The organism is Streptomyces sp. NPDC046862 (assembly GCF_040704615.1).
In the GTDB taxonomy this organism is placed as follows: Bacteria; Actinomycetota; Actinomycetes; order Streptomycetales; family Streptomycetaceae; genus Streptomyces.
In genome coordinates, this window is record NZ_JBEYXP010000029.1 from 55,638 (window position 1) to 142,274 (window position 86,637).

The window sequence follows — 86,637 nt, forward strand, 5'->3', positions numbered from 1 at the left end:
GAACAGCAGGTGGCGGCCTACTGCGCTCAGATGATCGGCCCAGCAGACAAGATCAACGCGTCGCCGCCGAAGGCGAACAAGACCGGCAAAGGCCAGGGCAAGCCGAGCACCAAGAGCAAGCCGTCGAAGGGGCCTTCCAACCGATCCCGGTGAGCAAGGCGGAAGTTGCGGCGCAGCATCGGATAGTGCCACACCTCCGGCTCCGCAGAGCCCACGTTTGTCGCATGCGCACGGAGGTGCGGGAGCATCAATGTGGCGGCAGGTACACGTGGTATCCGGCGTGCTCTCGTAGGCCGCGCAGAGGGTAGGGCGTCCAGGTGCGGGCGTAGTGGGGTGGGTGGTGGTGGGGGCGGACGAGGACGGCGACTTGTTCGCGCTGGGCGATGCTGAGGATCTGGCCGCGGGTGGTGTCGGCGTTGTGGCCGTGAGTCTGGGCGGAGGTGCAGTGGGCGTGGTAGGCGACGGGGGTGGCCAGGCGCCCGGTGATCAGGCAGGGCTGTCGTACGCCGAGGGCCTGGAGGTCGGTGGCGATACGGGCGTAGTCGGCGTTTGTGGCGGCGGCGATGTGGACGGCGCGGGTGAGTACGAGGTGCTGGCCGAGAAGCTGGACCACCACGAGTGCGGCGACGAGCGTGGTGGTGGCGGGCCGCCATGCAGGGCGTGCGGCGGTGACGAGATGGGTGAGGAAGTCCGCGATGGGGAGGGACAGGAGGGCGTAGGCGGGGAGGAGGAAGCGGGGTGCCGCGTAGTCGATGAGGAACAGGTAGGGCACCGAGACGCAGATCGCGCACAGTGCTGGAAACAGCGCGGTGGTGAGTCGGCGGGCACGGGTCGCGGCAGCCAGCCCTGCCGCGGTGAGTACGGGCAGGAGGAACCACCAGATGGCGTCGGCGTGGTGCCGCCACGGGACGTCGCAGGGGCGGCACAGCTCGTCGCTGCCGTCCAGGGTGCGGAGTTGGTCGTCGACGGCGAGGTGCCAGCCTATGCCGCCTTCGATGGCGTTGGACCGGTGCAGCCGTGCCGCGATGCCTCCGTAGCTGGTGTACGCCTCGACCACCCACTGCGCGCCGCCCAGAGCCAGTCCTGCGGCCATGACGGCGAACAGGGCGGAGCGCCGCCACCGGCGGACCCATACGGTGGCCGCAGCCAGGGGGAGAGCGAGCCACGCCGCGTCCGCGGGACGGAACAGGGTGACGACGGCGAGGGCGAGCCCGAGCCCCGCGAGGGCCCTGCGATCCGCCCGGTCGGTCGCCGCCCGCAGGAAGCAGCCCACGGCCGCCAGTGCGCCGAAGGCAACCCAGAGGTTGGGCATGGCCTGGGGCCCGTAGAGCTGGGTGGTCCACAGACCGGCGAACAGCACACCGGCCAGGGCCGGCACCGGGGTCGGGAGCAGCTTGCGCCAGACCGCCAGGGCAAGGAAAAGTCCGACGCCCGACAGGACCGCCAGGTAGACCCTCAGTGCGTGGGTGGAGGAGGTCAGCGCGGCCAGGGGCGCGACGAGTACCGGTACCCCGCGGGCGCGGGGCGCGCTGAAGAAGGCGGCCGGTATGTGGGGGGTGACCTGGCTGACGTACACGGTCTCGTCCCAGCCAAGGTCCACGCGGAGTGCGACGAACAGCAGTTGGGCGACGGTGAACGCGGCGGCGACGGCTGCGAGGCAGGCGAGCCCGCCCTTCCCCACTCGTGGTCGCCGGGCCTGCGGCTGCGGTGGGCGGATTCGCCAGGCCGTGTCCACGACAGCTACCTCGGCGGGGTGTGGCCGTTGGTGGTCAGGACGTAGTCGCCGACGAGGTCGCCGACCAGCGCGCCGGCGAGGATGTCGCTGGGCATGTGGCCGGCCATGTAGACGCGGGAGTAGGCGATCTGGGCCGCCATCCACCGGTACTCCTCGGCGCGGTGCGGGGCGAGCGCGCTGAGGTAGGTGGCGGCGGCGCCCGACTTGGCGGCGTGCCGGGAGGGATAGGAGAAGGGCCCCTGCTGGCCGGGCTTGACGTGCTTCTCGGGCCGCAGGGAGGGATCGAGAACGTACGGTGCGGGTTGCTTGTAGCGGGCCGCGAGCTGCTCCGTGATCTTCTTGGAGAGCTTCAGCGCGGTCTTCAGCTCGGCCTTCTCCGCCGTGCCCTCGTTGCGGGGGATGAGTTCGCGCTGGTCGTGCAGGTACAGCTTCCAGATGTCCTTCTTGCCGTGGAGCTCCAGCCAGGTCGCGGCGCGCTTGCCCTCGGCGGTACGGGTCTTGGCCAGTTCCTGCACCTGGTGGAGTTCGGCAGTGCGCCGGGTCTTGCTCGGGGGTGCCGGGACGGTCTTCTCCACCCACGCGGTGAACGCGCGATCGTCGCGAGTGCTCCCGTGGTCCTTCTTCCACTGCGCGAAGAGGCCGTCGGCGGTCTTCTGCTGGGCGCCGAGCTGCTTGGATACGTCGGCGACGGCGGCGTCGGTGAACAGCTGCGGCGGCGGGTTCTGCTTGATGCGCTGCGTCGCGCCGGGCTTCTTCTTCGCCGAGGCTGACGAGGCAGTCGGGGCGGCGGATGAGGTGTGCACCAGGCCGAAGACCGCGGCACCGGCGGCGGCGATACCGATGACCGAGTACTGCCACTTCGGACGGGGCTTGTTCAGGCGAGGCTTGTTCAGACGGGGCCTGCTCATGTGGCGGTGTTCCTTACGCTCGTGTGGGGCGGGAGGGGCGCCTGGGGCCGGGCGGCGATCCGGAAGCGGGTGCGGGCGAGGCGGCGGACGTCGTTGTCGGGCAAGCCGGGGACGAGCAGTGACAGCCCGACGACGTACTTGCTGAGGGAGACGGGGCGGGCGCCCAGGCGCAGCAGGTGGCGGTCGGCTCCGGACGGGCGGGGGCCGCCCTTGGTCTCGATCAGCACGTAGCAGGGGTCGAGAGCCGCGGTACGGCCTTCCCGGTGCGTGGCGAGCAGCCCGTCGAGGGTGACCCGGGTGCCGGCGTCGAGGTCGGCGAGGGCGGCACGGACGTAGGTGATCTCTCCGGCCGGGATCAGTTCCGTGGCGCTGACGGCGATCCCGTTGTCGCGGAGCACGCCGTCGACGTACGCGGCGGCGTGGCCGTCGAGCCGACCGTAGAGGTCGGCGTCGACGCTGAGCGCGTGCTTGACGGTGGCGCCGCGGCCGTCCTTGGTCTTCACCTCGACCCGGCACAGCCGGTCCTCGGCATAGAGCCGGGTGCGGACCTTCCACCGGCGGCGGCGCCCCTGGGCGTGCGCGCGCCAGGCGGACAGGCGGGCGGTGTCGAAGTAGGTGCTGCGGTACTCGGTGGTGCGGCGCCGGCGGATCTCCAGCACGTGGTGGGTCTGCGCCAGGGAGGCGACCAGCCGGGCCGCCACCTCGGCCGTTACCAGGTACTTGCGGTCCACCCGGTGCTGCAGTGACGCCGCGGCATCCACCTCGGCCAGCGAGGCTGCCCGCAGTCCGGCAAGGCCCAGCTGACCGGCGAATCCGGCCCACCTGAGCATGTCCATGGTCGTGTCTCCGGCCGCGGATGCGCCGGCGGTGGTGGTCAGCACGCCCGTCGCGGCCCTCACACCGGCGTCCCGTCGGACATGGGCGAGAGATCGTCCGCGCCGTCCCGCTGCCGGGGAATGCCCGCGGTGTGCTCCTGTACCGCATCGTCGACGGCGTACCGGGCGCAGACGCGGGTGGTCTCGCGCACGTAGTCGATCTCCTCGACCTCCACGGACAGCGGCTGCGCCCCGACCCGGGCCGCCACGTCGGCCCGCACGTCCTCGGCGCTGCCGTACACACGGTCGAGGGTGATCTTCATGGTGCGGCTGGGCTGGTGGGAGCGCGGATCGTCGACAACCAGGACGGTGGCCAGGAGGAGTATGTCGAGGAAGACGATCACCCACGTCTCACGCTGCGGCAGCCCGTTGACCAGGGCGATGACGAGCGCGATGAAGGTGTAGGCGACGTCCCTGACGGTGAAGGCGGCACTGCGCAGCCGGACCAGTGAGAGGATGCCGAAGAGGCCGAATCCGACGCCGGCCGGGAACTTCCCGGCGCTGATCGCGGTCATCGCGGCGAACAGTCCGACGTTCAGCGCGGTGAGCGTGAGCGGCATCTCGGGCATGTGACGGCGTCGCCGGTACAGCCAGCCGACCAGCACCAGCACGGCGAGCACATCCAGGCCGACGCGGGCCGCCAGATCCCCGGCAGTCAGGTGCTCGGCCAGGCCCTTGCCCGCGAGCATGATCGCGGCATGGTTCATGGTTGTCGATCTCCGTTCCCGATGGGGCGGGCGAGCCGCGTCAGCGCGAGCCGCCTACCACCTTCATGGCGACGGACGCTAGGACAAGCGCATGAACGGAGCATGAAGGCTTGAGAAGACTGCCGAGAGCCGTCTCCTGTGGGGGCTCCGCCGAACCCGTCGGCTGTGCAGCTCCGCCGAGCCCGCTGTCGGCCGGATCGGCGGGGTTACTCTTGCCGCCGTGCACTACCTGGTCATTGAGGACGAGATACGCCTGGCCGAACTGATCGCCCGCTATCTGCGCGAGTCAGGACATACCGCCGGAGTCCGTCACGACGGCCCCGGCGCGCTGGAGGCCGCCCGTGACCCGCGCGTCGACGCCGTCGTGCTGGACGTGATGATCCCCGGCATGAACGGCGTGGAGGTCTGCCGCACCCTGCGCCGGGAGGGCAACGACGTACCCATCGTGCTGCTCACCGCCCGCGGCGCGATCAGCGAGCGCGTCGCCGGACTGGATGCCGGAGCGGACGACTACCTCGTCAAGCCCTTCGCGATGGAGGAACTGCACGCCCGCCTGCGAGCCATCTCCCGCCGCAGGCCCGGCGTCGGCGGTCGCCTGGAGGTCGGCGACCTCGTCCTCGACCCCGAGCAGCAGCGTGCCTGGCGCGCCGGAGCCGAACTGGGACTGTCACGGCGCGAATTCGCCGTGCTGGAGGTGCTGATGGACAACGCCGGGCGGGTCGTCAGCCGGGCGCGGCTGCTGGACGAGGTGTGGGACGGCGAGGTCGACCCCCGCAGCAACGCGATAGACGTGCACATCTCCAAGCTGCGCGCGAAGATCGACAAAGCCTTCGGGCGGAGCAGTATCACCACCCTGCGCGGCACGGGCTATCGCCTGGAGACCCGGCAGTGACCTCCGCCGCCGTCCCCGCTGGACCTAGCCGTCGTGTCGGCGGGCCCCGTCTGCTGGGCCGCCTGCCCATCGTGCGGCGCCTGGTCATCGCCGTCGCCGCCGCCATGTCCCTGGTCCTCGCCGGGGCGGCCGCCCTGGTGTTCTGGCGCGTCGAGACCGCCCTCGACCAGCAGCTCGACGCGGACCTGGCCACATACCGTCACGCCCTGGTGACCGATCTGCGCGCCGGCCGGTCGCTGAGTGGTCCCGACGGCAGCGCCTATCAGATCCTGGACCCGCGCGGGCGCATCGTCGAGGCCAGTCCTCTCGTGCGGACCGAACGACTGCTCACCCCGGCCGAGATCAGGGCCACCGCCGACGGAGCCACCGTCCACCGGGACATCGGCGGGCTGCTGCCGCTGGACCCGCACACCCTGCGGCTGACGGCGGAACGGGTCCGCCTGCCCCGCCACCGCACCGTCATCGCCGTCGCGGCCCTGCGCCGCGGCCACCGGGACGAGGCCCTGCGCGAGTTGCTCGCCCAGCTCGCCATCGCCGCCGGCCTCACCCTGCTCGCCGCCTGCTATGTCGGATACCGCACCGTCCGCGCGGCACTCGATCCCGTGGAGCGATACCGCAACCGTGCCGCGGCCCTCGCCGACGGCGCACCCCGCGTACGTCTCCCGGTCCCCGAAGACCGCGACGACGAGATCACCCGGCTCGGCCACACCCTCAACCAGATGCTCGACCGCCTCGAAGCATCCGCCGAACGCGAGCGCCGCTTCGTCGCCGACGCCAGCCACGAACTGCGCACACCCCTGTCGCTCCTGCGCGCCGAACTCGACGTCGCCCTCCACCGCCCACGCACCGCCGACGAACTCACCGAGACCATCCGCTCCGTCGACGCCGAAGTCCAGCGACTCATCGACCTGTCCAACGCCCTGCTGGACCTGGAAGAACTCGGCGGCACCAAACACCTCACCCGCGCTCCCGTGGACCTGGCCGAACTGGTCGACACCGCCGTCTCCGTACATCTGCGCGCGGCGGAACGCGCCGACCGCTCCCTCACCGTCGACGTGACGCCCGCCACCGTGGACGTGGACACGCGGTGGCTCCGCCCCGCGCTCGGCAACCTGATCAGCAACGCCCTGCGCCACGGCCAGGGGGCCGTCCACGTCGCGGCCGCCGCCCACGAGGGCAGGCTCCGGCTGACCGTCACCGACGAAGGGCCCGGCTTCCCGCCCGAGTTCCTGCCCCGCGCGTTCGACCGCTTCACCCGCGCCGAAGCCAGCCGCACCAGCCAAGGCTCCGGCCTCGGACTGTCCTTCGCCGCGGCGGTCGCCGCCGCCCACGGCGGCACGGCACACGCCGACAACACGCCCACCGGCCCAGCCGTGACCTTGGATCTGCCCTGCTGACCGCCGTCCGTCAGTGCGGGCTCCCGCCCTTTGGGCCATGAGTGTTCCCCGAGGCCGTGTCCGCAGCGAGTTCCACTTCCAGCAAGGAGGCGCTGTGCCGCTCGGCCTCGTAGGCCGCCCGGCCGCCGCGCAGTCCGAACAGCCGCTTGGACAGCGCGATGTACACCACCACCAGGACGTTGAACACGAAGGTGGCGATCCTGAGTCCGCTGATCTTCTCGGTCAGCTCGTAGATCTCCAGTGGCAGGAAGGCGGCCGTGGCCACCACCGCCAGGTACTCGGCCCACCGTTTGAGCATCCACAGGCCCACCCCCTCGACGAGCTCGATGAGCGCGTAGGTCAGCAGCGCGGCCGCCACGACCAGGAGCGTGGAGTGCCGGTACTGGAAGACCCTGCGGATGCTGTCGACCACCGGGGAGTGATCGAGGTCGTAGTGGAAGTGCCGCGCGACCGGCCGGAACACCGTGAGATTCTCGTTGAACAGCCGGTGCTCGGCCGCCCTGCTGTTGCTGAACCGCCACACCGCGTAGGCGGCCAGCAGGACGAACAGGCCGCGTACGCCTCGCTCCACAGCGATCACACGCATGATGACGACATCACGCAGAGCCCTGCCCCGAAGCACCAGCGGCGCCTCGGCCGCCGGGCCCGAGCCATGCGCGGGGCCGATGGCGAAGTCACCGCAGCGCAGACAGCGCCAGGCATCACCGACCGCGGTGGTCGCGTGCAGTCGCTCCCGCAGTGCTGCCTCGGCGGGTGCGTAGGTGACGTGCCCACGGCGCGCGCAGGTGCGCCGATCCCAGTCGATCTTCATGCTCAGCGGCTCCGTTTCCTCCCGCGCATGCCGAGTACCTGCCGGCTGGCAGCGCCACACCCGCGCCGGCTGCGGCGTGGCGAGGTTACCCATGGTGGGGCGGTCGAGGCCGGAGCCACTCATCAAGCCAGCGCCGACACTGACCGCGCATCCCCAGGCGCGGGCATCGAGGCCCGCGGCTGAGGGCGGCGTTGCCATCGCTCCACCCCAACTGCGGCCGCGGCCCGAACCTGGGCCTGCCGGCTGACTTACCAGGCTCCGACGGTTTCCAGCAGGCGGTGGAGATCGTGGGCGGCCTCCGCGGTGGAGAGTGCCGTGGCGGCGAGGAGGGCCGCGGTGGCCGCCGTGAGAGCCGGGTGGCGGCCGAGGGGTGGGGCGAGGAGGGCAGCGACGCGGCGCGGCACGGGTCCGGCGTCGGTGAGCCGGGTGCGGCGGCCGAGGATGCCGAGCGCGGCGCCCGGGATTCGGGTGCGGGTGGAGGCGTCGTGGGCGGCGAGGGCGGCTTTGCCAACGGTGCGGGCCACCTGGGTGCGGTCGCCGGTGGATGCGGCGGCGTTCTCGTCGGCCCAGCGTTCGACGGTGTAGGTGACGGCGGTGGCCAGCGGGCGCAGCAGGGGGTTGGCGGCGGCACCGAGCTGGGCGAGGGCGACGAAGACGTGGTGGTGGGCCGTGAGGTGGGCGCGCTCGTGGGCGAGCAGGATGTCGTGCTCGGTGGCGTTCAGGGTCTGCAGCATGCCGGTGGAGACAACGACGCGGCCGGGCAGGCCGGGGATCGCGAACGCGTCGGGTGCGGCGTCCTCGACCACGACCACACCGTCCTGGGAGGGCAGGCAGGCGGCTTCCAGGGCTGCGGCCGCCAGGGTGCGGGCACGGCGCCAGACCGTGCGGGCGGCCATGACGACGGCGCCACCGAGCAGGAGGCCGGCGATCAGGGCCACGGACAGCTCGGCGGGGTCGTCGTGCTGCGCGAGGTGGGCCGACCAGTGGCCGAGGCCGGCCAGCTGAGGGATGCGGATCAGTCCGGTGACTGCCAGCATGCCCAGGGAGATGGTGGTCGCTGTGCCCAGCACAAGGGCTGAGGCGGTGAGCAGCCAGGTCGCCAGGCGGGGTTCGCAGCGCTCCGACAGGGGGCGTGCTCCCAGAGGGGCGATCAGGCAGAGCAGCAGGGGGAGGTAGACGGCGATGCGCATCCGGGTCACCTCTTCCTACTGGTCGGGGCCGAGCAGCTGGCGCAGCAGGTCCGCGTCGGTGGGGGACAGTCCGTCGGCGAAGCGGGCGAGGACGTCCTGGCGGTCGGATCGCTCTTCCAGGACCGAGTTCATGCGCCGGGCGGCGAAGCCGGGGTCGTCCGTCACGGGAGCGTAGGCGTAGGCGCGGCCGCGCGGGGTGCGGGTGAGCAGCTGCTTGGCGTGCATGCGGGTGAGGATCGTCACCACGCTGTTGTACGCCAGCTCGTCGTCGAGGCGTTCGGTGACCTCTCTGGGGGTCAGCGCGCCGTCGGCCTGCTGCAGCAGTGCGAGGATCTCGGCCTCGCGTGCCCCGTTGGGCCGCTTGGGGCCCTGTCCTGGCGTGCGGGTGCCCATGCGTTTGGCGCCCCTTCCCTCATCACCTACACTCGTGTAGGACTACACCGGTGTAAAAGCCACTGTGTGCCAAGTGTGCCATGCGCCCATACCCGGGCAGAACTCTGCCCCGGGCGGTGCACGGCCGGAAAGGACCCCGCGGTGCCCAACCTGCTGGATGCCGCCTCACTGCTGACAGCGTTCGGCACGGTGGGCGTTTTCCTGGTGCTGTTCGCCGAGACCGGGCTGCTGTTCGGCTTCTTCCTGCCCGGCGACTCGCTGCTGTTCACCGCCGGTCTGCTGTGCGCCACCGGCGCGAGCGGCGGCGTCCACTTGTCGCTGCCCGGTGTCCTTCTCGCCGCCGCGGCCGGGGCGCTGCTCGGGGCCCAGACCGGCCATCTGATCGGCCGCCGTGCCGGACGGGCCGTACTGGCACGTACCCGTAGTCGGCATCTGGGCGCCGGTGTGCGGCGCGCGGAGGAGCTGCTCGCCCGCTACGGCCAGGGCAAGGCGATCGTGCTCGCCCGGTTCATCCCGGTCGTTCGGACCGTGCTCAACCCGCTGGCCGGGATGGTCGGGGTGCCTGCCCGCGCTTTCGCCCTGTGGCAGATCGTCGGCGGTCTGGTGTGGACCGTGGGCCTGGTCCTCGGCGGCTACGGGCTGGGCACGAGCATCCCGAACGTCGATCACTACCTGCTGCCTGTGGTCGCCGTGATCGTCGCTCTCTCGCTGCTGCCGCCGGTGCTTGAGGTGCTGCGTTCACGTTGCCGCGCGAACGCCGGCTCGGAGCCGTCCCGGGAGTTCGCCGCGTGAAGATCACGTTCCTGATCCACAACGTGTACGGAATCGGCGGCACGATCCGTACCACGCTCAACCTCGCCGCCGCCCTCGCCGACCGGCACGAGGTGACGATCGTGTCGATGCTGCGCCACCGCGCCCACCCGCGATTCGCCATCGACCCGCGGGTGACGGTCGTCCCCCTGGTCGACATCCGGGAGAACAGCGCGGACGCGGCCGACCCACTGCTGCACCAGCCGGCCAAGGTCTTCCCCACCGCCGAGAAGCGGTACAAGCAGTACAGCCGCCTCACCGACCAGCGGGCGCAGGAGTACCTGCGGGCCTGCGACGCGGACGTGATCATCGGCACCCGGCCGGGAATCAACGTCTACCTGGCCCGCTTCGCCCCACCCCGGGCACTGCGCATCGCCCAGGAACACCTCACCCACGACACCCACACCAAGAAGCTGCGCACCCAGCTCGCCCGCCACTACCGCGACCTGGATGCCGTGGTCACCACCACACAGGCCGACGCCGCCGTCTACCGGGCGAGGATGCGGCTGCCCGGGGTGCGGGTCCTGGCCGTCTCCAACAGCGTGCCCGATCCCGGCCCGGCACCCGCCGACGGCCGCGCCAACGTCATCGCCGCGGCCGGACGGCTGGTGCGCGCCAAGCGGTTCGACCTGCTCATCGAGGCATTCACCGACGTCGCCGCCAAGCACCCCGACTGGTCCTTGCGCATCTACGGCGCGGGCGCCGACAAGGAGCGCATCCAGCAGCTGATCGACAAGCAGGGTCTGCACGACCACGCCACGCTGATGGGCGCCGTGCCCGCGATCGAAGCCGAGTTCGCACGGGCGTCGATCGTCGCCTCGGCCTCCGACGCCGAGTCCTTCGGGATGACCCTGGTCGAGGCGATGCGCTGCGGCACTCCGGTGGTCGCCACCGACTGCCCGCTCGGCCCTGCCGAGATCATCAACGACGGCGTCGACGGCCTGCTCGTCCCCCAAGGTGACCGGCAGGCGCTGGCCGCCGCGCTGTGTGACCTGATCGCCGACGAGCCCGGCCGCCGCCGCATGGGCCAGGCCGCCCGCGCCGCTGCCCGCCGCTTCGACCCCTTCCATGTCGCCCGCGTCTACGAAAAACTGTTCACCGATCTGGCTGCCTCCCGGCGCTCGCGGGCCTGGAATCGCCACAAGGCCCACTGGCGCAACCGCGCGCGCCGCGCTCTGCGCCACCTGCGCCGCTGACCTCTGTGGCCTTCCTGCTGTCGCACCGCCACCCGCCGTTCAATCCGCGGACAGAGTCCGCCTGAATCACCACAGAAACGGACCCAGATGAGCGCCATCAGCATCGGCCAGGCCGCCGTCCTCGGCATCGTCGAAGGCATCACGGAGTTCCTCCCCGTCTCCTCCACGGGCCATCTGAAGATCACCGAGGGGCTGATGGACATACCCGTCGACGACGCCTCCGTGGTCGGCTTCACCGCCGTGATCCAGGTCGGCGCCATCGCCGCCGTGCTGGTGTACTTCTTCAAGGACATCGTGCGGATCGTCTCCGCCTGGTTCCGCGGGCTTCGCAACAAGGAGGAGCGGTATCACCACGACTACAGGTTCGCCTGGTGGGTGATCTGGGCGACGATCCCGATCGTCGCCGTCGGGCTGGCCGCCAAGCCGCTCATCGAGGGCCGGCTGGCCTCCCTGTGGGTGGTCGCCGGCTCCCTCATCGTCGGCAGCGGCCTGATGTGGGCGGCCGACCAGATGGGCCGCCACAAGCGCGGCGAGGACGACACGACCTTCAAGGACGCCATGCTGGTCGGCAGCTCGCAGATCCTCGCACTGCTCTTCCCCGGCTTCTCCCGCTCCGGCGCCACCATGTCCACCGCCCTCATCCTCGACCTGGACCGCGTGGCTGCCACCCGCCTCTCCTTCTTCCTCGGCATCCCCGCCCTTACCGGAGCCGGCCTCTACGAGCTGAAGGACGCCGTCGGAGCCGGAGTGGGCTCCGCCCCCCTCGTGGTGGGCACCGCCGTGTCGTTCGTGGTCGCCTACGCCTCCATCGCCTGGCTGCTGAAGTTCGTCGCCAAGCACTCCTTCAACGCCTTCGTCGTCTACCGCGTCGCCGTCGGTCTCCTGCTGTTCGGCCTGCTCGCCACGGGCACGGTCACCGCCTGACCGGCCCGCCCGCTCTCTGCCACGGCGACACAGGGCACGATGACGCGGGCGGCCCACTGCTGGTCGGCGGCGTCACCACGTCCGCCCTGTCGTACGGCTACGCGGTCTTTGTCGTTCCCCTCGCGGCAGGTGCGGCAGGTGCGGTCACTCAGTACCGCATCGCGGCCGCCGCGCCCGAAGACGGTACGCGCGCGTACTCACGTCGTGATCGAGGACGATCAGGACGTGAGTGCCCTGCTGCAGCGGCACTTCCGCGAGTTTGACTGCTCCGCGGGCGCTGCCTACCCGAGGGGAACAGCGACTTGCCCCCGCCTTTCTGATCCCCCGGACATCGCGGTCATCGACCTGATGCTGCCCGGTGCCGACAGACTGGAGGTGGTCCGCATGCGGGCGGACGCGCGGATGAAGAGATGCCGTCCGGTCATCCCGTCGGTGCGCGAGCCGGAAGAGCTGTTCGGCCTCGAGGATGAGGCGCTGGCCAGCCGTTCCGCGGTCGGACGTGGCGCGGCTCGTGGTCTCCTACGGATGGTGCGCTGCCGAGTCAAGATCTTCCACTCTTCGAGGGCTGGCGGTAGTCCGTTCGGGTACTGCGGAGCAGAGCGGGCCCCCTACCGAAGCCGTACCGGGACACTGAGGCCATGAGTGGAGGTCTTCCGCGTCGGGCGGCGATTGTCATCATGGGAGCTGGCTTGCTGGTGGTAACCACCGCCTTAGTCCTTACAGTTACTGGTACCACCATCCCGCACCTGTACGTTCTCGGAGGCGGCATGGGAATTTGCGGCGCGCATGGGAATCGGCGTCATTCTCCCCACGTTCCAGCCGAGCCGCCCCGACTGGAGCGGCCATGGCAGCGGCCTCCACACGACCAAACACACTGAAGATCCACCATCTTGAAGTAGCCGGCCACGGAGCTGATGGGGATCGGTGCTCGTGCTGGGCTCAGGCGGTTGCCAGATTTCAAGATCGTGTACCCGATGCGCGCCAGTGTCCGCGGCCTCAGGTGTCCGGAGCGCGTGGCGCGCGAGGGTCGGCAACAAACTGTGAGGGCTCACCCCACTCGGGCTGGAAGCTGCGGCCGAAGCCATCGTTCGGCCCTTGAGCGAGGTGGGCGGAACCGCGCGCGGCGCGGCCCGCTCGGGTGCCCCGCACGCGATGTGGCGGTCAACGAGAGGGCCATCGCCATCACCTGCACTGTCCCCGAGCCCACCCACCCGGTACGCCGCGCCGCAGTCGACACCGCGCCGCACACGGTGAGGCCGTACCCGCCCCGCTGGTCCCGGTAGGGATTGGCTCGGTGGCGTCCTGGGCGACGGCGGTGGTGCACAAGCTGCCCGCCCGTGGCCGCAACCGTTCGGCCGTCCAGGCCGACGCGATCCTGCACGCTCCCGAGGCTGGTGTGCCGGTGTTGCTGGTGGAGGTCGACAACTGCACCGAGAGCGCCGACGTCCTGGCCGCGAAGTTCGCCCCTTGCCCGTGATCCGATGAGCCGTACCGCAGGGCGCTGCAACCGGCTGGTCAGGCCGGCTCGCGCCCCAGGAGGGTGGCGCGTTGGTAGTACCCGTATGGGCCGTCGAAGAGTGGCTTGGTGACGGTCATGGCGCCGGTCGTCGCCGATCATGGACAGACCACGCAGGACGACGTCTCGCCGAACGAGCTGGCCGGCTACTGCCTGCACGCCCTCGCCGGGGCCCTAGCGCTGTCGTCAGCACTGACTTCCTCGTCGTTGTGTTGGTGCCCAGCCTGGGTGGTCTGCTCCGGCATCCACAGTTCACCGAGGCAGCGACGAAACCGATATCCAGTTCTGCTCCTGCGCCGGAGGCGGGCAGCCGTGTCTTCCCCCGGCGTCATCCACAGGGTGCGACGATTGCGACGCGGGGGGGGGCGAACGCGGTGAGCCGAATGCCGAAGGCGCCAATGAACCGCAACTGCGCGCTGGGGTATCGGACCTTGCGGCTTGGGGATGGCGAGGTCGACAGTGCAGGCGCGGGTGTCCCACTCACGTGGGCGGTAGCCGTTGCGGTGGTTGAGGCGCTCGTCGCTGACCTGTCCGTATTCGGCGTTGCAGGGGGCGTCGGCCTCCGCGGACATGAGCGCGCCAGGGAACGTCTTGACCGTCGCGCGCAGCGGGTGGCGCAGATGCTTCGGCGGCGGCCTGCAGAGGCGGATGGGATTGCTGGTGTCCTGCTCGTCTGGGCACCCGGAAGCGCACGGTCGGTGGATCCGGAGACCGGGGGCCGCAACAGGGGTTTGAGCAGCGCCGAAAGATCAGTCCTCTGGCATTGCCTGCTTGGGACCGTTGCCGGTGTGGCGCTTGTCGCGGGCGTAGATGACGGTTGTCTTCCCGCCGCCGGGGGTGCGGCGGTCCATCTCGAACAGGGTGGTTGCGGCAAAGAGGTCGCTGAGTTTGGTGTAGCCGTAGGTGCGGGAGTCGAAGTCGGAGCGTTGCTTGGTGATGATGTGGCCGACGTTCGCGAGGTGGGCCCAGCCGTCGTCGTCGGAGGCTGCTTCCACTGCTTGGCGCAGGAGGTTGACCAGCGCGGTGTCTCCCTTCAGCTTGACCGCGGTGGCTCGCGTGGCAGGTTTTGCCTCAGCCGGGGCGGTGGGGCTCTTGAGGTTCTCGGTGTAGATGAACTTGTCGCATGCCGCTACGAACGGCTTGGGGGTCTTGCGTTCGCCGAAGCCGTATACGGTCAGGCCGGACTCGCGGATTCGGGCCGCGAGGCGGGTGAAGTCGCTGTCGCTGGAGACGATGCAGAACCCGTCGAAGCGCCCCGAGTACAGCAGGTCCATGGCGTCGATGACCATGGCGGAGTCGGTGGCGTTCTTTCCGGTGGTGTAGGCGAACTGCTGGATCGGCTGGATTGACTGGGCGAGCAGCTGGTCCTTCCAGCCCTTCAGCTGGGTTCCGGTCCAGTCGCCGTAGGCACGCTTGACGTGGGCGGTCCCGTACTTGGCGACCTCCGCGAGCAGCTCTTCCAGTGCCGAGGGCTTGGCGTTGTCGGCGTCGATCAGTACCGCGAGTTTCGCAGTGTTCTCCACAGCACTCGACCGTAGCGCAGACGATCTCGCAGCCGCGAGGGAGTCACTGAGTCCAAGCCACGCCCAACGGTGCTGCGGAGCAGGGGAACCCCGGAAAGATCAATCACACCTTTACTTCCTGTGTCTCAACTACGCACACTCGCACACTCGCACACTGGGACAAGACGATGAGGGCCTGGCGAATCGCCGATGTCCGGCCTAGGGGCAGTCCCGGATTCCCACCGGGTTACCTCTTAGCTTCCACCTGAGGCGGACGAGAGGTGGTACGCGACCCCCGATGCGCTGCGTGCCCCGGACGCCGTCATCGACGCCGGCGGCCGCATAACGGCCCTGCGCCCACGAGAACGCAACTACCCCACACCCGGCACCGCGCTGGAAGTCCACCTTCTGTCGGCCGCCGCCACCGATCCCGGGCCTGTACGGCGCCGCTGGTGGCGCAGACCGCGAATACCCCATATCGAGGGAGGCGTGTTCCAGCTGGACCGCCGAGTAGACCAGGTGGTGGCCGCGGAGGACTCCGAACCCGGACGCTTCTACGCGGTCAGCGGCAGCCTGCTGACGGGATTCTCCCTGGAGTGGGAGGAAGAGACCGCACCGCAACCGCCGCACGAGCTCAGCGACCGGGGCGCTCGCCCGGCGCCGCCGGAACTCGTTCCCGTCCTTTACAAGGACTACGAGAGCTATGACGCCGGCGCGCGCATTCTGCATGTGCTGCCCGGGGGAAGGAGTTGCCCTGTTCACCGAGGACGGCGTCACCTTCATCTCGGCCCGGGCGCGATGAAAGCCGGGTCCGGGCAGGCTGGACTTCAGTCCGCGTTCTCTCGCAGTGGCGGCGCTTCAGAATTTCCGACGGGAGAGCTGTCTCGCTGCCGCGAATGCCGCCAGCGCACCAGCGGCCCGATCGAGGTCGGCAGGCACCCGCTCGCCGAGCGGTGCACCGAAGTAGTCCCGGCCCTCGATCTTCGTCACCCACTACCGGAACCGCTCCAAGTCCGCCTCCGACTCCTCGACCTCCGCGAAGATCGCCCGCCCCCGCTCCGCCTCCAACACCAGGTCGTCAAAGAAGGACTGCAGCCGCTCCAGCACTTCGGCGTACTCGCCGTCGACCGCGGCGGTCATCTCTCCGGCCAGCTCCCGCCGCTCGTCCTCGTCCACGACCTCGATATGCACCACCCGCATCCGCCCACCATCACCGCGCACCCGCTCGCCGAGCTCCGCCACCACGGCCGACACCGCAGGCTGGTCCGGCAGCAGACACACCGACTGCTGCAGATACAGCGCCCCCCAGCCCCTTCAGCTTCCGCCACACCTGCATCCGCAACGACGGCACGGCCCCCGCCGTCGTCACCGACACCAGCAGCCAGCACCCCTCCACCTCACGCACCACGCCGCGACCGTGAGCCAGCCGCCGCCCCAGAGGCAGACCAGCCAAGACCACCACAGGACCAGCCATGACCAGAACTACTGCTGCCGTGTCAGTGGCTGCGCCAATCCGCTTCCCCAAGCCATCCGACGCGCTCAGGGCGATGCTCCTAGGCAGGACGATCAGTCGGGGTGTCGTTCGAGCCACTCCTCCCCGGGAGTCCACTACCGGTTTGGGAGGTTTCACCACTCGGCCGAGTGGCGCTCCACAGGCGACGCCTACGAGCCTGGCTTCAGCGGAGATACGGCCAACTACCCCTTCATGATGTGGTCCAGGTACAGCTGGACTGGGGCGTAGAGACCGTAGGGGACATAGTGCGAGATCTCGGCGTGCGAGCACCACGCCAGCTCTGCCAGCTCATCGGGATCTGCGACGTGCGCTGTCCCCGCTACAACCTCACAGGCCGTGTAAGACATGTGCCGTTGGGTCTTGGGATGGATTCGGCTCCCGAGTGACTTGAGCGCCTTCACCTCCAGGCCCGTCTCCTCGCGCGTCTCGCGCACGGCGGCATCCTCGTCGGACTCGCCAGGCTCGACTTCGCCTGCGGGGAACTGCCAGGAGAGCTGCCCCTCTTTCACTCGTCGCCGTACCAGGAGCACGCGCCCCTCGCTCACGATGACCGCTGCTGCGATTCCCGGCCGGTCATCGTTGGCCTGTTGCGTCATTGCGGCTCCTCCAGTGCTGCCAGGATGGGCGGGAAGATGTTACTGGTGGGGATGAAGCGAGTGATGGAGGTGTTGGGCACCCACATCACATCTACGTTCTCGACGACGTCGCTGTTGGTGGCCTCGCCGGCGAGGAACTCGCACAGGAAGTACTCGCACTGGACGGCCGTCACTGGGTGAAGCCTGGTGCCCAGGGTGCGGACGACGGCACAGCGCACGCCCGTCTCGTTCAGCGTCTCCCGGACGGCAGCGGTGTCCGGGCGAACGCCTGGTTTGACCACTCCAGCTGGAAACTGCCAGGTGATTCCGGAGGCCCCGTCATCGCGGCGGCAAACCAACAAGACCTGGTCGTCGCGCACAACCACCGCGATCGCAACTCGCAGCGGCTCAACTGGGAATCCGCCGCTTCCAGGATCAGCCTGGTTCGACGTCAGCATCAGCGCAAACCGCCTCCGTACCGTCGGAGATGCGGTTTCATGGACCTCGTCGAGCAGTTGCTGCGTCTCACGACGGAGTACAACACCAGGGTTCGTGTGCCATGCGGCAACCGTCCGCGGAGCAATGCCGACACGTTCCGCAAATGCCTCATTGGTCATCCTCAGGGCCGCCTGCAGGACGCACGCGTTATGGCCGTTCCAGACCTCCACTACGTCCATGTCGACCTCCTGGTGCACCGCTGTCAGCAGCGTGCGTGATCACTTCTCCGCGACTGCACTACTACTGCGTCGTCCATGCCTGGTGGGCCTGCCCTGGAATCGGTTCACTCAATGCATGCACTCTCGCGCACGACGACAAGCCACCGGATGGGACGAACTCCCGGTACATCACGGTGGGTTGAGTCGGCTTATGGCCCGGTCAAATGCTATCCGAGCGAGGCCCGGCGACACGCCTCCATACCTCGCCAGTTCACTCAACCGCACTTCCCGGAGGGGGAGTTCGGCGTACCACAAGGTTGCGCCCAGCGCAGCGCTTTGCGCAATGAGCCTGTGGACAGCCTGTCCGCTCACGTGCGGCGCAGGTTGACAGGCTTCTCTCGCGGCCACTTACGGCCGTTCCGCCACGTGCAAAGAAGGAGGAGACGAGGCGGTGGTCGGTCACGAACAGCGGAGGTCACGTTCGACGTAAAGCGATCAAGACCTTTTTCGGGGATTCTCGATCTCAGCTCGTCTCCCGAGGAGTCCTCGCAGCGCCGGTAACCTCAGGGCCATGACGCACTGAGCGTCCGTCATATCGCCTGCCTGAACGCTGAAAGGGAACCAATGGCCCAGGATCAGGAGCAGCCGGTGGAGCGCACTCTCGTACTGCTGAAGCCCGACGCCGTTGTGCGTGGCTTCGCAGGGAAGATCATTTCCCGATTCGAGGATGCGGCATTGAAGATCGTCGGCATCAAGATGAAGCAGATGGACGCCGAGTTCACGCGGCGGCACTACTTCGACCTCGAAGAACGCTTCGGCCCCGAGGTCTACAACGTCACCGCCACGTTCATGCAGCAGGGCCCCGTCATCGCACTCGTTCTGGAAGGAGCTGACGCCGTCGCTACTGTCCGGAAGATCGTCGGCAGCACCTTCCCGAACGAGGCACCCGCCGGCACGATCCGCGGGGACTTCTCGCACTACAGCAAGGCGCTCAGCGTCGCTTCCGGCAAGGCCGCCGCGAACCTCGTGCACGCCTCCGGCAACAAGAAGGAAGCGGATCAGGAAGTGGACCTCTGGTTCGACAAGAACGAACTCCACGACTACCGCACCCTGGCTGAAATCTTCACCTATTAGGCGGCCATCACGTCACTGGCGGGCCGTCTCCGCGTTGGACACCACCGGGTAATCACCGGATGAGAGAGGGCATCATGACCAGCGAAACCCGCGCCGCCTCCGTCGAGGAACTGGAGGCCGGCTTCCAGCGGGAACTGGGCACTGACCGATGGGCAGCGGCGGAGAGTGCGTACGCGCTGGCCGTGCGACACCGCGACGACGGCAACTGGGACCAGTCGCGTGAATGGGTGCAGCAGTGCCTGCGCCTGCTGGAAGGGTTCCCGAGCGACACCGTGGAACAGGTGGCCACCAAGCGCCTCTCCGTAGGAGGCGTTCAGCTCCCGACCTACCTGCACGACGGCGTCGTAAGGGACCGCTTCGGCGACATCGCCTGACGAGACAACGCCATCTGGGCAGCGCGGACACCCAAGGGCGCGCCCGCGCTGCCCATGAGCAGAACAGCCGAACATCGCGACCGCTCCGGACCAACCGGGCTCCACCCCACTTGGTCCGGCTGGACTACCCATGTCTGAACAGGGAGGACACCGTGCCTGTCGAGATCGAAATGCGTGCCCGCTTCAGCCAAGAGGCTCATGACCAACTCATCTCGCGCCTCGAACAGGACGGCGAAGACCTCGGACGCGACGACAAGCACATCTACTTCTACGTGCTGTCTGACCAACTACTGAAGGTCACTGACAACATCGCCACCAACACGGCGAAGATCACGCACAAGGCCAGCAAGATCGGGCAGGGCACGGCATTCCCGGAGACCGAGATCCCCATCGCCCGCGAAGACGTGGAAGCCGCGGTCCGTGTCTTCAACGCACTCGGCTTCAAGGAAACGATGCACGAGGCGTACAACCAGCGCCGCAACTTCCGCTTCGGCGGAGTCGAAATCGCGGTCAAGTGGAGCGAGGCCTGGGGCCATCACGCCGAGTTCGAAGTGCTCCTGGGCGACGACCCCAGCCCGGCGGCAGTGCAGGTGGCCCAGGACCGCATCAACTCGGTGGCCCGCGAGCTTGGTGTCCCCCTCATGAGTGAGGAGGAGCTTGCCGAGTTCACCGCAGCCTTCGAGGCAGCGCAAAAGGTCGCCGAACGCTCCTCACAGGCGGCCCCTGCCACCTGAACCAACTCGTCGCGATAGACCAACGAGAGGGGTGGACTCGATGAGCACGACCCCACCGGCCACCAGCCTGGTGGACCTCGCCGCACGCAAGCAGCTCCCGTTCCACCAGTTCGTCGACCGCGCGACGGTGCGCTGGATCGAGGAGAACCGGCCGCACCTGGTCGACGGCGCGCCGAAGACGATCCGGGAAACGTCCCGCGGTCTCCTCAGGCGCGCGGCGATACCGACGGCCTGGCTCGCGGAACCCCGCCTGCGCGACTCCCTTCACGGGGTTCGGCACGCGATGCGCACGGCCGCGCTCGCGGCCCTCCTCGCCGAGACCACCGGTCTCGACGAACCGGATACGGCCACACTGATCGTTGCTGCCGCCGTCCACGACTGCCGGCGACTCCACGACAAGGACGACCGCGGCCATGGGGCCCGCGCCGCACAATGGCTCACCAGCCACACGGACCTCATCTGGGAACACTTCCACGTGCCCGCGACAGCACCAGTCGTCGTTCAAGCCGCCACCGCCGTTCGGCTCCACGACGTGCCGTACGGGGCATTCACTGCGGAAGACGAAGCCGACTACTCGCGCGCCCGGCGGATCAGCGATCTTGTGAAGGCTGCCGACGCACTGGACCGCTACCGACTGCCGAAGCTCAGCTGGTGGCCAGACCCTCAACATGTACGCGTCGAGGCATTCGACCGTCTCCGCGCCGCCGCCTTCGACCTCGTCCTCTGGTCCGAAGCCGACCACCTGGCCGGACTCGACAGCGCGGACGCGGTCTTCAAGGCCCTCGAACGGCGGGAGCTGATCGGCTGATGGACTTCCTCGACGCGTACCACCTTTGGGCCGACGCCCACGAGTTCTACGAGGCCTCGATCATCCCCAATCCTGCTGAAGCCACCGACCCGCTGGCTGAGCAGACCGCTGCCTGGGAAGCCCGCCTCGCCGAAGAGACCCCCCAGGGCGCTCTCCTGCGCAGCAACGCCCTCTTCGACGCCCTCAACAGCAGTACCAAGCTGCACCTGCTGCACGTCACCCATGGCCTGGAGGAGATCAACGAGCACGGCGTGCTGTACCCCTCGGGCGGCTGCCTCGTCGGCAGCATCTACTGCGCCCCGCTCACCACGGCCGACCAAGGCTTCCGGATGCACAACCTCGCCTCGTACGTCCTCAACCGGGAAGCCCCGGCCTTCCTGGAGAGGATCGGCAAACCCGCGGCGACGCCCACCCCGCTGCTCTTCGAGATCGACGTGCCACGCCAGGCATACCGCGGCCTCGCCGGCATCGACTACTTGCGGCTCGGCGCCATCCACCTGAGTATCTACAGCCACCTCGAATACCTGCTGTCCAAGGCCGAACGGCACCAGTTACGCGAGAGGATCACCAGCAGGACGAAGAACTCCGCCAGTTTCCTCGCCCTCGCCTCAGCGATCGCCCACACAGGCGCCGTCGTCGCAGCCGAGTCCTTCCTCCAGCTGCTTGACGAGACCATCCCTCGCCTCCCGATCCTCGGCTACGTCTATTTCGAAGCGCTCGCCGAGTACTTGATGCTCCACTCCACCAGTGCTGAGACCCGGCGTCTGGCCGAACTCGGCGAGTTCAACAACTGGCTTTACAAGGAGATGATCTTCTCCTCCGAACTGGCCATGGCTGGCAAGTTCGATCTCGCCAAGTTCCGCCCCTCCCCCGACAAGCTCGACAGTCTCCTCTCACACGTAGACCGGACGATCGATCCGCACCACGCACGGAACTACCTGATGGAGCGCGTCAGCTACCTCGTCGCCGCCCGCCTCTTCACGCCCGGCCAGGTCCCGGAGGAGTGGCGACACACCCGGTGGGAGTTCGACAGCCTGGCCACCCACCTCGGTCCGCTACTGGGCCACCTCATCCACCGCGAGCTGCGGACCTTCGGCCGATACCCCGACTTCTACTTCTACTTCGACCAGCACAAGGCGCTCCAGGCCTGGAACTACTGGAACCACATGGACATCATCACGCCCTTCAACGGCACGATCCCGAAGGGCGAGGTCGGCATCAACCCCGCCTACCCCGATCTTGAGTACCGGGTCTGGCGCGCCGAACAGGACGACACTGGGCGGCTCCACCCGACGGAGCAACTGAACGTGACCATCGCGCCGCGACTCGTCGACATCAAGTACACCCTGATGCGCAACAGCCGGTCAGCGAGTCCGTCACCGACGGCCGCCTGAGGGAAACGCGACCGCACGCCCTCGCCCGCAAGCGACGACCTCCGAGGAGATCACCGTGACGCCGCAGCAGAACATCGAGACAGCCAGCGCGGACCAGCTCATGGAGCAGATCACTCAGCTGCTGCAACAGCCGACCACGACACACGGCCTTGCCCGGGCCCTGCGCGTCACCGTCAAGGAGCTCGAACTCCACCGCACCCACCGGGCCAGCCAGATGTCCTGGCCCGATGGCCGTATCGACGGCACACCCCGCAGGGTGCAGATCGGCGGAGGAGCCCACCAGATCGCCGGCTTCTTCAACATCGACGCCGTGCCACCGGCAGACCTGCTGTGGGACGTACGCGAAGGCATACCGCTCCACGACGCGACGGTGGACGAACTGTTCTCCGAACACTTCCTGGAGCACATCGACTACCCCCGCTCAGCCAAGCACTACGCCCGTGAAGCCCACCGCGTACTCGCCCCCGGCGGCCGTCTCATCACCGGCGTACCGGATGCCGCCTTCGTACTGGACCAGTACCCGGCCGGCACCGCCGACGGTGAACAGATGATCAAGAAGTGGTACGGGAAACGGGACTGCCTCGACGACATCAACACACACCTCGACCTGATCAACTACGTCTTCCGCGACCAGGACGACGATCCCACCTACAGCCCGCACTACTGGGCCTACGACCACGACAAGCTCGTGCAGCTCTTCACCGAGGCGGGGTTCACCACGGTTGAGCCCTGGAACTTCGACCCGCAGATCGCCAACCCGAAGCGCCAGTGGGGAAGCGTCTACGTCATCGCCACCAAGTAGCTCGGGAACTGCCGGTTAGCAGTGAGCTGTCAGCGTCGGACCACCGGCGGGCCGTACGTCGAACACATCACGGAGAAACTGGCATCGTCAGAGCGGTCACCGCTGCCCAGACAGCCAGGCACCCAGCGCGGCAACCACCGAGTCGGCCCGCCACTCGGCGAACACCTGCTCCTGTTCAGTGGACGGCAGGGCCGCGAGCGTCGACGTGGCGCCCTCGGGGACGAAGATCGACCACAGATCCGACCAGGACCGCGGCCCATCACCGCGATCGGGGGCAGAGGCGATGGAGCCTGGCTTCCGGGAGTCGTCCGCGAAGGTGTGGAGTTCGCCGGCCGCGTCGGCATACACAGCGGCACTAGCGAAACGGCACGTCCGTTTTTCCGTGAGGTCTGCAAGGTGCGTGAACCCGCCGGGCCCGAAGGCTTCGAGGGCCTGCTTGACCATGGGCCCCGGCCAGCCGCCGAACTCCTCGATGTAGAACCCTGAGTCCTCGACGAACAGCGGTCGCCCGAGGACGGCGAAGGCCTGTCGGGCCTTGTGTTGGGCGATCTCCGCCACCGACGTGGTCTGGATCTCGTCCAGCTCCAACGCCACCTGCTCCACCTCAATACCCCAAGGCGCGAGATGCTCCTGAGCCGTACGGAACTTCCCTGAGTTCCCGGTACACATCGCCACCTTGATTTCCGACATGAGCAGTAGACCCTTTCTCAGAGAGCAGCATCCACGTCCCCACCGGCATGGTCGGCGCTGCAAGCGCCATCGCTGGGCCGGGGAACATGACGTGGAGGCGATCATTGTGGACCTGGCTGACGATCCGTCGCAGCGACTTCCTGAAGGGAAGAAGGAGCCAGTCTCCTGACAGGGGCGGACTGATCCCGGAACGATGAGTGGCTCCCCAAGACCAGAGCATCCCTCAACCGGTCTGCAGTTCGGCCACAAGTCGTTCCGTTTCCAGCTGGGCGAGCCCCCGCCGGGAGTCATCCGGGTCAGCCTGCGGACCCACGATCGCGGTGCAGAATAACAGCACCATCAGCTTTCCATCCCGGCTCTCCAGGTCGCGCTGCAGCTCACGGCGTACACGCGCGGCCAACTCCGGAATGGTAAGCGAGTTTCCCCACAGCCAGGCAGCGTCCAGCCCGCGGGGAGCCATCCCCCAGTCTTCCCAGTCGAACAGGCAGAACTGCGGGGCTGTCACGTTCGCCCAGGTGAGGTCCGCGTGCGCCGGCGCCCAGTTCCGGATCGTCGTGTCGAGGACGCTCGGGAACACGGCCTGGATGGACTTCGTGACCCCGGCTTGGGTGACGGTCACGGTGTCCGGCGTGGCGACGCGCGTCGTGCGGTGGGCGGCAAGGCCATCCAGCGAGGCTTTCAGCGCCGCCCACCATTCATCCGAAAGAGTCAGTGCCGTGTCCGGGTTCACGGGAGCCCCGGGGAGAAGCTCGGTCTCATCGGCACGCCACATGACCGACTCTTCAGCGTCACTCCAGACGACGCCGCTGAGCAAAGCAGGCTTCTCGATCCCGTCCAGCAATGCGGCGCACTCGGCACCGTTCCACCCCTGGCCTTCGATCTTGCAGAACGGGCGGCGCTCGATCCGGACCCAGGTGTCGCGGTCCGTACGCGCGCCGATAATCCGGCGCTTGCGTACCACTGTGTCCCGGTCTAGACGCGCCTGAACAGCACGCTCCACTCGCTCGAGCACCGCCTCGACGTGCTGGTTCCGTAAGTCGACGTGAGTGGTGGTGGAGGACGGGGCTGTCATACGGCTCCTCTGGTGTTGCCTTTGAAAGCGGCTCTGTCCGCGATTCGGTGAACGGCCAGGTGTTGGCAGGGTGGCAAGGATCGATTGTCATAGGGCCGTGGCACAGTGCGCGGTCATGGACATCAACACGTTCTGGGACGTCATCGATGCCGCGCATGCCGAGACGGGCGAGACGGGCGAGCTGCTTGACGAGGTTCTCGTCAAGCAGCTCGCGGAAAGACCGCGGCAGGAGATCCTGGAGTATGCGGAACGCTTCGACGAGCTGCACGACGCCCTGTACCGCTGGGATGTGTGGGCGGCTGCTTACCTCATTGGGGGCGGGTGCTCCGACGACAGTTTCATGGACTTCCGCGCTGGTGTGATCGCTCTGGGCTGTCAGTGGTACCAGCGTGTGGCCGCTGACCCCGACAGCCTCGCTGCGCACCCTGATGTGGTTCAGGCTGCGAACGTCCGGGACCGTTCCGAGGTGCTGTTCTACGAGGACATGAACTATGCGGCGAGCGGGGCGTTCGAACGGATCACGGGTGATGCGGATGCCTTCTACGAAGCCTGGCGCAGTTTCCGCGGGGCTGATACAGAAAGCGACAACGCGGTTGATATGGGTGAAGATTTCGACTTCGACGACGACAGGGAGATGAGCCGTCGACTTCCCCGTCTCGCCACCCTGTTCCTTGGCACAAACCCCTGAAAGGAGCTCCCGCAAGTCCTCGTCAGCGAACTTGAGGATCTGCCGCGGGGGACCGCCCTTGGGGACCGCACAGCCTCAAGCTGCCTGATGTTGCTTCCCAGCACTTGCTGCGCCGAACAACGACCAAGAGTCGGCCGGCGAGGCCACACGAGCGGGGCAGCCGGTTCGTCGGACGGCAGCGTCACCCGGGTGAGGTGAAGGCGGCTCATCCGCACGGTAGTCGCCCGTGTCCTCGGTCGAAGGCTCCGACGTGATCTCGAACCACGTCGTCTTGCCCATCGGTTCCGGTCTCGTCCCCCAGGCGTCAGCCAAGGCGGTCACGAGCAGCAATCCCCGTCCGCTCTCGTCGTCCGGCCCAGCCTCAACAGCACTCAGCAAGGAGGGATCGGTATCCGTGACTTCGACACGGAGCCGCTCGTCAGTCCGGGTCACAGAGACGTCGCATGGAGCATCTGTGTGGAGGACGGCGTTGGCGATCACCTCGCTGGCCAGCAACTCGACGTTCTCCAGCATGCGATCTGACAGGGGAAGGCCCAAGTCCTGGGCTAGCGAGATGACCTGGCGGCGCGCCGCCGGAACAGCTTCGACAGCCGCCGCAACCCGTGAATCCGTACTTCTCACGTTCGGGATCGCGACGTGCCATGACGACAACCTCACCTTGGTAGCGGCCTCAGTGAACAGAAGCCTTCCACCCGGCAAGAGCTGTGTGCGGACAGTCTGTCCGCAGGCCCGCCCTGCAAGATGCCTTGACGCGTCGGCGAGTTGTGATAGGAGCCAGCGTCCGTGGAGGTCGGTGAGGTGATGCCCGTCGATTGAACCGTACCCCTCCGCCCTTCGAGTCAGACCACTTCCTTGACGGCTCGACTCACGGCCCTTGATGCGCCTGTGACGCCGCTCGTCACGATGTACTACGGCCCTGGCGGTGGGGATTCGGCCGGCTGGACAAAGGTCGGCTCTGGTCTCCGGGAGCCCGTGTGCAGGTAGGTGGTCAGGCGCGTGCCCTCGGTCCGCTCGTCGCGTGGATTGGTGGGCAGGGGCCAGTGGGCCGCCTGGTAGAGAAGCCGACGGTGCACGTCGAAGCAGGACTCGACGACATCACCGACGGCAGACGCAGCCGGCAGCATCCTCGCGTATGCCGCGGCGGCTACCAGCAGCCCTATGGGAAGGGCCCACCAGGACCACGCGGTCCATACGGTGAACAGGACTCCACAGATGAATACCTGGACGGTCAGCAGCATCGAGGCGTGAGCGGCCGTGGTCTCCTGCCGTGCGGTGTCGGGCAGCAGCAGCCACAGCCTCGGCCAGCACACGATCGGGTCGAGCCCGTAGCGGGCGCGTATGCGGGACTCCGCCGCACGCAGGCTGTTCCCCAACCGGGTCGGCATCCGTTGGACACGCTGGGCCGGTATGCGGCGGTGACGGCGCTCAAGGCGTGCTCGTTCCGCCAGTTCGCCCGCGGTGAGTTCCGGGAGTGACCTGGCTGCGAGCTGCCGCAGGCGCAGGGATTGCACGTCGGACCGGTGGGACAACCGGGTCCGCAGTTTGTCTGCCAGGGGGGCGAAGGGCGCTGGCCAGTAACCCTCCAGAGCGCGCAGGACGGGAAAGGCGAGTTGCTGCAGCGCCAAGCCGGAGAGGACGATCAGGGTAAGGGGCGCCACCACGTAGATCCCCTGCACGATCGCCGGCTGTCCCTGAAGCTCACGCCCGAACGCGAGAGCTCTGGACGTCCAGCCACCGCCCCGGACGGAGCGCGACAGCCAGGCGAGCAGTCCGCCAACCCAGAACGCGAACGCGGGCGAGAAGAGCGCGGCGACCCAGCGTTCGGCCAGCCGTCCGCCGACCCCTCGCCAGAAGTCCCCGATCACGGCGTGCTCATACCCCCGGACGCGTCGGTCAGCACCGCGCCGTCGTCCGGGCAGCGCTCGGGCGGTTGGTCGTCCTCGTCGGCGTCAAGGACCACCCAGAACCGCCCGCAGCGCGGGCAGACGTGCCGTTCATACGCAATGAAGGGGTCGCCGGCGAGGCGCACGTGCCGATCGATACCGGGCTCGGGGCCCGCCAGTTCGTTCAGGCGCTCTCGTGTACGGTGCCGAGCCGCCAGCAGCACCAGGATCTCGTCGAGCGTCTCGTCGCGAGCCGCAGTGGCGTCCGACCTCAGCCGGGTGAGCAACGCTCCGAGCTCTGCCCGTACGTCCGGCTCGTTGGGCAGCAGTTCGGGGAGTTCCTCGGCAAGACGCTCGATGGCGTGGACCAGACGAGCTTCCTCGGACGCAGTACCGTGGTCGAAGTCATCGAAGGACACGGTTCATTCTGGCCTGCGAGACGGCGGAGACAAAGCGAACATGTCAAGTCGGAAGAGAAAGGCGGCACGCAGAGCTCGCTCGTCCGGCGACTCCATGAGCCGCGATGAGGCGACCTCTCTCCTGTATGCCCTGACTAGGGCGTACTCGGCAACCTTCTTAAGGCACGGCAGCGTTTCCGGGATGAGCGCGTGGTTCCGGGCGCACCCCCGGGCACTGACTCCCGCCTTCCAGGCGTTCCTGAGGTCACTCTTCGACACGCGCGGTGGGAGCGAGGAAGAGGGCACAGAGTCATACCCTGCAAGATTCGCGCTTCGCGTGATCCACGTCTGCGGGGAGGTCGGCGACAAGAAGGGGCTCACCCGGCTTGCCAAGGCGTCGGCACGCACAGCCGAGTTCGAAACCCTCATCTCCCGGATTCAGGAACGTCTCCAGTCCCCTGATTCCCTGCACGAGGCGGTGCCGCTGTGTGAGCGACTTCTCGATCACCCCTTCCGGCTGATCGTGGACCCCAGAGGGCACACGATTTTGCTCACCGAGATGAGCATGGCGCTGCGCAAGGTTCAGTTGTTCGCGAGCCAATCCGCCCCGGGTCTGCCGGACCTTCGCGTCCGCGTCGCGCTGGCGGCCCTGGATCCGCCCCCGCAGGACAGGATTCAGCACGCCGAACTCCTCGTGCTTCTCGGGCATGCCTACTCCGACCGCGTCGAGCACACAGGTGACGCTGACGACCTGCGGAGGGCACTGAAGCTCTACGAGGAGGCATGCGGCATCACCCCCGAGGACGATCCCGAGCGGGCAGACCGCATACACAACATCGGGGCCGCGTACAGAGATCTCCATGTCGTGGCCGAGGAGCAGGACGCGCTGGATCGGGCCATCGAGCTGTTCGAACAGGCGGTGGCGCTGAGAGGCGACCACACCCTCTACGCCAACAACCTTGCGGTCTCGCTGCGCGACCGGTTTCTCCGGGACGCAGAGCCAGCGGATCTCGACCGGTCCATCGCCGCGTTCGAACGCCTCACCGCCACTGCCTCAGAGGCGGACGTCGATCTTCCCCGCGTCCTGGCCGACTATTCCTCTGCCCTGCGGCAACGCTTCGACCTCAGGTCCACGCAGGCCGATGTCGACCGGGCCGTGGAGCTCGGCGAGCGCGCGATCACGCTCGAACCACGCGGGTCGGTTCTCGTCCAGTGTCTGACGGAACTCGGCGAGGCGCTGGCCGTGCGCGCGACGGCCCGCAGCGACGAGGCCGAGTTCCGACGGGCTGTCAGCCTCCTGGAGCAGGCGCGCGCGGTGGCGGAACCGGGCTCGCGGCTCCGCGAGGTGGCTGTGGGCAAACACGCCGTGGCGCACGGGCTCTGGGGCCTGCATGGGCCCGGCGACGTCCGCGACGTGGTCCCCGTGCTGCGCACCGCGCTCACCGAGATAGCGGAGGGCACGGCGGACCACTGTCGGCTGACGCAGATGCTTCTCATAACGGAGCCGCCGTACGCGCGACACAGCCGGGACCCGGAGGAGATGACGCATGCCATCGCCCGGCTTGAGGCCTATGCCCCGGACGGGAACGAGGACTCCCTGAGTCAGGTCGACGTGACGGGTCTGCTGGCGGAGCTCTACGTAAGCCGCGGCGTGGTGAACTCCTCGCTCGCCGATCTCGACAACGGCATCTTGCTGGGGAGGGAGGCGGCGGCCGAGACCGCGCTTGCCTGCGGTTTGGCTGAGCGGTTCGCTCTGACCCTGCAAGCAGACGACTTGGAGGGGGCGCTCGCCACGATCGCTTACCCCTCCGCTCTATCCCAAGCCTCCTGGTATCACTGGCAACAGGTGGTCCAGCGGATCACCGAGGTGGCGGGGCTGCATCCGGCACTCGCCGACGGGCGGGAGGTTGTGAAGGTCGCACTCGGCCTCGCGAGCCGACACATGGGGTCGCCGGGGCCCGCGACACCGGCGTACGCCATTCTCACCAGCCAGCTTCTCGTGCACCAGTACGAGACCAGAGGCGACCACGAGGATCTGCGCCGTGCCACCGAGATTCTGGAGGCCCAGCTCGCGACCACGCCACCCGAGACGAGGATCTATGATCACCTGCTCGTCCTGGCCGGCGCGCGGTGGCGCGAGCAGTACTCGCTCTCCGCCGATACAGCGGCCTTCAGACAGGCGATCGAACGCCTGGAACACGCCCTGAGCAGGTGCGAGCCAGGCAGTCCTCACCACCCGAACGCCATGGTGAACCTGGGAACTGTGCTGCGGGCTTACTACAACTTCACCGGCGATCTCGGTTACCTCGACAAGGCCATCGCCGCATACGAGCAGGCGATCTCCGGCTGGGACAGCGAGGACCACACGCCCTCGTGGGCGGTCGGGGCCAGCAACCTCGCCAACGCGCTGCGCGCCTCCTATGACGCCACGGGCGAAGCGGACCGGCTCAGTCGAGCGATCAACCTGCATGAACAGGCAGTGGCGGCGTTTCCGCCCGGCCACCCCGACCTCCCTCAGCGCCTGATGAACCTGGCCACCGCGCATATGACCCGGTTCTTCGGCTTGGACAAGCAGCGCGCCGATCTGGACCACGCTCAGGCACTGCTGAGACGCGCACTCGACGACATCCCCGCCGACTCCCCACTGCGCCCCGATGCCCTCGCGACCCTGGGCGCCTCGGCAGTCGCGAAGTTCCAGGTCACCGATGAACCGGCGGACCTGGACGGGGCCGTCGAACTGGCCCGGAAGGCGGTGCGTTCCTCGCAGGCCGGGACGCTGCTGGAGAAACGCACGGCCCTCCACCTCGCCGAGGCGCTGAGCAGGCGTCACACACGTCAGGGAGACACGGCAGCCGGGGCCGAGGCCACGGCCATCTTCCGAAGGCTCTGCACGACGACCGAGATGACCGACCCCCGGGTGAAGCGTGCCGCGAGCGTGGAATGGGCACGCTGGGCCGCTGGGCGTGGGGCCTGGGAGGAGGCGGCAGAGGCGTCCCGTGCGGCGACCGAAGTGCTGGGCGAGCTCGTGCGTCTTCAGGTGAGCCGCGGGCTGCGCAATCGCGTGATCGGGCAGAACCCGGACTTCGGGGCGTTCGCCGCCTACGCCCTCACGCGGTCCGGAGACCACGAAGCCGCGGTCATGGCGGTGGAGACCGCTCGGGCCGTTTCCCTCAGCGAAGCCCTCCAGCTTGGTTCCGCGGACATCAGTTGGTTGAGCGAGCATGGTCAGCACGATCTGGCCGAACGCTTCGAAGCCGCGGCGGCTCGCTGGCTGACCGCCGCGGGCGACGGGCTGGAGCGTGACCTGCTCGGCGGCACCCGTGTCGCGGACTTCGCCGATCACGACGCCGCTGCCAGGGCCGCCCGCACGGACCTCGAGGACCTTGTCGATGAGATCAGGAACACCACCGGACGGGCCGACTTCCTCAAGCCGCCAACCTTCGCCGACGTGGCGGCCGACGCGCCCGACCGGCTGGTGTATCTCGTCACGACCGAGTACGGCGGGGCGGCTCTCATCGTCGACAAGGGCGACGTCCGGCCGCTGGATCTACCAGCGCTGACGAGGGAGCAGGTCATCCGCTGGCTGATGGCGCTGATACAGGACGGAACGCTCAACTGGTGGACCCGGCTCGAGAACATCGCGCGCGAACTGTGGGACGCCGTCCTCGGCCCTCTCACGGAGGCATTGGGCCAGGGACCCGTGACGCTCATCCGAAGCGGCTATCTCGAACTGCTGCCGATGAACGCCGCGTGGACCCCCGCACCGGACAGGCCAGGGGGACGCCGCTACGCGATCGACGACCTGCCGATCCGCACCGTCCCGAACGCCCGAGTCCTCGCCACCGCCGCCGCCCGCGCCAGGCGCGCCGGGCAGACCAGTGTGCTCGCCGTCCAGGATCCTCAGCCCGTGTCGGCCCCGCCACTGAAGCAAGCGGCCTTCGAAGTAGCCGGAGTTCGCTCCCACTTTTCCGACAGTGTCGTCCTGGCCGGAGAACAGGCGGTTCCGGACGCGGTTCTTCCCCGCCTCAAGGACCACGACGTGGTTCATTTCGCCTGCCACGGCAGCGTAGACCTGTTCAACCCGCTCAACAGTTCGCTGACCCTTGCCAGCGACGCACCTCTGGAGCTCAGGGACATCCTCAGGGTCCGGCTCGGCGAGGAAAACCCCGTCCGCCTGGTCGTCCTCTCAGCGTGCGAGACGGGCGTGATCGGTCTGGACGTCCCCAACGAGGTCGTCAGCCTGGCAAGCAGCCTGCTCGAAGCTGGAGTGGCGGGCGTGATCGCCTCCCAATGGCGAGTCCCCGATCTATCGACCGCTCTCCTCATGTTGCGCTTCTACGCGGAATGGAAGACCAACGGCCACGCACCGACCTCGGCGCTCCAGGCGGCCCAGCACTGGCTCCGTGACACCACCAACAAGGAGAAGGCCGACTACTTCGCGCCAGGCACGCCCAACGGCCTGACGCCCGCGACGGCGCGCGGCCTGCGGCGCACCCTCATCCTGCTGGAGCCGGACCGCAAGGGCTTCGCCCATCCCGTGCACTGGGCCGGTTTCGTCTTCGTGGGGGCATGAACTGCCACGGGGGAAATGTGATGATGCCGTGACTTTCACCGAACGGGTCCCTCGGCTGCTCGGGTGGGACACTGCGATATGAGCAACCGGGGAGATGAAACGCCCTTTTGGTCCATTGCCGGTCGCATCGCCACCATAGGCGGCATCTTGGCGTTGATTGGGGTTCCGTCACTCTTGGCGCTGTTCAGCTGGTTCCACAACGAAAGTGGCACTTCATCCGCTGCGGGGACGCCGACTGCTGGCCCTGTGGCGGATTCCGGATCGGAGATGCCCACTCCACCCGCCTCTCACAAGAGCCCCCACGCATCCCCGTCGGAGACCCTGGCGATCAATTTGACAGTCGGCTCCGCGTACTGGGCGGGAAAAGGCAAAGTATTCGCCTGCGAAGAGATCACAGTTTTCTGTGTCGCAGTGGACAACTCGGTGTACGCGCCGGACGGCACGGAGCAGACGGGCGGCTGCCACCTGTCCTGGCAGCTATATTCGGGCCGTAAGCAGTTCGAACAGGGCGTAATTCAATATTGTGGCGTAGACACCATATTTCTAGGCCGCAAACCGATGCACCCTGGCCCCTACCAACTGCGGGTAGACGTCGAGCTGGACGACGGCAGGAGCGCGTCGACAAAGTACAACTTCACCGCCACTCCACGGCCTGCGGACTGACCGCGGGCACACAATGGACGTCCCGGGAAATGAATGAGCTTCTTCTGCGTTGCCGCTCCGGGGCGAGAACGGCTTCGGCAATTGGCGTCATGCGGTTTGGACTGCATCGGAAGCTGAGGAAGATCCGCCAGGACTTCAGGCGCGCGGTAGGCCGGACCGCTATGGCCATCTGCCATCCGGGCTCGACTCGATGGCTCTTGCCGAAGCTGCCAACGCTCTGTGCCAGCAGCCGCAGCGTGAAGACCGCCGTGTCGGCTGCCGGGTTGTCCTCGCGGGTGTCGGCCAGCTCTCCGCATCGGCGGACAGCAGCGAAGCGAGAGCGGCTCCAGTTCCTCGCGCGGGGCGGGCGGAGCGTTGACCAGCACGGCCTTGAGCGGGTTGAGCACTCGGGTGCGGGCTTTGACCGCGGCGTTCTTCGCCAACCGGAGCGTACGCAGCGCTTCCACTTCCCCGTCGCCGCTCTTCGGTAACGCCCGGGCAATGCCGGACAGCGCGGCCCGGGCGGCAGCATCAGCGTCGACGGCATCGGTCCTGCCACGGCGGTGCTGGGTGGATCGGTCGGGCTGGTTTTCCTCCACCACCGGAACCTGATGGGTCGCGAGAGTCGAGGAGGTGGCGGTAGCCGGCCGCCGTGGCCGGGAAGCTCCCCACTGCTCAGCAGGCCGCCAAGGTGGTCAAGGACAGCGGCCACGTACACGTCGTTGTAGGTGTCGACGCCGAGCACCACCACGCGTGGCTCAGCCACGGCCTCGCCACCGTGGACAGCAGGAAAGGCAGCAGGCATGCCGGCTCCGCCGGCCCAGGGCCGGCACGTGTCGCTCCGGCCGGGCTGACAGATCAAACACAAGGCACAAGCGGCCAGTGAGAGTGCGAGTCAAGCCGTGGCCAGAACGACACGGCCACCATCCTCACAGTCGCTGCCTACCAGAGACTCCCGGCCCAGCCAAGTCGCCCTTTCTCGGGATTCTCATCCTGTCGTCGCACCCACCACGACAGGAGTACCGCTATGCCGCACGCCAGCCGAGCATCCGAGACTGCCTTCCTGAACCTCCCGAAGGCCGCCGAGTACCTGGGCATCTCCCCCAACACCCTTTATGTCTGGCGGCATCGCCGACAGGGACCTCCCAGCTTCCGCATGGGACGACGCGTGATGTACCGCATCACAGCCCTCGACGCCTGGGTGCGCGCTCAGGAACAGGCGGATTCCCGCTCCAATCCCGCCCTCAACCCACTGGCCCAGAAGCAACAACGCCCCTCAAAGGTCGCGCGGTAAAGCAGCACTCTCACCCACCGCATCTCCCTGCAAGAAAGTGCCCGTGATGGGGATAAGAACCTGCCGCGGAGTGCGTTACGAACAACCAGCTCATGACCGACGCACCATCGGGAGGACCTCACATTGACCGGTTACATAGAAGACCGCTGGCTCAAGAAGCGGCCCGACAAGCAAACTGGCAAGAGGGAGCGGACCTCCCGCTACGGGATGGGACAGCGTTATCGGGTCAAGGGGATTCCTGGGGTCCAGGACCGGTCGTTCGACACCAGCGAAGACGCCAAGCAGTGGCTCGCCACCGCACAGACCGACACAAAGCGCGGTGAGTTCGTCGACCCGCGCGACGGCGAGATCCTCCTCGCCGACTACATCATCGATCACTGGTGGCCGAGCCGAACGGACGAGCCGTCGACCGCGGATCCCATGCGCAGTCGCATCTGGAACCACATCATTCCGATCCTCGGTGACTTCGCCCTTCGGGAGATCGACGCCTCGGCGCTGCGCTCGTTCGCCGCCGAGTTGCTGGCCCGGGTCGAGAGCTCGACGGCCGAGGTCATCTGGGGCCACCTCTCGTCCATCCTCAACAGCGCCGTAGACGACAAGCGCCTACTGCGGAACCCCATCAAGGTCCACAAGAGCGTCAAGGCTCCACGGCGTGCGGAGAAGAAAGCGAAGGCCTGGACACGGGTGGTCGTCGACGCTGTCCGCCTCCACCTTCAGGACCGCTACAAGTTCTCGGTCGACATCGGGATCGGCCTCGGTCTGCGCCAAGGCGAAGCCTTCGGACTGGCCGAAGGGGACTTCGACTTCGAGGCGGGCGTCGTACACATTCGGCGCCAGCTCAGGTGGGACATCAAGGGGAGGCCGTATTTCTGCCTCCCGAAGGGCGGCAAGACGCGGGAGGTGCCTCTGCCCCTCAACCTCGCCGCCCGAGCGCGTGACCACTTCCGGCGTTTCCCGTCCACCCCGTGCACCTTGCCGTGGCGGAACCCGGAACCCCCAAGCAATGCTCTGGAAGCCCGGCAGCGAAAGCCGATCACCGTGGAGTTGGTGTTCACGACGTCGCACGGCAACCGCATCTACTACCGGACATGGAACGACCGCAGCTGGAAGCCGGCCCTGGCAGCAGCCGGTCTCATCACGGCCGTGGGCGAGAAGGTCCGCCGGGACGGCGCCCGGATCCGGCGGACTCCCGTCTACGCGGCACAACGCGAGGACATGTTCCACGTCCTCCGACACACCTACGCCAGCGTGCAGTTGGAGGCCGGCGAGTCGATCGTCAGCCTGTCCGCGTGGATGGGACACTCCTCGCCGAAGATCACGCTCGACCACTACGCTCACTTCATGCCCGGCGCCGGTCAGCGGGGCCTGGCCGCGATGGACGCCTGGCTGGAGCAAGATCAACTGCGGATTGTCCCCGAGAAGTCCCCAGCAGCCGAGTGGATCAAGAAAGTGACCCTGAACCCGCAGGTCAAGGGAATCACCGTGCCTGAGGCCAGCATGAACGTGAAGTACAAGGAGACGGCGCGGGGCGGGCTGGCGGTGAACATCATCGAGTGCTGAGGGAAGGCCGGTTGGGCGCTTCACGCGGTCGGCGGTCCACTGTCCTGATTGCGTGAAACCTACAGAAACACCCCGCGGACCGGTCCGCTCCACTCATGGTCGTCGGCCTCAACGCCATGCGCCGCAAAGGGCGGTGCGAATCATTGGCTTAGGCTGTGCGACATGCTGAAGGAATCAAGTCGACGGCAGCGGCTGCTGGTGGCGCTCGTGGCGTTCGTGGTCTCCGCCACCGCGACCATCGTGGCCGCCTCCCTGCCGTCCGGCTCCTCCGCGGCGCCGCAAGGGGACGGTGCCGCATCCTCCTCCGCATCATCTTCCGGCAAGGTACGCGACGTACGGATGGGCATCGCGTACGGCGACACCCTGACCTGGAAGTCGGACAAGGCGCTGAACCGGGCACTCGACGACGCGGTCGGCGTCGGCGCGAAGTGGGTCCGGGTCGACCTGTCCTGGAACAACATCCAGCCGGAGTCCGCCGTCAACTACGAGTGGCACCGCTTCGACCGGGTCGCCAAGGCCGCCAAGGCCCACCGTCTGAACGTCGTCGCGGTGATCGCCTACACGCCGAAGTGGGCCCGGGTGGCGGGCTGTACGGGCAGTCAGAGCTGCGCGCCGGCCGACCCGGACACCTTCGCCGGGTTCGCCAAGCAGGCGGCCGAGCGGTACGCGCCGATGGGCGTGCACACCTGGGAGGTGTGGAACGAGCCGAACATCGGCTTCTGGAGGCCCGCGCCCGACCCGGCCCGCTTCACCGAGCTGGTCAAGGTGACCAGCCGGGCGCTGCGCTCCGCGGACTCCAAGGCGTATGTGGTCATGGGCGGTCTCGCGGGAATCAAGAGCGACTCCAAGGGCAACAGGCTGTCGCCGCTGGACTTCCTGACCGCCGCCGCCAAGCGGGGCGTCAACAAGTATGTGGACGCGATCGGCTACCACCCGTACAACTTCCCGGCCCTGCCCAGCGCGACCCCCGGCACCGGCACGGCCTTCGAGCGGATCAGCACCGTCCAGGGGAACCTGATGGCCGTACTGGACACGTACGGCACCCCCGACCTCCCGATCTGGCTCACCGAGACCGGAGCGCCGACCAGTGGGGCCGGCGAGGTGTCGGACGGCACGACGGTCACCGATGACACGGACCACGTGACCGAGGCCCGCCAGGCCGAGATCGCCGTCGACACGGTGAAGACGGCGGTGGCGAACCCGCACGTGGACGCGATGTTCTGGTACACCGATCAGGACCTGGCGCCCGCCGAGGAGAAGCTGAGGCCGACGCGTTACTACGGGCTGCGCCGCTACGACGGTTCGAAGAAGCCGGCCTTCGACGCGCTCAAGAAGGCGATCACCGATTACGAGGGAAAGCGGAAGCGGAAGTAGGGGCGGGCCGGGTCCCGCCGGGCCCTAAAGGATTCGCTCTGCAGGTTCCGTCCTACAGGGTTCGGCCTACCCCGTCCGTCCTACAGGGTCCGGAACAGATCGATGTAACGCTCCATCAGTCCGGTCCAGGCGAAACGGCTCTCTGCTTGCCGCCTCCCCGCCGCGCCGAGCCGGTCGGCGAGTTCGCCGTCGGACAGCAGCTCGCGGCAGGCGGTGGCCAGCGCCTTCGGGTCTCCGGGCGGGACCAGCAGTCCGGTCTCGCCGTCCGCCACGACATGCGGGATGCCTCCCACGGCCGAGCCGACCACCGGGGTTCCGCAGGCCATCGCCTCGACCAGCACCATGCCGAAGGACTCCGCCTCGGTGCGCGAGGGCAGCACCGCCACCGCCGCCGTCCGCATGACGCCGGCCAGCGCCTCGCCGGTCAGCTCCCCGGGGGCTTCCACCCGGTCGGCGATCCCGAGTTCCGACGCGAGCCGCAGATGGTCCGGGACCGCGTCACCGCCGCCGACCAGGAGCAGCCGGGCGCCGACGGTGTCGCCCGCCAACTGGGCGAAGGCCCGCAGCAGCACGTCGACGCCCTTCCAGGCCGACGAGCGGTCCATCCGGCCGACGTAGAGGACCGTACGCGGACGCCTGGAGGGCGGCTCTCCGGGTGTGAACCGCTCGGTGTCCACGCCCGGCGTGATCTCCACGGCATGCGGATGAGCGGCGGCCAGCGAGACCGGTGACACCGCGACCAGCACCCGCGCCCGCCGGAACACCCGGGGCAGCACCCACCGTTCGTACGCGCCGATGAGCCGGTCCGCCAGGCCGCTGCCCGGCTCGCCCTTGTGCATCGACCCCGCGTGGTAGGTCAGGACGGCCGGCCGGCGGCCGGAGACCGCGACCGCCAGGTCGGGGAGCCCGGGGACCGGGGCATGGGCGTTCACCACCTGGGCGCCGGTGCGGCGTAGCCAGTAGCGCAGTTGCAGCGGCCACAGCGGGCTGAGCGGGGTGTTGGACAGCCGCAGCCAGGCGCCGAGACGGATGACCTGGACGCCGTCCTCGACGCTCACCGAGGTCCGGCGCCCCGACAGGCGGGAGGTGATGACCACGGGCCGCAGGCCGGGGGCGTCTGCCACCGCGCGGGCGATCCGGGCGGCGTAGTTCTCCACGCCGCCGACCTTGGGCGGGTAGTAGGGCGCGACGACGGCGACGGTACGGAGGGGTTCCGCCCTGTGCGTGGGTGCGGGTGCGGGTGCCTCCGGCGGTTGTGGCCTGGCTGCGGGTTCGTCGTGGCTGGTCGCGCCCACGCGGCGGAGCCGCATATTCAGCACAGCCCCACGCCCCTGGCGGGGCGCGTCACCGGCGTCCCGCCAGTACGGCCCGGTAGTGCTCCTCGTGCGCGTCGATGACCGCGTCGAGGCGGTACCGCTCGGCGCACTGGGCCGCGCCCTTGCCGAGGCGTTCCAGCGTGGCGCGGTCGCCGAGCAGGGAGGACAGCGCGTCGGCCAGCCCCCGCACGTCTCCCGGGTCCACCAGCAGGCCGTTGTCGTCGGAGATCAGTTCCGGCAGGCCGCCGCAACGGGACGCCACCACGGGACGGCCGGTCTGGAACGCTTCCAGGACCACCCGCCCGAAGACCTCCGGCCACCGCGACGGCACGGCGACGACCGAAGCGGACTTGAGGCATTCGGTGATCTCCGCCTTGCCGAGCCAGCCCCGGAAGACGACCCGCCCCTGGGAGGTCAGGTCGGCCGCCAGCTCTTCCAGGCGCACACGGTCCGCGCCGTCGCCGACGATGACCAGCCGGGCCCCCGGATGCCGCTCGGTCACCTGCCGGAAGGCCGCGATCAGGACGTCGACCCCCTTGACGCGTTCCAGGCGGCCGGTGAAGAGCACGCTCCCGGTGTCGGCGATCGGCTCGTAGCCGAAGTCGCTGTCGGTGCCGTTGGGCACGACGAACAGCGGGACCCGGCCCACGTCGCCGCGCACGGTGTCGGCCATGTACTGGCTCAGCGCGAGCACCCGGTCCACGCCGCGCAGCCACACCAGGTAGCCGGGTCGTTGCATGAACCGCAGATACAGATAGCGGGCGGTGTCGGTCGCGCTGAGCCGGCCGCCGTCCACGGCGGTGCCGAGGTTCCAGCGCAGCAGCTTCAACGTCCAGTCCTCGGGGCCCCGTGCGGTCAGCAGGCGGGGGTAGCGCCGGGTGGCGGCCAGCACCGAGGGGCTGAACTCGCCGATGGTGTGCAGATGGACGACGTCCGGTGCGAACTCGGCCAGGATCCGCTTGAGGCGCCGGTAGGCCGTGTGGTGCCAGAAGTAGCCGAGCAGCCGCCTGGCCGGGCCGCCGTCCACCGCGGGCACGACGTGGTCGGCGAACAGCTCGTGCCCGGCCGCCATGCGGTCGGTCGCGACCACGCTCACGGTGTGGCCCCGGGCCCGCAGTCCTTCCGTGATCAGCCGGACGCTCTTCTCCGCCCCGCCGGCCTCGAAGCCGATGTTGACGATCTGCAGAATCCTCATGCCTGTGCCTCCGCGGTTCGGACATTCCCCGGCTCCGAGTCCGGCTCGGGGTCCGGCTCGGGGTCCGGCTCCGAGTCCGGCTCGGGGTCCGGCTCGGGGTCCGGCTCGGGGTCCGGCTCGGGGTCCGGCCCCGGCTCCGGTTCCGGCTCGGAGCGCCGTACGGCCGCGAGGCTGCGGCGCCGGTGTCCGAGGAGCGCCGCCAGGGCCACCAGGCCGGAGGCGAGGTTGCCGGCGGCCCAGGCCCAGCCGATCCAGACCAGGCCCCGCGGAGCCCAGAGGAGGGCGAGCGAGATCGAGACGGTCGCGAAGACGAGGTTGTTGACGACCAGTTGCCGCATCTGCCGGGTCAGCTTGAGCGCGAAGTTCGACCAGCTGGACAGGGCGACGGCCAGCGCGCCGAGAGCGAACACCATGAGCAGCGGCCTGGCCTCGGTCGCGTAGGAGCCGCCGAACAGCTTCAGGATCAGCCCGCTGCCCAGCGCCACCACCGCCGCTGCCGGGACCATCAGGGCCGCGATGACGGCGGCGGTCCTGCGCAGCAGTACGCCGATCCGGGAGGGATCGTGCGAGCCCTCCGCGAAGAGGGCCTCGCCGACCGAGAAGGACACGGCGTTGAGCAGGCTCGCGATCTGGAAGGCGACGTAGTAATAGCCGGCCGCCGCCGCTCCGAGCTGGTGCAGCACGATGAGCGGGACGACCAGTTGGGGCATCAGGTTGAGCAGGCTCGTGACATAGCTGGCGACGGAGAAGCGCAGGTGTTCCCTGAGCCTGGTGCCCCGGGTACGGAAGTCGAAGCGGAAGCCGAGCCGACGGCGCATCAGGAACAGCGAGGCGAGCACCGCCACCGCGGAGCCGCCACCCGCCGAGCCTACGATGCCCACCCAGCCGAGACCGACCAGGGCGACCGGCAGGGCGAGCTTGGTCAGCCCCTGGAGCACTCCGTCGACCAGCGCGTTGTACTGCGGGATACGGGCGCCGATGAAGACGGAGTCGGTGAGCTGGTTCACCGCGGCACAGGCGCAGATCACGACGAAGGCCGCCGCCAGCGGCAGCCGGTCCCGGACGAAGACCAGCTTCTCCCCGTACAGCGGCAGACCGGCCAGATAGACCGCGCCGACCAGGCACGACGATGTGGTCACCAGGGCGATCGACTGGGTCAGCTGGCCGTTGCGGGCCGCGGCCGGCGCCGGGAAGCGGATCAGCGTGCTGTTGAGGCCGAACAGGCTCAGATACGAGATCAGTGAGACCGCCGAGATCAGCGAGGTGGCCAGGCCCACCTGTTCGGGGCTGTAGAAGCGGGCGACCACGATCCAGAAGACGAAGCCCAGTCCGGCGATGGTCGCGGTGGACGCCATCAGGAAGAAGGAACTGCGGTACACCTGGTCGGCGGGCCGGGCGTGCCTGCCCTTGTGTCTAGCCATCGGTGACGTCCCGGTAGTACTCGACCAGCGCGCTCACATGCTCCTCCCAGGCGAAGGCCGTCGTCGCGTACTCACGGGAGTAGCGGCCCATGTGCGCGCGCTTCGGGCCGTCCCCGGCGAGGGCGGACAGCGCGGAGCGCAGCGCGCCCGCGTCCCGGGGCAGCAGTGTGACGCAGGTGGGGTCGAGGCGGTAGGGCGCGTACCCCGGGTCGTCGGTGGTGACGACGGGCAGACCGCTGGCCATGGCCTCCTGGACGGTGAGGGGGAAGCCCTCGGCGATGGACGGCAGCGCGAAGACGTCGCAGGCCCGGTACACCTCCGCGAGCTCCTGTGGGGTCAGCGCGCCGAGGTGGTGGACGCCGGGCCTGTCGGCCAGGGTGCCCGCGTTCCCGCCCCCCGCGAACACCAGGTCGAAAGCGTCGTCCTGGGCGGCCAGCAGCAGGTCGTACCCCTTCTTCGGCACCAGCCGGCCGGCGAACAGCACCAGGGGGCGGTCTCCCGGCAGGCCGAAGCGCTTACGGATGAGCTTCCTCTCCTCGTCCGAGGCGGCGGGCCGGAACTGCTCGGTGTCCACACCGTTCGCGAGGTGGCGGACCCGCTGGGGACGGGCGCCGTAGCGCCGTACGAAGTCCGCGACGGTGGCGTTGAGGGTGAGGACGGTGCGGGCCCGGCGCAGCAGGCCGCGCCCGGCGACCGCGTACACCGCGCGCTGCACGCCTCGTACGACGGCGGAAGGGTGCTGCACCAGGGCGACGTGCTGGGTGACGACGTGCGGGGTGCGGGTGAGCAGGGCGGCGAGCCCGGCGGCCCACGAGGTCAGATACAGGCAGTCGTGCACATGGATGACGTCGGCCCGGCGGGCCAGGCGCAGCGCGGCCGCAGGCAGCCGCGGCGACAGCAGGGGAAAGGGCACACCGGCCCGCTCGACTCCGTTCCAGGCCGCGACGCGCACCACCCGTACGCCCTCCTCCTCGCGGATCGAGGAGCGCTCGCCGCTGGTGAGCACGGTGACCTCGACGCCACGGGCGGCGAGCCGGACCGCCTCCTGGCGGACTACGTACTCGATGCCTCCGACGTGCGGCGGGTAGTAGTGGCTGACGAGGAGCACTCTCATCGGTAGATCCTCGCCCCCTCGCTGCTGTAGATGACGTTCTTGGTCGCGTCCAGGAGACCGAGGGGATAGCGGTAGGTGACCAGGTCGCCCTCGTAGGAGAAGGTCACCCTGTCGGTGCGCACGGTCGTGCTCCCGACCAGGACGTAGGCGTCGGTGCGCAGCGCGGTCGGGAAGAGGTCGCCCACGGCCGGGCCGGTGATCGTGGTCTGCTGCCGGTTGAAGGTGAAGCGGTCGGTCTGCACCAGGGACTGCTTGCCCTCGGCGTCGAAGCCGCGCACCAGCCAGTAGGCGGCGCTCCGCTCCTCGGCGGTCGGGTAGTAGATGTCGTAGTACTGGCCGGAGTTGCTGAGCTGCAGCTGCGCCGGGTAGCCGCCCAGTACCTTCGGCACCACACCGGTCAGGTCCAGGAAGAGCGCCGTGACCAGGGCGTACACCATCGCCATGCGCCGCCGCCCGGCCCAGCGCAGGACGGCGAGCAGGCCGGCGGCGATGAAGGGAGCGAAGAAGAACAGCCCCTGCTGGAAGGCGCGGAGCACTCCGTAGTCGGCCGACAGGGAGGGGATCACCGTGAGCAGCCCGAGCAGGGCCACGGCCCCGACGGTCAGCGTGGTCTGGTCGCGCACCGGCCGGAAGGCCCCTCGCCGCCCGAGGACGACCACCAGGAGGCCGACGCCCAGCAGCAGTTGGAGCAGGGCCGCCGCGGCCTTGCGGAGCAGGGAGTTGACCGTGCCGACGTCCACGCCGACCCCGTCGAGCGCCTTCCCGGCGGCGGTGAGCGGCATGTTCTCCTGCTTCACCACCGGGGTCCTGTAGGCGTCCACCGTCTTCAGGGGCAGGTATCTGCCCTCGGCACGCCCCTTTGCGGTCTGCTTCAGGTTCTCGGTGCGGTAGGCGTCCAGCCGCTGCTGCGGGGTCATGGTGGTCCCGCCGAACAGGCTGTAGGAGATGTCGGAGGAGCCGCCCTCGCTCTTCTTGCCCGGGTGCAGCGCGGTCTGCACGACGTCACTCAGCGTCGTCCGCAACTGCCCGCTGGTGTGGGTGACCGGACCGGCCCACACCAGTGCCATGGCCGCCGCCCCCGCCACGATCCACCAGGTCACGAAGGAGCCCGCCTTGACCGGGCGGTGCTTGCCCTCGTGCCCACGGGCGGCCCGGAAGCGCTCGGCCAGGCGCCACACCAGGTCGGTGACCAGGGCGACGCCGAGGATCGCCACGATGACGTAGATCGTCGAGTAGTGCGACAGCGTGATGCCGGCCAGCAGCCCGACGAAGGCGATCCGCCGGATCCGGAGCGGCCTGCCGGAGTCGGTGAGCACCACCATCGCGCAGCCGAGCAGCACGAAGGCGACTTCCTGGCGGCCCAGGAAGGTCATGTCGGACAGGAAGGTGGGGAAGACCATGAAGAGCACGGCCGACAGCAACGACACCAGATGCGGCGCGACGTTGCGCACCGAGCGGTGGATCAGCACCGGGGTGAGCGCGAACAGCACCGGCAGCACGATCTTGAAGATGTAGATGTCGGGGATCGCGGTGAGACGGAACACGCTGACCGGCAGCAGGGTGATGCTCAGACAGGCGTTGTACGCGTCCGGGTAGGTCGAGATGTCCCAGAGCGAGCCGCCCAGGGTGAGCCGGAAGTACTCGTACTCACGCTGCACGTCGTGGCCGGTGATGGACCAGCCGCGCAGCGAGTTCAGCAGCAGCAGCGCGGTCGCGGCGAGAAACAGCCCGGTTTCCAGCACCGCCACCGGGTAGCGCCAGCGGCGGATCATCAACAGCACCAGCAGCGCGGCGACGGCGATCAGGGCGGCCATGCTGACGGAGCCGCCGAGGCCGTTGTTCAGCCGGATCGGTCCGGCGACCGACAACAGGAGGGCCACGGCGGCGAGCCCTGCCACGGGGACCGCGCCCGGCGGCAGCCCGCCGCGAAGATCCATCAGAAGGACCCTGCGCCAGAACGCTCGTGGTTCCCGCTCCGCACGCTCCTCCTCCGGCGCGAACGCGCCGATCACGATCAGCGTCAGCGCCGTGGCCCCGGCCAGCGACACCTGGGTCAGCGGACGGTCCACACCGAAGAGCGGCAGCACGGTGTTGACGGCCAGGGCGACCACGATGTCCGTGATGACCGCCATGCCGACGGCGAGCAGCAGGCTGCCGTCCCTGGTGGACACCACGCGCGAGGCGACGCCCCGCCACAGCGCGACGGGCGCCCCGAACAGCAGCCACAGGCCGGCCACCGTCAGAAGTGCCCCGGGCACCCCGGGCAGCATCTCCACGACGCAGGCCACCGCGACGCCGACCAGCACCCCGAGGCGGCCCCGCACGAGGTCGGCGGGGCGCAGCCCGTCGGCCCGCCCGGCACCGGAGGCAGGGGTGGGGGTGGAAGCGGATACGGAGGCGGCAGCGCGCCGAGCGGCGCGGCGGCCCTCGGCCGCGGCGCCGTCCGCCGAGCTGTTGTCCGCCGAACCGTCGTCCGGAGCGTCCGGGGCGTCCGAGGCGTCCGAGGCGTCCGGCCCGGACAACGGCTCGCTGCCGGCTGCGTCCTGCCCGTCCGGATCGACCGCCCAGGACGGACGCCGGTCGGCACGCCGCCGCCCGGTATCGGCGGCGTGCCCGGTCTCGGCGGCTCCCTTGGCAGCCGCGTCGCGCGCTGTCACCCGCCGACCTCCGCGTAGACATCGTCGTAGACCCGCTCGACGCGGGCCGCCACAGCTTCCCAGGAATAGCGCTGGGCCGCCGCCGTGCTGCTCCGGGCGAGCCGCAGGCGCAGGCCCGGATCGGCGGCGACGGAGTCGATGGCGGCGGCCAGTGCCGCCGGGTCCGGGGCGGCCAGCAGGCCCACCCCGTCGAGCAGTTCGGTGGTGCCGGGTACGTCGGTCGCGATCACCGGCAGGGCGGCGGCCATCGCTTCCAGGACGACCAGGGGCATGCCCTCCTTCTCCGAGGGCAGCACAAAGGCACCGGCGTCCCGGTAGGCACGCACCAGGTCCGCGTCGAGCAACCCGCCGGAGAACTCCACGTCCTTGAGCCCCAGTTCGGCGGCGCGCGCCTGAAGTCTCTCGCGCAGTTCGCCGTCGCCGACGATCCGCAGCCGCACCGGTTCCCGCACCAGGGCCATCGCCTCCAGAAGCCGGGCGACGTTCTTCTGCGCGCTCAGCCGGCCGACGTACAGCAGCCGCAGCGGGCGCTGCGCCGCCTCACGCACCGGCATGAAGTAGCCGGGCCCGACACCGTTGGGCACCACGAACACCCGCTCGGCCCGGACCCCGTACGTCCGCGTCACGAACGCGCGCTGGGCCTCGGTCAGCACGATCACCCCGGCGGCGGCACGCATCGCCCGGCCGAGGACATGCTTCTTGTACGCGGGCAGCAACCGCCCGAAGCGGCCCGACGCATCCACGTCGAGATGGAAGTGGAGCAGGAAGCGCTGCCCGCGGAGCCGTGCGGTGAGGGCGACGAGTTCGGGCATCAGCGCGTGCGCGCAGTGCAGGTGCAGGACGGCGCCGCGGGGAGCGCGCCACAGCGAGACCGGGAGGCCCGGCGCGAGCGCGGTGTGCGCGAACTCGACCGCGCGGTGCCGCCGTACGGTGACCCGGCCGGTGCCGAAGCGGCGCGGCGCGCCGTTCGCGCCGAGCGCGGTGGTGACGACCCGGACGTCGTGACGCTGCCCGAGCTGCTGGGCGAGGTGCTCCACAACGCGTTCGAGCCCGCCCAAGTGGGGCGGGTAGTAGGGGGTGATCTGCAGAACGGTGCGTCGCATCAGGCTTCAGTCTCGTACGTCACGGGGTGCGGGTGGGGCTGGGGGTCGCGGTCGGCGCGACCGAGGGCGACGGCGTCACGAAGGAGTAGTGCAGCGACTGACGATGACCGACGAGGGCGACCCGCACCACGGCCACCTCCGCCGTCTTCCTGCCTACGCGCGCCACGACCGGCACCGGCTTGCCGTCGCGTGGCGCGAACTTCACCGTCTCCCTGCCCACCGGCTTCCCCTCGGCCGATTCCAGGGTCACCTTCAGCCGGTAGGAGGTGACGCCCGTTCCGTGAGCGTTCACCGCGACGGGGACGACCACCTTGCCCCCGTCGAAGCGGGGCGAGGAGGTGAAGTACAGCTCGGTGTACGGGGTCTGCTGCCGGGTGAAGGACTGGAGCAGCACCGTACGCACCGGCGGCACCGACCACAGTCCCGCGGCCAGCACGGCGACGACCACCAGAACCACCGCCAGACCCGCCGCCCGTCGGGCCGGCGAGTCCAGGGCGAGGCGCTGCCCGCGCCCGCTGCCCGTACGTGCCCGGCGAGCCCGGCGAGCCCGGCGAGCCCGGCGAGCCCACGACGGTACGGGAGCCGGATCGGCGTCCGCTTCCGGGGTGTCGGCCTGGCCGGACACGTCAGGTTCACCGGACACGTCAGGTCCGCCTGAGGCATCAGGCTCACCGGAGGCATCGGGCTCACCGGGCACGTCGGGTTCGTCAGGCTCACCGGCCACGTCAGGCTCGTCGGGCTCACCGGGTTCACCGGGCTTGTCGGGCAATGAACTCATACCGTTTCGTACTGGCCTGTCCGCCTGTTGGGCCGCCAGGACCGAGCGGGCCGGCTGGGCTGGTCGGGCTGGTCGGACGCGCCGACCTCTACGGCATCGGCCGACTGCTGCTCATGCCGCGGCCCGGGGACCAGGGTCTTCGCCACCGGGACCTCCTCCACCAGGTCCGTCGGAGCCACGTTGTCCGTCCGAGCCGGCTCCACGACCGGCGCGGCGGGACGACGGAAGCGGTGCTCGAAGAGCTGCCGCAGATTGGCGGCACCGTCGGGCAGCGCGTTGAGCTTCACCTCACCCTGGCGCGGGCGGTACTCGATGGGCACCTCGGCGTAACGGTAACCCGCCAGGGTCGCCGCGTTCTTGATCTCCTGGGAGAAGGCCATGCCACCGGAACGGACATCCAGGCCGTCCCACACATGGCGCCGGAAGATCCACATCCCTGACTGCGAGTCACGGAGCCCGTTGCGGAACAGCCGCCGGCTCAGGGCGCTGAGCGCGTGGTTGGCCGCGGTGTGCGAGGGCTTCATCGCATGGCGGTTCTCGCGCCGCAACCGGTCGGTCGTCATGAACTCGACGTCCTGCTCGACGAGCGTGCGCAGCAGCCGCGGCAGCGCGTCGAAGGGGTAGGTGCAGTCCGCGTCCCCGGTGGCGACCACTTCCCCGGTGGCGGCGCCGAAGCCCGCCATGTACGCGTTGCCGTAACCCTTCTCCGGCTGGTGCACCACGCGCGCCCCGAGTGCGCGCGCCACATCGGCGGTGCCGTCGGTCGAGGCGTTGTCGACCACGATGACCTCGGCGTCCCAGCCCTCCGCGGCCAACTCGGCCAGTGGGACGGAGGCGATGACGTCAGGGAGATTGGGTGCCTCGTTGTAGGCAGGAATGACCACTGACAGTGTTCTCACGCGTTGCCCTCCCCCAGGGCTTGCCCGGACGGATACCGAGCCCCGCGCCTCTCCTGGACGCTTCATCGCAGAAGGAGATGGCCACAGCGTGCGCTGTGGCCGGGAACGAGAACCTCGACGAACACGGAGAACGGTTCGTCCGTCAGATCATGAAGTGTTGAAGCAGTTGAGACCCTATTTCACCTTGGTGGAAATTGTTAAGGAAGTGACCGAGCTGTGACCGTGACTGACGTCACATCAGCCAGGAAGCGACAGGTTTGGCATCCCCGCCCGATCCGCCCTTGTGCACGTCGGCCACCTGATCCGGCGTCAGGGGCGTTTCCCAGACCTGGATGTGGCCCACGACGCCCGCCCAGTAGTCGCCCCACACCCCGTGCGTACGCGCCCGGCCGAGCTGCAACGGGCCCTTGCCCGCCCAGATGCCGCGAATCTTGGTGGAGTCGGCCTTCTTGTCGTTCACATAGAGGGTGATCGTCTTGGCCTTCGCGTCGTACGTGCCGGTGAGCAGCACCCACTCGCCGACCGTGCCGATGCTCTTGGCCGCCTTGGCCTCGTAGGTCGTGCTGTCCGCGCCACCCGCGGCGGTCTGCACCTCGAACACCCAGTTCCGGTCGTCACCCGACGCGTCCCGGCCAAGGTTGAAGGAGGACGAGTCACCGTCACCCTGGCTGATCGCGGAACGGGGGCTGTTCGGGGCCTCGTTGTAGACCCAGGCCGAGATACTGAAGCTCTTGGAGACGTCGATCAGCTGTGTGGAGGACTGGGCGTAGGAGTTGACGTTGCTCCGGAACCGGGCCGCGTAGCCGTTCCCCACATCGTCCACCGCGGCGTCCGGCCCGAGAGCGAGATTGTTCTCCCCGGACTTGTCCGCGAGAACGTTGTCCTGGCCCGGAACGGTGGGCGACTTCTTGCCGGACGAGGACGAAGGCGCGGTTGAAGGGCTGCTGGAAGCGGAAGCCGGCGGGTTTGGTTTGCCGTTTTCATGCCGGACGACCAGGAATCCGGCCCCGACCCCGAGCAGGCACGCCACCAGCGCGATCCCGCCCGTCCAGAGTCTCTTTCTGCGGCGCCGCTGTGCCTCGTTGCGCTCGGCCATGGCCTCCCAGTCCATGCCGCCCGAGAAGGAGGGCTGCTGATACGCGGGGGGCGGCTCATGACCGGCTTGCTGATATCCGGGCTGCTGATATCCGGGCTGCTGCCCGGACGGTATTTCCTGCTGTGGATACCCGTAACCGCTCGGCGCCGCGGACGGCTGCGGAGCAGACGAAGGGTTCCAGGGGTCCTGCCCGGGGGCAGCTGCCCCCTCCGGGTGTTCCGTGCCGTCAGTCATAAGCACGGATGCTAAAGCAGCGCCGCACCCCGCACGACTCCCCGTCTCCCCTTGGCCGTCGGCCCGCGCCACGGTCGACTCCGGCGGGGCAAGAACCCGGCGACTTCCGGGCGTTGGCGGACAAAGGGGTGGGGTGGCCCGAGCGCGGGAAAGGCCACAGTAAGCCCCTGTAGGTTGACCCCCCACAAGCACCGCCCCTGCCCCGTCCCCCCACGTCCGGAGGCGCCCCATGCTGCGCGGCATCGATGTCAGCTCGTACCAGTCGTCCTCGTACGACACGGACGGCCTCTCCTTCGTCTTCATCAAGGCGACGGAAGGCCGGACGTACACCAATCCCAGGCTGGCCGCACAGACGAAAACCGCCAGAGACGCGGGCCTCGTCGTCGGCTTCTACCACTTCCTCTGGCCCGGCAACCTGACCGCCCAGGCCGAGTACTTCGTGAGCAAGGCCCCCGAAAAGGCGGGCGACATACTCGCCGTCGACTGGGAGACGACCAGCGAGGGCACTCACGCGAGCAACGCCGAGAAGGACCGCTTCCTACGCAAGGTGAAGGAACTCCGGCCGAACCACCGGGTCATGCTCTATTGCAACCGCAACTATTGGCTGAATGTCGACGATACGTCGTACGCCGGTGACGCCCTCTGGATCGCCGACTACGTGACCGCCGGCAAGCCCCGGATAAAGGCGAAGTGGCGCTTCCACCAGTACACGGACGATCCCGTCGACAAGGACGTCGCCGACTTCGAGTCGAAGGCCGCCCTCCGCACGTGGGCGACGAGTGGCTGAGACCGTCCGGATCGAGCTACGGGCATGACAAAGCAGCGAGCATGACAAGGGCGCCCGCCGACGATGGTGGGCGCCCCTTGCCGTGGGTCACTTGTTGAGGTGGGCCCAGAACTCCTCGAAGGAGAGCAGCTTGTCGCTGTTGAGGTCCCGGCTGGCGATGATGGCCTCGGCCACCGACTCGGTGACGTTCCAGTCGCCGCCCTGGGCCAGAGCGGCCTTGAACTCGGCGGCGCTGATGAACCCGTCACCGTCCGTGTCGATCCGCTCGAACTGCTTGCGTGCTTCCTCGATGTCCGCCACCGGTCCGCCCCTTCATCGTGCTTTCGTGCGATACAGCCTTTGTTGGCGGGCTCAGACTAACCGGCCGAGCGGGCGCGCAGCGCGGCGACCACCCAGGCGAACTCCTCGGCGTGCGCGGGCAGTGGTTCGGTGCCCCGCACGAGTGCGGTGAGCTCCCGGAAACGGGCGAGTTCGGTGTGTGTGGCCGACTCCATCCGTTCGAGTACGTCGGCCCGGTCGGCGTTGCCCAGCAGCCGGCCCAGCACCTCCTCGGCGCGCGGTGACTCGGGGTCGATGCCCTGTTCCCGCGCCTGAGCCGCCAGCTGTACGAGGCGGCTCATGAACCACAGGGAGGTGCCGGGCGGCACCTCCGGCCCCCGGTCGGCGGCGTTGAACTCGATCATCCCGCGCATGCGTGCGCGGAAGCCTGGGTCCTGCAACAGCTCCGCCAGCTCCACCCAGGCATCCACCTGCTCGGGAGTCGGGTCGTCGGGCAGATCGGTGATCGCGAACCGCATCCGGGTGCGGATGTCGGGGTCCGCGGTGTCGAGTCCCCCGAAGGTCTCCTCCATGAAGTCGTCGATGATGCGTGTGCGTTCGGCGGCCGACAGCCGCGCCAGCTTGTTCATGAGTGTCGTCTCCTCGGCGGTCGAGCCGCGTCGCGCCACGGTCGACAGCACCGCCCTGGTCACCTTCAGGGCGCGGATCTGTGCGTCCAGGGCCGCCACGTGCGTGGCCGCGACCTCCGCGACCGTCGTCTCGCCCGCCACCACGCGGCGTACGTCGTCCAGGCCGAGGCCCAGTTCCCGCAGCGTGCGAATGAGTTCCAGGCGGGCCACCGACTCCGCGTCGTACAGCCGGTAGCCGCCCTCGCTGCGGGCCACCGGCTCCAGGACGCCTTCGTCCGACCAGTAGCGGATCGTACGCACGCTCAGACCCGTGGCCCGCGCCAGCCGGCCGATGGTGAGAAGTCCGGTGCCGTCTTCGATCATGTCTGCGAGTCTGAGCCTTCCAGTGGGTGGAGACTCAAGCGAGGGGGAGGGTGTCTTGGCCGGCACTCTGCGGGACATTCTGGACGCGGCGGCCCGGGGGGCATTCCCTCCCGCCGACGGGGGCACGACCGTCGTCCGTCAGCACGACCGTCGTGACGCCGGGGTCCTCGCCTTCACCGCGCACTCGGTGGTCTTCACGGACGAGGATCCGGAGTGGGTGCACGAGACGCTGGACTCCCTGGACTGCGACGCGCTGGCCGCGACCATGAACCCGCGGTTCCTGGCGGCGTTCATGGCGCGTACGGGGCGGTCGACGGACACCATCGACGTGATGAACGTAGGCACCCGGCTGACCGGTGAGCCGCCGGTGGCGTTGAAGGAGGTCGCCGATCCGGACCACCCCCGGGTCGTGAGCGCCCGGAAGCGGCGGGACGACGTGCGGGTGTGGTCGGCCGACGGCGGTGTCCTCGTCCTCGGGCGCGGGATCGGGGGGCGCTGGGAGGCGGCGGTCGAGGTGGACGAGAAGGTACGGCACCGGGGGCTCGGCCGGTCGCTGGCCACGGCGGCGCGGCATCTGGTGCCGGACGGGCACGTGTGGGCGCAGGTGGCCGCGGGGAACGCCCGCAGCGCGCGGGCGTTCCAGGCGGCGGGTTACCGGCCCGTGGGCGCGGAGGCGCTGCTCATCGCCCGCTGAGGCAGGGAAGAACCCTTTCTCAGTGCCAGGGCTCGTAGTGCGGGTTGCTCTCGCAATCGCTCATGATCTCGGTCTTGGTCTTCTTGTCGACCGGGCAGACGCCGATGACGTACTGCCGGGCGATCCCTCCGGGGAAGGCGACCTCTACCTGGTCGGCCCACTTGTGGGTGTCGCCGATGGTCTTGTTGACGTCGACGCCGCCGGGGGCGTCGATGTAGTAGTTGAAGCCGGACTTGTACCAGGTCTTGTACAGGTCGTGGTCGTACGACGTGGACACGTACGGCGAGGGCTGGTTGACCAGGACGTACTGCTCGATGTCGTACTGGCCGTCGATGACGTCCTTCGGGTAGAAGCCCTGCTCGAAGATCGTGGCCGGGGGGCGGCTGTCGCTGCGGTACAGCGTGCCGCAGGTCTTGCGCCAGGCGGGCTTCGGCGTGATGCGGGCGACGTCCACGCGGCGGTCGGCGGCGGCGTGGACCGGGTCGGCGAACTGGGGGCAGGCGGGGGCGGCGGCCTTGGTGGGCGCGGCGGCCCTGGCGGCTGCCGTGGCTTTGGCGGGCGCCGCGTCGGCCGGTTCGCTGGCGGGGGGCGTCGCGGCCGAGGTGGCGAGGACGGCCGACAGGGACAGGGCGGCGACGACGGCCCGGCGCCGCGGACGAGTGGTGATCATGAGGAGCACGATCGCTGTTCGGCGGCGACGGGCCGTGGATCCTCACCCGTACGGCGGCGTGTCAGGGCACGCGCTTGTCAGCGGAAGATACCCGTGTGGCCCAGCGAGTAGCGGCCCGGCTGCGGGTACACCGCGAGGCCGTGCGGCCCGCTGCCCACGGGGATGCGGGCGAGCTGGGCGCCGGTGCGGGTGTCGATGGCGTACACCTCGGCGTCGTAGCGGCCGGAGAGCCACAGGACCTTGCCGTCGGACGAGACGCCGCCCATGTCGGGGCTGCCGCCGTCGGGGAGGTGCCACTTCTTGGTGAGCTTGTTCTGGGTGAAGTCGAAGACGGAGATGGTGCCCTCGCCGCGGTTGGAGACGTACATCTCGCGGGAGTCGCGGCTGACGTAGAGGCCGTGGCAGCCCTTGCCGGTGGGCAGGAGCTCGGGGGTGGTGAACTTGTCGCCGTCGAGGACCCACATGCCGTGGGCCATCATGTCGGCGACGTAGAACCGCTTGCCGTCCGGGGAGACCTTCACGTCCTGCGGCATGGCGCCTTCGAAAGGGAGTTTCTGCTGGCCGACTACCTTCATCTTCTCGGTGTCCACCTTGAGCAGTTCGCCGCTGAACTCGCAGGACACGATGAAGTACCGGCCGTCGAGGGAGAAGTCGGCGTGGTTGACGCCGTAGCAGCTGACCGGCTCCGTCCTGAGGCGTTTCATGGTGTGCGGGTCGCGGAAGACCAGCTCGCGGTCGAGGGAGGCCATGACGACGGCGTACTTGCCGTTCGGGGTGAAGTAGAGGTTGTACGGGTCGTGGACCTCGACCGGCTTGCCCGCCCTGCCCGTCCTGGGATCGATGGGGGTGAGGGTGTGGCCCCGGTTGTTGTTGACCCAGAGGGTCTTCAGGTCCCAGGAGGGGACGACGTGCTGGGGCTGCCGGCCCACCGGGATCGTCTCGACGATCTTGTACGTGCTCGGGTCGATGACGGTGACGGTGTCGGACTCGGTGTTCGGGACGTAGACGCGGGACGGGAAGTCCTTGACGACCGGGGAGAGTTTTCCCGGGCGGTTGGCGGCGTAGGCGTCCTTGGGGTCGAGCACCGGGGGCATGCCGCGCAGGCCCTGGATTCGGGGCTGCTTCGGCGGGGCGGGCTTGACCGCGGGGTGGGTGGTTGTGGCGGGGGTGGTGGTGCGGTCCGGGGTGTCGGTGCCGCAGGCGGTCAGGGCGGTGGCGGTGAGGGCGGTGAGGGTGGCGGCTGCGATCAGGATGCGTCTGGGGATGCGGGCGGCAGTGGTGGGGGGCATGAGGTGGGCAGCTCCGTCGTGGTGATGCCCGGGGGGTGGGCGGTCGCGGGCATGCGCACCATTTAAGGGCGGCCGGTGGAGAATTTCGGTGATTCGTCCGATTGGCGGCTCGTACGGGTGGCCCTCCGGGGGGTGGGGTGGCGTCTGGGGTGGGTGGGTTGGTGCGGGTTGGGTGTGGCTGGTCGCGCAGTTCCCCGCGCCCCTTTAAGACCGCGCAGTTCCCCGCGCCCCTAAAAGACCGCGCCGCTCCCCGCACTCCCCAAGAAACTCGGCCGTTCCCCGCGGCCCTAAGACCGCGCCGTCCCCCGCGGCCCTGAAGCCACCCCCTCCGCGCCTCTGACCTCCTGCCCCCCGGCCCCGCCCACTGACCCCTCCGGGCCCTACCCCTTCAGCCCCTCCGGCGTTTGAGGAGCGGGGGTCCGGGGCGGAGCCCCCGAAAACGGGGTCCGGGGCGGAGTCCCGTGCGGGGTCGAAGGGGCAGCGCCCCTGGGGAGGGGACGGGTAGGGGCGGCGGGGGCGAGAACAAGTGCCCGTGCGTACGGGGCTAGCGGTCCGACACCCTCATCTCGAACCATGTCGTCTTGCCGCGAGGCAGCAGGTCGACCCCCCAGCGGTCGGAGAGTTTGTCGACGAGGAAGAGGCCGCGTCCGCTGATGTCCAGCTCCTGGACGGGCATGAGACAGGGAAGCCCCCGCGAGGGGTCGCGGACCTCGACCCGGATCCACCCCCGCTGGCGGCGCAGACGCAGCCCGAAGACACGCGCGCCGGTGTGCCGCACGGCATTGCCGACCAGTTCCGAGACGAGCAGGACCGCGTCCTCGGTCATCTTCGGCGAGTGCCCCCAGTGGCGGAGCACGACGACCTGGGTCAGCCGGCGCGCGGTGGCCGCCGACTCGGGCCGGGACGGCAGGGGAACCTCGGCCTCAGCGGGGTTGCCGAACAACTCCAGCGCCTTCAGCGCCCGTTCGTCCTCGACCGCAGGCGACCAGCGCGCCGCGGTCGCACTCCCGTGCCGCCGCGGCTGTTCGACACCCTCCAGCCCCGCCATGCCCCCATCATGGCCGCCCAGCGCTTGGTCCGGGGCCGTTCCACGGGAATACGCCCTCCGGGACCTTCCGCTCCCGGGGGGCGATTTGGCATATGCCAGAGGCATTCCAGAGAGGGTCGCTCACCGCCTGAGCTGCGACGATTCACCGGAAATCGGCAATCGCCCGCCGGTCATCCCATGCTTCACTTAAGGTTGTCTTAAGGTCCCCATAAATCCGCCCCTTCGAGGGACTCGGGTAAGACACCGCGTCAACTGCAAGTTGATCAGCGGAACTTGGGGGTGAGGTGTCACACGAACTTCGCCTTGCCCGGCCCCTCCTCCACGAAGCTCCGCATCCCGCGCTCCCGGTCCTCCGTGGCGAACAGACCCGCGAACCAGTTCCGCTCCACGGCGAGCCCGGTCTCGATGTCCGTCTCCAGGCCCGTGTCGATCGACTCCTTGGCCGCGCGCAGCGCGATCGCCGGGCCCTGGGCGAGCTTCGCGGCCCACTCGTGCGCCCGCGTGTAGACCTCGTCGGCCGGCACGACCCGGTCCACTAGCCCCAGCGCCAACGCCTCGTCGGCCTTCACCATGCGCCCCGTGAAGATGAGGTCCTTGGCCTTGGACGGGCCGACCAGCCGGGACAGGCGCTGAGTGCCGCCCGCGCCCGGGATCAGGCCCAGCAGGATCTCCGGCTGCCCGAGCTTGGCGTTCTCCGCCGCGATGCGGTAGTCGGCGCAGAGCGCGAGCTCACAGCCACCGCCCAGCGCGTAGCCCGTGACGGCGGCGACGACCGGCTTGGGGATGCGGGCCACGGCCGTGAAGGAGTCCTGCAGGGCACGGGAGCGCACGACCATCGCCGCGTGGTCCATGGCCTGCATCTCCTTGATGTCCGCGCCGGCCGCGAACACCTTCTCCCCGCCGTACAGGATCACCGCGCGCACGTCCGCACGGTTCGCGGCCTCCTCGGCGAGCTCCTTGAGGCGGTCCTGGGTGGCGATGTCCAGCGCGTTCATGGGCGGGCGGTCCAGGCGGATGGTGCCGACGCCTTCGGCGACTTCGAGATGCACAGTCATGCAGGCAGGTTAACGGGCACTAACGGCAACGGCCCCGGTGCCGTACCTCACACCGGGGCCGTACGTACGTCAGCGAGAGCTCACGACTTCCACTTCTCCCACGACATGTTCCAGCCGTTGAGCCCGTTGTCCGGGTCGACGATCCGGTCCTTGGAGTTCTTCACGATCACCACGTCGCCGACCATCGAGCGGTTGAAGAACCAGGCCGCCGAGATGTTGCTGTCGTAGCCGCCCTTCACGTCGCGCAGGCCGATGCAGCCGTGGCTGGCGTTGTAGTTGCCGAAGGCGTCGCCGCCCCAGTAGTTGCCGTGGATGAAGGTGCCGGAGGTGGTCAGGCGCTGGGCGTGCGGGACGTCCTTGATGTCGTACTCGCCGCCGTAGCCGACCGTCTCGCCGTTCATGCGGGTCACCGTCAGGCGTTCGCTGATGACCATCTGGCCGTTCCACGTCTCGTAGCCGGGCTTGCCGGTGGTGACGGGGATGGTCTTGATGACCTTGCCGTCGCGTTCGACGGTCATCTTCTTGGTCTTGACGTCGACGGTGGAGATCTGGCTGCGGCCGATGGTGAAGGAGACCTTCTTGTTCTGCTCGCCGTAGACGCCGGGGCGGCCCTCGACGCCGTCGAGGTCGAGTTCGACCGTCACCTTCGTGCCGGGCTTCCAGTACTTCTCGGGACGGAAGTCGAGGCGGTCGTTGCCGAACCAGTGGCCCTCGACGTCGACGGCCGGTTCGGTCTTGATGCTGATGGACTTCTCGACGTCCCCGGGCTCGGTGATGCCGCGGGTGAAACGGAGCGAGAACGGCATGCCGACGCCGACCGTGGAACCGTCCTCGGGGGTGAAGACGCCCACGAAGGTGTTCTTCGGGGTCAGTGTGGTGAACGAGGACTCCTCGGTGGCCTTGCGGCCCTCCTTGTCCTCGGCGACGGCGTGGACCGTGTACTTGGTGTCGGAGGCGAGGTGGGTCGACGGCTCCCAGCCGGCGCCGTTCTGGGTGATCTTCCCCTCGATCGCGTCACCCTTGGCGTTCTTGACCGTGACCTCGGTCAACTTGCCCTTGGCGGCGGTGACTTTGAGGGCGCCGTTGGTCTTCACGTCGTCGGCGCCGCTCTTCGGGGATATGGTCACGACGGCCTCGGAGGCCTTGCTGCCCGCCGTGCCCGCAGAGCCCTTGCCGTCCTTCCCCTTCTCCGAGCCGGAGTCGGATCCCCCGCCGCACGCGGACACCGTGAGGAGCAACACCCCCAGCAGCAGCGCCAGTATCCCCTGGCTCCGCCGGCTCCTCCGCGTCCGCGCACCAAGCGACTCCCCCGATATCGGTCGCGCGTTCAAGTTCGTGTCTCCCCTCGCACGGCCTGTTCAGGCCCGCACCCCCAACGCGTCGCGCGCGTTTGTGCGTACATTAACCGCAAGATCGGGATGGAATGGGCCTCGCCATTGTCACTGTTCAGTCCCAAGTAGGACCGTTCCGAGCGCCATCCCGTTCCATGCGGCTCCCCCTTGTTCGCGTCCCCCTATGTCGCCGCCATACCGGGTTACTTCACCGCTCCGCCCGCCTTCCACTCCTCCCAGCCCATGTTCCATCCCCCGAGCCCGTTGTCCGGAGCGACCTCCTTGTCATGGCTGTTGACGACCTCGACGACGTCCCCGATGAGGCTGCGGTCGAAGAACCAGCCCGCAGGCGTGTTCGAACTGCCGCCCTTCACGTCGCGCAGACCCACACAGCCGTGGCTGACGTTGGTGTTGCCGAAGGCGCCCGGCGCCCAGTAGTTGCCGTGCAGGAAGGTGCCCGAGCGGGTGAGCCGCATGGCGTGCGGGACGTCCGGGATGTCGTACTCGCTCTTGCCGTCGGCCTTCTTGAAGCCGACCGTGGCGCCGTCCATCCGCGTCACCTCGAGCATCTCGGTGACGACCATCTTCCCGTTGTACGTCGTCGTCGCGGGCGCCCCGGCCGTGATGGGGACGGTGGCGAGGAGTTGGCGGCCGCGGCGCACCTTCATGGTGTGGGCGGCCGCGTCGACCAGGCTGGCCTGGTGGCGGCCGACGGTGAACGAGAGCGTCCTGTGCTGCAGGCCGTACATGCCGGGTGAGCCCTCGACGTCCCTCATCCGCAGCCCGACGGTGACCCGGGTGCCCGGCTTCCAGTAGTGCTCGGGCCGGAAGTCGACCCGGCTCGGGCCGAACCAGTGCGGCCGGATGTCCACGGCGGGCCGCGCGGTCACCTTGATGGCCCGCTCGACGGCCGCCCTGTTCTCGATCTGCCGGTTGAACTCCAGGGACACGATCATGCCGGTGCCGACGGTCGCGCGGTTCTCCGGCATGACGTAGGCGATGAAGCGCTTCTCGGGGACGTGCGTCGTGAACGTGGCGTGCCGGGCCGAGCGGCGGCCGGCGGCGTCGAGGGCGACGGCGTCGACGGTGTACCGCGCGGCGAGCGCGAGTCTTCGGGTGCCGGAGCCGGTGGGGCGCCAGGTCAGTCCGTCGGCGGAGACGCGCCCCGGCACACGCGACTCCTGGGCGTCCTGGGAGGCGACGACCTTCACCGACTCCAGGCGCCCGCTGGGCACCCGTACCTCGAACGGTTCGTCGGCGCGCACGTTCCTGCTTCCGTCCGCCGGTGTGACGCGGATGATGCCGTTCGGTGCCCCGGGCTTGTCGTCGAACTCCTCCGGCGTGCACCCGGTGGCCGCGGCCACCAGTCCCGCCCATGTCAGTACGGCAGCCAGCGTGAGCCCGGCGCGTCGGGGAGCATGTGTGGTGATGGGCACTCGGACCTCTGTCTTTCCGGCCGGGGGGCGGGCACGGTGTCCCCCGGAAAAGTGCAGTACGTGCGGCCCAACGACGGCACACGCCCCGGGGAAACGTGAGTGCGAGCCACCGTCTGGGCAGAACAGTGGGGAGAACGACGCGGTGGGGGACCTACGGCAGGCGGACGAGCCGGAAACACAGCCGCCGTACACCCTGTCAGCCATCGTTCAGCCGAGCCGCAGGAGGCCGTGAGGTGGCGAGCGCACCCGAGCAGGAGGCAGTCCAGGAGGGACGCGGACCGTCCGCACACACGGCCGCCGTGCTGAACGGCAGGCGGCGCACGGCGGACGACACCCCGCAGACGCCCGTGTGGCCGGGGGCTCCCACGCCTCTCGGAGCACGGTTCCGGGTGGGACCGGACGGAGTGGCGGGCACCAACTTCGCGCTGTGGTCGGGCGGGGCGGAGGCGGTGGAGCTGTGTCTGTTCTCCGAGGAGGGAGTGGAAACGCGCGTCCGGCTCACCGAGCTGACGCACGAGATCTGGCACGGCTTCGTGCCGGGCGTGCTGCCCGGTCAGCGGTACGGCTACCGGGTGCACGGCCGCTGGGACCCCTGGACCGGCGCCCGCTGGAACCCGGCGAAGCTGCTCCTCGACCCGTACGCGCGTGCCGTGGAGGGCGACTTCGGGCTGCCGCCCGAGGTGTACGGGCACGTCCGCGACTGGCCCCAGCAGCAGGTCGCGGACACCGTGCGCGACGACCGGGACTCGGCGCCGTACGTGCCGAAGGGAGTCGTCGTCCACGACGACGCCCCCGACGACGAATGGACCGACGACCGCCGCCCGAAGACGCCGTGGGCCGACTCGGTGATCTACGAGCTGCACGTGCGCGGCTTCACGAAGTCGCACCCGGGGATCCCGGAGGAACTGCGCGGCACGTACGCGGGACTGGCGCATCCGGCGGCGATCGAGCACCTGGTGAAGCTGGGGGTGACGGCCGTCGAGCTGCTGCCCGTGCACCAGTTCGCCCACGAGGACCACCTGCTGCGGCGGAGCCTGCACAACTACTGGGGCTACAACTCGATCGGCTACTTCGCCCCGCACGCGGCGTACGCGGCGTCCGGCACGGCCGGCCAGCAGGTGGGCGAGTTCAGGCGGATGGTGCGGGCGCTGCACGCGGCGGGCATCGAGGTGATCCTCGACGTGGTCTACAACCACACCGCGGAGGCGTCGGAGCTGGGCCCGATGCTGTCGCTGCGCGGGATCGACAACCGCGGCTACTACCGGCTCCAGCACGACTCCCGCCGGTACGCGGACTACACCGGCTGCGGCAACACCCTGCACGTGGTCCAGCCCCACGTCCTCCGTCTGATCACGGACTCCCTGCGCTACTGGGTGACGGAGATGGGAGTGGACGGCTTCCGCTTCGACCTGGCGGCCGCGCTGGCCAGGTCCATGCACGACGTCGACATGCTGTCCCCGTTCCTCGCGGTCATCGCGCAGGACCCGGTGCTGCGGCGGGTGAAGCTGATCGCGGAGCCGTGGGACGTGGGGTCGGGCGGCTACCAGGTGGGCGCGTTCCCGCCCCTGTGGACGGAGTGGAACGACCGGTACCGCAACGCCGTACGCGACTTCTGGCGCGGCGCCCTTCCCGACGTACGGGACCTGGGTTACCGGCTGTCGGGGTCGAGCGACCTGTACGCGTGGGGCGGCCGGCGCCCCTACGCGTCGGTCAACTTCGTCACCGCGCACGACGGGTTCACGCTGCGCGACCTGGTGTCGTACGAGCGCAAGCACAACGAGGCGAACGGCGAGGGGAACCGGGACGGCACGGACGACAACCGCTCGTGGAACTGCGGGACGGAGGGCGAGACCGACGACGAGCGCGTCCGCGCCCTGCGCCGCCGCCAGCTGCGGAACCTGCTGACCACGCTGCTGCTGTCGACGGGTGTGCCGATGCTGGTCGCGGGCGACGAGCTGGGGCGGACGCAGGGTGGCAACAACAACGCGTACTGCCAGGACAACGAGATCAGCTGGCTGGACTGGGGGCTGCTCGAGGAGCCCGGCTGGAAGGCGCTGTTCGACCTGACGTCCCGGCTGATCGCGCTGCGCCACGAGCACCCGGTACTGCGCAGGCGGGCGTTCTTCTCCGGGCGCGCGCACTCGGCGGACGGGCTGCGGGACCTGGCGTGGTTCACGGCCCGGGGCACCGAGATGACGGAGCGGGACTGGTACGCGCCGGCGGCCACCCTCGGCATGTACCTCTCCGGCCGCGACATCCCCGGCCGTGACGAGCGTGGCGTGCCGGTGGTCGACGAGAGCTTCCTGGCGGTGCTGCACGCGGCGGACCGCCCGGTGTCCTTCGCCCTGCCCGGCCCGCCGTGGGCCGAGCGGTACGAGGTGCTCGTCGACACCTCGCGCGAGGACCAGCGGGACCCTCCGGGTGTGGAGCACCGGGCGGGGACGGAGATCACGGTGCCGGCGCGGGCGGTGCTGTTGCTGCGGGTGCGGGAGTGAGGTGGCGGTCGCCCGGGGGTTCTTTCGCCCCCGCCGCCCCTACCCGTCCCTCCCCCACTCTCGGCTCCGCTCGAGCGGGGGGGACCCCCATCCGGGGCTCCGCCCCGGACCCCGCTCCTAGAACTCCCCCAGCTACCGCCGGGAGGTGCCCCCAAGGGGCTGAAAATGCAGGTCGTAGGACCATCGGCCGATTCCACTCGGGCTAAAACTCGGTGGGCAGTGTCAGTGGTGGTCCGTAGGCTCCGATTGATGCCCACACAACCCGCCCCCGCAGAGGACCGGACCGACCCCGACGACTCCACCGACCCCGCCGAACGAGCCGACCGCTCCGCCGTACGGACCCTCCTTCGCCTGTGGCCGTACGTCCGGCCCGTCCGTGTCCGGCTGTTCACCGCCGCCACCGTCGCGGTCCTCGCCTCGTGCGTGGGTCTGGTGATCCCGCTCGTCCTGAAGTGGATGGTGGACGGGCCGGTCGCCGACCGCGACCCGGCCGGCGTGTGGCTGGGGGCGCTGTACCTGCTGCTGCTCGGGCTCGCCGAGGCGGGGCTGTTCGGGCTGCGGCGGTGGCTGGTGGCACGGCCGCTCGCGGGTGTCGAGGCGGGGATGCGGGCGGATCTGTACGGGCACCTGCAGCGGCTGCCGGTCGCCTTCCACGACCGGTGGGCCTCGGGACAGCTGCTGTCCCGGGGGACGACGGACCTGATGCTGCTCCGGATGTTCCTCGCCTTTCCGCTGACGTTCCTGCTGGTCAACGGGGTGACGATCCTCGTCGGCCTGATCATCATGCTGCTGCAGGACTGGACGCTCGGGTTGGTGATCCTGGGCCCGGCCGTGCCCGTCATCATCACCTGCGTCGTCTTCGAGAAGCGGTACGCCGGCGTGGCGCGGCTCGCCCAGGACCAGGTGGGCGATCTGACGACGGTCGTCGAGGAGAGCGTCCTCGGGATCAGGATCATCAAGGGGTTCGGGCGGCACCGCAGCCAGGCGCGTGCCTTCCGCGATCTGTCCCTGACCCTGCGCGGGACGGAGCTGCGCAAGGCGCGGCTGCTCTCCGTGATCTGGGGCGTGATCATCGCCCTGCCCGAACTGGCGATCGGCGCCGCGCTGGTGCTCGGCACGGTCCAGGTCTCTGACGGCGAGCTGTCGGCCGGCACGCTGGTCGCCTTCCTGTCCACCGCGCTCGCCCTGCGCTGGCCGATCGACTCGATCGGCTTCCTCCTGGCGATGACCCAGGAGGCCGCCACGGCGACGGAGCGGTACTTCGAGGTCATGGACGCGGAGCCGGAGTCGGGGACGGTGCGGACCGGGCTCCCGCCCGAGGACGCCGGTCCTGCCGAGGACGCCGGTCCTGCCGAGGACGCCGGTCCTTCCGAGGACACCCGCCCATTCTCCGACGACGCCCGTCCGCTCTCCGAGAACGCCGGGCTCCGCTTCGACGGCGTCCAGTTCCGTTATCCCGACGCCCCCGAGGGCTCCCCTCCCGTCCTCGAGCGCATCGATCTCCACATCCGCCCGGGCGAGTCCATGGCGCTGGTCGGCGCGACCGGCAGCGGCAAGACGACACTCACGGCCCTGGTTCCCCGGCTGCACGAGGTGACGTCGGGCCGGATCACGCTGGACGGGCGGGACATCGCCGCGATGCCCCGAACGACGCTGCGCGAACTCGTCGCCGTGGCCTTCGAGGAGCCCACCCTGTTCTCCGCGAGCGTCGGGGAGAACGTGCTGATGGGGGCCGACGACCGTGCGGGCAGGGGCGAACTGGACCGGGCGCTCGCCGTCGCCCAGGCCGGCTTCGCGCACACCCTGCCCCAGGGCACCGACACCCAGGTCGGCGAGCAGGGCCTGAGCCTGTCCGGGGGCCAGCGGCAGCGGCTCGCGCTCGCCCGTGCGGTCGTGGGCCGGCCCCGCTTCCTCGTGCTGGACGACCCGTTGTCCGCCCTGGACGTCCACACGGAGGCCGCGGTCGAGGCGGCCCTGCGCCGGGTGCTCGCTCAGACCACGGCGCTGATCGTGGCCCACCGCCCGTCCACGGTGCTGCTCGCCGACCGCGTCGCCCTGCTCTCCGGGGGCCGCATCACCGCCGTCGGCACCCACCACGAACTGCTGCGCACCAACGCCGAGTACGCCTGGCTGATGTCGGGCGCGGACGGAACCGACACCCAGGAGACCGCCGACCGCCGCGAGGAGGCCCACCGATGACGGCGCCCACGACTCCCGCGCCGACCACCACCGACGGTGACGACCTGGACGCCACCGGGCCGACCGGCGGCGGTGACCCGTTCGACCACGACGTCCTGCCCACTCCCCCGGGCGCCACGGGCACGCTCCTGCGCTCCCTGCTCGCCCCGATGAGGGCCCGCGTCACCCTCACCACACTCCTGCTGCTGCTCCAGCAGGCGGCCGTGCAGGCGGGCCCGCTGCTCGTCGCGTACGCCATCGACACCGCCGTACCCGCGTTCCGTCGCGCCGACCACGGTCCGCTGATCGCGGTGGCCGTGGCCTACCTGCTGTGCTCGGTGGCGTCCGGCGGGCTGCAGTACGCGTTCATCGGCACCTCCGCCCGCGTCAACCAGGACGTGCTGCTCGACCTGCGCGGCCGTATCTTCCGGCACGCCCAGGCACTCAGCGTCGACTTCCACGAGCGCTACACCTCGGGCCGGCTGATCTCCCGCTCCACCACGGACGTCGAGTCGCTGCGCGAGCTGCTGAACGAGGGCCTGCAGGAGCTCGTCACCGTCATCCTGTCCTTCGTCTACATCTCGGCGATGCTGCTCTGGCTGGACCTCGGTCTGGGCACGGTCGCGGTGGCGTCGTTCGTCCCGCTGTACGCGCTGGTGCGGATGTACCGGCGGCGCGCGGCGCGCGTGTTCACGCTGCGTTCGACCGCGATCGCCGCCGTCATCGTGAAGTTCGTGGAGACGATGAACGGGATCCGCCCGGTGCGCGCGTTCCGCCGCGAGGCCGCCAACGACGCCGAGTTCAGGGCTCTCAACCACCGTCACGAGCGCATCAACGGCGACGGCATGCTGGAGATGGCCCGCTACGTGGTCGGCTCGCGCGTCGTCGCCAACATCGCGGTCGCCGGGATCGTGCTGTGGGGCGCCTACCGGGTGGCCGACGGCACGCTGGCCCTGGGGGTGCTGGCGGCCGCGGTGCTGTACCTGCGCCGGCTGTACGACCCGATAGACCGGCTCGGCATGTTCCTGAACTCCTATCAGTCGGCGGCGGCCTCCCTGGAGAAGATCGCGGGCCTGCTGGCCCAGACGCCGTCGGTGCCGGAGCCGTCGGCCCCCAGGGAACTGCCCGTTCTCGCATCCGAGTACCCGGGCCGCGAGGTCGTCTTCGACGGCGTGCGCTTCGCCTACCGCACCGGCGGCGAGGTGCTCCCCCGCTTCGACCTGACCCTCCCGGCCGGGCAGACGGTCGCCGTCGTCGGCTCGACCGGCGCCGGGAAGTCCACCCTGGCCAAGCTGCTGGCCCGCTTCTACGACCCCTCCGACGGCCGGGTCCTCCTCGACGGTGTCGACCTGCGCGACCTCGCCGTGCCCGAGCTGCGGCGCGGGGTCGTGATGGTCACCCAGGAGTCGTTCCTGTTCTCCGGCACGGTCGCCGAGAACATCGCCATCGGCCGCCCCGAGGCCGGCCGTGAGGACATCGAGCGGGCCGCGAAGGCGATCGGCGCCCACGACTTCATCAACGCCCTGCCGGAGGGGTACGACACGGACGTCCGCAAGCGGGGCGGCCGTATCTCCGCCGGTCAGCGGCAACTCGTCGCGTTCGCCCGGGCGCTGCTCGCCGACCCGGCTGTGCTGATCCTCGACGAGGCGACCAGCTCGCTGGACATCCCCGGCGAGCGGGCCGTCCAGCGCGCCATGTCGACCGTGCTGAAGGGCCGTACGGCCGTCGTGATCGCCCACCGGCTGTCCACGGTGGAGATCGCCGACCGGGTGCTCGTCATGGAACACGGCCGGATCGTCGAGGACGGCACCCCGGCCGAACTCGTCGCGGGCACGGGGCGGTTCGCGGACCTGCACCGCGCCTGGCGGGACAGCCTGGCGTAACGGACCGGGTTCTGGGATCCGCGACTTCGTTAGCAATGATGGTGGTTCGTTAGCAGTGGACCAGCAAATCCGTGATCCTGTTGGCAATGGCTACGGACAGTGGCGATCTCCGTCGGAGCCTTGAGAAGTCCAGCCGCCCGGTTCGTGGTCTGGTGCTGAATGGAGATCGAAGAGCGTGTGGTCAAGGGGTACGGCGCCGGTGTGGTGAGCATTCCGAAGCAGACGAGGGGGTACGTGCTGCTGAAGGAGCTCAGCCGGAGGCCGTGCGATGTTCCGCAAGCAGGTCGACCTGCCCGGGGACACCACCCCACGGGCGCGGGGTATGGCTCCGACGCGGGCTTGTGGCGCCCAGGTTCCGACCGGACGGCGCCGTGGTTCAAGTGCGCGCTGCGTCAATCTTCCTAAGCTTCGACAGCAGAGGGACCCGACTGTTTCGGCGACAGGGGGAACACCCCCGCTGTTCCGGGACCGGTGAACACAACGACACGAAGATCCGTCCCTATTTCCCGAAGTCCTTGGTACATGATCGGCTCCTTGATCGCCGAGCCCAGCCTTCTTTCCGAACCCGGCTGGTCGGGCAAGGCTGCCGTGGAAAGCGAAGACATGATGAGCAATGACCCTTATGACTATGTCGTGGTGGGAGCGGGAACCGCGGGATGCGTGATCGCCTCCCGGCTCTCGGAACGCTCCGGCGTGCGGGTACTGCTGGTGGAGGCGGGAGCCCGCGACGCCACCGAGACCATGGCGTCTCCCTGGGGTTTCCTGGTGCCCGACCCGGCATCCCTGTGGCCGCACACCATGACCATGCCGACCGGTACGGGCAGCGCAGTGGAACTGCGGCGCGGCAAGGCACTCGGCGGATCGTCGAGCGTCAACGGCCTCCACCACCTGCGGGGGCACCGCTCCGGTTACGACGCCTGGCCCGGCCTCGGTGGGACGGGCTGGGGTTTCAATGATCTGCTGCCCTACTTCCGCCGCAGCGAGACCGCTCACGGCCGTGATGCCTCCCTGCGGGGCACCGACGGGCCGGTCTTGGTCGCCCCGGTGGCGGAACCCCATCCTCTGACCGCGGCGTTTGTCGACGCTGCGGTGGAGGCCGGGTTCACACGCGCCGACGACATCAACAGCGGGCTGGAGACCGGGTTCGGGTGGAGTGACATGAATCTGCCCGGCGGCGCCCGCCAGAGCGCGGCCGACGCCTACATCCGTCCGTTCCTCGACCGGCCGAACCTGGATGTCGTCACGGACGCGACCGTGCAGCGGCTGCGCACCACCACGGGCCGTTGCACCGGCGTCGAGTACACCGTCGGCGGCGAACACCGGTCCGTCGAGACCACCGAGGTGGTGCTGACCGCGGGAGCCATCAATTCCGCACACCTCTTGCTGCTGTCGGGAATCGGCCCGGCACGCCACCTTGAGGGTCACGGCATCGACATCGTCGCCGACCTGCCGGGCGTGGGCTCCCATCTGCAGGACCACCCGATGGTCGGCGTGGTGTACGAGACGGCCGAGCCCGTACCGTTCGTTCCTGCCAACCCGCCGAGCGAAATGATGGGCCTGCTCCACAGCGATCCCACCGCGGCCCGGCCGGACCTTCAGATCTTCTTCGTCCCCGCACCGCTCCCGTCACCCTGGGGCGGACTCCCGGCCAACGGCTACACCATCTGTTTCTCCGCGGTGGCTCCGCACAGCAGCGGCACCGTGCGCCTGTCCGACGCACGGCCCGGCAGCGCTCCCCTCGTCGACCCCCGGTACCTCGAAGACGACCGCGACCTGGAAGTCATGCGCAGGGGCCTGGCCTTGGCGCGCCGGATCGGCACAGCCGACGCACTCGCCGAGTGGCGGAAGCAGGAAGCGGTGCCGGGCTCCGGGACGAGCCGCGAAACCGAGGACGAATTCATCCGCAAGTCCCTCGGCGCCTACTTCCACTACACCAGCACCTGCCGCATGGGAACCGATCCCGACGCCGTCGTCGACCCCGCGAACCTGCGCGTTCACGGAATCGCCGGACTTCGGGTCGCCGACGCCTCGATCATGCCGTCCATCCCCTCGGCCAACACCAACGCGACCGTCTACGCCATTGCCGAACGAGCCGCCGAACTGATCGCCTGACCCCTCGACAGTGCCGACGGCGCGTCCACGACGCGCTCGTCCCGGCGCCTGTACCGCCGTGCGACTGGTCTGAGTCCTCGACCAGCCGCACGGCGGCATGCTCGTCTCCCAGGTGGGTGTCTACGGCCGATTCGGCGAAAGGGAGTCCGCTCCGGTCGAGCGGGCGTACTCGGTGGGAGTCTGGCCGTAGTGCTTCTTGAAGGCCCGGGTGAAGTGGCTGCTGTCCGCGAACTGCCAGTGTGCGGCGAGTTCCGAGATACTCAGTCGACCGGACGGCGCGGTGAGGGCGAGCCGGGCCTCTTCCAGCCGCCGGTGGCGGATGTAGGTGGTCAATGGCTCGCCCGCCGCGGTGAAAGCCCGCTGCAGCGTTCGGACGGAGACGTTGAGTTCACGCGCGAGCATCTCCGGAGAAAGCTCGGGATCAGCGAGCCGTCTGTCCGCGAGGTTCTTGGCCGCCTGGGCGAGTGCGGGAGCCAGCCGATGTTCCACATCGTCGAACCCGCCCCTCGCCACCGCCTTGACCAGCTCGGTCAGGGTGCTGTGGGCGGCTTCCACACCAGCCGTGCCGAGGTCCGCCACGGTTACGTGGATCATGCCCGCGAAGGCCGTCAGCAGGCGAATCTCGGCCCCGCCCGCCGGCCCGGTGATGATTCGGTTCCCGACCAGAGGCTTGAGCACCGCGGAGGGCAGGACCAAGAACTGTGCCCTGAGGTGCGGGCCCGTCTCGAAGGCCGACTGGCGCCCGACATGCCGGAGGAGGAACTGCCCGGCCGATACGGTCTGTTCGCCGCGACCGGGCGGGCCGCCCAACGTCCATGCGCCGCGCCGCACCACGTACATCTCCACCAGATCCTGATCGCCGCCCGGGACGTCCGTGGTCCGGGTGACCGACGCGGCGTGGAGATCGGCGATCGCCACGCCGCCCACCCTGGCGACGCGGCCCTTGACCCGGAAGTCACCGACCGTGTCAGGGCTGAAGGACGGCAGCTGGAAGACATCGTCGCCGATGTGCGTCTCCCAGCCGCGCCGGAAGGCATCGTGTCCTCGCGATGCAGCGCCGGCGACCGTCGAGTCCGGTAGGAACACCCCGCGCGCCCCGTCGACCTCCGCTCCTGTGCTGTTCATCGCTCTCCGATCCCGTGGCATTCATTGGTTCAACGCCAATTTGTGGTGCTCGTGTTCCGTACGGACATCACCGTGGTTCAAGTGGGCGGCCGGCCGCCCGCGACCTCTGCCCATGCAACCTCGCAGACGCCGTCGGGCCGCTTCACGCCCCGCCGTTCGACCGGTACCCCCACCAGCCGAAGTCCGCGCCCGCCCTCGCCCGGCGTCACGCCGGCTGCCCTCTTCGCCTGGCCTTCCTGGGCATCATGATCACCACCAGCCGGGAGTTGGCACGCCGCCGTAGGGCGAACATGACATCGGCGCCGGACACCACCGAGCGCTGAGGCAACTCCTCCTGCAGATCAAGTGGGCCCCTGTGCGAACAGGGGCCCACCTGCTTCTTGGCCACACTCGAAAAACCTGTGCGGCCGTCTGCATGTCACGGCCAGGACGCCGTCAGATGTCGCCGGACACGTCATAGGTCGATGGGCATCCGCCCTCACCCTCGGTAACCTCCAACACTGCCCACCGATTGCGCACCACCGCCCGGGTGGTTCGTTAGCAGTGGATTAGCGAATCCGCGATCCGGTTGGCAATGGCTACGGTCAGTAGCGATCTCCCTCGAGTCTCTTTCGATCTTCACTGGGTACCGGCTGCCCCTGCTTCGTACCGTCCTCGTCATGGCGGAACGGAGCAAGGGCAGCGGTCGTCGTACACGCAAGGTTCCAATGGCGTCGATCCATAGAGATCACCGGACCGCCGCAGGAACAGCCTCACCCGGTTCTCAGTGGTCAGCCTCGCTCCGACATCAAGAACAGGCACTCACCATGACCCGCTGAATGGTGCCGGCACCGAATCTCGGATGCGGCGCGACGAGGTCCCATGGTGGGATGCGCCGCATGAGCAACTCGCTGCGTGCTCGCATCGAGCAGTACTACGCCACCATGCCCTTGCTGTTCTCCGATGCCGAAGAGTTCGGTTCATTACGGCTGTTCGTGCGGAAGAACCCAGGCACCTCGTATGACGGCGGCCCCGGGCATGCCCAACCCACCGCAGAGGGAGCCTCGGCCGTGACGGCCGCCGACATCGCGCGGGTGCGGGCGCGACAGCGCGAACTCGTCGTGCCAGAGGCATTCGAGTGGCTGGCCGAGGTCGCGCCGGGCCTGCGGGATCGTATCGAAGCCGCAGGCCTGCCAGTATCGGAACGTCCGCTGATGGTTATCGATCCACACCACCCGGTTCCTCAAAGGCCGGTGCCCGAAGGCGTGAGACTCCACGTGCTGACGCCCGACGACCCTGCATTGCCCGCATCCCTCGCGCTCCCCCGCCTCGCCTTCGCCGAGCAGGGCACCGCCGTGGGATCAGCGGGCCACGAAGAACTGTCAGCGGTGGCCGACGAACTGAGCAAAGACGGCACCGTGACATCGATCCGCCCCACGATCCGCGCCGGGCACAAGACGATCATCGCTGCCCTTGACCCCGACGGCACCCCGTTGGCCGTCGGCCACTACCACCCAGCGCACGGCACCACCGAGATCGGCGGCATCGGCACCCTCCCCACCGCCCGCCGCCAGGGCCTTGCAGCAGCCATCACCACAGCCCTGGTCAACCACGCTCGCGAACACGGGGTGGGCACCATCTTCCTCGCCCATGCAGAAGACGCCGTCGCACGCATATACACACGCCTAGGCTTCCGCCCCGCCGACAGCACCCTTTTTATCGCGAACCAACCCGCGCGATCGTAGATCCGCACATCCGAGGCGTTCGAAACGCTGAGCAACGTCCACTCCCAGCACTCACCGAGATTGCCCGAGGACAACTCACAGTGGCCAGAAGGAGCAGACGCCATCCCCGAATTGCGCACGAACAGCCTTCACGCGCGCTGCGCATCACGCGCGGATCCCAGCGTTTCCACAGGAGCCACTGCTCACGATCAAGCGGAACCTGCACGGGTAGCGATCAGAAGAGGGACAACGAAAGAAGAGGGAGCGGCGGATGGTCGACGCGCACGGGGATCCGGGAGTGCCCGGCTGTCGCAGCGGCAGCGGGTACCTGTGGTGGCTGGTCACCCGTCAGAAGGGCAGATCGATCGCCGGGGCGGTGATCGCCAGCGTCTGGATGGGGCTGCTGGCGCTCCAGCCGTATCTGCTCTCCCGCGCGATCGACGACGGCCTGGAGCCGGGTGACACGGCCGCCCTGGTCGGCTGGACCGCCGCCGTGCTGGCCTCCGGGACGGTCAACGCCGGTCTCGGCATGATGCGGCACCGCACCATGACCCAGCTCCGGATGGACGGCAACTTCCGTACGGTCAAGGTCGTGATCGAGCAGGCGACCCGGCTCGGGGCCGCCCTGTCCCGGCAGACCGGGGCCGGGGAGGTCGTCACGATCGGTGTCGGTGACGTCCAGACGATCGCCTTCTCCCTGACGGCTGTGGGGCCCGGCGTCGCCTCGTTCGCCGTCTACGGCGTCGTGGCCGCGCTGCTGGTGTCGGTCTCGCCCCTGCTCGCCGTGGTGGTGCTGCTCGGGGTGCCCCTGACCGTCGTGATCGTGGGGCCGTTGATGCGAAGGCTTCAGGGGGCGGAGACCGAGTACCGCGAACGGCAGGGTGTGCTCACCGCCCGGATCGGCGACCTCGCGGGCGGTCTGCGCGTCCTCAACGGCCTCGGCGGCAAGGGCCTGTTCGCCGACGCGTTCCGGCGGGACTCGCAGGCCCTGCGCGCGCAGGGGTACCGGGTGGGGGCGGTGACGAGCTGGATGCAGGCGCTGGGACTCGGGCTGCCGTCGCTGTTCCTCGCCGTGGTGACCTGGCTGGCCGCCCGGCTCGCGGCCCAGGGGGACATCTCCATCGGCGAGTTGGTGGCCGTGTACGGCTATGTCGCGGTCCTGGTGGTGCCGGTGGCCTTCTTCATCGAGTGCTGCTACGGGCTCAGCCGGGGCGTGGTGGCCGCCCGGCGCATCGTGCGGTTCCTGGCCCTGGAGCCCGTCACCGGTCCCGCCGACGCGCTGGACGCGCCGGAGTCCGCGGCGGTGCTGAGCGATCCCGAGTCCGGTGTGCGGGTGCTGCCGGGGCGGCTGACCGCGCTGGTCGGCGCTCGTCCCGCCGACCTGGCCGCCGTGGTCGACCGGCTCGGCCGGTACGCCGGGTCGGCGGCGACCTGGGGCGGCGTACGCCTCGACGAGATCGATCTGGCACGGGTGCGGACGCGGATCCTGGTCGCGGACAACGAGGCCGACCTGTTCGCGGGGACCCTGCGCGACGTGGTCTCCGGCCGCTTCGGCCCCGACGCCGTCGATGACGACGCCGTCCGCCGCGCGGTGCACGCGGCCGTGGCCGACGACATCGTGCGGGGGCTGCCGGACGGGCTCGACTCGGCGGTCGACGCACAGGGGCGCAGTCTCTCCGGCGGCCAGCGGCAGCGGGTGCGCCTGGCGAGGGCGCTGCTCGCCGATCCCGAGGTCCTGCTGGCGGTGGAGCCCACCTCGGCGCTCGACGCCCATACGGAGGCCACCGTCGCCGCCCGGCTGCGCGCCGCCCGCGCGGGCCGTACGACCGTCGTCACCACCACCTCGCCGCTCGTGCTGGACCAGGCGGACACCGTGTGCTTCCTGGTCGACGGCAAGGTCGCCTCCACCGGCACCCATGACGGGCTCCTCGACCACGAGCCCGCGTACCGCGCGCTGGTGGCCCGCGACACGGAGATCGACGTCGAGGAGACCGACGCCGAGAAGGCCGACGCCAAGGAGACCAATCCCGAAGAGGTCGACGCCGAGGAGACCGACGCCGAGGAGGCCGTGCGATGAGCGTGCGACTGCCGGTCGCCGAGCCCCCCGAGGTGCGCCGCGCCGCGTTCCGGCTGGTCCGGGCGGACCGGCGGGCCTTCGCCGCCGTACTCGGCCTGAACGCGCTGACCGCCGGGATCGGGCTCGTCGGGCCCTGGCTGCTGGGGCGGATCATCGACGAGGTCCGGGCCGGGGGCGGCGTGGACGTCGTGGACCGGATGGCCCTCGTCATCCTGCTGTGCGCGGTGGCGCAGTTGCTGATCGCACGCTGGGCCCGGTACCTGGGACACCGCTTCGGGGAGCGGACCCTGGCGCGTATCCGCGAGACGTTCGTCGACCGCGCGCTGGCGCTGCCCGCCTCGGTGGTGGAGCGCGCCGGGACCGGCGATCTGACGGCGCGCGGCACCGCCGACGTCACCGCGGTGGGCACGACCCTGCGCGACGCCGGGCCCGAACTGCTCATCACCTCGGTCCAGGCACTGTTCATCCTCGGCGCGGTCTTCCTCCTCGATCCGCTGCTCGGGGCCTGCGGAGTGCTCGGTCTGCTCGGCATCTGGTGCGCCGTCCGCTGGTATCTGCGCCGCGCGCGCACCGCGTACCTCGCCGAGGGCGCGGCCACCTCGGAGGTCGCCGAGATCCTCGCGGCCACCGCGTCCGGTGCGCGCACGGTCGAGGCGTTCAGGCTGCAGCGGCGCCGGATCGCCGCGAGCCGGGAGGCGCTGGAGACCTCCCGCCGCACCCGTATGCGGACCCTGTTCCTGCGCAACGTGTTCTTCCCCGCCGTGGAGATCTCCTACGAGATCCCGGTCGTCGCCGTGCTGCTCGTGGGCGGAGCGCTGCACGCCCAGGGCGGGATGAGCCTGGGCACGGTGGTCACCGCGGCGCTCTATCTGCGGCAGCTGAGCGAACCCCTCGACCTGCTGCTGCAGCGCGTCGAGCAACTTCAGGCCAGCAGTGCGTCGTTCGCGCGTGTGGAGGGCCTGGCCCAGGCCCCGCGGGGCACCGCGGACGGCTCACCCGCACCCGCTGACGACCGTATCGACGTGACCGCCGTGCGCTACGCCTACGACCGTGGCGGCGAGGTCCTGCACGGGGTCGACCTGACCGTGCGTCCCGGCGAGCGGCTGGCGGTCGTCGGGCCCTCCGGTGCCGGGAAGTCCACGCTGTGCCGGCTGCTCGCGGGCGTCGACGCGCCGCGCTCCGGCTCGGTGACGGTGGGCGGGGTGCCCATCGCGGCGCTGGACCCCGAGCAGCTGCGACGGCAGGTCGTGCTGGTCACGCAGGAGCACCACGTGTTTCTCGGCACGGTCCGTGACAACCTGCTGATCGCCGAACCGGCGGCTACCGATGCCGAGTTGTGGGCGGCCCTGACCGCGGTCGGCGCCGGTGACTGGACGGGCGAGCTGCCGGACGGCCTCGACACCGTGCTGGGCCCGGACGGTCACCGGACGGACGGCTCCCAGGCGCAGCAACTCGCCCTGGCGCGCGTGGTGCTGGCCGATCCGCACACGGTGATCCTCGACGAGGCGACCGCGCTCCTGGACCCGACGACGGCACGGCACACCGAGCGTGCGCTGGCCGCCGTGCTCGAAGGCCGGACCGTCATCGCGATCGCCCACCGTCTGCACACCGCGCACGACGCGGACAGGGTGGCCGTGATGGAGGAGGGCCGGCTGACCGAACTCGGCACGCACGACGAGCTGGTGGCGGCGGACGGCGCGTACGCGTCGCTGTGGCGGTCGTGGCACGGCGAGCAGTCGTCACCCGGCGGGGCACGGTAAAGGTTTCGTATATCGAACACGGCCCCCCGGAAAACGGAGCATTTCGGCCAACTTATTGACGCGCTCCTGACAGACCCCACGATTCCCTGCCACTCTTCCCACGGCTGCGTCACAGCAATCTCACAACTACCGCCGCGCCGTGCCGCAGCGCTTCTGGAGCAACTGGTTCCGCGTTCCACCCGTTCTGCGTTCCGCCTTGTTCTGCATTCGATCTTGTTCTGCGTTCCACCCTGTTGTGCCCGGACGGCCACCCACCGTCCGGTCTCCCCGGCCGCGCGCACCGCGGCCACGCAGAAGGAGTCAGTGTTGAGACGCCAGTCCCACAGACGCACCTCCCACACCACGCAGCTCTCCCACTCCGCAAAGCGGCGCGCGGCCGCCGGCGCGCTCGTCGCCGTGACCGCCCTGCTGGCCGCGGCCGTGCAGACCGGTGCGGCCACCGCGGCCCCGGTGAAGGCACCGTCGGCCGCGCCCAAGGGCTCCGAGTCCGTCAAGCTGACCCCTGCCCAGCGCGCCGAGCTGATACGCGAGGCCAACGCCACCAAGGCGGAGACCGCCGAGGACCTGGGCCTCGGCGCCAAGGAGAAGCTCGTCGTCCGTGACGTGCTGAAAGACCGCGACGGCACGGTCCACACCCGCTATGAGCGCACCTACGACGGCCTCCCCGTCCTCGGCGGCGACCTGGTCGTCGAGACCGCCAAGTCCGGGAAGACCGAGGGCGTCGTCAAGGCCACGCGGGCCACGGTGAAGGTGGCGAGCACGAAGGCCGCGCTGCCCGTCGCGAAGGCCGAGAAGCAGGCGCTGAACGCCGCCAAGGCGGAGAAGGCCAAGAGCCCCGAGGTCAGCCGCGACGCCCGCAAGGTGGTCTGGGCGGCGAGCGGCAAGCCCGTCCTCGCGTACGAGACGGTCGTGGGCGGCTTCCAGCACGACGGCACCCCGCAGGAGCTGCACGTCATCACCGACGCGGCCTCCGGCAAGAAGCTGTACGAGTGGGAGGCCATCGAGACCGGCACCGGCAACACGGTGTACTCCGGCACGGTCAACCTCACGACCACGCAGTCCGGGTCGACGTACAACCTCACGGACGGCGCGCGCGGCAACCACAAGACGTACAACCTCAACCGCGGCACCTCCGGAACCGGCACGCTCTTCTCGGGCTCCGACGACGTGTGGGGCAACGGGCAGGCGTCCAACGCGGAGTCGGCCGCCGCCGACGCGCACTACGGCGCCGCGCTGACGTGGGACTACTACAAGAACGTGCAGGGCCGCACCGGCATCAAGGGCGACGGCGTGGGCGCCTACTCCCGGGTGCACTACGGCAGCAACTACGTCAACGCCTTCTGGTCCGACAGCTGCTTCTGCATGACGTACGGAGACGGCTCGGGCAACAGCAACCCGCTGGTCGCGATCGACGTGGCGGGCCACGAGATGACGCACGGTGTCACGGCGAACACGGCCGGGCTCAACTACTCCGGCGAGTCGGGCGGCCTGAACGAGGCGACCTCCGACATCTTCGGCACGGCGGTCGAGTTCTACGCGAACAACTCCTCCGACGTCGGTGACTACCTCATCGGCGAGGAGATCAACATCAACGGCGACGGCACGCCGCTGCGTTACATGGACAAGCCGAGCAAGGACGGCGCGTCGAAGGACTCGTGGTACTCGGGCCTCGGCTCGATCGACGTGCACTACTCGTCGGGCCCGGCGAACCACTTCTTCTACCTGCTCTCCGAGGGCAGCGGCGCCAAGACCATCAACGGCGTCAGCTACAACTCGTCCACCTCGGACGGGCTCCCGGTGACCGGCATCGGCCGCGACAAGGCGGAGAAGATCTGGTTCCGCGCGCTCAGCACGAAGTTCACCTCGACCACCAACTACGCGGCCGCCCGCACCGGCACCCTCGCGGCGGCCGGTGAGCTGTACGGCACCACGAGCGCCGAGTACACGGCCGTGCAGAACGCGTGGGCGGGTATCGCAGTGGGCTCGCGGCCCGGCGGTGGCGGCGGTGGCGGGACGACGTTCGAGAACACGGCCGACGTATCGATTCCGGACAACGGCGCGGCGGTCACCTCGTCGATCGCCGTCACCGGCCGCACCGGCAACGCGCCCTCGAACCTCGCGGTCGCGGTGGACATCACGCACACCTGGCGCGGTGACCTCGTCCTGGACCTGGTGGCCCCGGACGGCACGGCCTACCGCCTGAAGAGCGCCAGCTCCTCGGACTCGGCGGACAACGTCAACGAGACCTACACGGTCAACGCGTCCTCCGAAGTAGCCAACGGGACCTGGCAGTTGAAGGTTCAGGACACGGCGGCCCAGGACACCGGCAAGATCAACGGCTGGAGCCTGACGTTCCCGTAGGACCGTCCAGGACCGTCGTCAGGACTTCCTGAGAGACACCTGTGAGACAGGGGCGCCGTCCCGGTGGGTCAACTGCCGGGGCGGCGCCCTCTTTTGCGCTTCGCGGGGCTCACCTTTGTTGGCTCTTTACCGAGGTCAGGCCGGGTTCACACGCCCGCAACATTCACTCGGCCATCACTTTTCGGTCAACATCACTTGAGGGTCCTGACATGTACGCGCCGCTGGTGCCACTCTTCCACCAACCGCCGCACCAGCACCGCACCTTCACAACCATCCCGGGCAGTAGCCCCACGCTGCCCGGCTCCCCCACAAGGAGCTCGTGTGACTCCCCTCTACGCGCGTCACAAGCGCAGCACCCTGGCCATCGCGACCGCTGTCGCCGCCGGGGCCCTCATCACCACCGGTCTGACCACCGGTGCCTCCGCGCAGACGGAACCCTCCGCCGGCAAGTCCGCCAAGGTCTCCGCCGCCCCGGCCGCCCTGACCCCGGCCACGCGCACCGCCCTCATCAAGAAGGCCGACTCCGCGGCGGGCGAGACCGCCGACGAACTGGGCCTGGGCGCCCAGGAGAAGCTCGTCGTCCGCGACGTCATCAGAGACGCGGACGGCACGACCCACACGCGCTACGAGCGCACCTACGCGGGCCTCCCGGTCCTCGGCGGCGACCTGGTCGTCCACGAGTCGAAGTCCGGCGAGGCCGAAGGCGTCACCAAGGCGACGAAGGCCGCCATCAAGGTCTCCGACCTCACGGCGGACGTCACCAAGGCCACGGCCGAGAAGCAGGCCGTGAAGGCCGCGAAGACGGAGGGCTCCAAGGAGTCCGAGGCCGACAAGGCGCCGCGCAAGGTCGTCTGGGCCGCGAACGGCAAGCCGGCCCTCGCGTACGAGACGGTCGTCGGCGGTTTCCAGGAGGACGGCACCCCGCAGGCCCTGCACGTCATCACCGACGCGCAGACCGGCAAGAAGCTGTACGAGTGGGAGGCCGTCCAGACCGGTACGGGCAACAGCCAGTACAGCGGCAAGGTGACCATAGGCACCGTGAAGTCCGGCTCGACGTACCAGCTCAACGACACCACGCGCGGCAACCACAAGACGTACAACAAGGCGCGCTCCACGTCCTCCTCGGCGGGCACGCTCTTCACGGACGCGGACGACACGTGGGGCACCGGCACCGCGTCGAGCTCCTCGACCGACCAGACCGCCGCCGTGGACGCCCACTACGGCGCCCAGGTCACCTGGGACTTCTACAAGAACGTCCTGGGCCGCAACGGCATCAAGAACAACGGCGTGGCCGCCTACTCCCGCGTCCACTACGGCAACGCGTACGTCAACGCGTTCTGGGACGACAGCTGCTTCTGCATGACGTACGGCGACGGCGAGGGCAACACCAAGCCGCTCACCTCGCTGGACGTGGCGGGCCACGAGATGAGCCACGGCGTCACGTCGAACACCGCGGGCCTGAACTACAGCGGTGAGTCCGGTGGCCTGAACGAGGCGACCTCCGACATCTTCGGCACGGCGGTCGAGTTCTACGCGGCCAACTCCAAGGACGTCGGCGACTACCTCATCGGCGAGAAGATCGACATCAACGGCGACGGCACCCCGCTGCGCTACATGGACAAGCCGAGCAAGGACGGCGCGTCGAAGGACTCCTGGTCGTCGAGCCTGGGCGGCCTGGACGTCCACTACTCGTCCGGCCCGGCGAACCACTTCTTCTACCTGCTGTCCGAGGGCAGCGGCGCCAAGACCATCAACGGGGTCAGCTACAACTCCCCCACGTCCAACGGCTCCACCGTCACCGGCATCGGCCGCGACAAGGCGGAGAAGATCTGGTACAAGGCGCTGACCACGTACATGACGTCCACCACCAACTACAAGGCCGCGCGCACCGCGACCTTGAACGCGGCGCGTGACCTGTACGGCGCCAGCAGCACGGAGTACACGACGGTGAACGCGGCCTGGGCCGCGGTGAACGTCACCGCGTGACGTACGGCACGACCGACTGAGGTCCGGGACGGTACCCGAGGGGAAGGCAACTCCGGGTACCGTCCTAGGCTTTGTCCCCATGCCCCCCATGGACGGCCCACTGCCTGACGACCACCCCTCCGACCGACCCTTCCCTCACGGCCCCTTCACCTACGAGGACGTGGGCGCGACCCGGTCCGGTCACTGTCCGCCCGGCTTCAAGCCGATGGATGTCAGAACGCGCATAGGCGAGGGCGCGGAGGTCTTCGAGCTGGCCACCCGTCTGCTGCTCACCTGGGAGCTGCACCGCGCGGTCGGCGTGGGCGTCATCACGGACGCGCCCGAGGCGGCCCCCGGCGTCGACGTCACGGTCAGCCTCGGCGGAGTCATCAAGGCCCCCTGCCGCGTGGTCTGGACCCTGGACGAACCCCGCCACAAGGGCTGGGCATACGGCACCCTCCCGGGCCACCCCGAGTGCGGTGAGGAGGCCTTCGTCCTCTACCGCACGGGCGACGGCACGGTGTGGCTGGCCGTCACGGCGTTCAGCCGCCCGGCGAAGTGGTACGCCCGTGCCGGCGGCGCGGCGACGCGTGGCCTGCAGCACGCGTACGCACGTCGCTGCGGGGCGGTGCTGCGGAAACTGTGCGAGGGCGCCGAGGACTGATGCCGACGCCTTTTTCTCAGCGGAACCAACGGGATCAACGGGATCAACGGGATCAACGGGATCAAACAGTGAAACTACTGGGACGCTCCTGTTACAACCGCCACAGCGCTTACGACGTCATAAGAGACATACGGCGAATAAGCCGCTCTGCGTAGCAGAAGGGCAAGCGCGATGTCTCCCTCTCCCCTCATACTCCGGCGCCTCCTCCCCGCCGCCGCTCTCACCTGCGTGGCGGTGCTCGCCACCGGCTGCAGCGCGGGCTCGGCCGGTTCCTCCTCCGGCGGCACTCCGTCGGCCACGGCTTCCGGCGCGCCGGCCACGAAGGCCCCGGCGACGAAGGCCCCTGCCGTGGCGGCCACGAAGGCGCCTGCCGCGGCCGCCACGGTTCCGGCATCCGGCGGCCCGGCCACCGGCAGCCACTCCCAGCCGTCCGGCCCCGCGCGGCAACACACCGCCGCCTGCCCCACCAGCTCCCTGAAGGTCGGACCGGGTGTCAGCGAAGGCAGCGCCGGCAGCAGCTACCTGGTGATCGACTTCACCAACGTCTCCCGGACCACCTGCACCCTGTACGGCTACCCCGGTGTGTCGTTCACGGGCGGCAGCCCCGTCCGTCAGCTGGGCGCGGCCGCCACACGGAACGCCACCGCGCCCCTGGCGCTGGTGACGCTCGCGCCGGGCACGACCGGCAACGCCCTGCTGCGGATCACGGACGCCGGTAACTACTCCGCGGCCCAGTGCCACCCGACCGCCGCGCAGTACCTGCGGGTGTATCCGCCGAACCAGACGACACCGGTCGACATCGCCTACAACTCGACGGCATGTACCGGGAAGGTCGACATCCTGAGCGTGAGCGCGGTCCAGCAGGGCTCGGGGAGCGCGTAGTCCCTCGATGTACCGCTCGCCGGGTCGTGTGCGATCGTGGAACGCAGAGCCCGACAGGCTCCTGGACGAGGTGCGCCGTACCCAGTCATGACAAGACGACGCGAGGAGTCTGTCATGGCGTGGATCATTCTGGTGCTGTCCGGAGTACTGGAAGCGGTGTGGGCGACCGCACTGGGCAAATCGGAGGGCTTCACCCGTCCCTTGCCGAGCGTCGTTTTCGGCCTCGGGCTGGTGATGAGCATGGCGGGTCTGGCTTTCGCGCTGCGCACGGTGCCCGTGGGCACCGGCTACGCGGTCTGGGTCGGCATAGGAGCGGTACTCACCGCGACGTACGCCATGCTCTTCGACGGTGAGTCCGCCGGCCCGCTGAAACTGCTGCTGCTGACCGGCATCGTCGGATGCGTGGCCGGCCTGAAGCTGACGCACTGAGGCCGCCGGTCGGCTTCAGCGGGGACGCCCGCACCCGCAGGGTGAGCGTCGTCCCCGCACCGGTCACTCACCAGCGCACCGGCAGCTTCCGCACCCCCCTGATCAGCAGTCCGGGCACCCAGGGCAGCTTGGCCTCGTCCGCGTCCGGCGCGAGGTCCGGACAGCGTTCCAGCAGCGCACGGATCGCGATCCGGCCCTCCAGCCGGGCCAGCGGGGCGCCCAGACAGTGGTGCAGGCCGTGGCCGAAGGCCATGTGCCCGCGGGCGTCCCGGCGGATGTCGAAGCGGTCCGGCTCCTTGAAGCGCTCAGGGTCACGGTCGGCGTCCGCCATGCTGATCAGCACGGTGGCGCCCTGGGGTATGGTCACCCCGCCCATCTCCACGTCCTCCAGGGCCAGCCGGTCCGTGCAGTTCTCCACCGGCCCGTCGTACCGCAGCATCTCCTCGATCGCCCCGTCGAGCAGACCGAAGTCGGCGCGCAGATCGGCGAGTTGATTGGGGTGTGCGAAGAGCGCCCGCAGGCCGTTCCCGATCAGGTTGACCGTCGTCTCGTGACCGGCGATGAGCAGCAGACTCGACATGCCGACGAGCTCGCCCGGCGAGAGCCGGTCACCGTCCTCGTCGGCGGTGTGGATCAACGCGCTGAGCAGGTCCTCGCCGGGCTCGGCCCGCTTGGCCGCGATCAGTTCGGTGAGGTACGCCGTCAGCTCCTGGTAGGCGCGTGCCTCCCCGTCCGGACTGGTCCGCGCGACCATCTCGTTGGACCAGCCGCGGAAGGCGTCCCGGTCCAGCTGGGGCACACCGAGTAGCTCGCAGATGACGGTCATGGGCAGCGGGAAGGCGAACGAGTCGATCAGATCGGCCCGCCGCTCCGGTGCCGCGAGCATCGCGTCCAGCAGCTCGTCGGTGATCTGCTGGACGCGCGGGGCCAGCGCGTCCATACGGCGCGGGGTGAACTCCCGGGTCACCAGCCGCCGCAGCCGGGTGTGGTCCGGCGGGTCCGACATCAGCATGTGCATGAGCGCGGGCGCGGCCTGATCGGTGCTGATGATCTGTCGGACGTTCCCGGACTTCAGCCAGTCCCGGCTGAGCCGCGGATCGGTGAACGCGGCCCGGCACGCCTCGTGTCCGACGACGAGCCACACTTCCTCACCATCGGGGTCGAGCACCCGGTGTACTTGCCCCTCGGCGCGGAGCCGTGCGTAGACGGGATACGGGTCGTGGACGAATGCCGTGCCGAGTTCCCGCAGGTCGACGACGGGTCGGACCGTCATGCTGTTCCCCCTGTTCGTGGGCTGAACTGCACGCTAACTCGATCTCCGCACGGACCCACGGCTGTTTTCGGACGGGTGCTCCCGCTCTCCGGACCACGGTCCCCCGTCCAGCCCGCCCCGCCTCACCTCCTCACCTCACCGCATCAACACCCCCGCGCCCTCCCCCGCGTCCTCCGACGGCACCGCCACCAGACCCAGCTCCGCCGGTGACGCCAGAAGCCGGTGGGTCGGGAGGATGCGGACCGTGTAGCCGAAGGGGCCGGTGCGGTCCAGGGACAGTGGGCCCTCGTAGACCCAGTGGCCGTCGTCGTCCGGGCCGCCGGTCGGCTTCAGCGGGACGCCCTCCGCGTCGGCGATGCGGTCGTCGGAGTCCACCCGGCCGGAGACCGCCTGGACCTCCACGTCGTCCGGCACCAGGTCGCCCAGGCCCACGCGCACCCGCAGGGCGAGCGTGGTCCCCAGTTCGGCCGTGGCCGCCGAGGCCGAGGTCTCGACGTGGTCCACCGTGACCCGGTGCCAGGCAGCGCGCACCCTCGCCTTCCACTCCGCCAGCTCCCGCGCCACGTCGAGGTCCAGCGCCCGCTGGGAGCGCGCCGCCGGAGCGTAGAGGCGCTCCACGTACTCGCGGACCATCCGGCCGGCCAGCACCTTCGGGCCCAGATGCGTCAGGGTCCGGCGGACCATCTCGATCCAGCGGTCGGGCAGTCCGCCCTGGCCGCGCTCGTAGAAGCGGGGGGCCACCCGCTGCTCCAGCAGGTCGTACAGCGCCGACGCCTCCAGCTCGTCCCGGCGGTCGTCGTCGGTCGCGGTGCCGTCGGCCGTGGGGATCGCCCAGCCGAAGTCGGGCTGGAACCACTCGTCCCACCAGCCGTCCAGGACGGACAGGTTCAGACAGCCGTTGAGCGCCGCCTTCATGCCGGAGGTACCGCATGCCTCCAGGGGGCGCAGGGGGTTGTTCAGCCACACGTCGCAGCCCGGGTACAGCTTCTGGGCCATGGCCATGCCGTAGTCGGGCAGGAACACGATCCGGTGCCGTACCCGCGGATCGTCGGCGAACCGCACCAGCTCCTGCACCAGCCGCTTGCCCCCGTCGTCCGCGGGGTGGGCCTTGCCGGCCACCACGATCTGGATGGGCCGTTCCTCGTGCAGCAGCAGGTCCATCAGACGGTCGCGGTCCCGCAGCATCAGGGTCAGCCGCTTGTACGACGGGACGCGGCGCGCGAAGCCGATGGTCAGCACGTCGGGGTCCAGTACGCCGTCGATCCAGCCGAGTTCGGCCGTGCCCGCCCCGCGCTGCCGCCAGGACGCGTACAGTCGCTGCCGTACCTCGGTGACGAGCTGTTCGCGCAGGTCCCGGCGCAGGTCGAAGATGTCCTGGTCGGGGATGTCGGCCACCGCGTCCCAGCGCTCCGAGCCGCCGACCGTCATGGCGTCCTCGGTGCGCTGCGCGCCGATCTGGCGGGCGCCCAGGCGGAAGACCTCGGGCGCCACCCAGGTCGGGGCGTGCACGCCGTTGGTCACCGAGGTGATCGGGACCTCGTCCGGGTCGAAGCCCGGCCACAACCCTGAGAACATCTCCCGGCTGACGTGTCCGTGCAGCAGCGAGACGCCGTTCGCCCGCTGGCCCAGGCGCAGGCCCATGACGGCCATGTTGAAGAGGTTGGGCTCTCCTCCGGGGTAGGTCTCCATGCCCAGCCGCAGGACGCGCTCCACGTCGATGCGCGGGAGTTCCGCGTCGGGGCCGAAGTGGCGGGCCACGAGCTCCCGGTCGAAGCGGTCGATGCCGGCGGGGACGGGGGTGTGGGTGGTGAAGACCGTCCCGGCGCGCACCGCTTCCAGTCCGGCGTCGAAGTCGAGCCCCTGGTCGCATAGTTCGGCGATGCGCTCCAGCCCCAGGAAGCCCGCGTGCCCCTCGTTGGTGTGGAAGACCTCGGGCTCGGGGTGGCCCGTGAGCCGGCAGTACGTGCGGACCGCGCGGACGCCCCCTATCCCCAGCAGCATCTCCTGGAGCAGACGGTGCTCGCTGCCGCCGCCGTACAGCCGGTCGGTCACGCCCCGCTCGCCGTGGTCGTTCTCGTCCACGTCCGAGTCGAGCATCAGCAGGGGGACGCGGCCGACCTGTGCCTGCCAGACGCGGGCTCGCAGCCGGCGCCCGCCGGGGAGGGCCAGGGAGACCTGGGCGACGGAGCCGTCGGCCTCCCGCAGCGGCACCAGCGCCAGCTCGTGCGGGTCGAGCACCGGGTAGTGCTCCTGCTGCCAGCCGTCACGCGACAGCGTCTGGCGGAAGTACCCGTGCCGGTACAGCAGACCGACCCCGATGAGCGGTACGCCGAGGTCGCTGGCCGCCTTCAGATGGTCTCCGGCGAGGATGCCGAGGCCGCCGGAGTACTGCGGCAGGGCCGCGGTGATGCCGAACTCGGGTGAGAAGTACGCGACGGCGGCCGGGAGTTCGGCCGACTGGGTCTGGTACCAGCGCTCACCGGACACGTAGTCGCGCAGATCGTCGGCCGCGGCGCCCAGCCGCCGCAGGAAGCGCCGGTCCTCGGCCAGCTCGGCGAGGCGTTCGCCCGAGACGCTGCCGAGGAGGCGTACGGGGTCACCACCGCAGGACGCCCAGCGCTCCGGGTCGACGGACTGGAAGAGATCACGGGTCTCGGCGTGCCAGGACCAGCGCAGATTGCGCGCCAGCTCGCTGAGCGGGTGAAGCGCTTCGGGGAGGACGGGTCGAACAGTGAACCTGCGGATGGCCTTCACTGAGTTCCACCTTCGCGACAGGACGTGCGCGGCCGAGGGACCCACACCGCTGTGGGTCCCTTCGTCACCGTCGACCGTAGCGGCGAGTGGGCGTCGGCAACACGGCGCCTTGCGGATGCGCCCCCTGTGCGCCAGGCGACGCAACCGTCCATCGGGACACCACGACGGCGAAGAGCCAGGTCCGCGAGAGCGGCGCCGGACGAGGCGCGAAAGCTCCCCTTGTGGCGCTTCACGTGTCACGAGACGCTGCGCGGTGACGTACCGGCCGCTCTCCGTCATACCGGGCGAACTCCGGCCACCGTACGTCGAGTTGAGGAGGGGAACTCACATGGCACAGACGGTGGACAGGCGTCTGCGCTGGGCGGGGGGCCTGACCGCGGTGGCCACGGCCGCGGTGCTTTCGGCCATCACCCTGCCCGCGCACGCCGCCCCACAGGGCCGGATACTCGGCGCCGGCGCGGCCGGTTCCGTGAGCGGCAGTTACATCGTGACGCTCAAGGGGGGAACGAAGGCCCCCTCGGCGGCCGGAAAGGGCATCGCCGAGAAGTACGGGGCGAGAATCAGCCACACCTACGGCTCGGTCCTGAACGGCTACGCCGTGAGGGCGGGCGAACGACAGGCCAGGGCGCTCGCGGCGGACTCCCGCGTGGCCTCGGTCGTCCAGGACACCCGGGTGGCGTACGACCACACGCAGCGGAACCCGCCGTCCTGGGGGCTCGACCGCGTCGACCAGCGGGACCTGCCGCTCGACAAGAGCTACACCTGGCCGGAGTCGGCGGGCAGAGGCGTCACGGTGTACGTCATCGACACCGGCGTCCGGATCACGCACAAGGACTTCGGTGGCCGGGCGTCCTACGGCTGGGACTTCGTCGGCGACGACAAGGTCGCGGCCGACGGCAACGGCCACGGCACGCACGTCGCGGGCACCGCTGTGGGAGCGACGTACGGAGTCGCCAGGAAGGCGAAGGTCGTCGCCGTCCGCGTCCTCGACAACGCGGGGGCGGGCACCACCGCCCAGGTGATCGCGGGCATCGACTGGGTGACGAAGCACGCGAGGAAGCCCGCGGTGGCCAACATGAGCCTGGGCGGCTCGGGCAACGCGCAGCTCGACGCTGCCGTCCGCGACTCGATCGCGTCCGGCGTGACGTACTCGGTGGCGGCGGGCAACGACGGGCTGTCCGCCGGTCTCTACTCCCCCGCCCGCGTCAAGCAGGCGATCACCGTGGGCGCCACCGACAAGAAGGACCGGCGAGCGGGCTTCTCCAACTGGGGTCCGAGCGTGGACCTGTTCGCACCGGGCGTGGCGATCACCTCCGCCTCACACCGCAGCGACACCGGAAGAGTGACCTTCGACGGTACGTCGATGGCGGCCCCGCACGTCACGGGCGCGGCCGCCCTCTACCTGGCCGACCACCGCGCGGCTACCCCGGCCCAGGTGAGCGGGGCCCTTGTCAACCGCGCGGTTTCGGGCAAGGTGACGAACCGCGGTATTGGTTCACCGAATGAACTCCTGCAGGTAAACAACCCCTAGCACCAGGTCAAACGCCCGACCTTAGCGTAGGGGCACCGACCGGCCTCGCCCTCTGAGGACGAGGCCGGTCTTGTGTGTAGACATACGCGTGAGTAGTTAACAAAGTGCCGGAATGCCCACCCGCGTAGGGTGGGAAGGCTCCTCCGGTACGCCCCGCAGGCCCCACCTCCCCACACCCTCATCCGCCCACCCACGTTGACGCGGACAGGAGCGGTCATGCCCGCCACGCACCATCCGTCACCACCCCCGACGACCGGCACCACCCCCGCACCCCCCGTGCGCCGGGTGAGCGCCGACCCACCCGCCCCGGCACCCGAACCCCCCACGATCGGACGCATACCGGTCCTCGACGTCCGCCCCCTCGTCCACCAGGGGCGCCGCCCCGCCAAGGCCGTCGTGGGCGAGGAGTTCGAGATCTCGGCGACGGTCTTCAGGGAGGGCCACGACGCCGTGGCCGCCAACGTCCTCCTCAAGGACCCCGACGGTCGTACGGGGCCCTGGACGCCGATGCGCGAGCTGGCGCCCGGCACCGACCGCTGGGGCGCCACCGTGTCCCTGCCGCGCGAGGGCCGCTGGACGTACCAGGTCCAGGCATGGGGCGACCCGGTCACCACCTGGCGGCACCACGCGGGGATCAAGATCCCGGCGGGCCTCGACACCGATCTGGTGCTGGACGAGGGCGTGCGCCTGTACGAGCGTGCCGCGGCCGACATGCCGGAGAGCGAGGGCCGGCGGGATGTGATCCTCGCGGCCGTGGACGCCTTGCGGGACGAGTCCCGCCCCGCCGCGGCGCGTCTCGCGGCCGCGCTCACCCCCGAGGTCGACGAGGTCCTCGCCCGCCACCCGCTGCGTGAACTGGTCACCGCCTCCGACGAGTTGACCCTGCTGGTCGAACGGGAACGGGCCCTGTACGGCTCCTGGTACGAGTTCTTCCCCCGCTCCGAGGGCACCCCCGAGCAGCCGCACGGCACGTTCCGTACCGCCGCGCGCCGGCTGCCCGCGATCGCCGGCATGGGCTTCGACGTGGTCTA

General features: G+C 69.5%; 70 protein-coding genes, 3 pseudogenes and 1 riboswitch (1 of these 74 cut by a window edge). Of the genes and pseudogenes, 35 read left to right on the forward strand and 38 right to left on the reverse strand.

Annotated features, from left to right (window positions below):
• A protein-coding gene (locus AB0959_RS29220; RefSeq protein ID WP_366829599.1) for a hypothetical protein crosses the window boundary here: on the forward strand, positions 1 to 153 show its 3' end. 579 nt of this gene lie to the left of the window's left edge; only the last 153 of its 732 coding nucleotides appear in the window; the start codon falls outside the window, past its left edge; it ends in the stop codon at positions 151 to 153.
• Between the two features lie 94 nt (positions 154 to 247).
• Here AB0959_RS29220 and AB0959_RS29225 read toward each other — a convergent pair whose 3' ends face one another.
• Genes AB0959_RS29225 through AB0959_RS29240 form a run of 4 tightly spaced genes read right to left on the reverse strand, consistent with a single transcriptional unit; the run spans position 248 to position 4,225 of the window.
• Positions 248 to 1,735, reverse strand: a complete 1,488-nt coding sequence (locus AB0959_RS29225; protein WP_366829601.1) for a hypothetical protein — start codon at positions 1,733 to 1,735, stop codon at positions 248 to 250.
• A 5-nt stretch (positions 1,736 to 1,740) separates the two neighbouring features.
• Positions 1,741 to 2,643, reverse strand: a complete 903-nt coding sequence (locus tag AB0959_RS29230; RefSeq protein ID WP_366829602.1) for a phosphatase PAP2 family protein — start codon at positions 2,641 to 2,643, stop codon at positions 1,741 to 1,743.
• Positions 2,640 to 3,542 (reverse strand): VTC domain-containing protein, encoded by a 903-nt coding sequence (locus AB0959_RS29235; protein ID WP_366829603.1) that lies wholly within the window; start codon positions 3,540 to 3,542, stop codon positions 2,640 to 2,642. The genes AB0959_RS29230 and AB0959_RS29235 overlap by 4 nt, the downstream gene beginning before the upstream one ends.
• A complete protein-coding gene (locus AB0959_RS29240) occupies positions 3,539 to 4,225 on the reverse strand; it encodes a DUF4956 domain-containing protein (RefSeq protein WP_366829604.1) in 687 nt (228 codons plus the stop codon). The genes AB0959_RS29235 and AB0959_RS29240 overlap by 4 nt, the downstream gene beginning before the upstream one ends.
• A 220-nt stretch (positions 4,226 to 4,445) precedes the next feature.
• On the opposite strand from AB0959_RS29240, the gene AB0959_RS29245 reads away from it, so the two are divergent.
• Together AB0959_RS29245 and AB0959_RS29250 are read left to right on the forward strand one after the other, a co-directional pair.
• Complete coding sequence (locus AB0959_RS29245) at positions 4,446 to 5,117, forward strand: response regulator transcription factor (RefSeq protein ID WP_366829605.1); 672 nt, start codon at positions 4,446 to 4,448, stop codon at positions 5,115 to 5,117.
• Positions 5,114 to 6,514: an ATP-binding protein gene (locus AB0959_RS29250; RefSeq protein WP_366829606.1), complete on the forward strand. Its 1,401-nt coding sequence runs from the start codon at positions 5,114 to 5,116 to the stop codon at positions 6,512 to 6,514. The genes AB0959_RS29245 and AB0959_RS29250 overlap by 4 nt, the downstream gene beginning before the upstream one ends.
• A gap of 10 nt (positions 6,515 to 6,524) precedes the next feature.
• Here the strand turns inward: AB0959_RS29250 and AB0959_RS29255 are convergent, their stop codons facing one another.
• The 3 genes from AB0959_RS29255 to AB0959_RS29265 all read right to left on the reverse strand — a co-directional run bounded on the left by AB0959_RS29255 (position 6,525) and on the right by AB0959_RS29265 (position 8,908).
• Complete coding sequence (locus AB0959_RS29255; RefSeq protein WP_366829607.1) at positions 6,525 to 7,325, reverse strand: DUF2127 domain-containing protein; 801 nt, start codon at positions 7,323 to 7,325, stop codon at positions 6,525 to 6,527.
• A gap of 248 nt (positions 7,326 to 7,573) precedes the next feature.
• Entirely contained in the window at positions 7,574 to 8,515 is a 942-nt protein-coding gene (locus AB0959_RS29260; RefSeq protein WP_366829608.1) for a M56 family metallopeptidase, read from the reverse strand.
• 15 nt (positions 8,516 to 8,530) lie between these two features.
• Positions 8,531 to 8,908, reverse strand: coding sequence for a BlaI/MecI/CopY family transcriptional regulator (locus AB0959_RS29265; RefSeq protein WP_366829609.1), 378 nt, complete (start codon positions 8,906 to 8,908; stop codon positions 8,531 to 8,533).
• A 141-nt stretch (positions 8,909 to 9,049) separates the two neighbouring features.
• Here AB0959_RS29265 and AB0959_RS29270 point away from each other — a divergent pair, with 141 nt between their 5' ends.
• The 4 genes from AB0959_RS29270 to AB0959_RS29285 all read left to right on the forward strand — a co-directional run bounded on the left by AB0959_RS29270 (position 9,050) and on the right by AB0959_RS29285 (position 13,315).
• Entirely contained in the window at positions 9,050 to 9,700 is a 651-nt protein-coding gene (locus tag AB0959_RS29270; protein ID WP_366829611.1) for a DedA family protein, read from the forward strand.
• On the forward strand, positions 9,697 to 10,914 hold the full coding sequence (locus AB0959_RS29275; protein WP_366829612.1) for a glycosyltransferase family 4 protein: 1,218 nt from the start codon (positions 9,697 to 9,699) through the stop codon (positions 10,912 to 10,914). The genes AB0959_RS29270 and AB0959_RS29275 overlap by 4 nt, the downstream gene beginning before the upstream one ends.
• An 87-nt stretch (positions 10,915 to 11,001) precedes the next feature.
• Entirely contained in the window at positions 11,002 to 11,838 is an 837-nt protein-coding gene (locus tag AB0959_RS29280) for an undecaprenyl-diphosphate phosphatase (protein WP_366829613.1), read from the forward strand.
• 1,294 nt (positions 11,839 to 13,132) lie between these two features.
• Positions 13,133 to 13,315 (forward strand): hypothetical protein, encoded by a 183-nt coding sequence (locus AB0959_RS29285; RefSeq protein ID WP_366829614.1) that lies wholly within the window; start codon positions 13,133 to 13,135, stop codon positions 13,313 to 13,315.
• Between the two features lie 476 nt (positions 13,316 to 13,791).
• Here the strand turns inward: AB0959_RS29285 and AB0959_RS29290 are convergent.
• The 5 genes and pseudogenes from AB0959_RS29290 to AB0959_RS29310 form a co-directional block, all read right to left on the reverse strand.
• Positions 13,792 to 13,962: pseudogene (locus tag AB0959_RS29290) on the reverse strand (transposase); the annotation flags it as partial.
• A 141-nt stretch (positions 13,963 to 14,103) separates the two neighbouring features.
• A complete protein-coding gene (locus AB0959_RS29295; RefSeq protein WP_366829615.1) occupies positions 14,104 to 14,877 on the reverse strand; it encodes an NYN domain-containing protein in 774 nt (257 codons plus the stop codon).
• A 972-nt stretch (positions 14,878 to 15,849) separates the two neighbouring features.
• Positions 15,850 to 16,158 (reverse strand): annotated as a pseudogene (locus AB0959_RS29300) (Chromate resistance protein ChrB); the annotation flags it as partial.
• A gap of 393 nt (positions 16,159 to 16,551) precedes the next feature.
• Complete coding sequence (locus AB0959_RS29305; protein ID WP_366829616.1) at positions 16,552 to 16,965, reverse strand: NUDIX hydrolase; 414 nt, start codon at positions 16,963 to 16,965, stop codon at positions 16,552 to 16,554.
• On the reverse strand, positions 16,962 to 17,621 hold the full coding sequence (locus tag AB0959_RS29310; protein ID WP_366829617.1) for an NUDIX domain-containing protein: 660 nt from the start codon (positions 17,619 to 17,621) through the stop codon (positions 16,962 to 16,964). Before AB0959_RS29310 ends, AB0959_RS29305 begins: the two co-directional genes overlap by 4 nt.
• A gap of 603 nt (positions 17,622 to 18,224) precedes the next feature.
• Here AB0959_RS29310 and AB0959_RS29315 point away from each other — a divergent pair.
• The 6 genes from AB0959_RS29315 (at position 18,225) to AB0959_RS29340 (ending at position 22,846) form a co-directional block, all read left to right on the forward strand.
• Entirely contained in the window at positions 18,225 to 18,734 is a 510-nt protein-coding gene (locus AB0959_RS29315; protein ID WP_366829618.1) for a nucleoside-diphosphate kinase, read from the forward strand.
• A 74-nt stretch (positions 18,735 to 18,808) separates the two neighbouring features.
• Positions 18,809 to 19,108 (forward strand): hypothetical protein, encoded by a 300-nt coding sequence (locus AB0959_RS29320; RefSeq protein ID WP_366829619.1) that lies wholly within the window; start codon positions 18,809 to 18,811, stop codon positions 19,106 to 19,108.
• Positions 19,109 to 19,260: 152 nt separating this feature from the next.
• Complete coding sequence (locus AB0959_RS29325) at positions 19,261 to 19,842, forward strand: hypothetical protein (RefSeq protein WP_366829620.1); 582 nt, start codon at positions 19,261 to 19,263, stop codon at positions 19,840 to 19,842.
• Between the two features lie 40 nt (positions 19,843 to 19,882).
• Complete coding sequence (locus AB0959_RS29330; protein WP_366829621.1) at positions 19,883 to 20,650, forward strand: hypothetical protein; 768 nt, start codon at positions 19,883 to 19,885, stop codon at positions 20,648 to 20,650.
• A complete protein-coding gene (locus AB0959_RS29335) occupies positions 20,650 to 22,044 on the forward strand; it encodes a hypothetical protein (protein WP_366829622.1) in 1,395 nt (464 codons plus the stop codon). Before AB0959_RS29330 ends, AB0959_RS29335 begins: the two co-directional genes overlap by 1 nt.
• 100 nt (positions 22,045 to 22,144) lie before the next feature.
• Complete coding sequence (locus AB0959_RS29340; RefSeq protein ID WP_366829671.1) at positions 22,145 to 22,846, forward strand: methyltransferase domain-containing protein; 702 nt, start codon at positions 22,145 to 22,147, stop codon at positions 22,844 to 22,846.
• A gap of 96 nt (positions 22,847 to 22,942) precedes the next feature.
• Here the strand turns inward: AB0959_RS29340 and AB0959_RS29345 are convergent, their stop codons facing one another.
• Together AB0959_RS29345 and AB0959_RS29350 are read right to left on the reverse strand one after the other, a co-directional pair.
• Entirely contained in the window at positions 22,943 to 23,536 is a 594-nt protein-coding gene (locus AB0959_RS29345) for a non-canonical purine NTP pyrophosphatase (protein ID WP_366829623.1), read from the reverse strand.
• 223 nt (positions 23,537 to 23,759) lie between these two features.
• A complete protein-coding gene (locus tag AB0959_RS29350) occupies positions 23,760 to 24,608 on the reverse strand; it encodes a hypothetical protein (protein ID WP_366829624.1) in 849 nt (282 codons plus the stop codon).
• Positions 24,609 to 24,723: 115 nt separating this feature from the next.
• On the opposite strand from AB0959_RS29350, the gene AB0959_RS29355 reads away from it, so the two are divergent.
• Positions 24,724 to 25,296 (forward strand): DUF4240 domain-containing protein, encoded by a 573-nt coding sequence (locus AB0959_RS29355; RefSeq protein ID WP_366829625.1) that lies wholly within the window; start codon positions 24,724 to 24,726, stop codon positions 25,294 to 25,296.
• Positions 25,297 to 25,371: 75 nt separating this feature from the next.
• On the opposite strand, the gene AB0959_RS29360 is transcribed toward AB0959_RS29355, so the two are convergent.
• The 3 genes from AB0959_RS29360 to AB0959_RS29370 form a co-directional block, all read right to left on the reverse strand.
• Positions 25,372 to 25,953 (reverse strand): ATP-binding protein, encoded by a 582-nt coding sequence (locus AB0959_RS29360; protein WP_366829626.1) that lies wholly within the window; start codon positions 25,951 to 25,953, stop codon positions 25,372 to 25,374.
• A 251-nt stretch (positions 25,954 to 26,204) separates the two neighbouring features.
• Entirely contained in the window at positions 26,205 to 27,161 is a 957-nt protein-coding gene (locus AB0959_RS29365; protein WP_366829627.1) for a hypothetical protein, read from the reverse strand.
• Positions 27,158 to 27,598: a hypothetical protein gene (locus tag AB0959_RS29370; RefSeq protein ID WP_366829628.1), complete on the reverse strand. Its 441-nt coding sequence runs from the start codon at positions 27,596 to 27,598 to the stop codon at positions 27,158 to 27,160. Before AB0959_RS29370 ends, AB0959_RS29365 begins: the two co-directional genes overlap by 4 nt.
• Positions 27,599 to 27,779: 181 nt before the next feature.
• Here AB0959_RS29370 and AB0959_RS29375 point away from each other — a divergent pair, with 181 nt between their 5' ends.
• Complete coding sequence (locus AB0959_RS29375) at positions 27,780 to 32,150, forward strand: CHAT domain-containing tetratricopeptide repeat protein (protein WP_366829629.1); 4,371 nt, start codon at positions 27,780 to 27,782, stop codon at positions 32,148 to 32,150.
• A gap of 78 nt (positions 32,151 to 32,228) precedes the next feature.
• Positions 32,229 to 32,813 (forward strand): hypothetical protein, encoded by a 585-nt coding sequence (locus tag AB0959_RS29380; RefSeq protein ID WP_366829673.1) that lies wholly within the window; start codon positions 32,229 to 32,231, stop codon positions 32,811 to 32,813.
• 46 nt (positions 32,814 to 32,859) lie between these two features.
• Here AB0959_RS29380 and AB0959_RS29385 read toward each other — a convergent pair.
• A pseudogene (locus tag AB0959_RS29385) lies at positions 32,860 to 32,958 on the reverse strand (IS5/IS1182 family transposase); the annotation flags it as partial.
• A gap of 861 nt (positions 32,959 to 33,819) precedes the next feature.
• Here AB0959_RS29385 and AB0959_RS29390 point away from each other — a divergent pair.
• From AB0959_RS29390 to AB0959_RS29400, 3 genes are all read left to right on the forward strand, one after another.
• Positions 33,820 to 34,086, forward strand: a complete 267-nt coding sequence (locus AB0959_RS29390; protein ID WP_366829630.1) for a helix-turn-helix domain-containing protein — start codon at positions 33,820 to 33,822, stop codon at positions 34,084 to 34,086.
• Between the two features lie 123 nt (positions 34,087 to 34,209).
• Positions 34,210 to 35,646, forward strand: a complete 1,437-nt coding sequence (locus tag AB0959_RS29395; RefSeq protein ID WP_366829631.1) for a site-specific integrase — start codon at positions 34,210 to 34,212, stop codon at positions 35,644 to 35,646.
• 162 nt (positions 35,647 to 35,808) lie between these two features.
• Positions 35,809 to 37,020, forward strand: a complete 1,212-nt coding sequence (locus AB0959_RS29400) for a cellulase family glycosylhydrolase (protein WP_366829632.1) — start codon at positions 35,809 to 35,811, stop codon at positions 37,018 to 37,020.
• An 80-nt stretch (positions 37,021 to 37,100) separates the two neighbouring features.
• Here AB0959_RS29400 and AB0959_RS29405 read toward each other — a convergent pair whose 3' ends face one another.
• From AB0959_RS29405 to AB0959_RS29445, 9 genes are all read right to left on the reverse strand, one after another.
• Positions 37,101 to 38,315 carry a glycosyltransferase family 4 protein gene (locus AB0959_RS29405; protein ID WP_366829633.1) on the reverse strand — a complete coding sequence of 405 codons (1,215 nt, stop codon included), beginning with the start codon at positions 38,313 to 38,315 and terminating at the stop codon, positions 37,101 to 37,103.
• Positions 38,316 to 38,364: 49 nt separating this feature from the next.
• Complete coding sequence (locus tag AB0959_RS29410; RefSeq protein ID WP_366829634.1) at positions 38,365 to 39,531, reverse strand: glycosyltransferase family 4 protein; 1,167 nt, start codon at positions 39,529 to 39,531, stop codon at positions 38,365 to 38,367.
• Positions 39,528 to 40,952 carry a lipopolysaccharide biosynthesis protein gene (locus AB0959_RS29415; protein ID WP_366829635.1) on the reverse strand — a complete coding sequence of 475 codons (1,425 nt, stop codon included), beginning with the start codon at positions 40,950 to 40,952 and terminating at the stop codon, positions 39,528 to 39,530. Before AB0959_RS29415 ends, AB0959_RS29410 begins: the two co-directional genes overlap by 4 nt.
• Entirely contained in the window at positions 40,945 to 42,066 is a 1,122-nt protein-coding gene (locus tag AB0959_RS29420; RefSeq protein WP_366829636.1) for a glycosyltransferase family 4 protein, read from the reverse strand. Before AB0959_RS29420 ends, AB0959_RS29415 begins: the two co-directional genes overlap by 8 nt.
• Positions 42,063 to 44,723: a DUF2206 domain-containing protein gene (locus tag AB0959_RS29425; RefSeq protein ID WP_366829637.1), complete on the reverse strand. Its 2,661-nt coding sequence runs from the start codon at positions 44,721 to 44,723 to the stop codon at positions 42,063 to 42,065. Before AB0959_RS29425 ends, AB0959_RS29420 begins: the two co-directional genes overlap by 4 nt.
• Complete coding sequence (locus AB0959_RS29430) at positions 44,720 to 45,826, reverse strand: glycosyltransferase family 4 protein (RefSeq protein ID WP_366829638.1); 1,107 nt, start codon at positions 45,824 to 45,826, stop codon at positions 44,720 to 44,722. Before AB0959_RS29430 ends, AB0959_RS29425 begins: the two co-directional genes overlap by 4 nt.
• 19 nt (positions 45,827 to 45,845) lie before the next feature.
• On the reverse strand, positions 45,846 to 46,469 hold the full coding sequence (locus AB0959_RS29435) for a hypothetical protein (RefSeq protein ID WP_366829639.1): 624 nt from the start codon (positions 46,467 to 46,469) through the stop codon (positions 45,846 to 45,848).
• Between the two features lie 131 nt (positions 46,470 to 46,600).
• Positions 46,601 to 47,503, reverse strand: coding sequence for a glycosyltransferase family 2 protein (locus AB0959_RS29440; RefSeq protein WP_366829640.1), 903 nt, complete (start codon positions 47,501 to 47,503; stop codon positions 46,601 to 46,603).
• A gap of 232 nt (positions 47,504 to 47,735) precedes the next feature.
• Positions 47,736 to 48,833, reverse strand: coding sequence for a LamG-like jellyroll fold domain-containing protein (locus tag AB0959_RS29445; RefSeq protein WP_366829641.1), 1,098 nt, complete (start codon positions 48,831 to 48,833; stop codon positions 47,736 to 47,738).
• A gap of 229 nt (positions 48,834 to 49,062) precedes the next feature.
• Here AB0959_RS29445 and AB0959_RS29450 point away from each other — a divergent pair, with 229 nt between their 5' ends.
• Positions 49,063 to 49,620: a glycoside hydrolase family 25 protein gene (locus AB0959_RS29450; protein WP_366829642.1), complete on the forward strand. Its 558-nt coding sequence runs from the start codon at positions 49,063 to 49,065 to the stop codon at positions 49,618 to 49,620.
• A gap of 87 nt (positions 49,621 to 49,707) precedes the next feature.
• Here AB0959_RS29450 and AB0959_RS29455 read toward each other — a convergent pair whose 3' ends face one another.
• Positions 49,708 to 49,920 (reverse strand): EF-hand domain-containing protein, encoded by a 213-nt coding sequence (locus AB0959_RS29455; protein ID WP_366829643.1) that lies wholly within the window; start codon positions 49,918 to 49,920, stop codon positions 49,708 to 49,710.
• Between the two features lie 56 nt (positions 49,921 to 49,976).
• Positions 49,977 to 50,891 carry a MerR family transcriptional regulator gene (locus AB0959_RS29460; protein ID WP_366829644.1) on the reverse strand — a complete coding sequence of 305 codons (915 nt, stop codon included), beginning with the start codon at positions 50,889 to 50,891 and terminating at the stop codon, positions 49,977 to 49,979.
• Between the two features lie 55 nt (positions 50,892 to 50,946).
• Between AB0959_RS29460 and AB0959_RS29465 the strand changes: the two genes are divergently transcribed.
• Positions 50,947 to 51,585, forward strand: a complete 639-nt coding sequence (locus tag AB0959_RS29465) for a GNAT family N-acetyltransferase (protein WP_366829645.1) — start codon at positions 50,947 to 50,949, stop codon at positions 51,583 to 51,585.
• Positions 51,586 to 51,604: 19 nt separating this feature from the next.
• Here the strand turns inward: AB0959_RS29465 and AB0959_RS29470 are convergent, their stop codons facing one another.
• The 6 genes from AB0959_RS29470 to AB0959_RS29495 form a co-directional block, all read right to left on the reverse strand.
• Positions 51,605 to 52,255, reverse strand: a complete 651-nt coding sequence (locus AB0959_RS29470; RefSeq protein ID WP_366829646.1) for an ADP-ribosyltransferase — start codon at positions 52,253 to 52,255, stop codon at positions 51,605 to 51,607.
• 77 nt (positions 52,256 to 52,332) lie between these two features.
• Positions 52,333 to 53,544 carry a YncE family protein gene (locus tag AB0959_RS29475; RefSeq protein ID WP_366829647.1) on the reverse strand — a complete coding sequence of 404 codons (1,212 nt, stop codon included), beginning with the start codon at positions 53,542 to 53,544 and terminating at the stop codon, positions 52,333 to 52,335.
• Positions 53,545 to 54,088: 544 nt separating this feature from the next.
• A complete protein-coding gene (locus tag AB0959_RS29480) occupies positions 54,089 to 54,697 on the reverse strand; it encodes an ATP-binding protein (protein ID WP_366829648.1) in 609 nt (202 codons plus the stop codon).
• A gap of 182 nt (positions 54,698 to 54,879) precedes the next feature.
• Positions 54,880 to 55,647 carry an enoyl-CoA hydratase-related protein gene (locus tag AB0959_RS29485; protein WP_366829649.1) on the reverse strand — a complete coding sequence of 256 codons (768 nt, stop codon included), beginning with the start codon at positions 55,645 to 55,647 and terminating at the stop codon, positions 54,880 to 54,882.
• Positions 55,648 to 55,727: 80 nt separating this feature from the next.
• Positions 55,728 to 56,978 carry an Ig-like domain-containing protein gene (locus tag AB0959_RS29490; RefSeq protein WP_366829650.1) on the reverse strand — a complete coding sequence of 417 codons (1,251 nt, stop codon included), beginning with the start codon at positions 56,976 to 56,978 and terminating at the stop codon, positions 55,728 to 55,730.
• A 203-nt stretch (positions 56,979 to 57,181) separates the two neighbouring features.
• Positions 57,182 to 58,414: an Ig-like domain-containing protein gene (locus AB0959_RS29495; protein WP_366829651.1), complete on the reverse strand. Its 1,233-nt coding sequence runs from the start codon at positions 58,412 to 58,414 to the stop codon at positions 57,182 to 57,184.
• Between the two features lie 233 nt (positions 58,415 to 58,647).
• Between AB0959_RS29495 and glgX the strand changes: the two genes are divergently transcribed.
• The 4 genes from glgX (at position 58,648) to AB0959_RS29515 (ending at position 67,082) form a co-directional block, all read left to right on the forward strand.
• A complete protein-coding gene (gene glgX, locus AB0959_RS29500; protein WP_366829652.1) occupies positions 58,648 to 60,909 on the forward strand; it encodes a glycogen debranching protein GlgX in 2,262 nt (753 codons plus the stop codon).
• 249 nt (positions 60,910 to 61,158) lie between these two features.
• Positions 61,159 to 63,108 (forward strand): ABC transporter ATP-binding protein, encoded by a 1,950-nt coding sequence (locus tag AB0959_RS29505; protein ID WP_366829653.1) that lies wholly within the window; start codon positions 61,159 to 61,161, stop codon positions 63,106 to 63,108.
• Positions 63,105 to 64,970, forward strand: coding sequence for an ABC transporter ATP-binding protein (locus AB0959_RS29510; protein WP_366829654.1), 1,866 nt, complete (start codon positions 63,105 to 63,107; stop codon positions 64,968 to 64,970). Before AB0959_RS29505 ends, AB0959_RS29510 begins: the two co-directional genes overlap by 4 nt.
• A gap of 603 nt (positions 64,971 to 65,573) precedes the next feature.
• On the forward strand, positions 65,574 to 67,082 hold the full coding sequence (locus tag AB0959_RS29515; RefSeq protein WP_366829656.1) for a GMC family oxidoreductase N-terminal domain-containing protein: 1,509 nt from the start codon (positions 65,574 to 65,576) through the stop codon (positions 67,080 to 67,082).
• Positions 67,083 to 67,202: 120 nt separating this feature from the next.
• Here the strand turns inward: AB0959_RS29515 and AB0959_RS29520 are convergent, their stop codons facing one another.
• Positions 67,203 to 68,000: a helix-turn-helix domain-containing protein gene (locus tag AB0959_RS29520; protein ID WP_366829657.1), complete on the reverse strand. Its 798-nt coding sequence runs from the start codon at positions 67,998 to 68,000 to the stop codon at positions 67,203 to 67,205.
• A gap of 1,085 nt (positions 68,001 to 69,085) precedes the next feature.
• Here AB0959_RS29520 and AB0959_RS29525 point away from each other — a divergent pair.
• The 8 genes from AB0959_RS29525 to AB0959_RS29560 all read left to right on the forward strand — a co-directional run bounded on the left by AB0959_RS29525 (position 69,086) and on the right by AB0959_RS29560 (position 80,048).
• On the forward strand, positions 69,086 to 69,931 hold the full coding sequence (locus AB0959_RS29525; protein ID WP_366829658.1) for a GNAT family N-acetyltransferase: 846 nt from the start codon (positions 69,086 to 69,088) through the stop codon (positions 69,929 to 69,931).
• Between the two features lie 250 nt (positions 69,932 to 70,181).
• Positions 70,182 to 71,987, forward strand: a complete 1,806-nt coding sequence (locus AB0959_RS29530) for an ABC transporter ATP-binding protein (RefSeq protein WP_366829659.1) — start codon at positions 70,182 to 70,184, stop codon at positions 71,985 to 71,987.
• Positions 71,984 to 73,747: an ABC transporter ATP-binding protein gene (locus AB0959_RS29535; protein WP_366829660.1), complete on the forward strand. Its 1,764-nt coding sequence runs from the start codon at positions 71,984 to 71,986 to the stop codon at positions 73,745 to 73,747. The genes AB0959_RS29530 and AB0959_RS29535 overlap by 4 nt, the downstream gene beginning before the upstream one ends.
• Positions 73,748 to 74,053: 306 nt before the next feature.
• Entirely contained in the window at positions 74,054 to 76,108 is a 2,055-nt protein-coding gene (locus AB0959_RS29540) for a M4 family metallopeptidase (protein ID WP_366829661.1), read from the forward strand.
• A gap of 321 nt (positions 76,109 to 76,429) precedes the next feature.
• A complete protein-coding gene (locus AB0959_RS29545; RefSeq protein WP_366829662.1) occupies positions 76,430 to 78,094 on the forward strand; it encodes a M4 family metallopeptidase in 1,665 nt (554 codons plus the stop codon).
• Positions 78,095 to 78,182: 88 nt separating this feature from the next.
• Positions 78,183 to 78,737 carry a DUF1990 domain-containing protein gene (locus AB0959_RS29550; protein ID WP_366829672.1) on the forward strand — a complete coding sequence of 185 codons (555 nt, stop codon included), beginning with the start codon at positions 78,183 to 78,185 and terminating at the stop codon, positions 78,735 to 78,737.
• 171 nt (positions 78,738 to 78,908) lie between these two features.
• Positions 78,909 to 79,619, forward strand: a complete 711-nt coding sequence (locus AB0959_RS29555; RefSeq protein WP_366829663.1) for a DUF4232 domain-containing protein — start codon at positions 78,909 to 78,911, stop codon at positions 79,617 to 79,619.
• Positions 79,620 to 79,662: 43 nt separating this feature from the next.
• Positions 79,663 to 79,724: riboswitch (guanidine-III (ykkC-III) riboswitch) on the forward strand.
• Between the two features lie 9 nt (positions 79,725 to 79,733).
• Positions 79,734 to 80,048, forward strand: coding sequence for a multidrug efflux SMR transporter (locus AB0959_RS29560; protein ID WP_366829665.1), 315 nt, complete (start codon positions 79,734 to 79,736; stop codon positions 80,046 to 80,048).
• Between the two features lie 67 nt (positions 80,049 to 80,115).
• Here the strand turns inward: AB0959_RS29560 and AB0959_RS29565 are convergent, their stop codons facing one another.
• Together AB0959_RS29565 and AB0959_RS29570 are read right to left on the reverse strand one after the other, a co-directional pair.
• A complete protein-coding gene (locus tag AB0959_RS29565) occupies positions 80,116 to 81,321 on the reverse strand; it encodes a cytochrome P450 (RefSeq protein WP_366829666.1) in 1,206 nt (401 codons plus the stop codon).
• 135 nt (positions 81,322 to 81,456) lie between these two features.
• The gene (locus tag AB0959_RS29570) at positions 81,457 to 84,075 is read right to left on the reverse strand and encodes a glycosyltransferase family 1 protein (RefSeq protein ID WP_366829667.1); all 2,619 of its coding nucleotides are present in this window, start codon (positions 84,073 to 84,075) and stop codon (positions 81,457 to 81,459) included.
• Positions 84,076 to 84,403: 328 nt separating this feature from the next.
• Between AB0959_RS29570 and AB0959_RS29575 the strand changes: the two genes are divergently transcribed.
• Positions 84,404 to 85,606, forward strand: coding sequence for a S8 family peptidase (locus AB0959_RS29575; protein WP_366829668.1), 1,203 nt, complete (start codon positions 84,404 to 84,406; stop codon positions 85,604 to 85,606).
• 216 nt (positions 85,607 to 85,822) lie between these two features.
• Positions 85,823 to 86,637 (forward strand): maltotransferase domain-containing protein (locus AB0959_RS29580; RefSeq protein WP_366829669.1); only part of this gene is annotated, 815 nt, incomplete at its 3' end.

What these genes read in the sequence shown, in the direction of transcription:
- AB0959_RS29315 (WP_366829618.1), top strand. Translation starts at nt 18,225, where the DNA reads ATGGCCCAGGATCAGGAGCAGCCGGTGGAGCGCACTCTCGTACTGCTG.
- AB0959_RS29255 (WP_366829607.1), bottom strand. Translation starts at nt 7,325, where the DNA reads ATGAAGATCGACTGGGATCGGCGCACCTGCGCGCGCCGTGGGCACGTC.
- AB0959_RS29345 (WP_366829623.1), bottom strand. Translation starts at nt 23,536, where the DNA reads ATGTCGGAAATCAAGGTGGCGATGTGTACCGGGAACTCAGGGAAGTTC.
- AB0959_RS29530 (WP_366829659.1), top strand. Translation starts at nt 70,182, where the DNA reads ATGGTCGACGCGCACGGGGATCCGGGAGTGCCCGGCTGTCGCAGCGGC.
- AB0959_RS29415 (WP_366829635.1), bottom strand. Translation starts at nt 40,952, where the DNA reads ATGGCTAGACACAAGGGCAGGCACGCCCGGCCCGCCGACCAGGTGTAC.
- AB0959_RS29560 (WP_366829665.1), top strand. Translation starts at nt 79,734, where the DNA reads ATGGCGTGGATCATTCTGGTGCTGTCCGGAGTACTGGAAGCGGTGTGG.
- AB0959_RS29470 (WP_366829646.1), bottom strand. Translation starts at nt 52,255, where the DNA reads ATGATCACCACTCGTCCGCGGCGCCGGGCCGTCGTCGCCGCCCTGTCC.
- AB0959_RS29400 (WP_366829632.1), top strand. Translation starts at nt 35,809, where the DNA reads ATGCTGAAGGAATCAAGTCGACGGCAGCGGCTGCTGGTGGCGCTCGTG.
- AB0959_RS29320 (WP_366829619.1), top strand. Translation starts at nt 18,809, where the DNA reads ATGACCAGCGAAACCCGCGCCGCCTCCGTCGAGGAACTGGAGGCCGGC.
- AB0959_RS29410 (WP_366829634.1), bottom strand. Translation starts at nt 39,531, where the DNA reads ATGAGGATTCTGCAGATCGTCAACATCGGCTTCGAGGCCGGCGGGGCG.
- AB0959_RS29445 (WP_366829641.1), bottom strand. Translation starts at nt 48,833, where the DNA reads ATGACTGACGGCACGGAACACCCGGAGGGGGCAGCTGCCCCCGGGCAG.
- AB0959_RS29280 (WP_366829613.1), top strand. Translation starts at nt 11,002, where the DNA reads ATGAGCGCCATCAGCATCGGCCAGGCCGCCGTCCTCGGCATCGTCGAA.
- AB0959_RS29420 (WP_366829636.1), bottom strand. Translation starts at nt 42,066, where the DNA reads ATGAGAGTGCTCCTCGTCAGCCACTACTACCCGCCGCACGTCGGAGGC.
- AB0959_RS29330 (WP_366829621.1), top strand. Translation starts at nt 19,883, where the DNA reads ATGAGCACGACCCCACCGGCCACCAGCCTGGTGGACCTCGCCGCACGC.
- AB0959_RS29310 (WP_366829617.1), bottom strand. Translation starts at nt 17,621, where the DNA reads ATGGACGTAGTGGAGGTCTGGAACGGCCATAACGCGTGCGTCCTGCAG.
- AB0959_RS29535 (WP_366829660.1), top strand. Translation starts at nt 71,984, where the DNA reads ATGAGCGTGCGACTGCCGGTCGCCGAGCCCCCCGAGGTGCGCCGCGCC.
- AB0959_RS29390 (WP_366829630.1), top strand. Translation starts at nt 33,820, where the DNA reads ATGCCGCACGCCAGCCGAGCATCCGAGACTGCCTTCCTGAACCTCCCG.
- AB0959_RS29480 (WP_366829648.1), bottom strand. Translation starts at nt 54,697, where the DNA reads ATGCCTCTGGCATATGCCAAATCGCCCCCCGGGAGCGGAAGGTCCCGG.
- AB0959_RS29450 (WP_366829642.1), top strand. Translation starts at nt 49,063, where the DNA reads ATGCTGCGCGGCATCGATGTCAGCTCGTACCAGTCGTCCTCGTACGAC.
- AB0959_RS29335 (WP_366829622.1), top strand. Translation starts at nt 20,650, where the DNA reads ATGGACTTCCTCGACGCGTACCACCTTTGGGCCGACGCCCACGAGTTC.
- AB0959_RS29350 (WP_366829624.1), bottom strand. Translation starts at nt 24,608, where the DNA reads ATGACAGCCCCGTCCTCCACCACCACTCACGTCGACTTACGGAACCAG.
- AB0959_RS29485 (WP_366829649.1), bottom strand. Translation starts at nt 55,647, where the DNA reads ATGACTGTGCATCTCGAAGTCGCCGAAGGCGTCGGCACCATCCGCCTG.
- AB0959_RS29265 (WP_366829609.1), bottom strand. Translation starts at nt 8,908, where the DNA reads ATGGGCACCCGCACGCCAGGACAGGGCCCCAAGCGGCCCAACGGGGCA.
- AB0959_RS29380 (WP_366829673.1), top strand. Translation starts at nt 32,229, where the DNA reads ATGAGCAACCGGGGAGATGAAACGCCCTTTTGGTCCATTGCCGGTCGC.
- AB0959_RS29340 (WP_366829671.1), top strand. Translation starts at nt 22,145, where the DNA reads ATGGAGCAGATCACTCAGCTGCTGCAACAGCCGACCACGACACACGGC.
- AB0959_RS29510 (WP_366829654.1), top strand. Translation starts at nt 63,105, where the DNA reads ATGACGGCGCCCACGACTCCCGCGCCGACCACCACCGACGGTGACGAC.
- AB0959_RS29555 (WP_366829663.1), top strand. Translation starts at nt 78,909, where the DNA reads ATGTCTCCCTCTCCCCTCATACTCCGGCGCCTCCTCCCCGCCGCCGCT.
- AB0959_RS29430 (WP_366829638.1), bottom strand. Translation starts at nt 45,826, where the DNA reads ATGCGACGCACCGTTCTGCAGATCACCCCCTACTACCCGCCCCACTTG.
- AB0959_RS29475 (WP_366829647.1), bottom strand. Translation starts at nt 53,544, where the DNA reads ATGCCCCCCACCACTGCCGCCCGCATCCCCAGACGCATCCTGATCGCA.
- AB0959_RS29525 (WP_366829658.1), top strand. Translation starts at nt 69,086, where the DNA reads ATGAGCAACTCGCTGCGTGCTCGCATCGAGCAGTACTACGCCACCATG.
- AB0959_RS29515 (WP_366829656.1), top strand. Translation starts at nt 65,574, where the DNA reads ATGATGAGCAATGACCCTTATGACTATGTCGTGGTGGGAGCGGGAACC.
- AB0959_RS29230 (WP_366829602.1), bottom strand. Translation starts at nt 2,643, where the DNA reads ATGAGCAGGCCCCGTCTGAACAAGCCTCGCCTGAACAAGCCCCGTCCG.
- AB0959_RS29565 (WP_366829666.1), bottom strand. Translation starts at nt 81,321, where the DNA reads ATGACGGTCCGACCCGTCGTCGACCTGCGGGAACTCGGCACGGCATTC.
- AB0959_RS29460 (WP_366829644.1), bottom strand. Translation starts at nt 50,891, where the DNA reads ATGATCGAAGACGGCACCGGACTTCTCACCATCGGCCGGCTGGCGCGG.
- AB0959_RS29575 (WP_366829668.1), top strand. Translation starts at nt 84,404, where the DNA reads ATGGCACAGACGGTGGACAGGCGTCTGCGCTGGGCGGGGGGCCTGACC.
- AB0959_RS29505 (WP_366829653.1), top strand. Translation starts at nt 61,159, where the DNA reads ATGCCCACACAACCCGCCCCCGCAGAGGACCGGACCGACCCCGACGAC.
- AB0959_RS29305 (WP_366829616.1), bottom strand. Translation starts at nt 16,965, where the DNA reads ATGACGCAACAGGCCAACGATGACCGGCCGGGAATCGCAGCAGCGGTC.
- AB0959_RS29240 (WP_366829604.1), bottom strand. Translation starts at nt 4,225, where the DNA reads ATGAACCATGCCGCGATCATGCTCGCGGGCAAGGGCCTGGCCGAGCAC.
- AB0959_RS29550 (WP_366829672.1), top strand. Translation starts at nt 78,183, where the DNA reads ATGGACGGCCCACTGCCTGACGACCACCCCTCCGACCGACCCTTCCCT.
- AB0959_RS29260 (WP_366829608.1), bottom strand. Translation starts at nt 8,515, where the DNA reads ATGCGCATCGCCGTCTACCTCCCCCTGCTGCTCTGCCTGATCGCCCCT.
- AB0959_RS29375 (WP_366829629.1), top strand. Translation starts at nt 27,780, where the DNA reads ATGAGCGCGTGGTTCCGGGCGCACCCCCGGGCACTGACTCCCGCCTTC.
- AB0959_RS29355 (WP_366829625.1), top strand. Translation starts at nt 24,724, where the DNA reads ATGGACATCAACACGTTCTGGGACGTCATCGATGCCGCGCATGCCGAG.